The 97,959-nt window shown below is 73.2% G+C and carries 86 protein-coding genes and 1 tRNA gene (1 of these 87 cut by a window edge); 33 read left to right on the plus strand and 54 right to left on the minus strand.

Annotated features, from left to right (window positions below):
- Window positions 1-845, minus strand: the 5' portion of a protein-coding gene (locus FB455_RS25455; RefSeq protein WP_013284168.1) for an ABC transporter ATP-binding protein. Its footprint begins 313 nt before the window's first position; the window shows 845 of its 1,158 coding nt (coding positions 1-845); the start codon lies at window positions 843-845; the stop codon falls past the left edge of the window.
- Window positions 842-2,026, minus strand: a complete 1,185-nt coding sequence (locus tag FB455_RS25460) for a polyamine ABC transporter substrate-binding protein (protein ID WP_030271186.1) — start codon at window positions 2,024-2,026, stop codon at window positions 842-844. Before FB455_RS25460 ends, FB455_RS25455 begins: the two co-directional genes overlap by 4 nt.
- 205 nt (window positions 2,027-2,231) lie before the next feature.
- Here FB455_RS25460 and FB455_RS25465 point away from each other — a divergent pair, with 205 nt between their 5' ends.
- From FB455_RS25465 to FB455_RS25475, 3 genes are all read left to right on the plus strand, one after another.
- The gene (locus FB455_RS25465) at window positions 2,232-2,744 is read left to right on the plus strand and encodes an Lrp/AsnC family transcriptional regulator (RefSeq protein WP_013284166.1); all 513 of its coding nucleotides are present in this window, start codon (window positions 2,232-2,234) and stop codon (window positions 2,742-2,744) included.
- A gap of 148 nt (window positions 2,745-2,892) precedes the next feature.
- Window positions 2,893-4,239, plus strand: coding sequence for an aspartate aminotransferase family protein (locus tag FB455_RS25470; protein ID WP_013284165.1), 1,347 nt, complete (start codon window positions 2,893-2,895; stop codon window positions 4,237-4,239).
- Window positions 4,240-4,244: 5 nt separating this feature from the next.
- Window positions 4,245-5,624, plus strand: a complete 1,380-nt coding sequence (locus tag FB455_RS25475) for an NAD(P)/FAD-dependent oxidoreductase (RefSeq protein ID WP_013284164.1) — start codon at window positions 4,245-4,247, stop codon at window positions 5,622-5,624.
- A 129-nt stretch (window positions 5,625-5,753) separates the two neighbouring features.
- On the opposite strand, the gene FB455_RS25480 is transcribed toward FB455_RS25475, so the two are convergent.
- A complete protein-coding gene (locus tag FB455_RS25480) occupies window positions 5,754-6,122 on the minus strand; it encodes a DUF3499 domain-containing protein (RefSeq protein ID WP_013284163.1) in 369 nt (122 codons plus the stop codon).
- Window positions 6,123-6,275: 153 nt separating this feature from the next.
- On the opposite strand from FB455_RS25480, the gene FB455_RS25485 reads away from it, so the two are divergent.
- A complete protein-coding gene (locus FB455_RS25485) occupies window positions 6,276-6,725 on the plus strand; it encodes a metallopeptidase family protein (protein WP_018787548.1) in 450 nt (149 codons plus the stop codon).
- Between the two features lie 98 nt (window positions 6,726-6,823).
- Here the strand turns inward: FB455_RS25485 and FB455_RS25490 are convergent, their stop codons facing one another.
- The 6 genes from FB455_RS25490 to FB455_RS25515 form a co-directional block, all read right to left on the minus strand.
- On the minus strand, window positions 6,824-7,084 hold the full coding sequence (locus tag FB455_RS25490; protein WP_013284161.1) for a WhiB family transcriptional regulator: 261 nt from the start codon (window positions 7,082-7,084) through the stop codon (window positions 6,824-6,826).
- Window positions 7,085-7,544: 460 nt separating this feature from the next.
- Window positions 7,545-7,883: a hypothetical protein gene (locus FB455_RS25495; protein WP_013284160.1), complete on the minus strand. Its 339-nt coding sequence runs from the start codon at window positions 7,881-7,883 to the stop codon at window positions 7,545-7,547.
- Between the two features lie 13 nt (window positions 7,884-7,896).
- A complete protein-coding gene (locus FB455_RS25500; protein ID WP_013284159.1) occupies window positions 7,897-9,294 on the minus strand; it encodes a DUF4331 domain-containing protein in 1,398 nt (465 codons plus the stop codon).
- Between the two features lie 71 nt (window positions 9,295-9,365).
- Entirely contained in the window at window positions 9,366-9,659 is a 294-nt protein-coding gene (locus FB455_RS25505; protein ID WP_013284158.1) for a hypothetical protein, read from the minus strand.
- Between the two features lie 150 nt (window positions 9,660-9,809).
- Window positions 9,810-12,335 carry a bifunctional FO biosynthesis protein CofGH gene (locus tag FB455_RS25510; RefSeq protein WP_145755107.1) on the minus strand — a complete coding sequence of 842 codons (2,526 nt, stop codon included), beginning with the start codon at window positions 12,333-12,335 and terminating at the stop codon, window positions 9,810-9,812.
- Between the two features lie 154 nt (window positions 12,336-12,489).
- Entirely contained in the window at window positions 12,490-13,425 is a 936-nt protein-coding gene (locus FB455_RS25515) for a hypothetical protein (protein WP_013284156.1), read from the minus strand.
- Window positions 13,426-13,524: 99 nt separating this feature from the next.
- On the opposite strand from FB455_RS25515, the gene cofD reads away from it, so the two are divergent.
- Window positions 13,525-14,472 carry a 2-phospho-L-lactate transferase gene (gene cofD, locus FB455_RS25520; RefSeq protein ID WP_030271199.1) on the plus strand — a complete coding sequence of 316 codons (948 nt, stop codon included), beginning with the start codon at window positions 13,525-13,527 and terminating at the stop codon, window positions 14,470-14,472.
- Window positions 14,469-15,554: a coenzyme F420-0:L-glutamate ligase gene (locus FB455_RS25525; RefSeq protein ID WP_145755108.1), complete on the plus strand. Its 1,086-nt coding sequence runs from the start codon at window positions 14,469-14,471 to the stop codon at window positions 15,552-15,554. Before cofD ends, FB455_RS25525 begins: the two co-directional genes overlap by 4 nt.
- A gap of 15 nt (window positions 15,555-15,569) precedes the next feature.
- Here the strand turns inward: FB455_RS25525 and FB455_RS25530 are convergent, their stop codons facing one another.
- Both FB455_RS25530 and FB455_RS25535 read right to left on the minus strand, forming a co-directional pair.
- Complete coding sequence (locus tag FB455_RS25530) at window positions 15,570-16,559, minus strand: ArsR/SmtB family transcription factor (protein ID WP_013284153.1); 990 nt, start codon at window positions 16,557-16,559, stop codon at window positions 15,570-15,572.
- A 245-nt stretch (window positions 16,560-16,804) separates the two neighbouring features.
- Window positions 16,805-17,848 carry a glycoside hydrolase family 183 protein gene (locus FB455_RS25535; RefSeq protein ID WP_145755109.1) on the minus strand — a complete coding sequence of 348 codons (1,044 nt, stop codon included), beginning with the start codon at window positions 17,846-17,848 and terminating at the stop codon, window positions 16,805-16,807.
- 39 nt (window positions 17,849-17,887) lie between these two features.
- Here FB455_RS25535 and FB455_RS25540 point away from each other — a divergent pair, with 39 nt between their 5' ends.
- Window positions 17,888-18,457, plus strand: coding sequence for an NUDIX hydrolase (locus FB455_RS25540; protein ID WP_013284151.1), 570 nt, complete (start codon window positions 17,888-17,890; stop codon window positions 18,455-18,457).
- A gap of 49 nt (window positions 18,458-18,506) precedes the next feature.
- Here FB455_RS25540 and FB455_RS25545 read toward each other — a convergent pair whose 3' ends face one another.
- Together FB455_RS25545 and FB455_RS25550 are read right to left on the minus strand one after the other, a co-directional pair.
- On the minus strand, window positions 18,507-19,598 hold the full coding sequence (locus tag FB455_RS25545) for a mannose-1-phosphate guanylyltransferase (protein ID WP_013284150.1): 1,092 nt from the start codon (window positions 19,596-19,598) through the stop codon (window positions 18,507-18,509).
- A gap of 64 nt (window positions 19,599-19,662) precedes the next feature.
- Window positions 19,663-20,808 (minus strand): glycosyltransferase family 4 protein, encoded by a 1,146-nt coding sequence (locus FB455_RS25550; protein ID WP_013284149.1) that lies wholly within the window; start codon window positions 20,806-20,808, stop codon window positions 19,663-19,665.
- Window positions 20,809-20,958: 150 nt separating this feature from the next.
- On the opposite strand from FB455_RS25550, the gene FB455_RS25555 reads away from it, so the two are divergent.
- On the plus strand, window positions 20,959-21,648 hold the full coding sequence (locus tag FB455_RS25555; protein WP_145755110.1) for a TIGR03089 family protein: 690 nt from the start codon (window positions 20,959-20,961) through the stop codon (window positions 21,646-21,648).
- Window positions 21,649-21,782: 134 nt separating this feature from the next.
- Here FB455_RS25555 and FB455_RS25560 read toward each other — a convergent pair whose 3' ends face one another.
- Together FB455_RS25560 and FB455_RS25565 are read right to left on the minus strand one after the other, a co-directional pair.
- Window positions 21,783-23,774 carry an acetoacetate--CoA ligase gene (locus FB455_RS25560; protein ID WP_030271208.1) on the minus strand — a complete coding sequence of 664 codons (1,992 nt, stop codon included), beginning with the start codon at window positions 23,772-23,774 and terminating at the stop codon, window positions 21,783-21,785.
- A gap of 321 nt (window positions 23,775-24,095) precedes the next feature.
- The gene (locus FB455_RS25565) at window positions 24,096-24,611 is read right to left on the minus strand and encodes an acyl-CoA thioesterase (RefSeq protein ID WP_013284146.1); all 516 of its coding nucleotides are present in this window, start codon (window positions 24,609-24,611) and stop codon (window positions 24,096-24,098) included.
- 23 nt (window positions 24,612-24,634) lie between these two features.
- Here FB455_RS25565 and FB455_RS25570 point away from each other — a divergent pair, with 23 nt between their 5' ends.
- Window positions 24,635-25,288, plus strand: coding sequence for a hypothetical protein (locus FB455_RS25570; protein ID WP_145755111.1), 654 nt, complete (start codon window positions 24,635-24,637; stop codon window positions 25,286-25,288).
- A gap of 52 nt (window positions 25,289-25,340) precedes the next feature.
- Here the strand turns inward: FB455_RS25570 and FB455_RS25575 are convergent, their stop codons facing one another.
- Window positions 25,341-26,504 (minus strand): acyl-CoA dehydrogenase family protein, encoded by a 1,164-nt coding sequence (locus FB455_RS25575; protein ID WP_013284144.1) that lies wholly within the window; start codon window positions 26,502-26,504, stop codon window positions 25,341-25,343.
- A 247-nt stretch (window positions 26,505-26,751) separates the two neighbouring features.
- Here FB455_RS25575 and FB455_RS25580 point away from each other — a divergent pair, with 247 nt between their 5' ends.
- Entirely contained in the window at window positions 26,752-28,179 is a 1,428-nt protein-coding gene (locus FB455_RS25580; protein WP_013284143.1) for a UDP-glucose dehydrogenase family protein, read from the plus strand.
- Window positions 28,180-28,340: 161 nt separating this feature from the next.
- A complete protein-coding gene (locus FB455_RS25585) occupies window positions 28,341-33,254 on the plus strand; it encodes an SCO7613 C-terminal domain-containing membrane protein (protein WP_145755112.1) in 4,914 nt (1,637 codons plus the stop codon).
- A 293-nt stretch (window positions 33,255-33,547) separates the two neighbouring features.
- Here the strand turns inward: FB455_RS25585 and purE are convergent, their stop codons facing one another.
- From purE to mca, 7 genes are all read right to left on the minus strand, one after another.
- A complete protein-coding gene (purE, locus tag FB455_RS25590) occupies window positions 33,548-34,039 on the minus strand; it encodes a 5-(carboxyamino)imidazole ribonucleotide mutase (protein ID WP_013284141.1) in 492 nt (163 codons plus the stop codon).
- Window positions 34,039-35,196 carry a 5-(carboxyamino)imidazole ribonucleotide synthase gene (locus FB455_RS25595; RefSeq protein ID WP_030271213.1) on the minus strand — a complete coding sequence of 386 codons (1,158 nt, stop codon included), beginning with the start codon at window positions 35,194-35,196 and terminating at the stop codon, window positions 34,039-34,041. The genes purE and FB455_RS25595 overlap by 1 nt, the downstream gene beginning before the upstream one ends.
- Window positions 35,197-35,260: 64 nt before the next feature.
- Entirely contained in the window at window positions 35,261-37,297 is a 2,037-nt protein-coding gene (locus tag FB455_RS25600; protein ID WP_145755113.1) for a thioredoxin domain-containing protein, read from the minus strand.
- Window positions 37,298-37,382: 85 nt separating this feature from the next.
- Window positions 37,383-38,276, minus strand: coding sequence for a hypothetical protein (locus FB455_RS25605; protein ID WP_114919476.1), 894 nt, complete (start codon window positions 38,274-38,276; stop codon window positions 37,383-37,385).
- 111 nt (window positions 38,277-38,387) lie between these two features.
- On the minus strand, window positions 38,388-40,919 hold the full coding sequence (locus tag FB455_RS25610) for a putative bifunctional diguanylate cyclase/phosphodiesterase (protein WP_030271218.1): 2,532 nt from the start codon (window positions 40,917-40,919) through the stop codon (window positions 38,388-38,390).
- A gap of 180 nt (window positions 40,920-41,099) precedes the next feature.
- Entirely contained in the window at window positions 41,100-41,384 is a 285-nt protein-coding gene (locus FB455_RS25615; RefSeq protein ID WP_013284136.1) for a hypothetical protein, read from the minus strand.
- A 48-nt stretch (window positions 41,385-41,432) separates the two neighbouring features.
- Window positions 41,433-42,314 (minus strand): mycothiol conjugate amidase Mca, encoded by an 882-nt coding sequence (gene mca / locus FB455_RS25620; RefSeq protein ID WP_013284135.1) that lies wholly within the window; start codon window positions 42,312-42,314, stop codon window positions 41,433-41,435.
- A 243-nt stretch (window positions 42,315-42,557) separates the two neighbouring features.
- Here mca and FB455_RS25625 point away from each other — a divergent pair, with 243 nt between their 5' ends.
- Together FB455_RS25625 and greA are read left to right on the plus strand one after the other, a co-directional pair.
- Window positions 42,558-42,992, plus strand: coding sequence for a DUF4307 domain-containing protein (locus FB455_RS25625; protein WP_145755114.1), 435 nt, complete (start codon window positions 42,558-42,560; stop codon window positions 42,990-42,992).
- Between the two features lie 145 nt (window positions 42,993-43,137).
- The gene (gene greA / locus FB455_RS25630; protein WP_013284133.1) at window positions 43,138-43,638 is read left to right on the plus strand and encodes a transcription elongation factor GreA; all 501 of its coding nucleotides are present in this window, start codon (window positions 43,138-43,140) and stop codon (window positions 43,636-43,638) included.
- Between the two features lie 134 nt (window positions 43,639-43,772).
- Here greA and ilvA read toward each other — a convergent pair whose 3' ends face one another.
- The 4 genes from ilvA to FB455_RS25650 form a co-directional block, all read right to left on the minus strand.
- Window positions 43,773-44,993 (minus strand): threonine ammonia-lyase, encoded by a 1,221-nt coding sequence (ilvA, locus tag FB455_RS25635; RefSeq protein ID WP_013284132.1) that lies wholly within the window; start codon window positions 44,991-44,993, stop codon window positions 43,773-43,775.
- Complete coding sequence (locus FB455_RS25640) at window positions 44,990-45,778, minus strand: DUF4328 domain-containing protein (protein ID WP_232236674.1); 789 nt, start codon at window positions 45,776-45,778, stop codon at window positions 44,990-44,992. Before FB455_RS25640 ends, ilvA begins: the two co-directional genes overlap by 4 nt.
- 148 nt (window positions 45,779-45,926) lie before the next feature.
- The gene (locus FB455_RS25645) at window positions 45,927-47,339 is read right to left on the minus strand and encodes an amidase (protein ID WP_030271225.1); all 1,413 of its coding nucleotides are present in this window, start codon (window positions 47,337-47,339) and stop codon (window positions 45,927-45,929) included.
- 16 nt (window positions 47,340-47,355) lie between these two features.
- On the minus strand, window positions 47,356-48,498 hold the full coding sequence (locus tag FB455_RS25650; RefSeq protein ID WP_013284129.1) for a cystathionine gamma-synthase: 1,143 nt from the start codon (window positions 48,496-48,498) through the stop codon (window positions 47,356-47,358).
- Between the two features lie 321 nt (window positions 48,499-48,819).
- Here FB455_RS25650 and FB455_RS25655 point away from each other — a divergent pair, with 321 nt between their 5' ends.
- The 7 genes from FB455_RS25655 (at window position 48,820) to FB455_RS25685 (ending at window position 56,838) form a co-directional block, all read left to right on the plus strand.
- Window positions 48,820-49,233 (plus strand): HIT family protein, encoded by a 414-nt coding sequence (locus tag FB455_RS25655; RefSeq protein ID WP_013284128.1) that lies wholly within the window; start codon window positions 48,820-48,822, stop codon window positions 49,231-49,233.
- Between the two features lie 76 nt (window positions 49,234-49,309).
- A complete protein-coding gene (msrA, locus tag FB455_RS25660) occupies window positions 49,310-49,972 on the plus strand; it encodes a peptide-methionine (S)-S-oxide reductase MsrA (protein ID WP_145755115.1) in 663 nt (220 codons plus the stop codon).
- 313 nt (window positions 49,973-50,285) lie between these two features.
- On the plus strand, window positions 50,286-52,076 hold the full coding sequence (locus FB455_RS25665) for an N-acetylglutaminylglutamine amidotransferase (protein WP_013284126.1): 1,791 nt from the start codon (window positions 50,286-50,288) through the stop codon (window positions 52,074-52,076).
- 2 nt (window positions 52,077-52,078) lie between these two features.
- Window positions 52,079-53,917, plus strand: coding sequence for an N-acetylglutaminylglutamine synthetase (ngg, locus tag FB455_RS25670; protein WP_013284125.1), 1,839 nt, complete (start codon window positions 52,079-52,081; stop codon window positions 53,915-53,917).
- Window positions 53,914-55,098: an osmoprotectant NAGGN system M42 family peptidase gene (locus FB455_RS25675; RefSeq protein ID WP_013474062.1), complete on the plus strand. Its 1,185-nt coding sequence runs from the start codon at window positions 53,914-53,916 to the stop codon at window positions 55,096-55,098. The genes ngg and FB455_RS25675 overlap by 4 nt, the downstream gene beginning before the upstream one ends.
- Window positions 55,099-55,402: 304 nt before the next feature.
- Window positions 55,403-56,332: a ribonuclease Z gene (locus tag FB455_RS25680; RefSeq protein ID WP_013284123.1), complete on the plus strand. Its 930-nt coding sequence runs from the start codon at window positions 55,403-55,405 to the stop codon at window positions 56,330-56,332.
- A complete protein-coding gene (locus tag FB455_RS25685; RefSeq protein ID WP_145755116.1) occupies window positions 56,329-56,838 on the plus strand; it encodes a GNAT family N-acetyltransferase in 510 nt (169 codons plus the stop codon). The genes FB455_RS25680 and FB455_RS25685 overlap by 4 nt, the downstream gene beginning before the upstream one ends.
- A gap of 88 nt (window positions 56,839-56,926) precedes the next feature.
- Here FB455_RS25685 and FB455_RS25690 read toward each other — a convergent pair whose 3' ends face one another.
- Window positions 56,927-58,297: a cystathionine beta-synthase gene (locus tag FB455_RS25690; RefSeq protein ID WP_013474059.1), complete on the minus strand. Its 1,371-nt coding sequence runs from the start codon at window positions 58,295-58,297 to the stop codon at window positions 56,927-56,929.
- Window positions 58,298-58,373: 76 nt separating this feature from the next.
- A complete protein-coding gene (locus FB455_RS25695) occupies window positions 58,374-58,730 on the minus strand; it encodes a YkvA family protein (RefSeq protein WP_013474058.1) in 357 nt (118 codons plus the stop codon).
- A gap of 141 nt (window positions 58,731-58,871) precedes the next feature.
- On the opposite strand from FB455_RS25695, the gene FB455_RS25700 reads away from it, so the two are divergent.
- From FB455_RS25700 to FB455_RS25715, 4 genes are all read left to right on the plus strand, one after another.
- Entirely contained in the window at window positions 58,872-59,918 is a 1,047-nt protein-coding gene (locus FB455_RS25700; protein WP_030271236.1) for an SGNH/GDSL hydrolase family protein, read from the plus strand.
- 156 nt (window positions 59,919-60,074) lie between these two features.
- Window positions 60,075-60,887 (plus strand): SGNH/GDSL hydrolase family protein, encoded by an 813-nt coding sequence (locus tag FB455_RS25705; RefSeq protein ID WP_013284118.1) that lies wholly within the window; start codon window positions 60,075-60,077, stop codon window positions 60,885-60,887.
- Window positions 60,888-60,945: 58 nt separating this feature from the next.
- Window positions 60,946-62,208 (plus strand): acetyl-CoA C-acetyltransferase, encoded by a 1,263-nt coding sequence (locus FB455_RS25710; RefSeq protein ID WP_013284117.1) that lies wholly within the window; start codon window positions 60,946-60,948, stop codon window positions 62,206-62,208.
- Window positions 62,209-62,248: 40 nt separating this feature from the next.
- Window positions 62,249-63,733 carry a CYTH and CHAD domain-containing protein gene (locus FB455_RS25715; RefSeq protein ID WP_145755117.1) on the plus strand — a complete coding sequence of 495 codons (1,485 nt, stop codon included), beginning with the start codon at window positions 62,249-62,251 and terminating at the stop codon, window positions 63,731-63,733.
- 108 nt (window positions 63,734-63,841) lie between these two features.
- Here FB455_RS25715 and FB455_RS25720 read toward each other — a convergent pair whose 3' ends face one another.
- The 4 genes from FB455_RS25720 to FB455_RS25735 all read right to left on the minus strand — a co-directional run bounded on the left by FB455_RS25720 (window position 63,842) and on the right by FB455_RS25735 (window position 66,143).
- Window positions 63,842-64,162 (minus strand): hypothetical protein, encoded by a 321-nt coding sequence (locus FB455_RS25720; RefSeq protein WP_013284115.1) that lies wholly within the window; start codon window positions 64,160-64,162, stop codon window positions 63,842-63,844.
- A 48-nt stretch (window positions 64,163-64,210) separates the two neighbouring features.
- The gene (locus tag FB455_RS25725; protein WP_145755118.1) at window positions 64,211-64,969 is read right to left on the minus strand and encodes a Bax inhibitor-1/YccA family protein; all 759 of its coding nucleotides are present in this window, start codon (window positions 64,967-64,969) and stop codon (window positions 64,211-64,213) included.
- A gap of 125 nt (window positions 64,970-65,094) precedes the next feature.
- Window positions 65,095-65,952 carry a Bax inhibitor-1/YccA family protein gene (locus tag FB455_RS25730; protein WP_013284113.1) on the minus strand — a complete coding sequence of 286 codons (858 nt, stop codon included), beginning with the start codon at window positions 65,950-65,952 and terminating at the stop codon, window positions 65,095-65,097.
- Window positions 65,953-66,062: 110 nt separating this feature from the next.
- Window positions 66,063-66,143 (minus strand) — tRNA-Leu (locus FB455_RS25735).
- A gap of 90 nt (window positions 66,144-66,233) precedes the next feature.
- Here FB455_RS25735 and FB455_RS25740 point away from each other — a divergent pair.
- Window positions 66,234-68,063, plus strand: a complete 1,830-nt coding sequence (locus FB455_RS25740; RefSeq protein WP_145755119.1) for a DUF6311 domain-containing protein — start codon at window positions 66,234-66,236, stop codon at window positions 68,061-68,063.
- A 78-nt stretch (window positions 68,064-68,141) separates the two neighbouring features.
- On the opposite strand, the gene FB455_RS25745 is transcribed toward FB455_RS25740, so the two are convergent.
- From FB455_RS25745 to FB455_RS25780, 8 genes are all read right to left on the minus strand, one after another.
- Window positions 68,142-69,473: an NAD(P)/FAD-dependent oxidoreductase gene (locus FB455_RS25745; RefSeq protein ID WP_013284111.1), complete on the minus strand. Its 1,332-nt coding sequence runs from the start codon at window positions 69,471-69,473 to the stop codon at window positions 68,142-68,144.
- 103 nt (window positions 69,474-69,576) lie between these two features.
- Window positions 69,577-70,137, minus strand: a complete 561-nt coding sequence (locus FB455_RS25750; protein ID WP_071096746.1) for a hypothetical protein — start codon at window positions 70,135-70,137, stop codon at window positions 69,577-69,579.
- 37 nt (window positions 70,138-70,174) lie between these two features.
- Window positions 70,175-71,536 carry a DUF58 domain-containing protein gene (locus FB455_RS25755; RefSeq protein WP_145755120.1) on the minus strand — a complete coding sequence of 454 codons (1,362 nt, stop codon included), beginning with the start codon at window positions 71,534-71,536 and terminating at the stop codon, window positions 70,175-70,177.
- Window positions 71,536-72,534, minus strand: a complete 999-nt coding sequence (locus FB455_RS25760; protein ID WP_013284108.1) for an AAA family ATPase — start codon at window positions 72,532-72,534, stop codon at window positions 71,536-71,538. Before FB455_RS25760 ends, FB455_RS25755 begins: the two co-directional genes overlap by 1 nt.
- On the minus strand, window positions 72,534-73,118 hold the full coding sequence (locus FB455_RS25765; protein ID WP_030271251.1) for a hypothetical protein: 585 nt from the start codon (window positions 73,116-73,118) through the stop codon (window positions 72,534-72,536). Before FB455_RS25765 ends, FB455_RS25760 begins: the two co-directional genes overlap by 1 nt.
- Entirely contained in the window at window positions 73,115-73,846 is a 732-nt protein-coding gene (locus FB455_RS25770; RefSeq protein WP_013284106.1) for a DUF4129 domain-containing protein, read from the minus strand. Before FB455_RS25770 ends, FB455_RS25765 begins: the two co-directional genes overlap by 4 nt.
- 20 nt (window positions 73,847-73,866) lie before the next feature.
- On the minus strand, window positions 73,867-74,580 hold the full coding sequence (locus tag FB455_RS25775; RefSeq protein WP_013284105.1) for a uracil-DNA glycosylase: 714 nt from the start codon (window positions 74,578-74,580) through the stop codon (window positions 73,867-73,869).
- A gap of 19 nt (window positions 74,581-74,599) precedes the next feature.
- Window positions 74,600-75,313, minus strand: coding sequence for a dienelactone hydrolase family protein (locus FB455_RS25780; RefSeq protein WP_071096750.1), 714 nt, complete (start codon window positions 75,311-75,313; stop codon window positions 74,600-74,602).
- A gap of 177 nt (window positions 75,314-75,490) precedes the next feature.
- Here FB455_RS25780 and FB455_RS25785 point away from each other — a divergent pair, with 177 nt between their 5' ends.
- Window positions 75,491-75,853 carry a type II toxin-antitoxin system RelE/ParE family toxin gene (locus FB455_RS25785; RefSeq protein ID WP_013284103.1) on the plus strand — a complete coding sequence of 121 codons (363 nt, stop codon included), beginning with the start codon at window positions 75,491-75,493 and terminating at the stop codon, window positions 75,851-75,853.
- A complete protein-coding gene (locus FB455_RS25790) occupies window positions 75,850-76,167 on the plus strand; it encodes a helix-turn-helix domain-containing protein (protein WP_013284102.1) in 318 nt (105 codons plus the stop codon). Before FB455_RS25785 ends, FB455_RS25790 begins: the two co-directional genes overlap by 4 nt.
- An 82-nt stretch (window positions 76,168-76,249) precedes the next feature.
- Here FB455_RS25790 and FB455_RS25795 read toward each other — a convergent pair whose 3' ends face one another.
- The 3 genes from FB455_RS25795 to FB455_RS25805 form a co-directional block, all read right to left on the minus strand.
- Window positions 76,250-77,215 (minus strand): HAAS signaling domain-containing protein, encoded by a 966-nt coding sequence (locus tag FB455_RS25795; protein WP_030271257.1) that lies wholly within the window; start codon window positions 77,213-77,215, stop codon window positions 76,250-76,252.
- Window positions 77,212-77,544, minus strand: coding sequence for a PadR family transcriptional regulator (locus FB455_RS25800; RefSeq protein ID WP_030271259.1), 333 nt, complete (start codon window positions 77,542-77,544; stop codon window positions 77,212-77,214). Before FB455_RS25800 ends, FB455_RS25795 begins: the two co-directional genes overlap by 4 nt.
- Before the next feature lie 63 nt (window positions 77,545-77,607).
- The gene (locus tag FB455_RS25805) at window positions 77,608-77,805 is read right to left on the minus strand and encodes a hypothetical protein (protein WP_230651275.1); all 198 of its coding nucleotides are present in this window, start codon (window positions 77,803-77,805) and stop codon (window positions 77,608-77,610) included.
- A gap of 178 nt (window positions 77,806-77,983) precedes the next feature.
- Here FB455_RS25805 and FB455_RS25810 point away from each other — a divergent pair, with 178 nt between their 5' ends.
- The gene (locus FB455_RS25810; protein ID WP_176921700.1) at window positions 77,984-78,172 is read left to right on the plus strand and encodes a hypothetical protein; all 189 of its coding nucleotides are present in this window, start codon (window positions 77,984-77,986) and stop codon (window positions 78,170-78,172) included.
- A 109-nt stretch (window positions 78,173-78,281) separates the two neighbouring features.
- Here the strand turns inward: FB455_RS25810 and FB455_RS25815 are convergent, their stop codons facing one another.
- The 5 genes from FB455_RS25815 to eno are packed head-to-tail and all read right to left on the minus strand — an operon-like array spanning window position 78,282 to window position 82,293.
- Window positions 78,282-79,211 (minus strand): Ppx/GppA phosphatase family protein, encoded by a 930-nt coding sequence (locus tag FB455_RS25815; protein WP_145755125.1) that lies wholly within the window; start codon window positions 79,209-79,211, stop codon window positions 78,282-78,284.
- 42 nt (window positions 79,212-79,253) lie between these two features.
- Window positions 79,254-79,763 carry an amino-acid N-acetyltransferase gene (locus FB455_RS25820; protein ID WP_013284096.1) on the minus strand — a complete coding sequence of 170 codons (510 nt, stop codon included), beginning with the start codon at window positions 79,761-79,763 and terminating at the stop codon, window positions 79,254-79,256.
- Window position 79,764: 1 nt separating this feature from the next.
- A complete protein-coding gene (locus FB455_RS25825) occupies window positions 79,765-80,322 on the minus strand; it encodes a DUF501 domain-containing protein (protein WP_013284095.1) in 558 nt (185 codons plus the stop codon).
- A gap of 23 nt (window positions 80,323-80,345) precedes the next feature.
- Window positions 80,346-80,981 (minus strand): FtsB family cell division protein, encoded by a 636-nt coding sequence (locus FB455_RS25830; RefSeq protein ID WP_030271266.1) that lies wholly within the window; start codon window positions 80,979-80,981, stop codon window positions 80,346-80,348.
- 28 nt (window positions 80,982-81,009) lie between these two features.
- Window positions 81,010-82,293, minus strand: a complete 1,284-nt coding sequence (eno, locus tag FB455_RS25835) for a phosphopyruvate hydratase (RefSeq protein ID WP_013284093.1) — start codon at window positions 82,291-82,293, stop codon at window positions 81,010-81,012.
- 212 nt (window positions 82,294-82,505) lie between these two features.
- On the opposite strand from eno, the gene FB455_RS25840 reads away from it, so the two are divergent.
- Entirely contained in the window at window positions 82,506-83,198 is a 693-nt protein-coding gene (locus tag FB455_RS25840; RefSeq protein ID WP_013284092.1) for a hypothetical protein, read from the plus strand.
- On the plus strand, window positions 83,195-84,022 hold the full coding sequence (locus tag FB455_RS25845; protein WP_145755121.1) for an NUDIX domain-containing protein: 828 nt from the start codon (window positions 83,195-83,197) through the stop codon (window positions 84,020-84,022). The genes FB455_RS25840 and FB455_RS25845 overlap by 4 nt, the downstream gene beginning before the upstream one ends.
- Before the next feature lie 33 nt (window positions 84,023-84,055).
- On the opposite strand, the gene FB455_RS25850 is transcribed toward FB455_RS25845, so the two are convergent.
- The 4 genes from FB455_RS25850 to mfd all read right to left on the minus strand — a co-directional run bounded on the left by FB455_RS25850 (window position 84,056) and on the right by mfd (window position 91,654).
- Window positions 84,056-85,675, minus strand: a complete 1,620-nt coding sequence (locus FB455_RS25850; protein ID WP_030271270.1) for a DUF885 domain-containing protein — start codon at window positions 85,673-85,675, stop codon at window positions 84,056-84,058.
- A gap of 461 nt (window positions 85,676-86,136) precedes the next feature.
- Window positions 86,137-87,126 (minus strand): nucleoside triphosphate pyrophosphohydrolase, encoded by a 990-nt coding sequence (locus FB455_RS25855; protein ID WP_145755122.1) that lies wholly within the window; start codon window positions 87,124-87,126, stop codon window positions 86,137-86,139.
- Entirely contained in the window at window positions 87,123-87,893 is a 771-nt protein-coding gene (locus FB455_RS25860; RefSeq protein ID WP_013284088.1) for a hypothetical protein, read from the minus strand. Before FB455_RS25860 ends, FB455_RS25855 begins: the two co-directional genes overlap by 4 nt.
- 104 nt (window positions 87,894-87,997) lie before the next feature.
- Window positions 87,998-91,654, minus strand: a complete 3,657-nt coding sequence (gene mfd / locus FB455_RS25865) for a transcription-repair coupling factor (protein WP_013284087.1) — start codon at window positions 91,652-91,654, stop codon at window positions 87,998-88,000.
- 155 nt (window positions 91,655-91,809) lie between these two features.
- On the opposite strand from mfd, the gene FB455_RS25870 reads away from it, so the two are divergent.
- The gene (locus FB455_RS25870; protein WP_145755123.1) at window positions 91,810-92,718 is read left to right on the plus strand and encodes a cyclase family protein; all 909 of its coding nucleotides are present in this window, start codon (window positions 91,810-91,812) and stop codon (window positions 92,716-92,718) included.
- Between the two features lie 28 nt (window positions 92,719-92,746).
- Here the strand turns inward: FB455_RS25870 and FB455_RS25875 are convergent, their stop codons facing one another.
- The gene (locus tag FB455_RS25875; protein ID WP_145755124.1) at window positions 92,747-93,787 is read right to left on the minus strand and encodes a S66 family peptidase; all 1,041 of its coding nucleotides are present in this window, start codon (window positions 93,785-93,787) and stop codon (window positions 92,747-92,749) included.
- A gap of 84 nt (window positions 93,788-93,871) precedes the next feature.
- Between FB455_RS25875 and FB455_RS25880 the strand changes: the two genes are divergently transcribed.
- A complete protein-coding gene (locus tag FB455_RS25880; protein ID WP_071096784.1) occupies window positions 93,872-94,900 on the plus strand; it encodes an ABC-2 transporter permease in 1,029 nt (342 codons plus the stop codon).
- 123 nt (window positions 94,901-95,023) lie between these two features.
- Window positions 95,024-97,810: a phosphoenolpyruvate carboxylase gene (gene ppc / locus FB455_RS25885; protein WP_013284083.1), complete on the plus strand. Its 2,787-nt coding sequence runs from the start codon at window positions 95,024-95,026 to the stop codon at window positions 97,808-97,810.
- Window positions 97,811-97,959: the final 149 nt, after the last annotated feature.

A 97,959-nucleotide genomic window follows, 5' to 3' on the forward strand; every position in this document is an offset into this window, starting at 1 on the left:
AGGAAGGCCGGCCCGTCGGTGAGCCGGGCCCGCCCGGCGGGCACCGAGAAGCGCGAGCCGTGCGCCGTGACCAGCACGTCGTCGGCGGCGCGACCGCCGGCTTCGGCGGCGAGCAGGTTGGACTGGCCGAGGAAGTTCGCCACGAACGCGGTGGCCGGGTACTCGTAGATGTCGGCGGGCGCACCGAGTTGCTCGATCCGGCCGGCGTTCATCACCGCGACCGTGTCGGCCATCGTCATGGCCTCCTCCTGGTCGTGGGTGACGTGCACGAACGTGATGCCGACCTCGGTCTGGATCCGCTTCAGCTCAATCTGCATCTGCCGGCGCAGCTTGAGGTCGAGCGCGCCGAGCGGCTCGTCGAGCAACAGCACCTGCGGGTGGTTGATGAGCGCCCGGGCCAGCGCGACGCGCTGCTGCTGGCCGCCGGAGAGCTGGGCCGGGCGGCGCCGCCCGTACCCTTCAAGCTGCACCAGGGCGAGCATCCGCTCCACCTGGTCGCTCACCTTGCGGATGCCGCGGCGGCGCAGCCCGAACGCCACGTTCTCGTGGATGTCCAGGTGCGGGAAGAGGGCGTAGCTCTGGAAGACGGTGTTCACCGGCCGCTTGTACGGCCGCAGCCCGGCGATGTCCTGCTCGCCGAGCAGCACCTGCCCGCTCGTGGGCTGCTCCAGCCCGGCGATCATCCGCAGTGTGGTGGTCTTGCCGCAGCCGGACGCGCCGAGCAGGGCGAAGAACGAGCCCTGCGGGATCGTGAGGGTGAGGTCGTCGACGGCGGTGAAGACGCCGAACCGCTTGGTCAGGTCGACCAGTCGCAGGTCACCGGCCGGGGTCTGCTGCCCCTTCACGCGCCGATCACCTGCTGGAACTTGGTCTCGTACTCCTTCTCCTGCGCTTCGTCGAGCGCCATGAAGACCTTGGCCTTGGACAGCATCGTGTCGTCCGGGAAGATCAGCGGGTTGGTCGCCAGATCCGGGTCGATCTTCTCCATCTCGGCCTGCGCGCCCTGCACGGGGCAGATGTAGTTGACGTACGCGGCCAGCTTCGCCGCCACCGCCGGGTCGTAGTAGTGGTTCATCAACGCCTCGGCGTTGGCCTTGTGGGTGGCCTTGTTCGGCACCAGCATGTTGTCCGACCAGAGCATCACGCCGGACTCGGGCACCACGAACTTGATCTTGTCGTCCTCGAAGCCGAGCTGCACGACGTCGCCGGACCAGCCGATACACGCGGCGATGTCGCCCTTGGCCAGGTCGGGCGCGTAGTCGTTGCCGGTGAACCGCCGGATCTGCTTGCTGTCCACCGCCTTCTTCAGCTTGTTCAGCGCGTCGTCGAACTGGGCCGGGGTGAACTTGGCCGGGTCGTGGCCGAGCGACTGGAGCAGCAGGCCGATGGTGTCGCGCATCTCCGACAGCACTGTCACCTTGCCCTTGAGATCGGGGCGGGTGAGCAGCTCGTCGACGGTGCGGATCTCCTTGGCGACCTTCGCGTTGTACGCGAGCCCGGCCAGCCCGGACTGCCACGGGACCGCGAGCTGGGTCTCGGCGTCGAAGGAGCGCCCGCGCAGCGACGACAGCAGGTTCGCCTCGACGTTGGGCATCTTCGACTTGTCGAGCTTCTGCACCCAGCCGAGGCGGATCATCCGGGCGGCCATCCAGTCGGTGAGCACCATGATGTCCCGGCCGGTGCTCTGACACCCGGCGAGCTGGTTGCGCACCTTGCCGAAGAACTCGTTGTTGTCGTTGACGTCCTCGGTGTACGTCACCTGGATGCCCGACGCGGCGACGAACGCATCGAGCGTGGGGCGCTTGGACTCGTCCTTCTCGTCGGTGTCCATGTACTGCGGCCAGTTCGAGAAGGCGACCTTCTTCTCGGTGGCGGACAGATCCTCGCTCTTGCATCCGGCTTCGGTCTGCTGGGCGCCCTTGGTCCCGCAGCCGGCCAGGGTGCCCGCGGTGGCGAGCAGCGCGGCCGAGCCGACGGTCCCGGTGAGCAGACCACGCCGGGTGAGGGGCCGGAGGGGACTACGCATGTGACGACTCCTTGGGGGGCATCGTCGGCGGCGGGACGGGGGCGGCGCGCCGGCGGGAGGGTCAGTGGCGATGGACGACTGATCCTGACATGAGAAAACCTCTCTCACAAGGGATTCCGTTGCCGGAATAGCCAGTCGCCACGAAATACGCCAGACTGCGCGGGGCACTACGCTCAACACGGAGAATCGGACACGAGGAGCGTCGATGGTCAACCGGCACCAGGAGAACTCCAACGGCGCCCGCCGGGTCACGGTGCGTGAAGGAGCCAATCACGCTCTGCTCGACGACGTGGCCAAGCAGATCATCGAGCAGCTCCAGGAGGACGGGCGCCGCCCGTACGCGAGCATCGGCAAGGCGGTCGGCCTCTCCGAGGCGGCGGTACGCCAGCGGGTGCAACGGCTGCTCGACGCGGGCGTCATGCAGATCGTCGCGGTCACCGATCCGCTCCAGCTCGGCTTCCCCCGCCAGGCCATGATCGGGCTGCGCACCGACGGCGACCTGGAACCCGTCGCCGACCGGCTGGCCGAGTTCGAGGAGATCGACTACGTGGTCATCACCGCCGGCTCGTTCGACCTGCTGGCCGAGGTGGTCTGCCGCAACGACGCACACCTGCTGGAGATCCTCCAGAAGCTGCGCGGCGTGCCCGGGGTGCTCTCCACCGAGGCGTTCGTCTACCTGAAGCTGCGCAAGCAGACCTACAGCTGGGGCACCGCCTGATGCGGATTCCGTCGGCAGGAAAGTGATATGGCGCTGAATCCGTCGCGCTGAAGCTTGTTCGCTTGCCTTATCGGCATCGCCTGTGGGATAACCGTGGGCAGAGCGGCCGGTGTCACCCCTGACCGGCCCGAGACCCGATGGGGCTGACATGGCCAACGCCACCGACCATCTCTGGATGCACTTCACCCGCATGGCGAGCTACCCGGCCGGCGAGGTTCCGACAATCGTCCGGGGCGAGGGCGCGTACGTCTGGGACGCGCAGGGCCGCCGCTACCTGGACGGGCTGGCCGGGCTGTTCGTGGTGAACGCCGGTCACGGCCGCGCCGAGCTGGCCGAGGCCGCCGCCAAGCAGGCCGGCGAGCTGGCCTACTTCCCGCTCTGGTCGTACGCCCACCCGAAGGCCGTCGAGCTGGCCGAGAAGATCGCCACGCTCACCCCCGGCGACCTGAACCGGGTCTTCTTCACCACCGGCGGCTCCGAGGCCGTCGAGGCGGCGTGGAAGCTGGCCCGGGCCTACTTCAAGCGCACCGGCAAGCCCACCAAGCACAAGGTGGTCAGCCGCTACATCGCCTACCACGGCACCTCGATGGGCGCGCTGTCGATCACCGGCCTGCCCGGCATCAAGACCGACTTCGAACCGCTGGTACCCGGTGGCATCAAGGTGCCGAACACCAACTTCTACCGGGCCCCCGAGCACGGCGACGACGCCGAGGCGTTCGGCCGCTGGGCCGCCGACGAGATCGGCCGGGCGATCGAGCGGGAGGGGCCGGAGACGGTCGCCGCCGTCTTCCTGGAGCCGGTGCAGAACTCCGGCGGCTGCTTCCCGCCGCCGCCCGGCTACTTCGAGCGGGTACGCGAGATCTGCGACGCGTACGACGTGCTGCTCGTCAGCGACGAAGTGATCTGCTCCTGGGGCCGGCTCGGCGAGTACTTCGGCGCCGTGCGCTACGGCTACCAGCCGGACATCATCACCACCGCCAAGGGCATCACCTCCGGCTACGCCCCGCTCGGCGCGATGATCGCCGGCGAGCGGCTGATGGAGCCGTTCCTCACCGAGACCGGCATGTTCGCGCACGGGGTGACGTTCGGCGGCCACCCGGTCTCCTGCGCGGTCGCGCTGGCCAACCTGGAGGTGTTCGCCCGGGAGGACCTGATCGGGCACGTCCGTGCGAACGAGGGCGCGTTCCGGTCCACCCTGGAGAAGCTGCACGACCTGCCGATCGTCGGCGACGTCCGGGGCGACGGCTACTTCTACGGCATCGAGCTGGTGAAGGACAAGACGACCCGGGAGACGTTCGACGAGGCCGAGTCCGAGCGGCTGCTGCGCGGCTTCCTGTCCACAGCGCTGTTCGACGCCGGGCTCTACTGCCGGGCCGACGACCGGGGCGACCCGGTGGTGCAGCTCGCCCCGCCGCTGATCGCCGACCAGCAGCACTTCGACGAGATCGAGCAGATCCTGCGCGCGGTGCTGACCGAGGCGTGGTCGCGGCTCTGACGCCGATGACCGACTACCGGCGTCTGTCGTACTGGCTGTCCGGCCTGGACGAACCGCTGACACCGCGACCCGGGTTGCCCGGCGACACGGACGCCGACGTGGCGATCGTGGGCGCCGGGTACACCGGGCTGTGGACGGCCTGGTACCTGGCCGAGGCCGACCCCACGTTGCGCGTCGTCGTGCTGGAGCGGGAGATCGCCGGGTACGGCGCGTCGGGGCGCAACGGCGGCTGGTGCTCGGCGCTGTTCCCCACGTCGCTGCCGGCGCTGGCCCGGCGGCACGGCCGGGACCGGGCACTGGCCATGCAGCGGGCCATGCACGACACGGTCGCCGAGGTGGGGCGGGTCGCCGCCGCCGAGGGCATCGACTGCGACTGGCGGGCCGGCGGCACGGTGATGCTCGCGCGCGGCGAGGCCCAGCTCCAGCGGGCCCGCGCCGAGGTCGCCCAGGCCCACGCGCACGGGCTCACCGACGACGACCTGACGCTGCTCGACGCCGCCAAGGCCGCCGCGCGCTGCAACGCCGAGGGGGTACGCGGCGGCACGTACACCCCGCACTGCGCGGCCGTACACCCGGCGAAGCTGGTCCGGGGCCTGGCCCGGGCGGTGGAGCGCCGGGGCGTACGCATCCACGAGCGCACCCCGGTGACCGCGCTGCGGCCGGGCGCGGCGGTGACCCCGGCGGGCGTGGTCCGGGCGCCCGTGGTGGTGCGTGCGACGGAGGGCTACACGCCGGGGCTGCCGGGTCAGCGGCGGACCGTGGCGCCCGTCTACTCGCTGATGGTGGCCACCCCGCCGCTGCCCGAGGAGACGTGGGCGCGGATCGGGCTGGCGGAGCGGGAGACGTTCTCCGACTACCGGCACGTCATCGTGTACGGCCAGCGCACCGCCGACGGCCGGCTCGCGTTCGGCGGGCGGGGCGCGCCCTACCACTACGCCTCCCGGGTCCGGCAGGGCTTCGACCGGGAGCCGCGGGTGTTCGCGGCGCTGCGCCGGGCGCTCGGGGAGCTGTTCCCGGTGCTCGGGCCGGACGTGCCGGTGACGCACGCCTGGGGCGGGCCGCTCGGCGTGGCCCGGGACTGGGCCGCGTCGGTGGGGCTGGACCGGCGTACCGGGCTGGCCTGGGCCGGCGGCTACGTCGGTGACGGCGTCGGCACCAGCAACCTCGCCGGGCGTACGCTCGCCGACCTGATCCGGGGCGTGGAGAGCGACCTCACGGCGCTGCCCTGGGTCGGGCACCGCTCCCCCCACTGGGAACCGGAGCCGCTGCGCTGGCTGGCCATGAACACCGGCCTGAGGGTGATGTCCTCAGCCGACCAGAGCGAGCACCGCACCGCCCGCCCGTCCCGCCGAGCCGATCTCTTCAACCGCTTCCTGGGCCACTGACCGCGCCACCCATCCCGGCGCCCACCCCGTTGATCATGAAGTTAGCGGCACTCAGGGAGATCGAAAACGCCGTCAACTTCATGATCGACCGGTGGAGGGCCGGGGCCCGCGGGCCTGAACGGCGGTCGGTCAGTGGTGGGGTGGGATGACCCGGAGGTGGCCCCGGCGGCCCTGCTGGGGGGTCTGGGGCTTGGCGGGCTCGTCCTCCGGAGGACGGGGCGGGGCGGGGCGTGCGGCCTCGCGTACCGCCTCGGCCAGCGCCACCAGGTCGTCGGTGGTGGGCGGCGGCGGCTCGAACTCGCCCTCGTGCCGCACCACGTCCCAGCCGCGCGGGGCGGTCAGGCTACGGGCGTGCGGCTCACACAGGTCGTACGTGTGCGGTTCGGCGAACGCCGCGAGCGGGCCCACCACCGCCGTCGACTCGTTGTAGACATAGGTCAATGTGGCGACCGCTTGCCGGGGGCAGCCGTTACGGGAGCAGCGCCGTGGTGACCTCACGGCGGCAGGGTATCCCCATTACCGGGTCCGGCGCACCGCTTCGCGTTACGACACGCCCGTCATGGTGATCACAATTCCTCCGATCGGCGCAGCGGCACGCCGGACGGCCGCGCGACGGCGGGTGGACCGCCGATGCGGGCTACCCTGTGCGTCATGACGAGCCCCCAGAACCGCCGCCCCGGCTCCGGCCGGCGCACCCACCGTGACCGGCACGGTCGCGGGCTGCGCGGGCGGCTGGTGCCGGCCACGGTGCCGCTGGCGCGGACGAAGGCCGAGGTCTTCGACGATCTGGTGCTCGACACGGTGGAGACGCTCGAACGCCGGTTCGCCAAGGAGCTGGCCGGGGTGGAGTTCGCGGTCGAGGACGTCCCGCCGGATCTGAACGTCTACGACTCGGACGTGCTGGAGGACGGCGAGGTGCCGCTCGCCCGGCTGCTGCCCGGGCGGCCCGGCCGCCAGGAGGTGCCGCCGCGGATCGTGCTCTACCGGCGACCGCTGGAGTTCCGCGCGATGGATCGCGAGGACCTCGCCGACCTGGTGCATGACGTGATCATCGAGCAGGTGGCGAATCTGCTCGGGGTCGACCCGGACGAGCTGGCCTGACCGGCTGACCGGACAGGCGCCGCCACCCGGCCGGACGCGCCGGCCGGACAGCGACCCGGGTCCGGGCGGCCCCCACCGCCCGTGGACCCGTACGTGGATCAGGCGGCGACCCGCCGCTTGAGCTTGCGCCGCTCCCGCTCGGAGAGGCCACCCCAGATCCCGAACCGCTCGTCGTGGCCGAGCGCGTACTCCAGGCATTCCGTCTTCACTTCGCACCGCGAGCAGATGCGCTTCGCCTCGCGGGTCGAGCCGCCCTTCTCGGGAAAGAACGCCTCCGGGTCGGTCTGCGAGCAGAGCGCTCGCTCCTGCCACTCCGGCGCGTTCCCGAGCAGGTCGGCCACCTCGAGCTGGCCGTCCATCGATTGCCTCCTTGTCGCGCACCGGCGTCATTCGCCGCTGCAACCCCCCACGCGAAAGGCGTGCCTGTCCGTACGGTCACCATTTGTTGCGTTCCGCGCGAACAACCCCATTCAAATTACACGCGTGTAATGCGTGCGCCGTCAAGCCAAACTTGATAATGGAGTCGCCCTCCCGACACGTCCGTGACGACCGCCGCGGTCGCCCGTAGCCTCGCAACCTGCCCTATCGATTCAGACCCCGGACGAGTAACGCCCTCCCCGGCGAGTTGCCGGAAGTTTTCTGCCGTGGCGCATCGCCGGCAGGCCGGCCGGACGCCCCCGCCGGCCGCTCGCACCAAGATCAGAATTGGTGGGGCAAAGGGTAACCCGCTTCCCGCTGTACCGCCCGTCGAGCCGTCCAACGCCGACCGCGCCCCGTCCATCATGTGGACGGGGCGCGGGTTCCGGCGCGACTGACGGATCAGTCCAAGCGGGCTGGTGAGCTGGTGGGCCAAACGAATTCGGCGATCGACCCACCGGTGACCGAGATCGCGCCGGCGGACGTACTCTCGTCCCACCAGACGGTATACACACCCGCCTCCAGATCCGGGTAGACGGCACTGTGGAACACCCCGTCCCGGACGTGCCGCTCGCGTACGGCGGAGTGGGTCCGCGGGCCGTCGAGGTCCACGCGGCTGATCTCGATCTCCCGGCCGTGCAGGTCCCGCCCGGTGTGGATGATCAGCGCGCCCCGGTCGCCGCCCAGGTCGAGCACGACGCTGCCGACCTCCGACGGGCCGAGATCGTGATGGTGTGACATTCGCCGGCTCCCGTCAGGACTTCTTCGCCTGCGGGTTGCCGAACCCGTCGTACGGCGTGCCGAGGAACGGGAAGTCGGCCAGGAACGGCGCTGTCACGTCGGCCGCGCTCAGGCCCGGTGTCACCGCCGCGGCGGCGGCGTCCGGCCGGAACGTCTTGTCGACGAGCGGCACGGTCAGCCCGGCGATGGCGCGCAGCGCGATCGTCACCACGTCGTCGGCGGGACGGCGGCCGTTGGGGAAGCCGGCCAGGTCGCCGCCGAGCACACCGAACCGGTCCGGTTTGCGGCTGGGCCGGATCGCCGTGTTCAGCCGCAGCATGTCCGCCTGCACGTCACCGGTGGTGTTGGCGAAGCCGTCGATCAGTCCGGCCGGGACGCCGGTGAGCAGGATCGCCACCAGGTCGGCACGCGGCTTCTTGGACTTGTTCAGCGCGTCCAGATTGGGGAACACACCCGGGTAGAGCGCCGGCAGCAGCCCGGCCAGCTCGGGCCGCTCCACGAACCCGGCGAACCGCTTGTCCTCCGACGGCGGCAGCGTGTTCCAGACGTCCTTCCTGGACATCGGCACGATGACCTCGTTGAACAACGGGTTACCGAGCCGCGACACCTGCGTGAAGGGTCCGGCCGCGGTATCAGCGGCGACCCGGTCACCCAGCACCCGCACCTGCTGGCGGGACGCGCTGGTCCAGACCCCGATGGTCGAGGCGCGGTCGGCGTAGCCGTAGCGGGCCGCCTTGCGGCGTACCTGGTTGAGCGGCACCTGCACGGCGAGACTGTGCACGTTGAGCCGGTCCAGCGCGTTCACCGGCTCGCCCTCGTCCCGGAACAGCTTCTTGCCGGCGACGTGCAGCTGCTGGAACGGCCGCAGCGTACCCAGGTCGAACACCGCGCCCAGGTCGACGAAGAAACCGTCGGCCCGCTGCCCGGCGAACACCTTCTCACCGGTGGACAGCTTGAACGTCGCCTGCCGGACCAGGTTCTGGTAGTTCGGCGTGGACAGCGGCCCGACGTTGCACGGCGGGCAGGGCAGTTTGTGCGCCAGCACACGCGCGCGGCCGTCGGCGATCCGGGTCAGCCGGTAGAACTGCCGCCGGTTCCAGTTCTTGCTCTCCAGCGACTCGATCGGCCCGGTGTTGTAGAGAAAACTGTTCTGGTTCGTGATCTCGGTAGTGAATTCGAAACGATAGGTGACGTCCGGATAACCGTCGCCGTCGTTGTCGATGTGAATCTCGTACCGGACGTCGTCACCGAACTCGAAGAAGTTCGGGCCGCCGGACGGGAGCTGCACCGGCACGTAGTTGGCGATCAACGTGACCGTGTCCGGCTGGCTCGGCGTGACGAACGCGTACAGGTCGGAACTGTCGGCGACCGGATCCTTGGCGATCTCCGGGGCCTCGCGGTGAGAGGACATGGCGGACGCACCTTCGTCGGGGGAACGGAAGTCGGAACCGGCGCCGGGAGCCCGCGCCGGTGGAGGGTGGATCAGCGCCGGCCGGCGGCGCGCACCAGGCGGTCGGCCAGGCCGCGGTCGCGTACCTCGACCCGGGTGGTGCCGACGAAGACGTCCATGACGCCGGCCGCGGCGTCGCGGAGGTGGACCACGATCGGCTCGTCGCGCCGGCTCGCCGTGGGGGCGTTCTGGGCGGCGGACAGGCCCGGCACGGTGAGGGCGGCGGCGCCCAGTGTGGCGCTCGCCGCGGCGGTGAGCGTCTGCCTGCGGGTCAATCGCGGCCAAGTCCGCCGTTTCGGCGCGTCGGTGGTCTCGTCAGTGCTCATCGGCAACCTTTCCGGACCGGCGCCGCAGCGCCGCAGCGGGCCGGGCGCCCGGACACCGCCGGGCCCCGGTTCGGGGTCACCGGCGGCGGTCCTCGCCGAAACCGCCGCCGGCATCCACAGGTACGGCGCGCGGCGGGGAAAGGTTCGACCTCAGGCGCGGGCGTGACCGTACGCGGTCGTCCGCTTGCGGAACGGCCGCCCGGCGGCGGTGGCGATGGCCCGCAGCTGCTCCTCGGTACGGGCCGACCCGTTGCCCGAGCCGGCCATCCGGGAGATCGTCTCCTCCATCAGCGTGCCGCCCAGGTCGTTGCAGCCGCCGCGCAGCATCTCCACTGTGCCTTCGTCGCCGAGCTTCACCCAGGAGCACTGGATGTTGTCGATCCGGCCGTGCAGCAGCAGCCGGGCCATCGCGTGCACCGCCCGGTTCTCCCGCCATGTCGGTCCCGGGCGGGCGATGCCGGCCAGGTAGATGGGCGCGTTGGTGTGCACGAACGGCAGCGCCACGAACTCGGTGAACCCGCCGGTACGGTCCTGCACGCCGGCCAGCACCCGGAAGTGGGCGAGCCACTGGCCCGGGTGGTCCACGTGGCCGTACATCATCGTGGAGCTGGACCGGATGCCCAGCTCGTGGGCCGTGCTCACCACGTCGACCCAGGCGGAGGCCGGCAGTTTGCCCTTGGTGAGCACCCAGCGCACGTCGTCGTCGAGGATCTCGGCGGCGGTGCCCGGGATGGTGTCCAGCCCGGCCTCGCGGAGCTGGAGCAGCCACTCCCGCACCGGCACGCCGGCCTTCGCGGCGGCGGTGACGATCTCCATCGGGGAGAACGCGTGCACGTGCATGTCCGGCACCCGCGCCTTGATCGCGCGGACGATGTCGGCGTACCCGGTCACCGGCATCTTCGGGTCGATGCCGCCCTGGAGGCAGACCTCGGTGGCGCCGGCCGTCCACGCCTCCTCGGCCCGGTCGGCGACCTGCTCCAGCGAGAGCCGGAACGCGTCGGCGTCGCTCTCCCGCTGGGCGAACGCGCAGAACCGGCAGCCCACGTAGCAGACGTTCGTGAAATTGATGTTGCGGTTGACCACGTAGGTCACGTCGTCGCCGACCGCGTCCCGGCGCGCGTCGTCGGCCAGCCGGCACAGCTCGTCGAGCGCCGGGCCGTCCGCGCCGAACAGCGCCAGCGCCTTCGCCTCGTGCGCCGGAGTCAGCAGCGCGGCCGGGTCGTCAGCGGCGAGCCGCAGGCCCGCGCGCAGATCGGCGTCCGCGCCACCGCCCACTGGTACGCCGGCGCGCGCCTCCGGCGCCACCTTGCCGGCCACCTCGGCCCAGTCGCCGTACACGCTGTCGAAGTCGCCCCGCCGGTCGTCGGTCCGGCCGGTGACGTCGATGGTGACGTGCAGGTCGGTGCGGCCGCCGTAGACCTCCTCCGGCTCCTGCCAGGGCCGTCCCTCCGGGCGGGCCGCCTCGACCGCGAGCCCGGTGGCCGGGTCGGCGAGCGCTGTGACGTGCGGCAGCAGGCGCGGATCGAGCCACGGTTCGCCCGCCCGGACGTACTCCGGGTAGACGGTCAGCCGCTCGCGCAACGTGAACCCGGCACTCGCGGTACGCGCCGCCAGCTCGTCCAGGTGCGGCCAGGGCCGCTCCGGGTTGACGTGGTCGGGCGTGACCGGGGAGACGCCGCCCCAGTCGTCGATGCCGGCGCGCAGCAGCAGGTCGTACTCGCCCGCGATGAGGTTCGGCGGGGCCTGGATGCGGGCCTTCGGGCCGAGCAGCACCCGGGCCACCGCCACTGTGGCGGCCAGGTCGTGCAGCTCGGCGTCGGGCATGCCGCGCATCGCGGTGTCCGGCTTGGCGCGGAAGTTCTGCACGATCACCTCCTGGAGGTGGCCGTACTCCCGCATCGCCCGGCGGATCGCGAAGATCGCGTCGACCCGCTCGCCCCGGTTCTCGCCGATGCCGATCAGGATTCCGGTGGTGAACGGCACCCCGACCCGGCCGGCGTCGTCGAGCACCCGCAGGCGTAGCGCGGGTTCCTTGTCCGGTGAGCCGAAGTGCGGGCCGCCCGGTTCGGACCAGAGCCGGGTGGCGGTGGTCTCCAGCATCATGCCCATGCTCGGCGCGACCGGCTTGAGCCGCTGCAACTCCGACCAGGTGAGTACGCCCGGATTGAGGTGGGGCAGCAGGCCGGTCTCCTCCAGCACCGCCACCGCGCAGGCGCGCAGGTAGTCCAGCGTCGAGTCGTACCCCCGCTCGTCCAGCCACCGGCGGGCCGCCGGCCACCGCTCCTCGGGCCGGTCGCCGAGCGTGAACAGCGCCTCCTTGCAGCCCTGCGCGGCGCCCTCGCGGGCGATCGACAGCACCTCGTCGCGTTCCAGGTAGGCGGCGGGCAGCCGGTGCGGCACGGTGGCGAACGTGCAGTAGTGGCAGCGGTCCCGGCAGAGCCGGGTCAGCGGGATGAAGACCTTCTTCGAGTACGTGACCACGCCCGGCCGCCCGGCGTCGCGCAGCCCGGCGTCGCGGATGTCGGAGGCGATCCGGAGCAGCTCGTCGAGCATCGGCCCGCGAGCGGCGAGCAGCGCGCCCGCCTCGCCGGCGTCGAGCGCCCGGCCGGTGGCGGCCCGCCCCAGTGCCCGCCGGATGCTCGCCTCGGTCGGTTCGGGGTCGCTGCGATCAACCATCCGCCCAGCCTAAGCGCTGCCGGACGGCCGGATGCCCGCCCCCGGCCGCGGTCCGGGCACCGGGACGACCCGGGTGAGCTGCCGCACAGCGGCGGGCGACGGTGGCGGCCCAGGTGGCGGCGGGCGACGATCTCCGTCGCCCGCCGCGCGGGGCTCAGCGAGGCTGGTTCGGGTCCTCGCGGTCGAACCGCTGGGTGCGCTCGTCGTCGGCGGCCGGCGACGGCGCCCCCGGCTCGGCGGACTGGCGCGGGATCGCCTGCGTCGGGTCGGCCGACGGCGGCTGGCCGAACGGCGGCGCGTGGTGCGGCGAGCCGTACTGCGGCGCCTGCTGCGGCCCGGCGAACGGGACACCGGACTGCGGGTCGGCGGACGGCGGACCGGAGTGCGGAGCGTGCGGCGGGGCGGTGTTGAACGGCGGCGCCGACTGCGGCTGGCCGTACGGGCCGGGCTGCTGCGGCCAGCCGGGCGGGGGCGAGCCGGCCTGCGGGTAGCCCTGGCCGGGCTGCTGCGGGTAGCCGCCCGGACCGGGGTAGCCGCCGGGCTGACCCGGCTGCTGCGGCCAGCCGGGCTGGGCCTGGCCGTACACGCCCGGCTGCGGCTTGGGCTTCGGCACGTAGTAGAGCGTGCGCCAGATCTTGAACACCACGAACGCGGCGACCGCGAAGATCGCCAGCCACGCCGCGCGGGTCAGCAGGCCGAGGAACGCGTCCAGCACCTCGCCGTCGGCGAGCCGGCCGACCAGCCAGATCAGGAACGTCAGCGCGCCGAACACGGCGGACACGGCGTACTCGACGAGCGCCACCTGCGTGATCAGCTTGGCCTTCGGCACGACCGGGAGGATCACTGTGGCGATCAGGACGGCGAGCACCGGCAGGACCGTCGACTCCAGGCCGATGAATGTGAAATACGTGCTCCCGGCCCGGCCGGTGGACGTGCTGTAGTCGTCGATCGGCAGCAGGCGCAGCAGGCCGACGAAGAGCAGCACGGCGTTGGCGCCGAGAAGGACGAGCGCGGCCAGTTCGCGCAACGGCTTGATCAACTGGCTGGCCTGCGCGGCGTCGCCGGACGCGGGCTCGGCGGGGCTGGTCACGGACTCCCCCAGGGAACGAAAGCGGACAGTTGCCGAAGTGAGCGTAGTCTCTCCGGCCACCGGACGATCGACGGCGGCGCGTGCGGAAGGATGGACGCCATGCGCATCGTGGTACTGACCGGCGGCATCGGGGGCGCCCGTTTCCTGCTCGGCGTGCGGGCGTACGCCCGGGAGGCGGGCGCCGAGGTGACCGCAGTGGTCAACGTCGGCGACGATCTGCTGCTGCACGGGCTGAAGGTCTGCCCCGACCTGGACAGCGTGCTCTACACGCTCGGTGGCGGCGCCGACCCGGAGCGGGGCTGGGGCCGGGCGGGCGAGACCTGGACGGTGAAGAACGAGCTGGCCGCGTACGGCGCGGAGCCGAGCTGGTTCGGCCTGGGCGACAAGGACGTCGCCACCCACCTGGTGCGCACCCAGATGATCAACGCCGGCTATCCGCTGTCCCAGGTCACCGAGGCACTGGCGGCCCGCTGGCAGCCGGGCGTACGGCTGCTGCCCGCCACCGACGACCGCCTGGAGACCCACGCCGTCGTCACCGACGAGCAGGGCCGGCGGGCGATCCACTTCCAGGAGTGGTGGGTGCGGTATCGGGCCGGCGTACCCACCGACCGGTTCGTCTTCGTCGGCGCGGACGCGGCGAAGCCCGCGCCCGGCGTGGTCGAGGCGATCGCCGCCGCGGACGTGGTGCTGATCGCGCCGAGCAACCCGGTGGTGAGCATCGCCCCGGTGCTGGCGGTGCCCGGGCTGCGCGACGCGGTTGCCGGCGGCCCGGCCCCGGTGATCGGGGTGTCGCCGATCATCGGCGGTGCGCCGGTACGCGGCATGGCCGACCGCTGCCTCGCCGTGCTCGGCGTGGAGTGCAGCGCGGCCGGCGTGGGCGGCCTCTACGGCGCCCGGCCGGCGGGCGGGCTGCTCGACGGCTGGCTGGTCGCGCCGGAGGACGAGGGCACTGTGGTGCCGGACGTGACCGTCCGCGCGGCGCCGCTGCGGATGACCGACGAGGCGGCGACCGCCGCGATGGTGCGCGCCGCGCTGGAGTTGATGTGAGGCTGGAGATCCTGCCGGTGCAGGGCATCGGTGACGTGACCGAGGGCGACAACCTGGCGGCGCTGATCACCGGCGCGGCGCCCTGGCTGCGCGACCACGACGTCCTGGTGGTCACCAGCAAGATCGTGTCGAAGGCGGAGGGCCGGCTGGTCGACGTGCCGGCCGACGGCCCGGAACGGCTCGCCGAGCGGGACCGCATCCTGGCCGGGGAGACCGCCCGGGTGGTGGCGACCCGGGGCGCGACCCGGATCGTGCAGACCCACCACGGGTTCGTGATGGCCTCCGCCGGCATCGACGCCTCGAACGTGGACAAGACCAGGCTGGTGCTGCTGCCCGTCGACCCGGACGCGTCCGCCCGGGCGCTGCGCGCCGCGTTGCGCGACCGGTACGGCCTCGACGTCGCAGTGATCGTCAGCGACACGATGGGACGCCCGTGGCGCAACGGGCTCACCGACGTGGCGCTCGGGGTGGCCGGCATGCCGGCGATCCGTGACCACCGGGGCGAGGTCGACCCGTACGGCAACGAGCTGTCCGTCACCCAGATGGCGGTGGTCGACGAACTCGCCGCCGCCGGTGAGCTGATCAAGGGCAAGTGCGACCAGGTGCCGGTCGCGGTGGTCCGGGGTTACCTCGCCGCGACCCGGGACGACGACGAGGGCGCCCGCACGCTCGTGCGCGACGCCTCGATGGACCTGTTCTCGCTCGGCACGGCCGAGGCGCGCGCCGCCGGTCTGCGGGCGGCGGCGACGCTCGCGGACCGGATCGGCCCCGAGCCCGCCGATCCGGCCGCGGTGCGGCGGGCGATCGACGCGGTGGCCGACGTGGTCGCGCCCGGCACCGTCTTCACCCACGTCACCGACGACGAGGTACGCGCCGGACTCGCCGCCACAGTGCCCGGCTGGCCCGCCTCGGCCACCGGCCTGCTACTCGGCGCGGCGCCCGCCCCCGTCGACCCGGCGGACCTGGTCCGGGTCGGCGCGGACCTGCAACGCCTGCGCGCCGCGCTGGCCGCCGAGGGCGTCGACTCGACGTTGCTCCCGCCCCCGTCCGGCAGCACCGCGAGCGCCACGCTGGCGCTCTGACTCCGGCGGGCGTGCTCAGGCGTCGAGGACGGCCCGGCCCAGCGGTGTGAGCGTGTGCAGGACGGTGTTGCGGTCCCGCCGGCTGACCAGCAGTCCCGCGTTGCGCAGCACAGTGGTGTGCTGGCTGGCCGCGGCGGCGGAGATGCGCAGCCGGCGTGCCATCTCGCCGGTGGTGCAGCCCTCGTCGGCGGCCTGGAGCACCCGGGAGCGGGTACGGCCGAGCAGGGCGGCGAGCGCCTCGCCCTGCGGCGACGCGGCGGCGCCGGACGCGGGCGTCAGGCCGGCGAGCCGGTCGACCGGGTAGACCAGCACCGGGGGCAGCGTCGGGTCGACCAGCGCCACCGGGGTACGCGAGCAGAAGAACGACGGGACGAGCAGCAGCCCCCGGCCGTCCAGGTGCAGCTCCCGGGTGTCCGGGTAGTCGAGCACCTCCAGCACACCCGACACCCAGCGCATGTTCGGCCGCAGGCTGGCCAGCAGCCCTTCGGCGCCGCCGTCGAGCATGGCGCGCGCACGCCGGGCCCGGTCCGCCTCGACCGCCGCCTGCACGCGGGACCAGTAGGGCGTGACCGCCAGCGACTGGTACCGCGCCATGGCGTCGGTGAGGTGGTGCAGCGTATCCGGCTCGCCACGGGCGAGCGAGGTGGCCGACGACGGCAGCGTGGTCTCCCCGGCGAGCAGCGTCAGGTCGCGGCGCAGCATGTCCACAGAGGTACCCCGGATCGCGTCCAGCCCGGCCTGGAAGCCCTCGCGGCTGGCGAACGGGGTGAGGAAGTCGGGGAAGTAGCCACGCGGCGGGTTGAGCGCGAGCAGCAGGCGGTACTGCTCGGCGTCGGTGTCGGTCCGCAGGCCGTGCGCCACTGTGCGCCGCCACGTGGTCATCATCGGATCCCGGCTGCGCCCCTGGAGCAGGTGCAGGCTGAGGACCAGCTCCCAGAGCGGGTCCGCGGCCGGGGCGACCCGGGTCCGCAGAACGTCCTCGCCCGAGAAAATGATCTTCAACATGGGTTGCTGCTCCCGTGCGGACGGCGGGGGTGCCCGCCACACCTCGCACTGTACCCGCCGGTACTAATCTCCATCTTTAAGCGTCAGGTGAAAAACCTCGACGCTGGGCGGGCCGGTTCGGCAAACTCTCTGTTGCCCGCCGACGCCGGGGCGCAATGTCGACCCGGACGCCGGCTGACGGGCGTGGCCGGGTGGCACCACGAGGGTCTGCGACATCAGTCGCAGGGGTGCCGCCCGGCCCTCGCTCATCCGATCCAGAGCGCCACCCGGTGGTCCTCGTCCGTGACGTAGTAGCAGCGTCCCGCCAGCTCGGCCAGCCCCTCCACGTGATGGAACGGCGCCAGCTCCGCCACCACCTCCCCGGCCACCAGGGCGCCCCCGCCCGCGTCGTGCCGGAACCGCACGTGCCGGGAGGTCACCTCACCACCGTGCGGATGGTCGTCCAACAGCACCGAACCCTTGCCCAGCGCGTCGATCGACCCGGTCACCGCCGCGTAGCCGCCGTCGCCGGTCGGCGTGATCGCGCGGAAGCCGGCGAGCGCCCCGGGCGGCGTCACACCGGTCAGCGCGTACGCCCCGAGCCCCAGCAGGTCACCCGAGTGCTCCGGGTCGTCGAACATCTCCGGTACGCCGGCCAGCTCGACGTAGACCGGCTCCCCCGCGGCGGTCACCGGGAAACGCAGCCCCAGCAGCGCCGTACCGGCCGGGGTGAACGCCGCCGCCTCGACGTTGACCGGCAGGTCGTCCGCGGCGAGCCGGGTCACCCAGCTCTTGGCGCGGGCGGTGCCCCGGGCCAGTGTCTCCACGATGAACCGCTCCCGGACCCGGTCACCGGGCGGCAGCAGCGTCAGCGGGGCGGCGGCGAGCGCGTCGTTCACCGCCCGGTGCAGCCGGAAGCGGTTGCGCACCACGTGCACCGGCAGCGGCCCGGCCACGGCCTCGTCCTCCCGGAACCGGGCCACGAACGCGCGCCGGGGCCGCAGCGGGCCGCGCTTGGACCCGAAGTGCGAGCCGAAGACGTACACCCACCCGTCGTGGTGGGCGAGCGCCTCGCCGTCCTCGGTGCGGCCGTTCTCGCGGCCGGCATCGGCAGGTACGTGGTGCGCCACCCAGTGGCCGTCGTCGCGTTCCAACAGCAGCGCCAGGCACTGCTCTACCGGCCCCTCGTCCAGCACCGTCCAGAAGCCGCGGCGCGCGCCGTGCGCCCGCAGCAGCGCGGCCGACCGCACCGGCAGGAGGTCGCTCGCCTCGTTGCCGGCCACCAGGAACTCGACGAGTCGCAGGGTCACCGCGCCAGGGTACGGAGGGCGCGCTCGTAGAGTGTCCGGGTGCCCGATCTCATCCCGTACACCGAGTTGCACGCCGACGCCGTCGCGACGCTGAGCCGCTGGACGGCTACCAGCCCCGCCGCCGACGCCGCCCGGGACCGGACCCTGGCGCTGCTGGCCGACGGGCCGGTGGCGATGAGCCGGACGCACCGGGCCGGGCACGTCACGGCGAGCGCGCTGGTGCTCGACCCGGACGGCCGGGTGCTGCTCTGCCTACACGGCAAGATCCGCAGGTGGATGCAGCTCGGCGGGCACTGCGAGCCCGGCGACCGGACGCTCGTGGCCGCCGCGCTGCGCGAGGCCACCGAGGAGTCCGGCATCACCGGCCTGACCGTCGAGCCGGAGCCGATCGACGTGGACATCCACCAGGTCGCCTGCCAGGGCGGGTCGTTCCACTACGACGTCCGGTACGCCGCCCTGGCCCCGGCGGGGGCGGTCGAGCGGGTCAGCGCGGAGTCCGAGGCGCTCGGCTGGTTCCCGCCGGACCGGCTGCCCGAGCCGCTCGCCCACGCCACGGCTCAGCTCGTGCCGCCGGCGCTCGCGGTGCTGGCCCGCCGCGCCGGCGGCTGAGCGGCTTTACCGCGCCGCGCCGCCGGACGCGTCCCGGCGGCCCGGCGGATCAGACCAGGCCCTCCTCGCCGCGTTCCTTCAGCTCGTCCACGATCTTCTTCACGTCCTGCGCGCGGTCACGCGGGCAGACCAGCAGCGCGTCCGGGGTGTCCACGACGATCAGGTCGTGCACCCCGACGGTGGCCACGAGCCGCCCGGAGTGCGGCACCACCACTGTGCCGGTGGTGTCGTGCAGCAGCACGCCCGGCTTCGCGTCACCGCCCAGCACCACGTTGCCGGCGCCGTCGGCGGGCAGCACCTCGCCGAGCGTGTGGAAGTCGCCCACGTCGTTCCAGCCGAAGTCGCCGGGCACCGTACCCACCCGGCCCGCAGTCGCCGCGCCCTCCATCACCGCGTAGTCGACGGAGATCCGGGGCAGCGTCGGCCAGATCCGGCCGAGCACGTCGTCCTGCTCCGGGGTGCCCCAGGCCGCCGCGATGGCGGTGATCCCGGCGTGCAGCTCCGGCTGCTGACGAGCCAGCTCGGACAGGAAGACGTCCACCCGCCAGACGAACATGCTGGCGTTCCAGAGGTGCCGGCCGGAGCGGACGTACACCTCGGCCACCTCGGCGGCCGGCTTCTCCTTGAACTCGCGTACCGGGCGCAGCGGGCCGTCCCCCGCCGGCTCGCCGGTCTCCAGGTAGCCGTAGCCGGTCTCCGGGCGCGTCGGGGTGATGCCCACAGTCATCAGCAGCCCCTGCTCCGCGCCCCGGATGGCCTGCCGCACGACCTCGGCCAGCCGGGCCGGGTCGCCGATCAGGTGGTCGGCGGCGAACGAGCCCATCACCGCGTCCGGGGTCCGGGCGGCGATCACCGCGGCGGCCAGCGCGATCGCCGCGCAGGAGTCGCGCGGTGACGGCTCGACCAGGATGTTCTCCTCCGGCAGGCCAGCCAGTTGCCGAGCCACCGCCGCGGCGTGCGCGGCCCCGGTGACCACGAGCGTGCGCTCCGGAGTGGTCAACGGCGACAACCGGTCGACAGTGGCCTGCAACAGCGAGGCGGGGGTGCCGGTCAGCGGGTGGAGGAATTTGGGATGGCCGGCACGGGACAACGGCCACAACCTCGTGCCGCTGCCGCCCGCCGGGATGACGGCGTAGAACATCAGCACATCATGCCCGAAGCGGGCGAGCCGTCACGGTCGGTCGCCCGGGACCGGCAGCCGACGCTCAGGACCGGGCCCGTCGCCACGCCGCGATGTGGACCTCCGCGCTGGACTCCCAGGTGAACTCCTTGGCCCTGTCGAAACCGGCCTTGGCCAGCGACAGCCGCCGCTGCTCGTCGTCCAGCAGGGCACCGAGGTCGGTGGCGATCTGGTCCGGGTCCTCGCTGGTGTAGGCCACCGCGTCGCCGCCCACCTCGGGCAGGGACAGGCGCGGCGTGGTGAGCACCGGGGCGGCGCACGCCATCGCCTCCAGGATCGGCAGGCCGAAGCCCTCGCCGTACGAGGGGTACGCCGCCACCAGCGCGCCGCCGAGGAAGCCGGGCAGGTCGGCGTAGCGCAGGTAACCCGGGCGCAGCAGCCGCAGGTGCGACGGGACCTCGGCCACCGCGCGGTCGATGTCGTCGTCGTGGCCCTGGCCGCCGGCCACCACCAGCGCGGGCGGGTTCGGCCGGTCGGCCACCGCCCGGGCCCAGCCGCGGATCAGGTTGGGGACGTTCTTGCGCGGCTCCTTGGCCCCGAGGAACGCGATGTAGCTGCTGTCGCCGAGCCCCAGGCGGGCCCGGACGCGTGCCTTCTCCTCGTCACCCGGCGCGTGGAACGCGTCCTGGTCGACACCGTGGTAGGCGACGTCGATCCGGGTCGGGTCGGCGTCCAGCAGCCGGATCAGCTCGTCGCGGGTGGCCTTGCTCGGCACGATCACCCGGTTCGCCCGGCGCAGCGAGGTCTTGATCGCGCTGCGGAAGAACGTCCGGCGCGACTTGTCGTAGTGCTCCGGCTCGGTGAAGAACGTCGCGTCGTGCACGGTGACAGTGACCGGGCAGCCGGCCCGCAGCGGGCAGGTGTAGAACGGCGAGTGCAGCACCTCGGCGCCGACCTGCTGGGCCAGCAGCGGCAGGCCGGTCTGCTCCCAGGCCAGCCGGGCCGGCCGGTGCGCCACCGCCGCCGGGGCGGGGATCACCTCCGCGCCGGGCAGCATCCGGGTGTAGCGCTCCAGGTCGGTGCGGAGGCTGACCACGGCCAGGTCGACGCCGGTGCCGCAGACCCGGCCCAGCGCGCCGAGCAGTCCGTCGACGTATCTACCGACGCCGCCACGGTCGGCGGGGACACTCGTGGCGTCGATGAGAACGCGGGGCGGGCGACCGGCGGTCACGGGGCGACTCCTCAGGTGGCGCAGTTGTGGGGAATAACACTCTCGGCAAGCCTACGCCGGGCCGGGCGCGGGGCGCTGACCGCGACCCGACGGTACGCCGACTTGTCGCTGTCATCGAGTACGCACGCGGGGCGCGTATCGTTCGCGCCGATGGCCGACAACATTGCCCGGGTGTTCGCCGACGCGATCGCGACCGACCCCACCCGACCGCTGCTGACCTGGTACGACGACGCCACCGGCGAACGCACCGAACTCTCCGGGGCGACGCTCGCGAACTGGGTGGCGAAGACCGCGAACCTGCTCACCGACGAGGTCGGCGCCGCGCCCGGCGACGCGGCCGGGGTGCTGCTGCCGCCGCACTGGCAGACCGCCGCCGTGCTGCTCGGCTGCTGGTCGGCGAAGCTCACAGTGACCGGCACGCCGGGCCCGGTGGAGGCACTGTTCGTGGCCGTCGGCCGGGCGGACGAGGCGGCCGGGTGGCCGGCCGGCGAGCGGTACGCGCTGGCACTCGACCCGTTCGCGCTGCCGATGCGGCAGGTGCCGGCCGGCTGCACCGACTTCGTCTCCGCGGTACGCGGACACGGCGACCACTTCACGCCGTACCCGGCCGGCGGCGAGGCGGACGCGGCGCTGCTGGCCCGCGCACAGGCTCGCGCCACCGAGCTGGGCCTGGCTCAGGGCGACCGCCTCCTGGTCGACGTGACCACCCACCCCGACCCGGTCGACTGGCTGCTCACCCCGCTGACCGCAGGCGCCAGCGTGGTCGCGTGCGCCCACCCCGACCCGGCCCGCCTGCCTTCCCGCGCCGAAACCGAGAAGACCACCCACACCCTGACCTGACGCCCGCCCCTTCCTCTCCCCCGCGTTGATCTTGCGGTTTCGGCCCTCGGGACGGGTGATTCGCCCCCTTCGCCGGGGCGGAAAGTGCAAGATCAACGGGCGGGCGGCGGGGCGGCGGGGCGGAGAGTGCGAGATCAGCGAGGCGGAGCGGGGCTGTCGGCGGTGGCCCGGCGCTGGGCCAGGGCGGCGAACGCCGTCAGGGACTCCGGGTTGGCCAGGGCGCCCTTGGCCGCCGCGCTGTCGACCGGGGTACCCGTCAGGATCTTCTTGACCGGCACCTCCAGCTTCTTCGCGCTCAGCGTGCGGGGCACGGCCCGGACCTGGTGGATCTCGTCCGGCACGTGCCGCGGCGACAGCGCGGTACGCAGCTCCCGGCAGATCTTGCGCCGCATCTCGTCGTCGAGTTCCAGGCCCTCGGCGAGCACCACGAACAGCAGCAGCTCGCCCGCGCCGCCCTCGTCGTCCTCCAGGTGCACGACGACCGAGTCGACCACCTCGTCCAGCCCCTCGACCACCGAGTAGAACTCGGCGGTGCCGAGGCGTACGCCGCCCCGGTTGAGCGTGGCGTCGGACCGGCCGGTGATCACGCACCCGCCGCGCTCGTTCACCGTGATCCAGTCGCCGTGCCGCCACACCCCGGGATAGACCTCGAAGTACGCCTCCCGGTAGCGGGCGCCGTCCGGGTCGTTCCAGAACCCGACCGGCATGCTCGGCATCGGCTCGGTGATCACCAGCTCGCCGAGCTGCCCGATCACAGCGCTGCCGTCGGCGGAGCGGGCCTCCACCTTCGCGCCGAGCGCCCGGCAGGCGATCTCCCCCGCGTACACCGGCAGCAGCGGCACGCCGCCGACGAACCCGGTGCACACGTCCGTGCCGCCGGACAGCGACTGGAGCTGGAGGCGGTCGCTCACGTTCTCGTACACCCAGGTGAAGCCCTCGGCCGGCAGCGGCGCGCCGGTCGAGCCGAGGCCGCGCACCGCGGACATGTCGGCGACCTCGCGCGGCACCAGCCCGGCCTTGCGGCAGGCCAGCAGGAACGGCGCGGACGTACCGAAGTACGTGGTGCCGGTGTCGGCGGCCAGCCGCCACAGCGCGCCCAGGTCGGGGTGGCCCGGGTTGCCGTCGAACAGCACGATCGCCGCGCCCACCGCCGGGCCGGAGACCAGGAAGTTCCACATCATCCAGCCGGTCGTGGTGAACCACAGGAACCGGTCGGACGGGCCCAGGTCGTGGTGCAGCGCCAGCATCTTGAGGTGCTCCAGCAGGATGCCGCCGTGGCCGTGCACGATCGGCTTGGGCAGGCCGGTGGTGCCGGAGGAGTACAGCACGTAGAGCGGGTGGTCGAAGGCGACAGGGGTGAACGTCAACGGCTCGTCCGTCGCCGCCGCCAGCTCCGCCCACGGCAGCGCGCCGTCGGGGGCCGGGCCGTCCGGATCGAGGTACGCGATGGCGACCGTGTGCCGCAGCGACGGCAGCGCGGCCCGGATCGCGGCCACCTCGGCGCGCCTGTCGACCGGCTTGTCGCCGTACCGGTAGCCGTCCACGGCGACCAGCACCGTGGGCTCGATCTGCTGCCAGCGGTCGGTGACGCTGCGGGTGCCGAACTCGGGCGCGCAGGAGGAGAAGATCGCGCCCAGGCTGGCGGTGGCGAGCAGCAGGACGTACGTCTCCGGGATGTTCGGCGCGTACGCGGCCACCCGGTCGCCCGGCCCGACACCGAGGCGGCGCAGCCCGGCGGCCACCCGGCGGACCCGCTCGCGCAGCTCGGCCGCGGTGAGCGTCTCCGGCGCGCGGGTCTGACCGTGCGCGATCACCGCCGGGTCGTCGTCGCCCAGCCCCGGCATGCGCAGCACGTTCTCGGCGTAGTTGAGCGTCGCGCCGGGGAACCAGCGGGTGCCCGGCATGGCCCGGCCGGTGAGGGTGGCGGTCGGCGGGGTGTGCGCGACCACGTCGAAGTAGTCCCAGATCGAGCGCCAGAAGGCGTCCAGGTCGGTCACCGACCACTGCCACAGCGCGTCGTAGTCGGCGAACTCCAGCCCGCGGTGCTCGGCCAGCCAGCGCAGGTAGTCACCGATCCGCGACCGCTCCCGCACGTCCGCCGGCGGCGTCCACAGCACGTCAGCCACTGTTCCACCCTCCCCTGGGCCCGCCACGACGGTGTGCCGGGGCCGTGGCGCCATCTTGCCCTACCTCGTGCCGCCATTGTCCGCGCCGGGTACGCCGTACGGGGCGTGCCCCGCCCACACCCCGAACCCCCACCCCATGTGGCTCGCGTGTAAGGAAGGGCCCCCTATTAACGCCTCGTGCAGAGGAAGGGCCCCTTGTTAACACCTCGCCCTCCGCGGGTGTCTGCCGCCGGTGGAGGCGGCGCGGGTAGGCCCGGGGGGGGTGTTAACAGGGGTCCCCTCCTCTACCGCAGGCGTTAACAAGGGGCCCTTCCTTACACCTCAGCCAGCGCGGTGGGCCTGGATAGCGCGGCGCCGGGCGAGCCGGTGCGCGCGCCGGATCTCGGCCTCCCGGAAGCGGCGCTCGTCCTCCGGCGTCTCGGGCAGCACCGGGCGGACCGGCCGGGGCGTGCCACCCACGTCGACGCCCACGAACACCAGGTACGCGGTGGCGACCCGGACCGGTTCCTCCTCGGCCGAGTCCCAGCGTTCGGCGACCACCTTCACCCCGACCTCCATCGAGGTCTGTCCGGTCCAGTTGATCTGCGCGTGCGCGTGCACGAGATCGCCCACCCGGACCGGCTCGGAGAAGACGATCTCGTCGATGGACGCGGTCACCGCGGTGCCGCCGCTGTGCCGCGCCGCCGCCGCGCCGGCGACGTCGTCCACGAATTTCATCAGTACCCCACCGTGCACGGTCCCGTACAGATTGACATCGACCGCGGTCATGATGCGACTGAGCGTGACGCGGGAGTACGACGTGGGCTTACCCGGCGGGACCGCGGGATGATCTGTCATGCCGAAAACGGTACGGTGCGCGGATGCGACATCTCTGGAGCTTCCTCGCCGGGTTGGCGGTGGCGCCCGTCACCTGGGTGCTCGTCACGCTCGGTCAGGACGGATCTGAGCGGACCGTCGACCGCTGGGTGGAGATCGGGACGTACAGCACGCCGAACCTGATCGAGCCGGCCGTCTATCTGGGCGTCGCCGGCATCCTGCTCGGCCTGCTCGGCACGTTGCGCTTCTCGCCGTTCGGCCCGCTGGTGGCCGGCCTGCTGCTCGCGGTCCCGTACCTCGGGCTGTTCGTCGCGCCGTTCAGCGTGCGGGACCGGGTGCCGGACGACCTGAAGCTGCTCGGTGACCCGCTGCCGCTGCGCGACCCGCTGGACAACGGCACGCTGTTCCTCATCGGCGTGCTGCTGCTGATGGCGGTGTTCAGCACGAGCCGCTGGCGGCGTCCCGCCACACCCGCGACGGCCGAGGCGGAGCTGACCCCGGCCGTCGCGCCGGTGGAGCACAAGCCGGCGCTCACCGACTGGCCCCCGGCGCCGGCGAAGGACCCGGACACGCCGCCGCTCACGCTGGCGTACCCCGAGACCCCGACCGAGCCGCTGCCCCGCCGCACCGGCGGCGAGTCGCCGTGGTCCGCGCCCCCGCGCGGCGCCGGCCGGCCGGAGGGCACCGAGAGCCGTTGAACGAGCGCGGGCGGGCCGGTACGCACCGGCCCGCCCGCCCGAACGCCTGCGGTCAGCCCTTGAGTAGCTGACGCGCCATCACGATGCGCTGCACCTGGTTGGTGCCCTCGTAGATCTGGGTGATCTTGGCGTCCCGCATCATCCGCTCGACCGGGTAGTCGCGGGTGTAGCCGTAGCCGCCGAGCAGCTGGACCGCGTCGGTGGTGATCTCCATGGCGGCGTCGGACGCGAAGCACTTCGCGGCCGCACCGAAGTAGGTCAGGTCCGCGTCGCCGCGCTCGGACCTGCCGGCGGCGGCGTACGTGAGCTGCCGCGCCGCCTCCAGCTTCATGCCCATGTCGGCGAGCATGAACTGGATGCCCTGGAAGTCGGCGACCGGCTTGCCGAACTGCTTGCGCTCCTGGACGTAGCCCTTGGCGTAGTCCAGCGCGCCCTGAGCGATACCGACGGCCTGGGCGGCGATGGTGACCCGGGTGTGGTCCAGCGTCTTCATCGCGGTGGCGAAGCCGGTGCCCTCGGCGCCGATCATGCGGTCGGCCGGGATCCGGACGTTGTCGAAGTAGACCTCACGGGTGGGCGAGCCCTTGATGCCGAGCTTCTTCTCCGGGGCGCCGAAGCTGACGCCCGGGTCGGACTTCTCCACCACGAACGCGGAGATGCCCTTCGAGCGCGCTGTGGGATCGGTCACGGCGAACACGGTGTAGTACTCGGAAACGCCCGCGTTGGTGATCCACCGCTTCACGCCGTTGAGCACCCAGTGGTCTCCGTCACGTACCGCCTTGGTGGTCATCGCGGCGGCGTCGCTGCCCGCCTCCGGCTCGGAGAGGCAGTAGGAGAACATGCCCTCCCCGGCCGCGACCGGGGTGAGGTACTTGCGCTTGAGTTCCTCGGAGCCGGCCAGCAGCAGCGGCATGGTGCCCAGCTTGTTCACCGCCGGGATCAGCGAGGACGACGCGCAGGCCCGGGCCACCTCCTCGATCACGATGGCCGTGGCCAGCGCATCCGCGCCGGCGCCGCCGTACTCGACCGGGATGTGCGGGGCGTGGAAGTCGGCCGCCCGCAGGGCCTCGTAGGACGCCTTGGGGAACTCACCTGTCTCATCCGCCTCGGCGGCGTGCGGAGCCACCTTGGCCGCACAGACCTCACGGACCGCCTCCCGGATCGCCTCGTGTTCCTCCGGCAACCGGTAGACGTCGAACGACTGCTCTGCGGCCATGTCGGCCCTCCCCTTTCACCGCTATCATGCGCAGTCTGTGCCGCCCGGGGGCCGACGACTGCCGCAAACTGAAGGATAGCCACCGGCCCCGGCCGAACCTTACCGGCGGGTAGGCTCGCGCCCGAGCCTCGCCCGCCCAACCCCATTACCCTCACAGCAGACATCCAGTTCCCTCGGTGCCCGGCCTCGGCGCCCCAGCAGAATGCGACGCGTGGAAGCGCCGCCAGTGCGAGCGGAGAAGACAGGCGTGACGATTCCGTACCCGAACACCCAGCCGATGCCCGCCATCGCCGCGGTGACCCCGCCGTCCGGCGCCGCCCGCCCGCGGGTGACCTTCCTCGGCACCGGCTACCTCGGTGCGACCTACGCCATCTGCTACGCGGAGCTGGGCTACGAGGTGCTCGGCTTCGACGTCGACGCGGACAAGATCGCCAAGCTGAACGCGGGCGAGGTGCCGATCCACGAGCCCGGCCTCGACGAGCTGCTGCGGCGCAACCTGGCCGCCGGCCGGCTGCGGTTCAGCACCGACATCCAGGAGACCGCAGACTTCGGCGACGTCCACTTCATCTGCGTCGGCACCCCGCAGCGGGCCGACGGCATGGGCGCCGACCTGTCGTACGTCGAGGCGTCCGTGACCAGCCTCGCCCAGCACCTGACCCGCAAGGCGCTGATCGTCGGCAAGTCCACCGTGCCGGTGGGCACCGCCGAGTGGGTGGAGCAGCTCGTCGGCAAGCACACCCCGGCCGACCTCGGCGTCGAGGTGGCGTGGAGCCCCGAGTTCCTCCAGGAGGGCTTCGCCGTCGACGACGTGCTGCGTCCGAACCGGATCGTGGTCGGCGTCAAGAGCGAGTGGGCCAACGGCATGCTCTTCGCCGCCCACAAAGGCGTCTTCGACCTCGCCGCCACCGAGGACCGCGAGGTGCCGCTGGTGGTCACCGACTTCGCCACCGCCGAGCTGGTCAAGGTCGCCGCGAACGCGTTCCTCGCCACCAAGATCTCCTTCATCAACGCGATGGCCGAGGTCTGCGAGGCGGCCGGCGGCGACGTCACCCAGCTCGCCCGCTCGATCGGCTACGACCCGCGCATCGGCAACCGCTTCCTCCAGGCCGGGCTCGGCTTCGGCGGCGCCTGCCTGCCCAAGGACATCCGCGCCTTCCAGGCCCGCGCGCAGGAGCTGGGCGCCGGTGAGGCGCTGCGCTTCCTGCACGAGGTGGACCTGATCAACCAGCGCCGCCGCAGCCGCGTGGTGCAGCTCGCCGCCGAACTGCTCGGCCGCCGCTCCGGGCCGGCCGGCCCGGACCTGTCCGGCACGCGGGTCGCGGTGCTCGGCGCCACGTTCAAACCCAACACCGACGACGTACGCGACGCGCCGGCGCTCGCGGTCGCCTCGCTGCTCGGCAAGGCCGGCGCCGACGTGCACGTGTTCGACCCGCAGGGGGTCGAGAACGCACGCCGGGCGGTGCCCGAGCTGACGTACGAGGAGACGATGAACGACGCCGTCCGCGGCGCCGACCTGGTCTGCGTGCTCACCGAGTGGGCCGAGTTCCGCAACGCCGACCCGGTGGCCCTGGGCGAGCTGGCGAACGGCCGCAAGGTGGTCGACGGGCGCAACTGCCTCGACTCCACACTGTGGACGCAGGCCGGCTGGGAGTACCGCGGCATGGGTCGCCCCTGATCCGCTGAGCGCGCGGACCGGCCGCCGGGGAACGTCTCCCGGCGGCCGGTCCGTTTTTGTTGTCCCGAACGCGGCGGCAACTGTCGAAATCCCGGCCCACTCAAGGCATGCTGCCTCTGGGAGGTCCACAGTGCGGGGGCACGGGCGGACGGGAGACTGTCGTGGAGAGCTTCAGGTGCGCCTCGTGCGGGCAGGACATCAAGCCCGCCGTCGTCTGCCCGCACTGCGGCGCGCACCAGCCGCAGTGGGCCGAGCACCTGGCCGACATCGAGCGCTCGATCGCCGAGATGAAGGCCCGCGACGCCGAGATCGCCCGGGAGCAGCGGCAGATCGCCGCGAAGATGCAGGCCGCCCTCTTCCAGCGGGACATCCTGGCGCACGCCGGTGAGGAACGGATCCGGCAGGCCACCCGGCCGCGCCGGGTGCTGCGCCGCCGGCCCGGCCGCCGCCCGCCCACCGCCGCCACCGGCGCGCCGCCCCGGGTGCCCCGCCAGGGCACCCCGCCGCCCGGCCCGCCGGAGGACCTGCCCCCGTCGCCGCCGCGCGGCCGCCCGCGCTGGCTCGACGCGGACGACCCGGAGCACCCGCCCGAGGCGTCCTCGCGCGAGGTGCAGAACATCCCGCTCGGGCTGGGCGCGCTCCTGCTCGGCGTCGCCGCGGTGGTCTTCGCCGCGGTCGCCACCAGCTCGATGGACGCGCTGGCCCGCCTTGGCGTGCTGCTGGTGGCGACGGCGCTGATGCTGCTCGCCCCGCCGGTGCTGGCCCGGCGCGGGCTCACCTCCACCGCCGAGACCATCGCCGCGGTCGGGTTGCTGCTGGTGCCGCTGGCCGGGTACGCGCTCTGGGCCGTGGACCGGATCGGCGGCGGCTCGTCGGGTGCCGCGTTCGCCGGGACGATCTTCCTGGTCACCACGCTCGTCGCTCTCGGGTACGCGTACGGGACGGGTCTGCGCGCGCCACGCTTCGCCACAGTGCTGGCCGCCCAGCCGGTGCTGCCGCTGCTGGCGTACGAGCGGATCACCGGGCCGGTCGGCTGGGCGCTGGTGCTGACCGTGGTGGCAGTGCTCGACCTGGCGCTCGCGCGCTCGGCGGTGGTACGCGAGCGGCCCGTCCGGCGGGACCTGCCCGTCACCGAGCAGGCACCTCCCGTCCCGCCCCGGCAGCGCGCCGACGACGACCGGCCCGAGTCGGCGCCGGAGGAGTCCGCCGAGGTGCTGGGCGGTGAGACACCACCGGGTCCGGCCGCCACCGCCACCGCCCGGCCGGTGCCGTGGCTGCCCGAGCTGACCTGGCTGCTGCACGGCGTGGCGGTCGCTGTCGCGCTGGCGTACGCGGTGACCGGACTGCTGCGCGCCACCACGGTGCCGCCGGCCGCCGCCGCGGGCACGGTGCTGCTGCTCGCCGCCCTGGTCGCGCTGGCCGGGACGCTCGTGCTGCGCCGGCCGCCGCTGCCGGACGTGGGCGCCGGCATCCTCACGCTGGCGGTCATCGGCGCTCTCGGCCGGGTCGCCTCGGTGGCTCTGCCCGGCCGGTCCCTGCTGCTCATCTCTGCCGTCATCGCGCTGACCGGGCTCGCCGTCCGGGCCGTACCGGAGACGGCCCGGCGTGGCCCGCAGATCGCCTCCGCGGTGGCGCTCACGGTCAGCGGCCTGGTGGTGGCCGGTGGCGCGCTGCGCGCCGGGCTGGCCCCGGTCCGGGCCGCCTTGCCGGCGTGGTCGGCGGATCTGACCGGATGGCACGCCGAGCTGGCCCGGGCGGTCGGCCCGACCGGCTGGCAGCTCGCGGCCAGCGCGTCGTTGCTCACGATCGCCGCCGTGATCGCGCTGCCGGCCGAGATCCGGCGCGAGTTCGCGGTGGTCGGCGCGGCGCTCACCGCGCTCGCCGTACCCGCGTCGCTCGGTCTGGGCTGGGCGGCGGCCTGCTGGCCGATGCTGCTCACAGCGGTAGCGGTCGGCGTGCTCGGGCTGACCGCACGCACCGAACGGTCCGCTGTGGCGCACGCGGTGACAGCGGCCGGGCTGGGCCTGGTCGGCGCGGGTGCTTCGCTCGCCCGCCCGGCGCTCACCGCCGCCGCGCTGACTGTTCTGTTCCTGGCCGGGGCGCTGGTGTCCCTCGCCCCGCGGGTCCGGCTCGCCGCCGCCGCGACGGAGACGGTCTGCTCCTGGGCCGCGGGCGGCGCGGCGTTCGCCCTGCCCGGTGCCGTCGCCGCGTTCGTGGCGGCCACGGTGCCGACGCCGCCGGTCGCCACACCGGCGAACCTGCGCGAGATCACCGTGCCGATCCTCGCGGCGAGCTTCCTCGCCGTCTGCGTCACGCTCGGCTACGCCGCCCTGGTGCAGGTGGCGCAGCGGCACCTGAGCATGCCGCACGCGCTCGGTACGGTGCTCGGCGCGGTGGCGGTCGCCGCCGCCGCGTTCGGCGCGCCGGGCGCGACCTCGGCCGACGCGTGGGTGGGGAGTCTGCTCCTGGTCGCCGCCGCGCTGCTGGCGCTCGCCCCACGCATCGACGCCGGCCGCCGCGCGGACATGTCCCTCGACGGGTCCGACCTGGCGCTCGCCGCCACCACAGTGGCGCTCGTCGCCACGCTGGCCCGGATCGCCGCGGTGCTCGCCCCCGGCGGTCAGCTCGTGGTGGCCTCCGCGCTGGTGCTGCTGGTGGCGGTGGCCGCCCGCGCGCTGCCCGAGGAGTGGCGGCGCGGCCCGATTCTCGGCATCGCCGCCGGTGGCACGCTGATCGGCCTGATCGCCGCCTGGAGCGCGTTGCGCGGCGGACTCGGCGTGCTGGCCACCCCCGGCCCGATCTGGGCCGGTGACCTGTCCGGCTGGCCGGCCGCGCCGACCGGCGGGTCGACCTGGCAGGCCCCGGTCGCGCTGGCGCTGCTGGGGGTGACCGCGGCGATCCTGCTGCCGCCGCCGTGGAAGTACGACGTCTCCGGCCTGGCCGCCGTGCTCGCCACGGTGGGCGCACCGGCCGCGTTCGACCTGCCCTGGTGGTCCCCGGTGCTGGTCGGCTGCATGGTGGCCACCGTCTACGGCATGGCCGCCGCGGCCGCTGTCGATCCCCGGGCCGCGCTGTCCCGGGCCACAGTGGCCGGGGTGGTGGCGCTGCACGCGGCCGGGGCCGGGCTGGTACGGCCGTGGACGACAGCGCTGGCGCTGGGCAGCATCGCGCTGATCGGCGCGACGGTGGCCGCAGTGGCCCGCACGCTCGCGCCTTCCCTCGTCGACGACATCCGCAGCGAGGGCATGCCGCCGCACCTGGTGCAGGTGGGCGGCGCGGGCGCCGGAGCCGCACTGCTCGCGCTGCCCGGCGCGGTGGCCGCGCTGGCAGTCGAGTACGGCCGCCCACCGCAGGTGGTGCTCACCGCCGCGCTCGCCGCCGCCAGCATCGGGCTGGCCGCGATCGCGGCGGTACGCCGGCAGGTGCCGCAATACCTCCCGTACGCCAGCGTCGCGGTGGTCGGCGCGGCCACAGTGACCGCCGCCGCGGCGCTCGCTGTCGGCCTGCCGGCGGGCGTGTTCGCCGCCGCCGCCGCGCTGCTCGGTGTGCTCGCCGAACTGGTACGGGCCGCCACCGTCCCGCCCGCCGGTTCGGGCCGGCCGGTACGCCGCTGGACCGTGCTGCTCAACGGGGCGCTACGACGTGCCCCGGACGATCCCGAGCTGCGCTGGCGGGTCAGCCCGGCGGCTGGCGCGCTCGCCGCCGCGGCGCTGCCCACCGCACTGGCGCTGGCCACGCTGGCGCCCTCACTCGTGGTGGCGCTGTTCTCGCCGTTCGCGGTGCTGGGCCGGGTGTGGCAGGGGCCACCACCGGAGTTGCTGACCCCGCCGCCGGAGGCGGTCAACCCCACGCACGTGCTCACCGCGCTGCTGCTGACGGTGACCGCGGCGCTGGCCGCCACCGGGTTCAGCGGCGGCCGGCGGTCCCGGGCGGTGCCGGTGATCCTGCCCGGCGCGGCGATCACCCTGCTGATCACGCCGGTGGCGCTGGGGCGGGGCTGGCCGGTGACCGCGCTTGCCGCGCTCGCGGTGTTCACCATCTCGATGCTCGGGCTGGCGCTGACCCCGCCACCGGCGATCGCCGAGCCGGGCCGGTCGATCCGGGTGGCCCGGGTGCTGGTCTTCGCGCTGGGGCTGGCCGCCGGTGGCGCCGGGCTGGCCGGCAGCCTCGCCACGAGCGACCTGACCGTGTTCACGCTCGGCGGGGCGGTCGGCGTGGGTGCTGTCGCCGCGCTGTTCGGCACCACCCAGCGGGCGCGCATCCTGGGCTGGTTGTTCGGCTCGGTGATGGCTCAGCTGTTCGTGCTCACGATCGGCCTGAAGTCCGGGCTGGCGGCCGTCTGGTCCGCGTTCGGGGTGCTCGCCGTCGGCGCGGCGTTGCAGGTGTTCGCCGCCACGCTGCCCCGGCTGCGCCGTCCCGAGGCGTACCGGGAGGCGGCCACAGTCGAGTGGAGCGGCTACGGGGCGGCGCTCATCGCGCTGGCGCTGGCGTACGACTCGCCCCGGCACATCGCCGCGCTGCTGGCCGCCTGGGGCGCGGTCCTCGGGGTGGCGGCCAGCCGTCCGGGACGTCGTCCGATGGAGCGCAACCTGCTGTTCTGGGCGGTGGTGGCCTGCGAGATCAGCGCCTGGTGGATCCTGATGCGGGTGGCCGACGTGGCGCTGCCGGAGGCGTACACGCTGCCGTTCGCCGCGCTGGCCCTGCTGGTCGGCGTCCTGCAACTGCGGCACCGGCCCGACCTGTCGAGCTGGGTGGCGTACGGGCCGGCGCTGGTCACCGCGTTCCTGCCCACGCTGGCGATCGTGATCGCGACCGAATCCAGCATGCTGCGTCAGGTGCTGCTGCTGCTCGGCGCCGTCGCGGTGCTGATCTTCGGCTCGACCAGCCGGCAGCAGGCCCCGGTGATCGTCGGCGCGACGGTGACCGCTATCGCGGCCGTGCACGCGTTGTTCAGCCTCGGCCCGTGGCTGGTCCTGATCCCGGTCGGCATCGTGCTGCTGGTGCTGGGGGCGAGCAACGAACGCCGCCGCCGTGCCCAGGAGCGCCTCCAGACCGCCCTGCGCGGCATGCGGTGAGCCGGTCCCGGTCGGGCCTGGGACGCGACTGATCAGGTCACGCTCCGTGTCGACGGGCTGCGGCGGGGATGATGCCCCTCTGCCGCCTTTGCTCTGCACCCACTGACGCAGCAGTCACCAACTGTGACGATGGCCGCCGCCGAGCCGTTTGGGGGCGCGAGGCCGGGTTGCAGGCCAGAGCCGTGCTGCGCCGATGGCTGCAGAGCAAAGTCGGCGGAGGGCACAGACACGCGTCGGCCCGGCCGGTCACGCTGAGCGACCAGACACCTGGGAAACAGAGAGTGACGAGACGGTCAGATCAGGGAGGCGCGCAGCGCGGCATCCTTCTCCGCGACCAGGTCCTCCAGGCTCGCCTGGTAGGCGGCCATCCTGTCGCGCAGCACCGGATCCGAAGCGCCCAGGATGCGTACCGCGAGCAGGCCGGCGTTGCGAGCGTTGCCGATCGACACGGTGGCGACCGGCACCCCGGCCGGCATCTGCACGATGGACAGCAGCGAATCCATGCCGTCCAGGTACTTCAGCGGCACCGGGACACCGATCACCGGCAGCGGGGTGACCGAGGCGACCATGCCGGGCAGGTGAGCCGCTCCGCCCGCGCCCGCGATGATCACCTGGACGCCACGACCGGCCGCGGCCCGTCCGTACTCGATCATCTTGACCGGGGTGCGGTGCGCCGAGACCACACCAACCTCGTACGGCACGCCGAACTCGTCGAGCGCCTCGGCGGCGGCCTTCATGACCGGCCAGTCCGAGTCGCTGCCCATGATCAGCCCGACGGTGCTCATCAGTGCCCCTCCTGGAGCCAGCGGGCGGCACGCGCGGCCCGGGCCCGTACATCGTCCAGGTCGTTGCCGAGCACCGTGACGTGCCCGATCTTGCGGCCCGGGCGCACCTGCTTGCCGTACAGGTGGACCTTGGCCCCGGGCTCGGCGGCGAACAGGTGGTGCAGCCGCTCGTCGATGGACCTGCCGCCCGGCGCGCCACCCAGCACGTTCGCCATCACCACGACCGGCGCGGTCAGCGAGGTGTCCCCCATCGGGTAGTCGAGCACCGCCCGCAGGTGCTGCTCGAACTGGGAGGTCCGGGCCCCCTCGATGGTCCAGTGCCCGGAGTTGTGCGGCCGCATCGCCAGCTCGTTGACGACCAGCCCGGACGGCGTGTCGAACAGCTCCACCGCGAGCAGGCCGACCACGCCGAGCGCGGTGGCCAGGTCGATGGCGAGCTGCTGCGCGGCCACGGCCTGCTCCTCGGGCAGGTCGGGCGCGGGCGCCAGCACCTCGACGCAGATGCCGTCGCGCTGCACCGTCTCCACCACCGGGTACGCGGCGACCTGCCCGAACGGCGAGCGCGCCACCTGCACGGCCAGTTCCCGGCGCAGCGCCACCCGCTCCTCGACCAGCAGCGGGGTGCCACCGGCGAGCAGCGTGGCGGCCAGCTCACCGGCCTGACCGGCGTCGTCGACCATCCAGACGCCGCGCCCGTCGTAGCCGCCCCGGGCGGCCTTGAGCACCACCGGCCAGCCGGTCTCCTCGCCGAACGCGATCAGGTCGGCCGGGGACTCCACCGGACGCCAGGCCGGGTTCGGCGCGCCCAGCTCGCCGAGCCGTTCCCGCATCACCCGCTTGTCCTGCGCGTGCACCAGCGCCTCGGCCGGGGGGAACAGCTTCACGCCCTCGTCGGTCAGGGTGCGGATGTGCTCGTTGGGGACGTGCTCGTGGTCGAAGGTGACCACGTCGCAGCCCTTGGCGAACGTGCGCAGCGCGGCCAGGTCGGTGTGGTCGCCGTACTGGACGTCGGCGGCGACCAGCGCGGCACCGTCGTCCGGGGCGAGCGCCAGCACGCGCAGCGACTGGCCGAGAGCGATGGCGGCCTGGTGGGTCATCCGGGCCAGCTGGCCGCCACCCACCATGCCCACGACGGGGAGACCGGTACGGGAGTCCATAGCGCCGCCAGCCTATAAGGGCCGGTGCCGGGCCGGACCGTGAGGGCGGCCCGGCCCACTCCGCTCAGCCGAGCTGCGCGACCAGCTCCTCGACGCCGGTCACCGGCCGTTGGCAGACGAAGCCCCGGCAGACGTACGCGGCGGGCTTCCCGTCGACGAATGGCCGCCCGGCCAGCAGCGGCACGCCGGGCTGGTCCGGGGCGCCGGCCACCACCACCGCGCCGGGCGGGGCGTGGCGCCGGGCGGCGGCCACCAGCGGGTCGCCCTCCGGGTCGCCGGTCGCCACAGCGATCTCGTACGGCCCGGACAGCAGCGCCTCGCCGACGGTGGCGGCGTACCCGGTGAACCGGGCGTGCCTGTCGACGATCGGCGCGACTGTCGTCAGCGTCTTCTCGGCCGCCTCCCGGTAGCGGGTCTCGCCGGTCAGCGCCGCGTACGCCACGAGCGCCGCGACGATCGCCGACCGGCCCGACGGGGTCGCGTTGTCGGTCGGGTCGGCGGGCCGGGTGACCAGGCGCTCGGCGTCGTCGGCGGTGTCGTAGAAGGCGCCGTCCGGGCCGGCGAACCGGGCCAGCGCCACGTCGAGCAGCTCACCGGCCAGCGTCAGCCACCGCCCCTCGCCGGTGAGCTGGTGCATCGCGCAGAACGCCTCGGCGACGCAGCCGTAGTCCTCCAGCACCCCGGCCGGCTGACCCACGACCTTGTCCCGGGAGACGCGGCGCAGCCGGCCGTCCACGAGATGCACGGTGGCCAGGTGCTCGGCGGCGTCCCGCATCGCACCGTCGGAGACGATGAGCACGCCGTCCATCAGGTTCGCGTCTTCGTCGTCGGGCGACACGAGCAGCGAGGCGACCTGCTGGAACTCCGCGATGGCGGTGATCGCGAGCCCGTTCCAGGCGGCCACCACCTTGTCGTCGCGGGCGGGCTGGGGCCGGGTGTCGCGGGCGGCCAGCAGCCGGCCCACCACGTCCTGCCAGCGGGCCCGCACCTCCGGGTCGGCGTCGTCGACGTCCCGGGCCAGCCGCAGCACGCTGGTGCCGTGCTCGAACGTGCCGTCGGCGGTGACCTCGAAGAGGTCCGCGGCGAAGCGGCCGTCGTCCTCCCCCAGCACCTCGACGAGCTGGTCGGGTGTCCAGACGTAGGTGAGCCCCTCGACGCCCTCGGTGTCCGCGTCGAGCGCGGAGGCGAAGCCCTCACCGGCGCGGTGCAGCTCGTCGGCGAGGAAGCGGGCGGTGTCGCGGGCCACCCGGCGGGCCAGCCGGTCGCCGGTGAGCCGCCAGAGCTGGGTGTAGACCCGCAGCAGCAGCGCGTTGTCGTAGAGCATCTTCTCGAAGTGCGGCACGGTCCAGTGGCCGTCCACCGAGTAGCGGGCGAAGCCACCGGCGAGCTGGTCGTTGAGGCCGCCGCGGGCCATCGCCTCGCAGGTGTGCCGGACGATCTCCAGGCTGCGCGCCGAGCCGGTGCGCTGGTGGTGCCGGAGCAGGAAGAGCAGGTTCATGTGCGGCGGGAACTTCGGTGCGCCGCCGAAACCGCCGTTCGTCTCGTCGTACTCCCCGGCGAGCCGGCTCGCGGCGGCGTCGAGCAGTTCGGCGGTGAGCGGGGCGGTGACGCCGCCGACGGCCTGCGCGCCGCCGATCGCCTCGACCACTGCGGTGCCCTGCCGCAGCACCGCCTCGCGCTGGTCGCGCCAGGCGGTGGCGACCGAGCCGAGCAGCCGGATGAAGTTGGCGCGGGGGAAGTACGTGCCGCAGAAGAACGGGGTGCCGTCCGGCGTGGCGAAGACGGTCATCGGCCAGCCGCCCTGCCCGGTCATCGCCTGGGTGGCGGTCATGTAGACCGCGTCGACGTCGGGGCGCTCCTCGCGGTCGACCTTGACGCAGACGAAGTCGTCGTTCATCAGCCGGGCGACTGCCTCGTTCTCGAACGACTCGTGGGCCATGACGTGGCACCAGTGGCAGGCCGCGTAGCCGACCGAGATCAGCACCGGCACGTCGCGCCGTTTCGCCTCGGCGAACGCCTCGTCGCACCAGGGCCACCAGTCGACCGGGTTGTCGGCGTGCTGGAGCAGGTAGGGCGACGTGGCCTCGGCGAGTCGGTTCACCACCCGACCTTAGCGAGCGCGCGGAGCCGGTGCGGCGCGAGTGCGGCGGCCGGGCCGGGGTCGTGGTCCCGGCCCGGCCGCCGTCTCACCGGGTCAGGGTGAGCGTCGAGGTGTCCCGCACGGTGAACTCGTTCCAGTACTCGAAGTCGCGGACCAGGATCTCGCTGACCGCCTGGGCGGTGCCGCGCTGAAACTTGACGTCGGCCGGGTAGGTGGTGGCCGACCACGGCACCACCTGGCCCGGAACGCACGGGATGTGGGGTGAGAAGTAGCCGCGCACCGTGCCCGCCTTCTTCTGCTCCTGGACGAGTTCGCCCGCGATGGAGAAGGAGTCCGCCCGGGTGCAGGTGATCGAGCCGCGGACGGTGGCGATGCCCTTGTTGTCCACCGTCGCGACCGGATCGACGGTCAGTGTGACGTCGAGCGCCGGCAGCGGCGGCGGGTTGCCGATGTGGACCTGGCCGCGCAGACCGCCGGTCGCGCCCTCGCACCGGATCTCGAAGGTGGCGTCGAAGCGCTCGACGTAGTCGAAGGGCCCCCACGCGGCGTCGAGGACCGTGAACGAACCGGTGCTCTGCGCGCAGGAGCGCCCCCAACCGCCGTTGTAGAGGCGGATGCCGGCCGTGCCGCTCCCGTCCGGCTGGCCGACGTTCTGGTAGGTGTCGCCCGCCTTCAGCGGCTGGCCGGCCGGGGCGCTGATCTCCAGACGCCAGGTGTTGTCGGCGTCGCTCCAGAACTCCATCCCGAAGTGCTGCTGGTCGTGGCCCCACGCGTTCATCTCGTCGCCCGGTGTCGGTGCGGCGGAGCTGTAGGAGTAGGAGTTGCCGGCGGTGATCGGATCACCCGGCTCGCCGGTGACGGCGAACGACCAGGACTCCGCCGGCCGGGCCTGCGCCGGCGCGGGCATGACCAGGCCGGCGGCGCCGGTGGTCAACGCCATGGTCGAAGCGAGCAGGATCCGTCGCCAGGAACGTCTCATCGTCGTCCTCCCCGTGTGGACGTCAGCGGGGACGCCTGTCGTGCCCGCCGTGCCAGCAGCGTAGGACCGGCCGGGCGTCCTCCGCTGCCCCGTCCACGGCGGACGGACCGGTCAGGAGGCGCCGTCGGCGCGCAGCGGGAAGACGTTGCCCCGGGCGGCGTCGCGCAGCGACGCGAGCACTGCGGCGATCTTGTCGGCCGGCATCGGCTTGAAGAAGTGATAGCCCTGGGCGGCGGTGCAGCCCAGCTCGGCCAGCGCGGTGCGCTGCTCGGCGGTCTCGACACCCTCGGCCACCACCCGCAGGCCCAGTTCGTGGGCCAACCCGACGGTGGTCCGGACGATCGCCGCCGCCTCCGGCGAGTCGGCCATCCGGAGCACGAACGAGCGGTCCACCTTCAACTCGTCGACGGCGATGCGGGTGAGGAACGTCAGCGACGAGAACCCGGTGCCGAAGTCGTCCACGGCGAGCTGCACGCCCATACCACGCAGCGTGGCCAGCACCTCGTCGATGACCTCCAGCTCGCTCATCACCACCGTCTCGGTGATCTCCAGGACCAGCCGGTGCGGCGGCACCTGGTGGCGGCGCAGCGCCTCCTCGATCTCGGCGGGCAGCCGCGGGTCGAGCAGGCTGCGCGCGGAGAGGTTCACCGAGATCGGGACGTCCAGCCCGTCCCGCGCCCATCCGGAGGCGACCTCCAGCGCCTTGTCCAGCACGTACCGGGTGAAGCTGCCGAGCTGCTCGCTGTTCTCCACCGGGCGGATGAAGTCGGCCGGGCCGAGCCAGCCCCGGCGCGGATGCCGCCACCGGATCAGCGCCTCCACCCCGGTCGGCGCGCCGGTCGCCAGGTCCACCGCCGGCTGCAACGCCAGCACCAGCTGGTCGTCGGCGGCGAGAGCCTCCCGCATCTCCGCGAGCAGCGCCAGGTGGTCGGTGCTCGCCGCGTCGCGGGAGCTGTCGTACGCGGCGACGCTGCCGCCGCCCTCCTTCGCCTGGTACATGGCGATGTCGGCGCGCCGCAGCAGCTCCGTCAGGTCGGCCGCGCCCGCGTCGGCGACCACGACGCCCACCGCGACCTCCACGGACATCCGCACCCCGGCCACCTCGGTCGGTGCGGCGAGGCGCTCGGCGACCTCCCGGGCCTGGCGCAGCGCGTACGCCAGCGGGGCCGTCCGGTCCTCGACCAGCGGCACCGAGGTCAGCAGCAGCGCGAACTCGTCGCCGCCGAGGCGCCCGAGCAGGTCACCCGGCCGGGTCAGCGCGGCGAGCCGGTTGGAGGTGAGCCGCAGCAACTGGTCGCCCGCCGAGTGCCCGAGCGTGTCGTTGACCTCCTTGAACTGGTTCACGTCGAGCAGCAGCAGGGCCACCGGGTGGTCGTGCGCGCGCTGCCGCAGCGCCTGGTCCCCCTTGGCCAGCAGCGCCGCCCGGTTGAGCAGTCCGGTGAGCTGGTCGTGCACCGCGTCGTACGACGAGCGGGCGGTGACCAGCCGCAGCTCCCGGTGCGTGGCGGCGTCGTGCAGGGCGGCGGCCAGCGCGTCGCCGAAGGCCGCCACGCCGTCGCGTTCCCGGGCGCTCGGCGGGGCGGACCGGGCGAACCGCACCCGCAGGCGGCCGACGTCGGCGGATCCCACGGCGAGGCGGCGCACCAGTTCGTGCTCCCCCGCGTCGGCGCCGGCGGACGGCTCCACCTCCCGGTCGCGTACCTGCCCGCCGCGGTCGGCCCGGTAGCGGCGCCAGCGTCCCTCGCCCCGGGCCACGTCGACCTCGACCAGTTCCGCGCCGAACAGGGTGAGCGCCCCGGTCACCGCGGCGGTCGCCACGCCGCGCTCGTCGAGCTGGTTGAGTGCGGCGGTGGCCTCGGCGAACGCCCGCCAGGTACGCCGCTCCTGGTCGGCCCGGAGCCGGTGGCGGTAGGTCTGCTGGAGCAGCCAGAGCGGCGGCGGCAGGAGCAGCAGCCAGCGCGCGTCGAGTTCGAGCAGCGCGACGACCACCAGGCCGACCGCCACGTTGCCGACGAACATGAGCAGCTTGCCGCGCAGCGCGGCGAGCAGCGGCGGACCGATCGCGATGCCGTGCCGCAGGGCGAGCGTGACGGCGCCCAGGAAGGCGGTGGTGAGCAGGTACGTGACCGCGGCGGCGGTGAGCGTGAGCGCCAGCTCCGGGGTGGGCGCGGCGAGCAGCGGCGGGCCGAGCGCGGTGGCCACCGCGGCGGCGAGCGCGGTGGCGGCGGTGAGCGAACCGGCGATCGCCACCAGTTCCAGCGCCGGACGGCGGTCGGAGACCATCGACATCACGGTCCAGGCGGCGCCCACGCCCAGCAGGGCCGCGGCCGGGAGCCAGCCCGCCGGCACCAGCCAGAGGCAGACCACGAGCGCGGCCTCGCCCCAGGTGATGCTCACCATGCCCGACGCGGTACGGAAGCGCAGCCGGGCGAGCTGGGCCACCGCGAACGCGACGATGGCGATGCCGAAGCGTGCCGGACCGGGCAGCGGGTGGTCGGCCGGCAGGTGGGACGGGACGGTGAGGCCGAGCGCGGCGGCGAGCAGACCGGTCAGCGCGACCGCGACGGTGAGCAGGACGACGCCCACCGGTGTCCCGCGCAGGCCGATCCGGTCGGGGGAACGGTCGGCCGGCTCGGTGGTCACGGGGCCGCCCCGTCGACGGGTCGGGCCGGGGCATGGTCGGGGGCCGGTGCTGTCTTCGACATCGGCGTCCCCCTTCCGCGCAGGGTCCGGGGCCTGACGGTCCCCCCGGCGGAAGGCTAAGCCAAAGCCGGTGGTCGCAACAGGGGGCGACAACCGGCTTCGACGTGATTCACGCGGTGTTCAGCTGTTCCGGTGCTGCTGGGAGCCGTTGGGCGCATTCGTCGGTGAATCCTGCTCGACGAGCCCGTCTGTCGGATCGGCGACTGCGGAATCGGCCCGGCCGGGGGTGCCCTGCTGCGGGAAGCGGTCGGGCAGCCGGCGCAGCCGGGCGTTCATGTTGCGGATCAGCAGGACGGTGACGGTGGCCAGCGCGACGATGAGGAAGAGGCCCATCGGACCGGCCAGACCACCCGTACGGGTGTCACCGAAGTTGTTCTGCGCGAGCACCTCGACGGTGGTCAGCATGGTGTTCCTCCGATGTGCGACTGAGCACCAGGGTAGACCCCGGCCGGGTCAGTGGGCACGGCACGCCTCTCGTACGCCGGCGAACAGGTCGGACTCGGGCAGCGGGCTGTCGACCAGCGAGCGGGCGAGCTGGAAGTCCTCCGTCGGCCAGGCGCGCTTCTGCAACTCCATCGGCACCTGGAACCAGAAGCCGTCCGGGTCGATCTGGGTGGCGTGCGCGCGCAGCGCGTCGTCGCGGACCGGGAAGTAGTCGGCGCACTCGACCCGGGTGGTGATCCGGGCGCCCTTGTCGGGGCGCTCGTCCCAGCGCTTCATCCACTCGCCGTACGGCGACTCGAGCCCGGCGGCGAGCACCGCCTCGTGCAGGCTCATGATCTTGGCGCGGGAGAAACCCACGTCGTAGTACAGCTTCAGCGGCTGCCACGGCTCGCCCAGCTCGGGGTGGCGGTCCGGGTCACCGGCCGCGTCGAACGCCGCCACAGTGATCTTGTGGGTCATGATGTGGTCGGGGTGCGGGTAGCCGCCCTCCTCGTCGTACGTGGTGACGACGTGCGGGCGGAACTGCCGCATCAGGCGCACCAGCGGCGCGGCTGCGACGTCCACGTCCTGGAGGGCGAAGCAGCCCTCCGGCAGCGGCGGCAGCGGGTCGCCCTCGGGCAGCCCGGAGTCGACGAAACCGAGCCACGCCTGCTCGACGCCGAGGATGGCCCGGGCGGCGTCCATCTCGGCCCGCCGGATGTCACCGATGTTCGCCCAGACGTCGGGGCGGTCCATCTTGGGGTTGAGCACACTGCCCCGCTCGCCACCGGTGGCGGTGACGACCAGGACGTCCACCCCCTCGGCGACGTATTTCGCCATGGTGGCGGCGCCCTTGCTCGACTCGTCGTCGGGATGGGCGTGCACCGCCATGAGACGCAGCTGTTCTGCCACCTTCGGCGCTCCTCGTCTGTGCCCGCCGACCGACCCCCGGGCCGGCCGGCTGACCTGCCGGAATCTCCCCCCGCGCCCGCGAAAGCCCCCGTGACGGCCGGTCGGGGGCCGCCACCGGAGTGGCCAGGGCCACGCCCGCCGGTCCAGGCCGACCTGCCATCCTTGACTCAGCGCCGGGCTGGGAAGATGGACCTAGCCATTCTTGCCGATGCCGCCGACAACAACGCCAGGAGATACCCGCCGGTGAGCGAGACGCACGCCACAGTCGCCGCGAAGGCAACGGTCTTCCCGCCGGGCCGCTACGGCCGCCGCCGGGAGCCGGGGCGCCGCCGGCCGGTCCTGCTCGCCCTGACGGTGACGGTCATGCTCGCCGTCCTCGGCCTGGGCGCGGCGAAGCTCTACTACCAGTACGGCGACCCGGAGTACCAGGGCGAGATGATCAGCTACACCGACATCACCGACTCCCGGGTGGTGGTCGACTTCCGGGTCACCGTGCCACCGGGCGGCTCCGCCACCTGTCTGCTGCGGGCCCGCTCCCACGACGGGGCCCAGGTGGGCAGCGCCGAGGCCACCGTGACCGCGGAGCCCGGCCAGCGCCACATCCGGACCCGGCAGGAGGTCCCCACGAGCGCCCGGCCGTTCATCGGCGAGGTCCTGCGCTGCCGGCCCGCCGGCTGAGCCGGACCGCCGGCGAGTCGCCGGCCACCGCACCCCGGTCCCGCCGCCGGCACCCGGGGTGATTGATCACACCTCGACGCGACCCGCACTGGTAGCCTTGCAAGTTCACCTGTCAGCCAGTCCGCACCAATCGAGGAGACCGCCTGTGTCCACAAATGGAAACGAGGCGCCCGCCACCTGGCTGTCCCAGGACGCCTACGACCGTCTGCAGGCCGAGCTCGACGAGCTGATCGCCAACCGACCGGTCATCGCCGCCGAGATCAACGCCCGGCGCGAGGAGGGCGACCTGCGGGAGAACGGCGGCTACCACGCCGCCCGCGAGGAGCAGGGCAAGGCCGAGGGCCGCATTCTCTACCTCAAGGAGCTGCTGCGCACCGCCAAGGTCGGCGAGGCGCCGGACACCGACGCGGTGTCGCCGGGCATGGTCGTGAAGATCTACTTCGACGACGACGCCGACGACAGCGAGACCTTCCTGCTCGGCTCCCGGGAGATCGCCTCCACCACCGACCTCACGGTCTACAGCCCCGAGTCCGCGCTCGGCAAGGCCATCCTCGGCGGCAAGGCAGGGCAGACCTGCACCTACACGGCGCCCAGCGGCGCCGATATCAAGGTGACCATCGTCTCCTTCGAGCCGTACAGCGGCTGACCCCTCCGGACCCGCGCCGGACGGCTCGGGTCCCGAACCCGACCGAGGCTGACAGGCCCTCCTCGGACCCGAGCCGCACACCCGAACGCCCCGACCGGATCATCCGGCCGGGGCGTTCGCGTTCCGCCGAGCGCTCAGCCCTCGCCGGTGAAGACCACCTGGTAGCCGCTGGCCCGCAGCGCGCTGATCAGCGTGTCCGAGTGCTCCACCCCGCGGGTCTCCACGGACAGGGCCACCTCCACCTCGCCGAGGCGCAGATGCGGGTTGGCGCGCTGGTGCACCACGTCCACCACGTTGGCCCGGTGCTCGGCGATCTCGCTCAGCAGGGAGGCGAGCTGGCCGGGCCGGTCCGTGCAGCGCACGGTGATCCGCAGGAACCGGCCCGCCGCCGCCAGGCCGTGCTCGATCACCCGGAGCATGAGCAGCGGATCGATGTTGCCGCCGGAGAGCACCGCGACGACCGGCGCGGTCACCTCCACCGCGCCGGCCAGCAGCGCCGCCACGCCGACCGCGCCGGCCGGCTCGACCACCTGCTTGCCGCGTTCCAGCAGCATCAGCAACGCCCGGGAGATGTCCTCCTCGGAGACCGTGACGACGTCGTCGACGAGCTTGCGGACATGGGTGAAGGTCAGCTCGCCCGGACGGCCGACCGCGATCCCGTCGGCGATCGTCGCGAACGAGGGCAGCCGCAGCGGCTCGCCGGCCCGCAGCGAGGGCGGGAAGGCGGCGGCGCTCGCCGCCTGGACCCCGATCACGCGTACGTCGGGACGCAGCGCCTTGGCCGCCACCGCCATGCCCGAGACCAGGCCGCCGCCGCCCACCCCGGTCACGATGGTGCGCACGTCCGGGCACTGTTCGAGGATCTCCAGCGCCACGGTGCCCTGCCCGGCGATCACGTCCGGGTGGTCGAACGGGTGGATGAACACCGCTCCGGTCCGCTCGGCGAAGGTCTGCGCCGCGACGAGCGACTCGTCCACCGTGTTTCCGACCAGCTCGATCTGCGCGCCGTACCCCTTGGTCGCGGCGACCTTCGGCAGCGGCGCGTTCACCGGCATGAAGACGGTGGCGTGTGCGCCGACCAGCCCGGCGGCGAGCGCCACCCCCTGGGCGTGGTTGCCGGCGCTCGCCGCGACCACGCCGCGGGCCCGCTCCTCGGCCGAGAGCCGGGAGATCCGCACGTACGCACCGCGCACCTTGTACGACCCGGCGCGCTGGAGGTTCTCGCACTTGAGCCAGACCGGCCCGCCGAGCGCGGCGCTGAGCGGCCGCGACGGCTCCAGCGGGGTGGTACGGGTGACACCGGCGAGCAGTTCCCGCGCGGCCTGTACGTCGGCGAGACCGACCAGTTCCGTCATGCCCCGATCGTGCCACCCGGGGTGGGCGGAACCTGCGGCGACGTCGGCGCAACCGGCATCGGCGCGGCGGGCGCGGGCCAGCCCGGTCGGCCGGGCCAGACCGGCTGCCCGGGCCACACGGGCACGGCCCGGGAGAGCCGGTCCTGCTGGGCGGCGGAGATCCGGCGGACCAGCACGACGAACGCGATCCCGGCGACCAGACAGGCCACCGCCGGCACCAGCCGCGGCGCGAGCGCGTCCTCGTAGAAGCGCACGTACGTGGCGAACTCCGCGTCGTTGCGGGGCAGCTCGGTCAGCCGGTCGTAGCGCTGCTGCTCGGCCCGCGCGACGAACCGGTCGCCGATCAGGAACACCAGCCAGCTCGCCCACCACACCCCGACCAGCCACGACTGGCGGCGCTGCCACACGCTGTTGCGGAGCAGGTCGGCGAGCACCCGGGCCGGTACGACGAGGTTGGCCAGCGGCACCAGCCACCCCGCGATCGCCCACGCCGGGCTCAGGTTCGGCACCGCGCCCGGGAACGCGTCCAGGTTCTTGCGCGCCCGCCAGGTCCAGATCACCACGAGCGTCCCGGCGGTCAGGAGCGCGAGCAGGTAGGGCACCGAGAACAGCACCTCGGCCAGCACCGCGCCGAGCAGCACGTCCCGGTCGAGCTGCTCGGCGGCCGAGCGGGCCATCCGCACACCCACCAGCGGGAACAGGGCGGTGAGCAGGTAGCACAGGGTGGCGGCACCGACCGCGGACGCGCCGGCCACGGCCAGTCCGCGCACCCCGTACGTGGGCACGCCGGGGCTCACCGCGGGCTGACCGACTCGGGTGCCGCAGCGCCGGCACTCCTCATAGGCCGGGGACGTGGCGTCGCCGCAGGTCTGGCAGTGCATCGGGGACCGTCCGAGGTGGTGAGCGCGACAGGGGTGCGCACACGCTAGACGATCACCCGGCGGCCGGCGACCCCGTTCCGACGCGGGGATAGCCGGGGGCGTGCCGGGCCCACGGCGCCTGCAACTCGAACTGGCCGGCCACTCCGAGCAGCAGCAGTTCGGAGCCGGGCGGGCCGACGAACTGCACACCGACCGGCAGGCCGTCCGGGCGGCGGCCGACCGGCACCACGATCGACGGCAGCCCGGCGATGTTCCACGGCGCCGCGTACGGGGCGTACCTGATGTTGGTCGACATGTTCGCCAGCCAGGAGCGGCCGGACCACCCGGCGGCCTCCGGCGGCGGCCCGGCCAGCGCCGGGGTGAGCAGCAGGTCGATCGAGTTGTCCGCGAAGAAGTGCACGGACCGTTCGCGCCAGGCGGCCCGGTCGGCCTCCCGCACGTACCCCCGGCGCTGCGCCCACTCGCCGAGCCTGACGTGCCGGCGGCTGCGCCGCTGGAGTTGACGCGGCGCCACCCCGGCGGCGCGCACGTCGGCGGCGGCCGCCGCGAACCAGGTGGCGATGCCCTGGAGGCCGAGCCGGGTCGGGTAGACCGGGTCGGCGGGCACGGTGTCGTGACCGGCGGCGGCCAGCAGCCGGCCGGCGGCGGCGACCGCGTCCCGGTTCGGCGCGTCCGGCGAGACGCCGCGTACCGGCGAGCGCAGCGAGACGCCCACCCGCAGCCGCTCCGGCGGGACCAGCTTGTCCGGCCGGCGGCCGGCCAGCACCGAGAAACCGACCACCGCGTCGGCGACGGTGCTGGTCAGCATGCCGTGCTCGGTGAGGCCGAACCAGTCGTCCGCGCCGAGCTGGCAGGGCACCACGCCCCGGCCGGGCTTGAGCCCGACCAGGCCGCAGCAGGCCGCCGGAATGCGGATCGACCCGAGACCGTCGTTGCCGTGGGCCATCGGCACCAGCCCGGCGGCCACCGCGGCGGCCGCGCCGCCGGACGAGCCGCCGGGGGTACGCGCCGGATCCCACGGGTTGCGGGTCACAGCGGTGTCGTCGTCGGTGAGGGCCCACAGGCCCAGCTCCGGCATCCGGGTGACGCCGAGGATGACAGCGCCCGCGCCGCGCAGCCGCCGGACCACCTCGTGGTCGGCCTCCGCCACCTCGGTACGCATCGCGGCCGACCCGTTCCAGGTGGGCAGGCCGGCCACCGGCGTGTTCTCCTTGACCGCCACCGGCACCCCGGCGAGCGGCAGGTTCGCCAGTTCCTCCTGCTCGTCGACCTTCTCCGCCTCGGTGATCGCCTCGCCGCCGCGTACCGTGCGGAACGCGCCCAGCTCGGCGTCGACCCGGGCGACGTGGTCCAGGTGGTCGGCGACGACCTGGGTGGCGGAGACGTCGCCACGGCGTACCGCCCGGGCGATCTGTTTCGCGGTCGTCCCGACCCAGGTCGTCGGCAAGATGTCCGGCACTGCCACCCTCCCCAACCAGCGGTCAGCCCAGGGCCTGCTCCAGATCGGCGAGCAGGTCGTCGACCGTCTCGATGCCGACAGACAGTCGCACGAGATCGCCGGGAACTTCAAGCGGCGAGCCCGCAGCGCTTGCGTGTGTCATCCGGCCCGGGTGCTCGATCAGGGACTCGACGCCGCCGAGCGACTCGGCGAGCACGAACAACCGGGCCCGGTTGCAGATCTGGACGGCGTGCTCCTCGCCGCCCGCCGCGCGGAACGAGATCATGCCGCCGAACCGGCGCATCTGCTTGGCGGCCACCTCGTGGCCGGGGTGCGAGGGCAGGCCCGGGTAGACGACCTGGGCGACCTTGGCGTGTCCGTCCAGGTAGGCCGCGATCCGCTCGGCGTTGTCGCAGTGCCGGTCCATCCGTACCCCGAGGGTCTTGATGCCGCGCAGCGTGAGCCAGGCGTCGAACGGCCCGTTGACCGCGCCCATCGCGTTCTGGTGGTAGCGCAGTTCCTCGCCGAGCGTGCGGTCCGCCGCGACGAGCGCGCCGCCGACCACGTCGGAGTGCCCGCCGACGTACTTGGTGGTGGAGTGCACCACCACGTCCGCGCCGAACGCGATCGGCTGCTGGAGGTACGGCGAGGCGAACGTGTTGTCGACCACCAGCAGCGCGCCGGCGTCGTGCGCCACCGCGGCGAGCGCGGCGATGTCGGCGATGCCGAGCAGCGGGTTGGTCGGCGTCTCCACCCAGACGATCCTGGTGGTGCCCGGGCGGATCGCGGCACGCACGGCGTCCGGGTCGGAGACCTTCGCCGGGGTGTACGACAGGCCCCAGCGCTCGGCCACCTTGGCGAACAGCCGGTACGTGCCGCCGTACGCGTCGTCCGGGATCACCACGTGGTCGCCCGGCTTGCAGACGGTCCGCAGCAGCGTGTCCTCGGCGGCCAGGCCGCTGGCGAAGGCGAGCGCCACCGGGCCGCCCTCCAGCGCGGCCAGGCACTCCTGGAGCGCGTCGCGGGTGGGGTTGCCGGAGCGGCTGTACTCGTAGCCCTCGCGGGGCGCGCCGACGGCGTCCTGGGCGTACGTGCTGGTCTGGTAGATCGGCGGGATCACCGCACCGGTGCGGGCCTCCGGGTCCTGACCGGCGTGGATGGCGAGTGTCTCGAAGCCGTGGCTCATGCCGCAGACGTTAGCCCCCCGCCCGCTCCCGCTCTCGTCAACCCGGCGCGAGTCACAACCGCGAAGGTGTCGGGGTGGTCGGCCATACTGGTCCGGTGAGTACGACCGAGGCGCTGCTCCGCCAGGACTGGCCTCGTATTCGACAGTTGACCGCGCGCCGGGTGATCCAGCTGTGGGAGCGGCGACCGCCCGACCTCGCCCCACTGCCGGCTTCTCGTCGATCATGAGGTTGACGGCGGTCACGGTCCGATTTGTCGCCGCCAACCTCATGATCACACTCGCCCGGAGGTGGGTCGACCGGGTGGGGCCTAGGGTGAGCTCGTGAGCGGGTGTGTGTTCTGCGGGATCGTGGCGGGCGCGGTACCGGCGTTCCGGGTGACCGACGAGCCGGACGGGGTCGCGTTCCTCGACACCCGGCCGGTGTTCAAGGGCCACGTGCTCGTGGTGCCCCGCACCCACCTGGTCACCCTGTCCGACCTGCCGGCCGACGCGCTGCCCGGCTACTTCCGGCTGGTGCAGCGGATCGCCGTGGCGGTGGAGACCGGTCTGGGCTCCGGTGGGACGTTCGTGGCGATGAACAACCGGGTGTCCCAGTCCGTACCGCACCTGCACACCCACGTGGTGCCCCGGACCAAGGGCGACGGGCTGCGCGGCTTCTTCTGGCCGCGCACCCGGTACGCCGACGACGCCGAGGCGACGGAGTTCGCCGGGCGGATCTCGGCGGCGCTGGCCTGACGCCGACGTGGGCGGGTAAGGAACCCGGGGCCGACGATGTTGCACACGCTGGGAAAGCCAAGAGAGGAGTCCCACCGTGTTCCTCCGCCGCATGAAGGCCGAAATGATCTCTCCTGACCAGGCCCTGCCGGGCCGCCCGATCGCGATGCCGATCGCCGACCGGCACGAGGTGCTGCCGTCCTCGCTGAAGGGCCCGTTCCCCGAGGGCGCGCAGGTCGCCGTCTTCGGCATGGGCTGCTTCTGGGGCGCCGAGCGGCTGCTCTGGACCCTCCCCGGCGTGATCACCACGTCGGCCGGTTACGCGGGCGGGTACACCACCAACCCGACGTACGAGGAGGTCTGCTCGGGCATGACCGGGCACGCCGAGGTGGTCCAGGTGGTCTACGACCCGTCGAAGATCGCCTACGAGGACCTGCTCAAGGTCTTCTGGGAGAACCACGACCCGACCCAGGGCATGCGCCAGGGCAACGACGTGGGCACCCAGTACCGCTCGGCCGTCTACGCCACCACCGACGAGCAGCTGGCCGCGGCCAAGGCGTCGCGGGACGCGTTCGCGCCGATCGTGGCCCGGGCCGGCAAGGGTGAGATCACCACCGAGATCGCCCCGCTCGGCGACTACTACTTCGCCGAGGACTACCACCAGCAGTACCTGGCGCCGACGAAGAATCCGAACGGCTACTGCAACCACGGACCGAACGGGCTGAGCTGCCCGGTCGGAGTGGCCCGCACCTCGGGCTAGCCCCACCGCGCGCCGGCGGCACCCACGCTCGCGCGATCTTGCAGTTCGGTGCCCCCCGAGGCCCGCAGAAGGGGCAACCCAGGGGCCCGAACTGCAAGATCGGCGACGAACCGTGGGCCAGCCGCCGGCGCCCGTCTCTGCGGCGTTCCTCACAGCCTCGCCGGAGCCGATTTCCGACATCGGGGGGCGCGAGGCAGGAACCGAAGGCGTGACAGGCAACCACCCTGCGTGACGGCGCATCGTAGCAAGCTGTCACACGTTCGTCATCGTCTCAGCAGGCGAACTGCAACAAGCTCTGGCAGCATTGGCTCGTATGTGCGGACTTGCGGGAGAGTTCCGCCGTGACGGTTCACGCGCCGACGTATCGGCCGTGGAGCGGATGGCGGCCACGATGAGTGACCGAGGGCCCGACGACAGCGGCGTCTGGTCGCAGGGCCCGACCGCGCTGGGACACCGGCGCCTGAAGATCATCGACCTGTCCGCGGCGAGCGGCCAACCCATCGTGGACGCCGCCGCCGGGCTCACCGGTGTCTTCAACGGCTGCATCTACAACTATCGAGAGCTGCGCGCCGAGCTGCAGGCCAAGGGCCACCGGTTCTTCTCGTCCGGCGACAGCGAGGTCGTGGTCAAGGCGTACGCCGAGTGGGGTCTCGACTTCGTCGACCACCTGATCGGCATGTTCGCGGTGGCGATCAGCGAGCGCGACACCGGTCGCCTGGTGCTGGCCCGGGACCGCCTCGGCATCAAGCCGCTCTACCTGGCCGAGAGCCCCGGCGTGGTGCGGTTCGCCTCGACCCTGCCGGCGCTGCTCGCCGGTGGCGGCATCGACACCACCATCGACCGGGTGGCGCTCGCCCACTACCTGAGCTTCCACAGCATCGTGCCGCCGCCGCGCACGATCCTGGCCGGCGTCACCAAGCTGCCGCCGGCCACGGTCCGGGTGTACGAGGCGGACGGCTCCACCCACGAGCGGGTGTACTGGGATCCGGCGTTCAGCCGCGCCGCCGAGCGGGCCGGCTGGTCCGAGCGGGACTGGCAGGACGCGCTGCTCGACTCGCTGACCACAGCCGTACGCCGCCGCATGGTGGCCGACGTGCCGGTGGGCGTGCTGCTCTCCGGCGGCCTCGACTCCAGCCTGGTCGTCGCGCTGCTCGCCGGCGAGGGGCAGGCCCGGTCCGGACTGGCCACGTTCTCCATCGGCTTCGACGCGGTCGGCGGCCGGGAGGGCGACGAGTTCGTCTACTCCGACCTGGTCGCGAAGACGTTCGGCACCGACCACCACCAGATCCGGGTGCCCACCGGTGACCTGCTGCCGCCGCTGGAATCCGCCGTCGCGGCCATGAGCGAACCCATGGTCAGCCACGACTGCGTGGCGTTCTGGCTGCTCAGCCAGGAGGTCGCGCGGCACGTCAAGGTGGTGCAGTCGGGCCAGGGCGCGGACGAGATCCTCGGTGGCTACCACTGGTACCCGCCGCTCGCCGGGGTGGACCGGGAGCAGGCGCTCGAGACGTACGCGAAGGCGTTCTTCGACCGCGACGCGGCCGGACTGGCCCGGGTGCTCAACCCGGCGTGGCTGGCCGACGGCGACCCGGCGCGGGAGTTCGTGGCCGCGCACCTGGGCCGCGCGGGGGCGCAGACCGCCGTCGACGCGGGCCTGCGGATCGACACCCAGGTCATGCTGACCGACGACCCGGTGAAGCGGGTCGACAACATGACCATGGCGCACGGGCTGGAGGCCCGGGTGCCGTTCCTCGACCACGAGTTCGTCGAGCTGGCCGCGAGCTGCCCGCCGGAGCTGAAGCTGGCCCAGGGCGGCAAGGGCGTACTCAAGGAGATCGGGCGCCGCGTCCTGCCGCACGAGGTCATCGACCGGCCCAAGGGCTACTTCCCGGTGCCCGGACTCACCCACCTGGAGGGCAAGCTCCTCGACCGGGTACGCGACGCGCTGACCGCGCCCGAGGCGCGCCGTCGCGACCTGTTCCGCGCCGACTACGTCGACGCGCTGCTCGCCGACCCGAACGCCGAACTGACCCCGTTGAACGGAAACAAGCTGTGGCAACTGGGACTCCTGGAAATGTGGCTCCAGAGCCACGGAATCGACTGACCGTGACGGACACCCTCGCCACCGGAACGGCGCGTACCGACCGGGAACGGGTGCTGGGCCGGCGCCGGGAACTCACCGGCCCCGGCGGTGACCCGGTCGCACCGGGTACGCCGGAGCCGCGGCAGCCGGAGACCGCGTCCGCCGACGCCTCGGGCGTGGTGCTGGACTGCGGCTGGGGCCGGCTGGTGTTCGGGCAGACGTTCGACGACCAGGTGCACGTGGCCGACGTGCTGCGCTCCGAGGCGGTCGGCGCCCGGGACATCTGCATCTACCTGCGCGACCCGCACGTGCTGGTGTCCCGGCTGCCGGACGAGCTGTTCATCGACCCGTCGCTGACGTACCGGCTGCCGCTGGGCGAGAAGCGGCCCGCCGCCACCGAGGGTGGCGAGGTCCCCGGGCTGACCGTCCGGCCGCTGCGCGACGCCGCCGACGCCGAGGCGGTGAACCGGATCTACGCGCGCAACGGCATGGTCACCGCACCGGTCGAGGTGCTGGTGGACAACGCCGGCACGGACCGGTTCCTGCATCTGGTGGCCGAGGACACCACGGGTGAGGTGGTCGGCACCATCACCGGCGTGGACCACGTCGCGGTCTTCGGCGACCCGGAGAAGGGCGCCAGCCTGTGGTGCCTCACAGTCGACTTCAACACCGCCCCGCCCGGCACCGGGCAGGCGCTGCTCACCGCGCTCGCCGACCGGCTCGACGAGCGCGGCCGGGCGTTCGTGGACCTGTCCGTGCTGGCCGAGAATTCGGGCGCGATCCGGCTGTACGAGCGCCTCGGCTTCCACCGCACCGGCACGCTCTGCGTGAAGCGGAAGAACCCGATCAACGAGCGCCTGTTCCTGCCCGCCATGCCCGAGGGGTACGACGAGCTGAACCCGTACGCGAAGATCGTCGCGGACGAGGCGATGCGCCGCGGCATCCGGGTCGAGGTGACCGACCCGCACTGGGGTGAGCTGAAGCTGACCACCGGCGGCCGGACCATCCACACCCGCGAGTCGCTGTCGGAGCTGACCTCGGCGGTGGCGATGAGCCGCTGCGACGACAAGCGGGTGACCCGGCGCATCCTCACCGAGGCGGGGCTGTCGGTGCCGCGCGGGCGTACCGCCACCGGCGAGCCCGACGACGTGGCGTTCCTGAACGATGTGGGTCCGGTGGTGGTCAAGCCGGCGCGCGGCGAGCAGGGCAACGGCATCACCGTCGGCGTGCGTACGCCGGAGGCCCTCACCGCGGCCGTCGAGCTGGCCCGCCGGTTCTGCCCGGACGTGCTGATCGAGGAGCTGCGCGCGGGCGAGGACCTGCGGGTGGTGGTGATCGACCACGAGGTGGTCGCCGCCGCGGTGCGTCGGCCCGCGCAGATCACGGGCGACGGCGTGCACGACATCACCGAGCTGATCGAGCGGCAGAGCCGGCGCCGGGCGGCGGCCACCGGCGGTGAGTCCCGCATCCCGGTCGACGACATGACCCGCGAGGTGGTGGCCGAGGCCGGGTACCGGATGCACGACGTGCTCCCGGAGGGCGAGGTGCTGGCGGTCCGGCGGACGGCCAACCTGCACACCGGCGGCACGATCCACGACGTGACAGCCGAGCTGCACCCGGCGATCGCCGAGGCGTGCGTCACTGCCAGCCGGGCGCTGGACATCCCGGTCACCGGGCTGGACCTGCTGGTCCCCGCCCCCGACCGGCCGGAACACGTGTTCATCGAGGCGAACGAGCGGCCCGGACTGGCCAACCACGAGCCGCAGCCGACCGCCGAGCGCTTCGTCGACCTGCTCTTCCCGGGTACCCGGGCACCGCAGCGACTCTGGTCGCCGGCCGGTGCGGCAGGCTCTGGGGCATGACCGCACGCAAACCCCAACCGCTCAAGCTCGACCTCGACTACCTCCGCCAGGTGCTGGTGGAGCTGCTGGAGATCCCCAGCCCGTCGGGGCGCACCGACCACATCCAGCAGTACGTGGGCGAGCGGCTCTCCGCGATCGGGATCAGCTCCACGCTGACCCGTCGCGGGGCGCTGAGCGCCTGTCTGCCCGGCCCCCGGTCGACCGGCGCCGACCGGGCCGTGGTGGTGCACACCGACACCATCGGCGGCATGGTGAAGCGGCTCAAGGAGAACGGCCGGCTGGAGGTCAACCCGATCGGTACGCACAGCGCCCGCTTCGCCGAGGGCGCCCACGTGCGGATCTTCACCGACGACCTGGACCGGGTGGTCACCGGCCAGGTGCTGCCCCTGAAGGCGAGCGGCCACCGCTACAACGAGGCGGTCGACCTCCAGGGCGTCGGCTGGGAACTGGTCGAGGTGCGGGTGGACGAGCCCGTACACGACGAGGCCGGGCTGCGGGCGCTCGGCATCGACGCCGGGGACTTCGTCGCGTTCCTGCCCAACCCGACCATCACCCCGAACGGGTACGTCAAGTCGCGGCACCTGGACGACAAGGCGGGCGTGGCGGCGGTGCTGACCGCGTTCAAGGCGATGGTCGACGCCGGTGTCACCCCGGCGGTCACCGCGCACCTGCTGGTCACCGTCACCGAGGAGATCGGTCATGGCGCCAGCCACGGGCTGGACCCGGACGTCGCGGAGATCGTCTCGGTGGACGCGGCTGTAGTCGCGCCGGGCCAGCAGTCCCGGGAGACCGCCGCGACGCTGGCGATGGGCGACGGGGTCGGCCCGTTCGACTACCACCTGACCCGCAACCTCGCCTCGATCGCCAAGGAGCACGGCGTCGACCTGGTCCGCGACGTGTTCGACTACTACCGCTCGGACGTGGCCGCCGCGGTCGAGGCCGGGGCGCACGCCCGGGTGGCGCTGCTCGGGTTCGGCGTGGACGCCACCCACGGCCACGAACGCACCCACCTCGACGGTCTGCACCAGCTCACCCAGCTGCTCTGCCTCTACCTCCAGAGCCCGCTGGTCTTCCCCGAGTGGGACGCCGAGCCGGAGGGCGACCTGGCCGACTTCCCGTCGCTCGCAGTGCAGCCGGCGAATGAAGAGGGCCCGCGCGAGGGCCCGATCGGCCTGGACTGACGCCTGTGATCGAAATCCGTTGCCGCGGCCGCCGGGAAGTGGATAGCGTGGCGGTACACGGGAAAGGAGGTGGTCCAGACTTGTATAGCAATCGGACTCGTGAGGTGGCTGTCCGCTAGCCGCTGTCCTCGACAGTGAAAACTCGTCCGCCGCGAGGCGGGCATGCACGATCGTCGAGACCGTGTGGCAGCGGTGCGGCGAAACCACGACAGCCACCCGACCCCCGGGGTGCCGGCCCAGTCCAGCCGGCCCGCGCGTGAGCGCGGAAGCCCCGGGGGTCGCTTTTTGCCTTCCGGAGGATGCCGTGTCCATGCGTGAGCTGGTGGTGCTCGGTACGGCCAGCCAGGCCCCGACCCGGCAACGCAACCACAACGGCTACCTGCTGCGCTGGGACGACGAGGTGATCCTCTTCGATCCGGGCGAGGGCAGCCAGCGGCAGATGCTGCACACCGGGGTCACCGCCACCGACCTGACCCGGATCTGCGTCACCCACTTCCACGGCGACCACTGCCTCGGCCTGCCCGGCATGATCCAGCGGCTCTCGCTCGACCGCGTACCGCGCCCGGTGGCTGTGCACTTCCCGGCCGGCGGCGCCGAGTACTTCGCCCGGCTGCGGCACGCCTCCAGCTTCTACGAGACCGCCGAACTCGCCGTCGAGCCGATCGACGCCGACGGGCAGCGGATCACGCTGGGCATCGGCACGCTGGAGGCCCGCCGGCTGCGGCACCCGATCGAGACGTACGGGTACCGCCTGGTCGAGCCGGACGGCTGCCGGATGCTGCCGGAGCGGCTGGCCGCGTACGGCATCGCCGGTCCGGACGTGGGGCGGCTGCTGCGCGACGGGCACCTGGACCGCGACGGACGCCGCGTCACCCGGGACGAGGTGAGCGTGACCCGGCCGGGGCAGCGGTTCGCGTTCGTGATGGACACCGGGCTCTGCGACGGCGTGTACGCGCTGGCCGAGCACGCCGACCTGCTGGTGATCGAGTCGACGTTCCTGGAGTCGGAGGCGGCGCTCGCCGCCGAGGTCGGGCACCTCACCGCCGGTCAGGCCGCGCGGGTGGCGGCCGAGTCGGGGGTACGCACGCTCGTGCTCACCCACTTCTCCCAGCGGTACGCCGACCCGCGCCGGTTCCACGACGAGGCCCGGGAGCACTTCTCCGGTGATCTGGTGATCGCCGAGGATCTCCAGACGGTGCAGGTGCCGCCCCGGCGGGTACCGTCGCCCGGGTGACGATCTCCCTACGTTCCGCGACCGAGGCCGACCTGATGGCGGTCGGCGCCCTGCACCAGCGTTCACGGACGGCGGCGTACTCGTCGTTCCTGCCGCCCGAGGCGCTCGCCGACCCGACGCCCGAGGCGATGGGCCGTTACTGGGTGGAGCGGCTGACCTGGGAGGGCGCCGACCACCGGATGACGGTGGCCGAGCGGGACGGGCGGCTGGTGGGCTTCAGCTACCTCGGGCCGGACGACGAGGGCGACCCGGCGAGCGGGCTGCTCAACGCGATCCACCTGGAGCCGTCCGAGCGCGGCCGGGGCACCGGGCGGGCGCTGATGGTGGACGCGCTCGACGCGATGCGGGCCCGGGGATGGACGCGCGCGGTGCTGTGGGTGCTGCGGGACAACGCCGTCGCGCGGGGGTTCTACGAGCGCGGCGGCTGGACCGCCACCGGTGAGCAGCGGGACGAGCACATCGGCCGCGCGCTCGTCCCCCAGCTCCGCTACGCCCGCCGCTTGTAAGGAAGGGCCCCTTCTTAACGCCTCCGGTAGAGGAAGGGCCCCCTTTTAACACCGAGTGTTAAAAGGGGGCCTTCCTTACACCGCAGGGTCAGCGGGCGCCGAGGTGGGCCAGCAGGTCCTGGCGGGTCAGCACGCCCTTGGGCTTGCCGTCGACCAGCACCAGCGCCGCGTCCGCCTTCTCCAGCAGTCCGACCGCCTCGCTCACCGGCTGACCGCCGCCGATCATCGGCAGCGGCTCGCCCATGTGCCGCTCGATCGTGTCGTGCAGGTGGGCCTGGCCGGTGAACAGCGCGTCGAGCAGGTCCTTCTCGGCGATCGAGCCGGCCACCTCACCGGTCACCACCGGCGGCTCGGCCTTGAGCACCGGGAGCTGGGAGACCCCGTACTCGCGCATGTAGTCGATGGCGTCGCGGACCGTCTCGGTCGGGTGCACGTGCACCAGCTCGGGCAGGCCACCGGGCTTGCCGGTGAGCGCGTCGGCGACGGTCGGCTCGGTGCCCGAGTCGTCAAGGAAGCCGTACCGGGCCATCCACTTGTCGTTGAAGATCTTCGACAGGTAGCCCCGGCCGCCGTCCGGCAGCAGCACCACGATCACGTCGTCCGGGCCGGCCTTGCGGGCCACCTCCAGCGCGCCCACCACTGCCATGCCGCAGGAGCCGCCGACCAGCAGACCCTCCTCGCGGGCCAGCCGGCGGGTCATCTCGAAGGACTCCTTGTCCGACACCTCGACGATCTCGTCGGCGATCCCCCGGTCGTACGTCTCCGGCCAGAAGTCCTCACCGACGCCCTCGACCAGGTACGGCCGGCCGGTGCCGCCCGAGTAGACCGAGCCCTCCGGGTCCGCGCCGATCACCTTGACCCGGCCCTCGGACGCCTCCTTGAGGTAGCGGCCGATGCCGGAGATGGTGCCGCCGGTGCCGACGCCCGCGACGAAGTGGGTGATCTTCCCCTCGGTCTGCCGCCACAGCTCCGGACCGGTGGTCTCGTAGTGCGAGCGCGGGTTGGCCGGGTTGCTGTACTGGTTGGGCTTCCACGCGCCGGGGATCTCCCGGGCCAGCCGGTCGGAGACGTTGTAGTAGGAGCGCGGGTCCTCCGGCGCGACGGCGGTCGGGCAGACCACCACCTCGGCGCCGTACGCGCGCAGCACGTCCTGCTTGTCCTGGCTGACCTTGTCGGGGCAGACGAAGACGCAGCGGTAGCCCTTGAGCTGGGCCACCAGGGCCAGCCCGACGCCCGTGTTGCCGCTGGTCGGCTCCACGATCGTGCCGCCCGGCCGCAGGATGCCCGCCTTCTCGGCGTCCTCCACCATGCGCATCGCGATCCGGTCCTTGACCGAGCCGCCCGGGTTCACATACTCCACCTTCGCCAGCACGGTGGCCTGAATGCCCTCGGTGACGTTGCGCAGGCGTACCAGCGGGGTGTTGCCGATCAGCTCGACGACGTTGTCGTAGTACTGCACCTCGTTGTGCCCTTCGTCGCGCCGCCGTCGTGGGGCGGTCGGTCAGCCGTCAGTTCGCCGACCAGCGTACGTGCCGTCAGGGCACCACATGCCCGGGGATGACGGAGCTGCGACGTGCCTCCCACTCCAGGAACCGCTCGGTCTCGGCGAGCACACTGCCCGCCAGCCAGGTGACCATGACCGCGTCGTCGGCCAGCCCGAAGATCGCCAGCGGGATCTCCGGGAGCAGGTCGATCGGGGAGACGATGTACGCCGTCGCCCCGGCCATCAGCGCCAGGCGCAGGCCACCGTCGTACTCGCCCCTGGTGGTCGCGCGGATCATCCGCGGCAGCGCCGCCAGCCGTGCCCCGAGCGACGGCCCGCCCCGCGTGCCCGCCGCCAGCGCCCGGGCCAGCGCCGCGAACGCGGCACTGCGCTTCAACGTCTTCCCCATGATTTCGCCCCTCTCCGCCCGACCATGGTGCGGCCCGGTGGCAAGCCCGCGTCCGCTGCACCCATCGGTACCCGATCCGGGCACCGCCCAGCCATCCGATCAAGGACAGCAGTGGTCGTACCGGCGCGATACTGTCGGTTCATGGGGGACGCTGGTTCCGTCGCGCCGGTCCGCCGGCAGCGCGCCCGGCAGATCGCCCGCCTCGCGGCGATCGGCACGGGCGCCACGGTGGCGGCCACCGCCGCCACCGGCGGGGTGCTGCTCGGCCAGGCCCGGCAGGCCCGCCGCACCATCCCGATGGCGCAGGCCCCGCCGCCGCGCTGCGACGGTGTGTACGGCGCGAGACTGCCCGGCCCGCCGATCACCATGGTCATCCTGGGCGACTCCTCAGCGGCCGGGTACGGCGTGCACAGGCGCCGGGAGACACCGGGCTCGCTGCTGGCCACCGGGCTGTCCCGCCGCCTGCACCGGCCGGTCCGGCTGCACCGGTTCGCCGTGGTCGGTGCGCTGTCCTCAGGGCTGAAGCCGCAGGTCGAATCCGCCCTGGAGGTCGAGCCGGACGTGGCCGTGATCCTGGTCGGCGGCAACGACGTCACCAACCGCTCACCGTTCTCGGTAGCGGTGCGCTACCTGGTCGACGCGGTCCGTACGCTCCGGGCGGCCGGCTGCGAGGTGGTCGTCGGCACCTGCCCCGACCTGGGCACCATCCGGCCGATCCAGCCGCCGCTGCGCTGGCTGGCCCGGCGCTGGAGCCGCCAGCTCGCCGCCGCGCAGACGGTGGGCGTGGTCGAGGCCGGCGGCCGTGCCGTCTCGCTCGGCGACATGCTCGGGCCGCGGTTCGCCGCCGAGCCCGGGCGGATGTTCGCCTGGGACCGGTTCCACCCCTCCGCCGAGGGGTACGCGATAGCCGCGGCGGCGTTGCTGCCCACCGTGCTGTCCGCGTTGGGCGCGGTCCCGGAACGCAGGCCTGTCCTGCCCGGCGTGGAAGGCGTACGGTCGCTCCCGGAGGCCGCCCACCAGGCGGCCCGGCACGCCGGCACGGAGGTCAGCGGCGCCCAGCTCCGGGGTCGCGACCGCGGACCGGGCGGGCGGTGGGCGCAGCTTCGCCGGCGGGCCTTCTTCGGCGTCGGCGCGGTGCCACCGACCGGCAGCGCCGCCGACTCGGCAACGCTGGAGGGAACGGCATGAGCGAGCGCAGCGAGCGAATCGGCCGGCTCAGCGCGAAGGTGCCTCATGGCGGCACGGAGCGAAGCGGAGTGACGTCATGAGCGAGCGCAGCGAGCGAATCGGCCGGCTCAGCGCGAAGGTGCCTCATGGCGGCACGGAGCGAAGCGGAGTGACGTCATGAGCGAGCGGAACGAGGTGGCCCGGTGGGGCCGGGCCGCGGCCCTGTCGCTGCTGGCCGGGACGGTGGGCGGCGCGGCGGTCCTCGCCGGCCAGGCCATCGCCGCCCGCACCCGCGAGTACGCCCAGCCCGAGCTGGGTCTGGTGCTGCGCGCGACGGTCGGTCGCGCCGACGCGCCGCCGCTGCGGCTGGTGCTGCTGGGTGACTCGTCGGCGCTCGGCGTGGGCGTCGACCGGTTCGAGGACACCATCGGCGGTCAGCTCGCCAACCTGCTCGCCGAGGGACCGACCGGCCGCCGGGTGCAGCTGTCCAGCGTGGGGGTCTCCGGCTCGCGCGCCACCGACCTGGCCACCCAGGTGGCCCGGGCGCTGCTCGGTGAGCGGCCGGACGTGGCTGTGGTGCTGATCGGGGCGAACGACGCCACCGCGATGTCCCGGCCCGGCGACGCGGCGGCCTATCTCGGCTCGGCGGTACGCCGTCTGAGGGAGGCGCACGTCGAGGTGGTGGTGGGCACGTGCCCCGATCTCGGGGCGGTACGCGCGGTCGCCGCACCGTTGCGTCAGGTGCTCGGCTGGTCCGGGCGGCGGATGGCGCGGGCACAGACCGCGGCCGTGCTGAACGCCGGCGGAACCGTCGTCGACCTGGGCACCGAGACCGGTCCGGTGTTCCGCGCGGACGCGGGCACGCTCTGCCACGACGGCTTCCACCCGTCGGCCGACGGGTACCGGGTCTGGGCGCACGCCCTGCTCCCGGCGGTCGAGGCCGCGGCGGCCGTCGCGTTCCGGCACCACCGGCGACCGCCCACGGGGTGACATTTCCCGCCCGCCTCGCGGCTTCCCGGGCATGTTACTCGCGCGTTAACGTTGGTTCATGCCGATTGAGTCGCCCCGCGACGCCGTCATCGTCGCCACCGCCCGGTCCCCCATCGGCCGCGCGTTCAAGGGTTCCCTCCGCGAGGTCCGCCCGGACGACCTCGCCGCCACCATCGTCCAGGCCGCCCTCGACAAGGTCCCGGCGCTCGATCCCACCACCATCGACGACCTCTACCTCGGGTGCGGTCTGCCCGGCGGCGAGCAGGGCTTCAACATGGCCCGGGTGGTCGCCACCCTGATGGGCCTGGACGGCCTGCCCGGCGCCACGCTGACCCGCTACTGCGCGTCCTCGCTCCAGACCACCCGGATGGCGATGCACGCGATCCGGGCCGGTGAGGGTGACGTGTTCATCTCCGCCGGTGTGGAGATGGTCTCCCGGTACGCGCGGGGCAACTCGGACACGCTGCCGCCGGAGGCGCAGGCCCTCGTCGGCGGCGGCTGGGAGAACCCGCGCTTCGCCGAGGCCCGGGAGCGTTCCGCGGCCCGCGCCCAGGGCGGCTCCGAGGTGTGGACCGACCCGCGCGAGGCCGGGCAACTCCCCGACATCTACCTCGCCATGGGGCAGACCGCGGAGAACCTGGCCCAGGCGTACGACGTGACCCGCGAGGACATGGACGCGTTCGGCGTCCGCAGCCAGAACCTCGCCGAGAAGGCGATCGCTGACGGCTTCTGGGCCCGTGAGATCACCCCGGTCACCACGCCGGACGGCACGGTGGTCAGCACCGACGACGGCCCGCGTGCCGGTGTGACACTGGAGGCGGTGGCCGGTCTGAAGCCGGTGTTCCGCCCGGACGGCCGGATCACCGCTGGCAACTGCTGCCCGCTCAACGACGGCGCCGCCGCCGTGGTGATCATGAGCGCGCAGCGCGCGTCCGAGCTGGGGCTCACCCCGCTGGCCCGGATCGTCTCCACCGGTGTCACCGCGCTCTCCCCCGAGATCATGGGTCTGGGCCCGGTCGAGGCGTCGAAGCAGGCGCTCAAGCGGGCCGGCATGACCATCGACGACGTCGACCTGGTCGAGATCAACGAGGCGTTCGCCGCCCAGGTGATCCCCTCGTACCGGCAGCTCGGCATCCCGGAGGAGAAGCTGAACGTCGCCGGTGGCGCGATCGCCGTCGGTCACCCGTTCGGCATGACCGGTGCCCGGATCACCGGCACGCTGCTCAACGCGCTGGAGTGGCACGACAAGACCATCGGTCTGGAGACCATGTGCGTCGGCGGTGGCCAGGGCATGGCGATGGTGCTCGAACGACTGAGCTGAGACCGGTTCGCCGGTGCGCGGGCCGGGTACGGGAGGCCGCATGGCGACCGTCGTGGAACGTGAGCGCAAGTACTCCGGCGACGAGGGTTTCCGGCTGCCCGACCTGACCGGGTGCGGTGGCGTCGTGACCATGTCCGACGCCACCGTCTCGGATCTGGACGCCGTCTACTGGGACACCGACGACCTGCTCCTGCTGCGCAGCGGGCACGCGCTGCGCCGGCGTACCGGTGGGCACGACGCGGGCTGGCACCTCAAGGTGGGCGCGGTCGGTGGCGCCCGGGTCGAGCACCAGTTCCCGGCCGGGGCGTCCGACGACGGCCCGCCGCCCGAGCTGGTCGCGCTGATCCGGGGCGCGTCGCGCGGCCGGCCTGTGGCACCGGCGGCCCGGGTCGTCAACCGCCGCCGGGAACACCGGCTGCTGGGCGCGGACGGCCGGGTGCTTGCCGAGGTGGCCGAGGACGACGTCCGGTCCGAGGACCTGGTGGACGGCGCCGCGCGGACCTGGCACGAGATCGAGATCGAGCTGGTCGAGGGCGACGAGGAGCTGCTCGACGCGCTCGGCGAGCAGCTGCGCGCGGCAGGCGCCCGCGAGGTAACGGTCAGCAAGTCGCACCGGGCCGTCGCCGGCCGGATCGAGGGCTTCGACGACCGGGAACCGGACGGACCGGCAGCGCCGGTCCTCGCGTACGTCAGGGTGCAGCGGGACGCGATCGTCGGCAACCACGCGGCCGCGTACCAGGGGAACGAGGACGCGGTTCACGACATGCGCGTCGCGACCCGCCGGTTGCGGGCGACGCTGCGTACCTTCCGGGGGTTGTGGGACCGCCGGGAGAGCGAGACGGTCCGGGCCGAGCTGCGCCGCCTCGGCGGCGAGCTGGGCCGGGTCCGCGACACCCAGGTGATGGCTGCCCGGCTCACCGAGGCGGTGCACGAGCTGCCGGACGAGCTGGTGCTCGGCCCGGTGGCGGCGCGGATCGGCGAACGGTTCGCCGCCGACCTGGCCGAGGCGACCACAGCGCTGCGGTCCGCGCTGGACTCCGACCGCTATCCCGCCCTGCTGACCCGCCTCGACCGGCTGGCCGACGCCCCGCCCGCCGACGTCGGCCGGCGCTGGGTGGACCGCCGGATCCGCAAGGCGGTGCGCCGCGCCGACACCCGGCTGGACCGGGCGCTCGCCATCACCGGGCCGGACGGGGACGCCGCGCTGCACGAGGCACGGAAGAAGCTCAAGGCCGCCCGCTACGCGGTGGAGGTGCGCGAGCCGGCCGCCGGCAAGCGGGCCGCCCGCCTGGTGGAGCGGTTCAAGGCGCTCCAGGATCTGCTCGGCACCCACCAGGACTCGGTGGTCACGCGGGAGGTGCTGCGACGGCAGGCGCTCCAGGCGTACGCCGACGGCGAGAACACGTTCACCTACGGCCTGCTGCACGCGAGGCAGGCCGAGACCGCCGGACACGACCGCCCGGCGGTCCTGCGGGCCCGCGACCGGTCAAGACACCGCAAGGTACGCCGCTGGCTCAAGCCCTGACCGACCCTCCTTCTCCCCGTCCCCCACTCCGTCGATCATGAAGTTGACGGGGATCCGCGTCCGTTTTGTCGCCGCCAACTTCATGATCAACGCGACTAAGGGCGGGGGTCAGAGGGCGGTGCGGGTTCGGGTTACCTGGGCGGTGGCCTCGGTGAGCACCGGCTCGGGCGGGTCGGCGAGCGTCAGGTCGGCGGTGACCACGCGGAGCTGGTCGGGCAGCGCCAGGTCGCTGGGGAGGCGGGGCACCTCGCGGCGCGGCTCACCGGCCGCGTCGGCGGCCAGGTTGGCGATCTCCTGGACCAGCTTGTGCACCAGGTCGGCGCGGGACACGTTGCCGCCGTCCGCCTTGGCCGACCAGCGCGGCTGCTGCCAGTGCCCGACCTGTCGGACCAGCAGGGTCACCGCCCGGTCCAGTTCCGCTGCGCTCATCGCCGCCGAGTCTACGGCGACACCAGGCCGGAGCGTGCTCAGCCGACGTCAGCGGCGTACGTAGCTGAGCAGGCGGAGGATCTGCCAGTACAGGAAGATCAGCCCGACCAGCAGACCGAAGGCGCAGTACCAGGCGTAGCGGCGGGGCAGCCGGTTCGCGGCCGACCGCTCGACCAGGTCGAAGTCGAGGATGAAACTGAGCGCGCCCGCGATGATCGCCACCACCGAGAACAGGTACGGCAGCCAGCCCACCCTGTCGCTGAGGCTGTAGACGACCACCCCCTGCCGCCCGGTGAACAGGTACGCGACCAGGTTGACCAGGCCGATCGCCACGATCCCGACGAGCGTGCCGATGACCAGCCGGGCCAGGCGCGGGGTGGCGCGTACCAGCCGGGCCCGGTAGAGCACGGCCATGCCGAGGAAGACGCCGAACGTGCCGATCACCGCCTGCGCCACGATGCCCGGGTAGACCATCTCGAAGGCGCGGCTGGCCACCCCGAGCAGCAGGCCCTGGAGCACCGCGTACCCGACGATGATCGGCGGGCTGGTGATCTGCTTCAGCGAGATGACGAGCACCAGGGCGAGGCTGGCCAGCGCGCTCCCGGCGAGCGCGGTGGAGATCCACGCGGCCTGCGGCACCACCACCCAGGACACCGCCGCCGTGACGCCGGTGATCAGCAGCAGTCCCACGGTCCGGCTGATCACGTCGGCCACCGTCATCGTGTCGGCGGTCCCGACGCCGAGCACCTGCCGCTCGGCGCGGCCGACGTCGTCCAGCCGGTCCAGCACCGGGTTGGCACTGCGCACCGTGACCACCTCCCGCCCACGTACCCGGATCCCACTCTGCCCCGGGCGGTCCGGCGGGGACGGGGAAACGGCGACGCCCGCCGCCGCGGATGCGGCAGGCGGGCGTCGTCGGGGAGGGCGTGATGTCAGTCGTCGCCCTGGAAGTAGCTGAGCAGCCGCAGGATCTCGATGTAGAGCCAGACCAGGCCGACCACGATGCCGAAGGCGGCGGTCCAGGAGTAGCGCTGCGGGAGGCCCATCCGGACCCCCTCCTCGATGTCGGCGAAGTTGAGCACGAAGCTCAGCGACGCCACCACGATGCAGACCAGGCTGAAGCCGATCGCGAGCGGGCTGCCGTCACGCAGGTGCGTGTTCACGCCGAACAGCGCCAGCACCAGGTTGACCAGCATCACGCCGAACAGGCCGGCCATGATCGCCACCATGATCCGGGCGAACTTCGGCGTGGCCCGGATGATCCGCGCCTTGTAGATCATCGCCATCAGGAAGAACACGCCGAACGTGGCCACGACCGCCTGGAGCACGATGCCGTCGTAGAGCGACTCGAACGCCTTGCTGACCATGCCGACGAAGACGCCCTCGATGACCGAGTACGCCACGACGAGCGCCGGGTTGGCCATCCGCGAGAACGAGATGATCAGGCCGAGCACCAGGCCGACGACCGCGGCGCCGATCCACGCGACGCCGACGAGCGAGTCCGGCACGAGCACCCAGGCCGCCGCGGCCGAGGCGCCGAGGATGGCGAGCATGAGGACCGTCTTGACGACCACGTCGTCGAGGGTCATCGGGGTCACGGTGGGCGGGGCCACCGGCTGGCCGTAGCCGCCCGGGTAGGGCTGGGCGTAGGGCTGCTGGGGGTACTGCTGCTGCGGGTACTGCTGGGGGTATCCGGGCTGACCGTACGGCCCGGGCTGGGCGTACCCGGCCGCCCGCTCACGCTCTGCCGCCTGGCCGAGCCGGGCGAGCACCGGGTTCGAGGTCTTCACTTCTCAGGCCTCCCTCAGGGGGTCGATCGCACGTAGACGTGCTACTCCAGGGTAGACGTGGCCGCAATCGCGCGTGCTACGGCTAGCTGTGGGAAAGCTGAGAGTTCACGTGCCCGGGGCGGGGGTCGAACCCGCACGCCTTGCGGCAGCCGCTTTTAAGGCGGCCGTGTCTGCCGTTCCACCACCCGGGCGGGTGACACCGGCGCGTCGACACGCGGCGGTGCAGATCTCACCGTAGCGGCTCGGCCGCGACGCGGCGTACCCCGACGGGTGCGGCCGTTATGGTCGAGGCCGTGACCAGCGCCGCCCGCACGGCACCCGGGCCCGATCACGCCCGGGCGGCCCGCCCGGCGGCGGTCACGCGGCGGGTGACGGCCGCCGTCCGGCGGCACCGCGCGGACCTGCTCGCCGGGCTGGCGTTCGTCGCGCTCGCCGCCTGGCTCACCCACGGCCTCTGGCCGGCGCCGGGCACGCGCGCACTCGCCCTCAACCCGGCCGACCAGACGCTGTACGAGTGGTTCCTGGCGCTGGACGCGCGTGCCCTGCGGGGCGAGCTGAGCCTGGTCACCGGCCGGCTGAACGCGCCGGACGGGGTCAACCTGATGGCCAACACGTCGATCGTGGCGCTCGGTGTGCTGCTCGCCCCGGTCACGCTGGCGTTCGGGGCGCCCGTGACGTTCGCCCTGCTCGTCGCCGCGAACATGGCCGGTACGGCGCTCGCCTGGTACCTGCTGTTCACCCGCGTCCTGCGGGCCCGCCGGCTCGCTGCCGTACTCGGCGCGGCGCTCTGCGGCTTCGGGCCGGGCATGGTCTCGCAGAGCAACGGCCACCTGCACATGACCGCGCAGTGGCTGGTCCCGGTGCTGGTCTGGCTCGTGCTCCGGCTGCTGCGCGCCGCCGACCCGGCGAGTCGGCCGGACGGCCCGGACCGCCGCCGGACGGCCTCCTCCGCGGCCGGGCTCGCCGCGGTCGTCACCGTGCAGGTATTCGTCGGCGAGGAGGTGTTGTTCCTCGCCGCGCTCACCCTGGCGGTGACCGCCGTCGCGTACGGGCTGGCCGACCGGGGCCTGCTGCGCCGGGCCGGTTCCGGGTTCGCCGGTGGTCTGCTCGTCGCCGCCGGGCTGGCGCTGCCGGTGCTGGCGTACCCGCTGTGGGTGCAGTTCGCCGGCCCGCAGGGCGTCGCGGACGGCATCTTCCCACCCGCCTACTTCTCCGCCGACCTGATCGCCTGGACCCGCCTGTCCGCGCTGACGGTGTTCGGCAGCCCGGAGGCGGTACGGCTCACCACCGGTCCGTCCGAGTTCACCACGTTCCTGGGCTGGCCGCTGCTGCTGGTAGCCGCCGCCTGCGCGGTCCGGCTGGGCCGGCGCGCCCCGGTGGTGGCGGTCGTGGCCGCCGCGCTGACGATGGCCGCACTCGCGCTCGGCCCGGAGGTGGTGGCCGGCGGTGAGCGGACCGGGATCCCCGGTCCGTACGCGCTGCTGGCCGGGCTCCCGGTGGTGGACGGCGCGCTGCCGACGCGTTTCGCGCTGGCGGTGCTGCCGCTCGTCGGCACAGTGCTCACGCTCGCCGTGCACCGGGCGCTCGCCGAACCCGGCCGGGCCCGCCGGGTCGTCCCGTTCGCGGTCGGCGCGGCGCTGCTCAGCGTCTTCCCCACACCGCTGCCCACGATGGACCGGCCGCCGCTGCCCGAGTTCGTCACCGGCGGCCACTGGCAGCGGTGCGTACGCCCCGGCGGGGTACTGGTACCGGTGCCCACCGCCACCCCGCAGGATCCCTGGCCCATGCGCTGGGCCACCGCCACCGGCGTCGCGTTCGCCATGCCGGAGGGCTTCTTCATCGGCCCGTACGGCCCGCACGGCTCGGCCACCATGGGCACCTGGCAGCGTCCCACCTCGGCGCTGCTCGCCGACGTGGCCCGCCGCGGCGTGGCACCCGCGATCGGTGACCGGCAACGCCGCCAGGCCGCCCGGGACGTCGAGTTCTGGCGCGCCTCGTGCATGGCGGTGACCGACGACACGCCGCACGCGGAGATGCTGCGGCGCACCCTGGAGCAGCTCTACGGGCGGCCGGGGGTGCGGCTCGCCGACGCCTGGACCTGGCGGTTCTGAGGCGCCGGACACCGGTTCCGCCGCCGGACACGGCGAAAAGGCCCCTCCCGTACGGGAAGGGCCCTTACGCGAAACGCGTCAGACGCGCGCGGCGACCGGCGGGGCCGACGCCTCGGCGAACTCCTCGCGCGGGTCGTGCAGCTGGCCCAGCGCGACCACCTCACGCTTGAGGAAGAACGCCAGCGTCCAGTCGACCACCACGCGCACCTTGCGGTTGAACGAGGGGATCCGCGACATGTGGTACGTCCGGTGCATGAACCACGCCGGCCAGCCGGTCATCTTGATGCCGTAGACCTGCGCCACGCCCTTGTGCAGCCCGAGGCTCGCCACGCTGCCGGCGTGCTTGTGCTTGTAGTCGACCGGCTCGCGCCCGCGGATCACGTTGGCGATGTTGTCGGCCATCCGCGCCGCCTGCCGCACCGCGTGCTGGGCGCTCGGGGAGCAGAAGTTACCCGGCTCCTTGGTCAGGTCCGGTACGGCGGCGCAGTCACCGGCGCTCCACGCGCCCTCGACCACCCGGTCGCCGTCCACGATCTGCAGCGTCGGCCGGCAGGTGACCCGGCGGCGCTCGTCACGCGGGAAGTCCGTCGCGTCGAGCATCGGCGACGGCTTCACGCCGGCGGTCCAGACGATGGTGTCGGACGGGAAGCTGTCGCCGTCGGAGAGCTTCACCACGCCGTCGACGCAGGACTCCAGCCGGGTGTCCAGGCGGATGTCCATGTCCCGCTTCATCAGCTGCTGCACCGTGTAGGCGCCCATGTCCCGGTCGACCTCGGGCAGCACCCGCTGGGTCGCCTCGACGAGCACCCAGCGCATGTCCTCCGGCTTCAGCTCCGGGTAGTAGCGCAGCGCGTCCCGGGCCATGTCCTCCATCTCGGCGAGCGCCTCGATACCGGCGTAGCCGCCGCCCACGAAGACGAACGTCAGCGCGCGGCTGCGGACCGCCGGGTCGGTGGTGGAGGCCGCCACGTCGAGCCGGTCCAGCACGTGGTTGCGCAGGAAGATGGCCTCGCCGATGGTCTTGAACCCGATGCCGTTCTCGTGCAGGCCGGGGATCGGCAGGGTGCGGGAGACCGAGCCGGGGGCGACGACCACGTGGTCGTACTGGATCTCCCGGGCCGGGCCGCTGATCGGCTGCACCACGGCGGTCATGCGGTCGTGGTCGATCCGGGTGACGGTGCCCGCCACCACGGTGCACTTGCGCAACTCCCGCCGCAGCGGCACCACGGCGTGCCGAGGGGAGATGTTGCCCGCCGATGCCTCCGGGAGGAACGGCTGGTACGTCATGTGCGGCTGCGGGTCGACGACGATGACCTCGGCCTCACGCCTGCTCAGCTTCTTGGACAGGCGCAGAGCGGCGTACAGGCCCACGTGACCGGCACCCACGACAAGGATCCGCTTCGGGTTCACGTCATCTATCTTTCCCCGGGTGCTTCGGGTAATCCCGCGCGAGACCCCCTTCTGTGACGGAGCACAACCCGTGTGACCTGCGCAACGTCCCCGGAACGGTGCGTCACCTGCGCCGGAGCAGCCAGCCCAGCAGGGCGCTCAGACCCACCGCCACCAGCAGTCCCACCACAGTCGCGGCCTGCGAGCCGTCGGTGCCGCCCACTCCCCCGAGCCACGCCAGCACCACGCCGAGCACGGCACTGGCGAGCACCACGCCACCCACCCGGCCCAGCCACCGCAGCACCACGTCCGGGTCGATCAGCCCGTCGTAGGGCAGCAGCGCGGCGAGCGCGCAGAGCGAGTGCGCCAGGTAGAGCAGCGTCGCCACGGCGAGCAGCCGCCACAGCGCCGGTGGCCGGTCGAAGCCGAGCGTGGCCAGCAGCCAGCCGCCGACTGTCACCAGCGCGGTGAACGTCGGCCAGATCCGGCGCGGCCCGGCCGCCGGGAGCACCGCGGCCACCGTCATGGCCAGCAGCGAGCGCGCGGTGAGGGCCTGCACCGGGTACGCGAGCAGGAAGCCGGCCAGCACGGTGAGGAAGATGCCGCCGCGTACGAGCAGCGGCAGCGGGCTGACCCGGGCGGCGGCGAACCGCAGCGCCCGCACCCGCTCCACAACCGCGTTCACCGGGCCGCCCTTCCGTTCGCGACTGCGCTCCCCGTGCTCATCGCAGCCCCGCCTTCGGGGCGGTCGCCAGCCGGGCCACGTCGCGCAGCACCTCGTCCAGGCTGCCCGCGCCCGCCCAGCGCACCACCGGCACCCCGTGCTCGCGGAGCTGGCCGATCATCGTGTCCCGGTCCAGCCGCCACAGCCGGTACGCGACCTCGGCCCAGCCCCGCTCCTTCGGCACCGGCAGCTCGGCCGGCAACGTGTCCACCGCCACCACGAACCGCCCGCCCCGGGCCAGCCGAGCCAGCATCTGCGCGGACCGCTCGTCGAGCAGCGGGGTGAGCACCACCACGAGCGCGTCCGAGGAGAGCACCTGCGGGCCGAAGACCTGGTCGTACGGCTCGTGCGGGGACGACTCGGCCTGCACGTCGAGCAGCCACTCCAGCACTGTCAGGTACTGCCGCCGCCCGGTGGCCGGACGCAGCCGGCGAGCGGCCGGCCCGTACTCCAGCATCGACACCCGGTCGCCGCGGTGCAGGTAGTGCTCGGCGATCGCGGCGGCGGCCCGCACGGTGGTGTCCAGCACCGACGCGGTCCCGTTCACGCCACCGGAGCGGCCCGCCTCGGCCAGCACGTCCAGCAGCACCACCACCTCGGCGTCCCGGTCCGAGAGCGTCGACGCGACGTGCAGCTGGCGGGCCCGCAGCGACACCCGCCAGTCGATCCGGCGCAGCCGGTCGCCGGGCGCGAAGACGCGTACCCCGGCCAGTTCACCGCCCTCGCCCGGCCGCCGCGAGCGGTGCGCGCCGACCAGCCCGGCGGCCCGCGGCATCGCCTCGACCGCGTCGAACGGCTCGGTACGCGGATAGACCCGGGCCCGGATCGGGTCGGTGATCACCGCGCGGGAGACCAGCAGCCCGTCGGCGGCGGCGACCCGCACCCCGGCCGGCCCGATCGGGTGCCGCCCCCACCGCAGGGCGGTGCCGGTCAGCTTCAGGTCGACAGCGCTGCCCCGGGGTACGGAGGTGACGAACGGGCGGTCCGCCCCGCCGGAGCGGCTCACGTCCAGCCCGGTGCCGCCGAAGCCGACCTGCTCGACCCGCAGCCAGCGCGACATCCGGGTCCGGACCACCGCTAGGTCGTACCCGACCAGGTCGGGGTTGGCCACCGCGACGGTGGCGGCCAGCGGCGCGCCCTCGACCAGGTGGGTGTCCCCGACGCCGAGTTCCAGCTCGGGCAGCGCGGCGGGGCGGCGGCGCAGCGCGTACGCGGTCCCGAGCGCGAACGGCGTGGCGAGCACCACCAGGTCGATGCGGCCGAGCAGGACGGCGGCGACGAGCAGCACACCGGTGAGCAGCACGGCCCGGCCGAGCGCCCACGTGGGCGCCCAGCCGCCTGCCGCGTCGGCCCGGTCCATCAGCGTCCGGCGGCGTAGCTGGGCAGCGCGCCGCTCGCCGGGGCGGGCGTGGACTCCAGCACCTCGCCGACCACGAACGACGGGTCGACGCGGCGCAGCCACATCTCCGGCCGCAGCGTGATCCGGTGCGCCAGCGCGGGCGCCGCCACCGCCTTGACGTCCTCCGGCACCACGTAGTCCCGGTTGGCGAGCACCGCCCGCACCCGGGACAGCAGCAGCAGCGCCAGCGAGCCGCGCGGGGACGCGCCGACCAGCACCGACGGGTGCTCCCGGGTGGCAGCGGTGAGCGCCACGATGTACCGGCCGATCGAGTCCTCGACCACCACGTCCTCCAGCGCGGCCTGCATGGCGCGCAGCGTGGCGGCGTCCACCACCGGCTTGATCTCCGCCTCCTCGCGGCGGCGGGCGATCCGGCGCCGCAGCACGTCCCACTCCTCGTCGTGGGTGGGGTAGCCGAACGACACCCGCAGCAGGAACCGGTCGAGCTGCGCCTCCGGCAGCGGGTACGTGCCCTCGTACTCGATGGGGTTGGCGGTGGCGAGCACGTGGAACGGCTCGTCCAGGCGGTAGGTCACGCCCTCGACCGATACCTGCTTCTCCTGCATGGCCTCCAGCAGCGCCGACTGCGTCTTCGGCGGCGTCCGGTTGATCTCGTCGGCGAGCAGCAGGTTGGTGAACACCGGGCCGGCCCGGAAGGCGAAGTCACCGCTGCTCTGGTCGTAGAGGAACGAGCCGGTCACATCGGCGGGCAGCAGGTCCGGGGTGAACTGGAGCCGCCGGAAGTCCAGTCCGAGCGCCTGCGCGAAACAGCGCGCGGTGAGCGTCTTGCCCAGGCCGGGCAGATCCTCCAGCAGCACGTGACCACCGGCGAGGATGCCGGCCAGCACCAGCTCCAGCGCGTCCCGCTTGCCGACCACGACGGTGCCGACCGCCTCCAGGACGGCCCGGGCGAGCCGGCCCACCTCGGCGGGGGCCATGCTCCGGTCCACGTCGTTCATCAAATCTTCTCCAGTTCGGCGACGATCGCCGCGAGGTCGCGCGGCGACGGAGGGCGGCGGGCGGGGGTGGCGAGGAACGTCCACAGTGGCTCGCCGAGCACCGCCCGGGCGCGGGCCGGGTCGGACTCACGGGTGACGCCGTGGCGCTGGCGCAGCCGTTCGTCGGCCAGCTCGCCGAGGCGGGGCAGGATGCGCTCGGTGAACCGCTCCTGGTTGCCGGCGCACCAGTCCAGCGGGCGCTCCCAGCCGTTGATCGCGGTGCGCAGTGCGTCCCGCGCGGACCAGTTCCAGGTGCCGGGCTCCTCACCGGCGGGCGTCCGGGCACCCGCGCGGGGCGGCGGCGGGGGTGACAGCGCGGTGGTGACCCGGCGTACGGCGAGCACGGCGAGCACCCCCGCCACGATGATCCAGATCGGCACCTTCAGGCCGACCGCGCGCAGCCCGACCACGACCACCACGACGACGGCGGCGGTGACCGCGGCGGTCCGCAGCAGCAGGCGCGCCCGGCCGCCGCCCGTGGGCCGGACGTCCTCCCCGGCGGGCTCCTCGCCGAACGACAGCAGGTCGTCGATGCTGGTGCTCACGACACCTCCCCCGCCAGGCTGGTCAGCTCGCCGCGCAACCGGCGCAACGCGGCGCGGGCCTGGTCCCGGGTGTGCTCGTCGACCGGGTGCGTGGCGTACCGGGCCTCCCGGTAGACGTGCGCGAAACCGTCGAGCACGTCGGCGCTGGCGATCGCCGGGATGCCGGCCGCCGGGTCGCCGCGCAGCAGCCGGCCCACCAGGTCGGTCGGGGTGTCACCGGTGTGCCGGGGCACACCCGCGTCCTCGGCGGCCTCCTCCAGGCGTACCCAGCAGGCGATCACAGCGGTCCGCGGGTCGGTGGAGCGGTCGTCCAGTTCGACGAGTCCGGCGTCGAGCGCGGCCACCACCTCGCGGGCGGTCCCCTCGGCGGTACGCCTGGTGCGCCGCACCGGCACCGCGCGAGTGGTGCGCCGCAGCGCGCCCCGCAGCACGTTCCACAGGACGTACCCGACGGCGGCCAGCACCGCCGCGGACAGCAACACCACGGCGGCGGTGGCCAGCCAGCCGGGCACACCGCCCGAGGTGGACTCGCCCACGTCCCGGGGCTCGACGGGGATCGACGGCACCGCCTCGGGCGACGGGTAGTCCGGCACGTACGGGATGGTGTCGGCGGCGGGCGGGATCCGGCTGGCCCCGATGGCGGAGTGACCGGCGGCGAACGCGGCGAGCGCGAGCAGCACCGTCACCGCGGCGACCGGCCACCACCTGCGCAGTACGCCGAAATCCATCCCACCGCCTCAGGTGTTCCTCAGTCCACCCCGGCCAGGTCCTTCGCCCGGGTGAACACGTCGTCCAGCATCGCCGGTGTGAGCCGGCCGGTGAACGTGTTCTGCTGGCTGACGTGATAGCAGCCCAGCAACGCCGGCACCGACTCGCCGGACCAGTGTGCCCCATGACCGAACACCGGTCGCGGTGTGGGCGGTCGCTGCCCGTACACCTGGCGTAGCACCGGCCACCACGCGGCCCACGCGAACGCGCCCAGCGCGACCACGACGCGCAGCGTGGGCCGGATCAACTCGACCTCGCGGTGCAGCCACGGCGCGCAGGTGTCCCGCTCGTCGGGAGTGGGTTTGTTGTCCGGCGGCGCGCACCGCACAGCCGCGAAGATGCGGGTGTCGCGCAGCGTCAGGCCGTCGTCCGCGGACACGCTCGTCGGCTGGTTGGCCAGCCCGGCGCGGTGCAGCGCGGCGAACAGCACGTCACCGGACCGGTCCCCGGTGAAGATCCGGCCCGTGCGGTTGCCGCCGTGCGCGGCCGGCGCCAGGCCGAGGATCGCGATGCGGGCGTCCGCCGGCCCGAGGCCGGGCACCGGCCGTCCCCAGTAGTCCTGGTCGCGGAACGCGGCCCGCTTGACCCGGGCGACCTCCTCCCGCCAGGCCACCAGGCGCGGGCAGGCGAAGCAGTCGCTGACCGCGCCGTCGAGGTCGGCCAGGTCGGCCGCCCGCGCGGCGCGGGCGACCACGTCCTGCGGGGTACGCGACTCAGCCAAGCTTCGCCCGGAACAGTTCCAGCGTGCGGGCCCAGGCGGTGGCGGCCGCCCGCTGGTCGAAGTGCTCGGGCCGGTCCTCGTTGAAGAACGCGTGCGCGGTGCCCGGGTAGTCGAACGTCTGGCAGGTGCCACCGGCGGACTCGATGGACCGGCGTACGCTCTGCACCCCGTCGGCGGCCGACAGGCCGTCCGCCTCGGAGCAGTGGATGAGCGCGGCCTTCCCGGCGTAGCCGGCCCAGTCGGTGCGGTCGGCGTTGTCCGCCGCGCCAGTGGCCATGCCCTCCCAGGGCAGGCGCGGGTAGAACCCGGCGGTCGCCACGATGCGCTCGGAGAACGTGCCGGACCACAGCGCCAGGCTTGCACCCGCGCAGAACCCGGCGCAGCCCACCTTGCCGGCGACCTCGGACCGGCTCGCCAGGTATTCGGCGGCGGCGGCGATGTCGCTGGCCGCCTCGTCCATCTGGGAGCTGTTCAGCATCAGCCGCGGCTCGGTCGGCTTCACGGCCGGCCCGCCGTGCCGGAAGTCGGGCGCGAGGGCGACGAAGCCGGCCTCGGCGAAGCGGTCCACCACGGCCCGGACGTGGGGCACCAGTCCCCACCAGTCCTGGATGACGATGACCGCCGGGCTGGCCGCACCGCCGGAGGGTATCGCGAGATACCCCTCGCTCGTCCCCCCGTTGCCGGTGAAGCTCACCATCTCGCCCATGGGCCCGTCCTCCTAGCGGTCAGTCATCATTGGCTGGTCGCCCAGTTGGCTGATACGTGCCGGTAGCGTGCCACGCGGTCACCGGCGCGGGGAAGACGGAACAACAGTGGCATTCACCTCCTGTTGAACCGCCGGACAGGCACACACGCTGGGTATAGCGATTGCTAAACTAGCCCCGTGGTGGCTGGAGACTGGGACGTCTACCTGGTCGACGAGGTGCGGCAGTGGCTCGACACTCTCGACGCGTCCGCCCATGCGCGAGTGGTGCAGGCGATCGACCTCCTGGCCGAGCACGGACCAGGACTCGGACGACCCCTTGTCGACACCATCCACGGTTCGTCGATGGCGAACTTGAAGGAGCTCCGGCCGGGCACCGTGCGTATCCTTTTCGCGTTCGACCCGTGGCGCTCGAGCATCCTCCTGGTCGCCGGCGACAAGTCCGGCCGGTGGAAGACGTGGTATCAGGAGGCCATTCCCGTCGCCGAGCACCGCTACGAGCTCTACCTCAAGGACCGGGCACGAGAGGAGGGGAAGGCATGAGCGACTACTCCCGGTGGCAGGACATCCGCGCCGACCACGTCGCCCGGGTCGGCGGGGAAGATGCGGTCGACGCGGGTAAGCAGGAACTCCTCGCCGAGGTCATCGGTCACCGCCTCGCGGAGGTACGGCGAGCGCGCGGCCTGACCCAGCAGCAGGTCGCCGACCGGATGGGCGTCACCAAGGGACGGGTCTCCCAGATCGAGCAGGGAAAGATCTCCGGACAGGAAGTGGTGGCCCGGTTCGCCGCGGCGCTGGGTGGCCGGCTCCACCAGGCGATCTACTTCGACGACGGTGACATCGCCGCCATCGCCTGACAGCGGATCCCGCGAGATCTTGGAGGATTCCGGCCCCTATGAGGGCCGTTTCGTACCAAGATCTCGCGGGATCGAGCGTGTTCTAGCGCGTTGACGTGGGTTCCGGGGAAGCGCTGGTGCTGGGCGCGGGCGTGGCGGGCGCGGTCGGGGTGGCGCTGCCTGTGGGCGCGGGTGCGGGCGGGGCGATCGACGGCGAGGCCGGTGCGCCGAACGGTGCCAGCTCCGGGCAGTACGGGTAGGCGTTGCGGGGCGCGGGCACGGCGCCGGACGAGTCCAGGCAGTTCGGCCAGCCGAGCCGGATCGGCACGCCGTTCTGGTCGAACAGCTGCGCGTCGCGGATCAACCGCCCCTGCTGGTCGTAGACGAAGACGTCCTCGATCCGGTCGTACCGCCGGTCCACCGACGTCTGCTCGTAGCCGCTGTAGACGTCGGAGCTGGCGTTCCGGTCCACATCGACGAGCACCGCGAAGCCGAAGAGCAGCAGCGCGGCCGTACCCAGCCGGTGCAGGCGGCGCGGCCAGCCGGTGAAGCCCGCGGAACGGCGGCCGAGCCACAGTGACGCGACCACCGCGCCGATGAGCAGCAGCAGGCCGGCCGACGCGTTGTCGTTCGGCCGGGGCAGCAGACCGGGCCGGCCACCGTCCACCATGACGCTGATCAGCAGCGCGGCCAGCCAGCCACGCACCAGCCACCAGGCCGGGCGCAGCGGGCGCAGGAAGTCGCTCACCGTCTCGTGCCCGAGCACCGGGCCGAGCTGACGATCCAGCAGACGTATCTGCGTGGCCGCCTGATCCCGCGCCTCGGCCAGGCGGTGGAAGCGCGCCGGTCGCCGCCCCTCCCCGGCGCCGGCGGCGGCGCGAAGTTCGGCCGCGTACGCCTCGGGGGTGCCCAGCCGGTCCACGAGCGCGCCCTCGCCCTCCGCGGCCACCTCGGCGAGGTGTTCCGGCAGGTCCTCGGTCAGCTCGTCGCGGACCGCCGGCGGCAGGTCGGCGAGCGCCGCGCGTACCCGGTCGACGTAGTCCGTGATCTCCTGCCCAGTGACGGTCATGCCGCCATCCCCCGATCGTCGAGCAGTGCGTCCATGGTGGTGGCGAACGAGCGCCAGGTCTTGCCGGAGCGGGTGAGCTGGTCACGCCCGGCCGCGTTCAGCGAGTAGTACTTGCGGTGCGGCCCGGACTCGCTCGGCACCACGTACGTGGTGAGCAGGCCTGCGGCGAACAGCCGGCGCAGCGTGCCGTAGACCGAGGCGTCGCCGACCTCGGTGAGGCCGGCCTCACGCAGCCGCCGCAGGATGTCGTAGCCGTATCCGTCCTCGTCCTTGAGCACGGCGAGCACCGCCAGGTCGAGCACGCCCTTGAGGAGCTGCGTGGTATCCACGCTCCGCACACTAGTGCGCATTCCACACTACCGTCAATCACACAGCACTTTGCCCGGCCTTGTTCACCGGGAGGAAGGACGGGCGGTCCACCCGATGAAACGGTCGAACAGGTCGGCCGGGTTCGGGTTGGCGGCCATCAGGTCGGCGGTGGCGTCGAACAGGCAGCCCGCCATGTGGATCGACAGGGCGACGCGGTCGCGCCGGTAGTCCAGCAGCAGCAACAGGCGGGCCGGCTGGCACGGCCAGGGGGCCGCGCACACCCGGCACAACCAGAGGGGCCGCATCGGCACGTGCGGCCGCACGACACGGCGACTGCGATCGGGTACGGGAGAACAGTTCCTCACGGTCATCCCCCGATCGTGTCGCCTCCTGTTGTCAACGTCAATAGCCTCCGTAGTTGTCGCTGTTCGGCGACGCCGACACTGCCATCGTCAACGTGTGGAGCTGGTGGGCGTGTCGGAGATCCGGGCGATGCTCGGCAACGTGTCGCGTCAGCGCGCATCCGTGATCGCCAACCAACGCAACTTCCCGGAGCCGATCGCCGTGCTGGCGATGGGCAAGGTCTGGCGGAAGTCCGACGTCGAGAAGTGGATCAGGGAACACCGCCCCGACCTTGCGACTGACTGACGCCCGGCCCTCCTTGTTGACCAAGGAGTTGGCGTCCTCTGAGGCGCCCCGATCGGACACGAACTCCTTGATCACCGCCTGAAGGTGCGGCGGCGAAAGAGCGAGCGGGCTAGGCGAGGCTCCAAGCGATGCCGTCGAGGATGTCGTGCTCGGAGGCGACCACGGACGGCATCCCGGCCCGCTCCATGATCACTCGCAGCACCAGCGCGCCCGCGCCGATCACGTCGGCCCGCCCCGGGTGCATCACCGGGTACGCCAGCCGCTGCTCACTGCTCTTGCCGAGCAGGTCGGCTGTCACCTCGGCCACCTGCTCGTACGAGACGCGGGCGTGGTGGATGCGGCTCGGGTCGTACTCCCGGAGCCCTTGCGCCAGGGCGACCACTGTGGTGACCGAACCGGCGAGCCCGACCAGCGTGGCAGCCTCGCGGCCGGGCACGGCGGCGAGCGCGCGGTCGACGGCGGCGGCGATGTCGGACTCGGCGGCGGCGATCTGCGCCGCAGTCGGCGGATCGTCGTGCAGGTGCCGTTCGGTCATCCGGACGCAGCCGATGTCCACCGAGATCGCGCCGCGCACCCCGTCGGCGCGGGTGCCGACGACGAACTCGGTCGAACCGCCGCCGATGTCGACCACCAGGTACGGCGGTTCGGCGTCGGCGGGCAGGCCGCGCACCGCGCCGGTGAACGACAGGCGTGCCTCCTCGTCGCCGGTCACCACCTCGGGCGGTACGCCGAGCGTGCGCTCGACCATGGCGCGGAAGTCGGCGGCGTTGGAGGCGTCGCGGGAGGCCGAGGTGGCGCACATGCGTACCCGCTCGGCGCCGGACTTCTCGATCTCCGCCGCGTAGTCGGCGAGCGCCACCCGGGTCCGCTCGATCGCCTCGGGCGCGAGCATGCCGGTCTGGTCGACGCCCTGCCCCAGCCGGACGATCTCCATCCGCCGGCTGACGTCGCGCAGCGGCGCCGCCTCCCCGGCCGACGACTCGGGCAGGTCGGCGATCAGCAGTCGGATCGAGTTGGTCCCGCAGTCGATGGCGGCCACACGCGCACTCACGGCGCCCACCCTACGGCAGCCCGCGCACGGTCAGAGGCGCAGCAGCATGCGGGTGTTGCCCAGGGTGTTGGGCTTGACCCGTTCCAGGTCCAGGAACTCCGCCACGCCCTCGTCGTACGAGCGCAGGAGCTGCTCGTACACCGGCTGCGGGACGGGCGCGCCGTCGATCTCGCGGAAACCGAACGAGCCGAAGAAGCCGGTCTCGAACGTCAGCACGAAGATCCGGGCGATGCCCAGCTCCCGCGCCGCGTCGATCAGCCCGCCGACGATCCGGTGCCCGATCTTGTGGCCCCGGCAGGACGGATCGACCGCCACCGTCCGAATCTCGGCCAGGTCCTCCCACATGACGTGCAGCGCGCCGCAGCCGACCACCGTGCCGTCAGACGTCACCGCGACCCGGAACTCCTGCACGTCCTCGTACAGCGTCACAGTCGCCTTGCTGAGCAGCCGCCGGTCGTCGGTGTAGGTGTCCACCAGCCGCCGGATGCCGCGTACGTCGGTGGTGCGGGCCCGGCGCACAGTGATCTCGTCGGCGCTCATCTCACTGGACCGCGGGCACGTCCACGCAGGGGCCGGCCGCCCACCACTTCTCCACGAGCGCCAGCGTCTCGTCGCCGAACGGGTTGACCCCCGGCCCGGCCGCGAGCGCGTGCCCGAGGTGCACGTGCAGGCACTTCACCCGCCCCGGCATGCCGCCGGCCGAGATGCCGGCGATCTCCGGCACCTCGCCGATCGCCTCCCGGCGGGTCAGGTAGTCCTCGTGCGCCGCCCGGTACCGCGCCGCCAGCTCCGGATCCTCGGCGAGCCGCTCGGCCATCTCCTTCATCAGCCCGGCCGACTCCAGCCGGCTGCACGCCGCCGTGGCACGCGGGCAGGTCAGGTAGAACAGCGTCGGGAACGGCGTGCCGTCCGCCAGCCGGGGCGTCGTCTCCACCACGTCGGGCAGGCCGCAGGGACACCTGTGGGCCACCGCGCGGGTGCCGCGAGGCGGGCGTCCGAGCTGCGCGGCCACCGCGGCCAGGTCGGCCTCGGTGGCCGGCTGGCGTTCCGGCGGGGGTACGGAGTCCGCCGCCGGCTCCTGCGGTGGTACGACGCTCAAGGAAGTGCCTCTCGGATCAAAGCTCACTTGTCGGGGCGCTCGGCGTTGGCCGCCCGCACGCTCCCCCACAGGGTGTCGTACCAGGGCTCGGGCGGCTTCGGCGCCCCCGGCTTCGCGCCCTTGCCGGCGTCCTTCGCGGCGCCCTCCGGGTCGGAGAGCACCACGAGCAGCGTCTCGCCCGGCTTGCCCATGAAGAACCGCTCCCGGGCCTGCGTCTTGACGTACTCCGGGTCCTTCCACTTGGCCGCCTCGGCGGTGAGCCGGTCGATCTCGGCCCGCTGGGCGGCCTGCGCCGCCTCCATCCGCTCGATGTCGGCCTGCTGGTCCAGGTAGACCCGGACCGGATAGGTGTACGCCAGGGCGAGCGCGATCAGCACCGCGAACAGCACTGTGGCGCGCCCGGTGAAGCGCCGGGGTTGGGGTGCGGTGAGCCGCTTGACCGGGCCACCGGCGGCGGTACGCCGGGCCGCGGCGGGGCGGCTCGCGGAGCGTACGCCGTCGGTGGCACGGGACGCGCCGGGTGACCGGCCGGCGGCGCGCGCCTCCGCGCGGACGCCGTTGTCGCGTGCCGTGGACCGGACCCGGGCACCGCCCGTCCGGCCGGGCTGACCCGGCCGGCGGGCGGGCCGCTGGCCACCCGGTGTGCGGCGCTGCTGCATCGTCACACCCCTCCCCCGGAGCGCTCGCTCAGGCCGAACGGTAGCGCGGGAACGCGCCGGCACCGGCGTACCGCGCCGCGTCGGCCAGCTCCTCCTCGATCCGCAGGAGCTGGTTGTACTTGGCCACCCGGTCCGAGCGGGCCGGCGCGCCGGTCTTGATCTGCCCGCAGCCGGTGGCGACGGCCAGGTCGGCGATGGTGGTGTCCTCGGTCTCGCCGGAACGGTGGCTCATCATGCACTTGAAGCCGGCCCGGTGGGCCAGGTCGACGGCGTCGAGCGTCTCGGTGAGCGAGCCGATCTGGTTGACCTTCACCAGCACCGCGTTGGCGGCCTGCTCGGCGATGCCCCGGGCGATGCGCTGCGGGTTGGTCACGAACAGGTCGTCGCCGACGATCTGGATGCGGTCGCCGAGCGCGGCGGTGAGGGTGGCCCAACCGCTCCAGTCGTCCTCGGCCAGCGGGTCCTCGATCGACACGATCGGGTAGTCGCCGGCGAGCTTGGTGTAGTAGTTGCTCATCTCCTCGGCGCTCTTGGCGCTGCCCTCGAACGTGTAGGTGCCGTTGTCGAAGAACTCGGTGGCGGCCACGTCGAGCGCGAAGACGATGTCGGTGCCGAGCCGGTAGCCGGCCTTCTCCACGGCCTCGGCGATCAGGTCCAGCGCGGCGGCGTTGGTGGGCAGGTTCGGGGCGAAGCCGCCCTCGTCGCCCAGGCCGGTCGACAGGTCCTTCTTCTTCAGCACCGACTTCAGCGCGTGGTAGACCTCGGCGCCCGAGCGCAGCGCGTCCCGGAACGTCGGCGCGCCGATCGGCGCGATCATGAACTCCTGGATGTCGACGTTCGAGTCGGCGTGCGCGCCACCGTTGAGGATGTTCATCATCGGCACCGGGAGCAGGTGCGCGTTCGGGCCGCCCAGGTAGCGGAACAGGCTCAGCTCGGCGCTGCCGGCGGCGGCCTTGGCCACGGCCAGGGAGACGCCGAGGATGGCGTTCGCGCCCAGCTCGCCCTTGTTGTCCGAGCCGTCGATGTCGATCATCTTCTGGTCGATCAGCCGCTGCTCGCTGGCCTCGTAGCCGATGAGCTGGTCGACGATGCGGTCCTCGATGTTGGCGACCGCCTTCTCGACGCCCTTGCCCAGGTAGCGATCCTTGTCACCGTCGCGCAGCTCGACCGCCTCGAACGCGCCGGTGGAGGCGCCGGACGGCACCGCGGCGCGGGCGATCGTGCCGTCGTCGAGCCCGACCTCGACCTCGACCGTCGGGTTGCCCCGCGAGTCCAGGATCTCCCGGGCGACGATTCCCTCGATGGTTGCCACTGAGTCGCTCCTCGTTTGTGTGGTTCCGGTCCGTATGGGCCGCGACGGTGCGGCTGAGGCAGGTGTTGAACGCAGCGTATCGGTCCCCGCCCTGCCGCACCCCGCTCGGGGCGGCCCCCGAGGCGCTTGCTGAGACGGACATTCCCGGATTACCGGTCGTCAACCGGCAACCGGTTTGCGAGACGTTGCGTCGATCGACAAGGCTGGGCATCATGCCTGCCGCCTCGACGACTCTCCGCGTGCTCGCCGCCTCGGTCATCGCGTCGCTCTCGGTCACCGGCTGTCAGGCCCTGGACGACGCGAACGTCGCGCTCGGTCGCGCCGACCTGGTCAACGACCTCGCCGCGCGGATGGACCGGGCGCTGGAGCAGACCTGGGCCGCCGACTACCAGATCGACGGCGGCCGGACCGCCTCGATCGCGCAGACCAAGAAGCCGCTGCGGTCCACGTACACCTGGCCCGGCGGCAAGATCACGGTGACGCAGGAGTCGGTGACCCGGTGCGCGAGCACGGCCGCCCGTACCTCCTGCACCGTCTCGCCGCCCGTGCTCACCGCGGGGAAGCCGTCGGTGATCGTCTACGACGAGGCACGCAAGCAGGGCCTGGTCACGCCGCCCGCGGTGATCCGGCTGCTCACCGAGGCGGCGCTGGCGCCGGAGGCGGTCATCGAGCAGAGCGACACCACTCTCGCCGGACACCACGCCACCTGCGTCGACGTCACCCACGACGGGGAGCGCTTCAACGCCTGCGTGACGAACGAGGGTGTGCTGGGAAGCTTCTCCGGCACGCTCGACGGCAAGCCCACCGAGGTGACGCTGAGCCGCTACACCGAGAGCGTCGAGGCGGCCGCGTTCGCGGTCCCGGACGGCGCCGGCGTGGTGGACCGCCGCCCGTCCACGTCGTGATCCCGCCCGGGTTCCTGCCTGCTGCCGATCACGGGCGGCCGCCGGAGCCGGACGACCTGGCGCTGCCGGTGGCCGGACGGAAGCTGCTGACCGGCCCGGACGAGCAGCCGCTGCGGATCGGCGCGCTGCCCGGCGACCTCGCCTGGATCCCGGTCGGCACGCTCGACGGCGTTCCGGCGTGGGCGGCCGAGGTGGCCGATCCGGAGTCGCTTCCCGGCCCGTGGCGCGGCTGGCGCGGCCTCGCCGCCGAGCTGCCCGCACCCCGCGCCGACCTGGCCGGACGGGCGCTCGCCGTGGTCACCTGGCGGCGTACCCACAGGTGGTGCGGCGCGTGCCGGGCCGAGCTGGCCGACGTGCCGGGCGAGACCGCGCGGCGCTGCCCGGACTGCGGGCTGACGGTGTTCGTGCCGCTGTCCGTCGCGGTGCTGACCGCGATCACCCGCCCCGGCCCGGCCGGCGGCGTCGACGAACTGCTGCTGGTCCGGCACGCGCAGGGGCCGACGCAGCTGTGGGCACTCGTCGCCGGGTTCGTCGAGGCGGGCGAGTCGCTGGAGGCGGCGGTGCACCGCGAGGTCGCCGAGGAGGTCGGCCTGACGCTGCGGCGACCGGTCTACGTGGACAGCCAGCCGTGGGCGCTGTCCGGGCCGGGCACGCTGCTCGCCGGGTTCACCGCCGAGGTGACCGACCCGGCCGCCGAACCCGTCGTCGACGGCATCGAGCTGACGGAGGCGCGTTGGTTCCCGGTGAATGCGCTGCCCGCCGAGCTGCCGCCCGCGTACTCCCTGTCGCGCTGGCTGATCGACGCGGTCGCCGCCGGGCGGTGACCGCAGGCCGGGCCGCCGCCCGGGCGGTGGCCGTCACACCCCCAGCAGTGTCCGCAGGTGGCGCGGCGGCGGGCAGTCGTGCGCCAGCATGGCGTCGTGCCAGTCGCGCACCGTCACGCCGTCCGGCCGGGCGGCGGCGATGTCGGCCATCTCGCTGTAGCCGACGAAGTACGTGGAGAGCTGCGTCGAGGTGAGCAGCGCCCGCCGCCACTTGCCGGCCGCCTCGCCCTCCTCCTGGAAGCCGCGCCCGGTCATCAGCGCCATCGCCTCGGACTCGGGCATGTCGTCGCAGTGCACGAGCTGGTCCAGCAGCGCGTTGATGGTCATCCGGAGCTGCATCTTGAGCTGCTGCAACCGCACCGGCAGCCCGCCGAAGCCGAGCCCCGCCATCAGCTCCTCGGCGTAGACCGCCCAGCCCTCGACGAACACGCCCGACTCGGTGAGCGCGCGTACCCGGGTCGGGCCGTCGTACCGGCGGGCGTGGGCGAGCTGGAGGAAGTGACCCGGCATCGCCTCGTGCACGGTCAGGTTGCGGATCATGTGGTCGTTGTACTCGCGGTAGAACGACTCGACCCGCTGCGCCGGCCAGTCCGCCGGGGTGGGCGAGATGCAGTAGAACGTCGGCACGTCGGCCGTCTCCAGCGGGCCCGGCGAGTCGCAGTAGGCCACCGCCACGCCGCGCGCGAACTCCGGCATCTCCTGGATCACGCACGGGTCGCCGACCATGCTGACCAGGTCGTGGTGGCGGACGAAGTCACTCGCCTCGTCGAGCGTGACCGAGGCGAGGTCGACGATCGTGGCGTCGTCCGGGTGTTCGGCGGCCAGCAGGTCCAGCGCCCGGCGTACCGTCTCGTCGTCGGCCGGACCACCGACCAGCTCGACCGACGCCGCGCGGATCTCCTCGGTGACCCGGTCGAGGTTGGCCCAGGCGCGGCGCTGCACCTCGGCGGCGCTCAGCTCGGTGTCGAGCGTGTGCCACAGCCGCGCCTCCCACCGCCGCCGGCCCAGCCGCGGGTCACGCCCCGGACCGGCGTCCGCGGCCAGGCCCTGCCGCAGCCAGGCCACGAACTCCTCCAGCGCGGCGATCGCCTCGCTGGCCGCCGGGCCGACCCGGTCACGCATCGCCGGCGCCTCGGCGAGCAACCCGGGAACCTCGTCGCGGATCAGCGCCGCCGTACCGGCGAACTGCCCGACCGCCGTCTCCGCGTGGACCCGCGGCATGTCCCGCAGCGTCGCGCGCGCCGTCGACAGCGCATCGGGTACGGCCGACAGACGCCCGACGAGACTGGTCAGGCGCTCCTCGGCCGGGGCGAAGGGACGGGCCAGCAGGGCGTGCAGCAGCGGCCCCGGATTGTGGCGCAGTGGATCCCACTCGTGGCCGCGGATCTCGGTGGCCTCGAACAGTCCCCTGTCGACGAGGCTGGTGAGCAGCGCGTGGTCGACGCTCTCCGCCACGTCGAGCGCGTCCGGGTCGATCTCCGCGAGCGCGTCGGCGGCGTCCTTCAGCATCGCCTGGTCGGCGGCGAGGGCGTCGGCGGAGAGATCGGGCAGCCGGTCGTCGTAGCGGTGATCCCCGGCGGAGGTGGCCAGCCCGGGCCGGCTCTCCAGCAACGCCTCCACGATCCGCTCCGCAAGCGGCCCGAACGACTCCATCCCCCGACCCTACCGATCACCCCGCCCACTCTCCCGCCTCCCCGCCCCCGTTGATCAAGGAGTTCGTGTCCCCGCCAGAGCCCGCCCTCGACCCAAACCCCTTGATCACCGCCGCGAGTCCCCTGGAAGGCCACCGCCTGGGTGCCGGGGTTGGTCGGCCGCGAGCGCGCGTCGTCCGGGGCGGGCGTAGATCTTGGACCGAAACGGCCCCTATAGGGGCACTTTCGTACCAAGATCTACGGCGATCCCGGGATGCGGGCGACGAGTCTCGCCTGCCGGGAGGGGCGCGGTCGAGCAAGGAAGGCTGGGCTGGGCTGGGCTGGGCTGGGCTGGGCTGGCGGCCAGCCGACTCGGCGATCTTGCACTTTGTGCCCGGGCAGAGGGGGCATTTGCGGCACCGCTCGGGCCGAAAGTGCAAGATCGCGGGGAGAGGGCGGGGCGGGGTGAGCGCGGGCGGGGGGTTAGGCGGGGTTGGTGGGGGTGGGGCGTTCGGCGGCTCGGATCGCTTCGGCGTACGCCAAGGCGGCCCGCCGCAGCGCGGCCTCCGGGTCGATGCCGGCCTGCCGGGCGGCGGCGACAGTGGCCAGCAGGCTCGCGCCGAGCCGGGCCTCCGGATCCACCTGCGACTCGGCCAGTGGCGGCGGTACGGCGAGGCCCACCCGGCCGGCCCGGTCCAGGATCTTCGCGGCCAGGGAGAGTGCGGGCTGGCTCAGCGCGATGCCGTCCAGCACCGAGTCGCGGGTCTTCTCGGCCCGCTTGATCCGTTCCCAGTTCGCCTCGATCTCCTCGATCGAACCGGCCGGCTCACCGGAGAACACGTGCGGGTTGCGCCGCACCATCTTGTCGACCAGGGTGCCCGCGACGTCGTCGACGGTCCAGCTCTTGCCCTCCGGCAGGTTCTCCGCCAGCCGGGCGTGCAGCAGCACCTGGAGCAGCACGTCGCCCAGTTCCTCGCGGAGCGCGTCGGTGTCGTCGGCGCTGATCGCGTCGTACGCCTCGTAGCACTCCTCCAGCAGGAAACCGGCCAGGCTGCGGTGGGTCTGCGCCCGCTTCCACGGATCGCCGCCCGGGGAGGCCAGCCGGTCCATCACCTCGACCGCGTCGAGCAGCCGGGCGCCGGGCGGATCCCACGAGCCGTACATCAGCTCCAGTTCGGCCAGGCCGGGCTCGCGCGCCAGCCGCAGCCCCAGCTCACGGGCCAGCGTCTCGTCGCCGGCCGGACCGGCCAGCCACACCGCCCCGCCGTGCGCGGCGGCGGCGTCGAGCAGCGCCTGGGTCGCACCCTCGGTCACCACGCTCACGTCGGCGCCGGCCATTCGGACCGCACGGGTCAGCTCGCTCTCCGCACCGGCGAGGACCGGGGCGGAGCGTACGGCGTCCCAGGCGGCCGAAGTCAGCAGGCCGGCGGGCAGCCGGGGTGAGGTGACGAGCAGGACGATCCGCGCGGTCATGCGGCTCCGGGAGCCGGGGAGCCGGAGGCCGGCGCCTCCGGAGTCGAGATGTCGGTGACCGGGCCGTCCTGGTCGACGTACGGCAGGGAGTAGAAGACGAACGACTGGCCGGTGTTGACCAGCGACGGCACGCCCGTCACGCCGAACCGGGGGTTGACGCGGACGTCCGACTTCTCGGCCTGCTCCTGCAGCGCGCTGCTGAGCGCGGTGGCGGTGCGGACGAACCCGGCCTCGCCGAACGCCTGCCGCACCTGGTCGATGCTCAGGCCCGGCTGGATCGCCCCGGTCTTCTCGAGGGCGTGGTAGACGGCCATCAGGGACTCGTCGCTGAGGTCGGCCGGGGGCAGGCTCTGCTGGAGCGTGCCGGAGAGGTCGACCCACTCGCCCCACAGCTTCGTGTACTCGGTGGTCGCCGGCATGCGGAGCGCCTGCTGGATCTGCTCCGGGGAGATCTGGTCGGTGACCTGGAGGCCCTTGTCGGCCGCCACGCGCTTGCCCAGGTCGATCGCGACCAGCAGGTTCAGCACGTCCTGCCGGGTCACCGAGGACCGCAGCTCCGCCGGCGACGGCGTCTGCGGGGACTGGCTACGGACGGCCTCCGCGTACTGCCGCTGCGCGTCCTCGTAGATCGCGTCGACCCGGTCGACGGAGTACCGGCTGTCGCCGACGTAGGCGGCGACGTCCGGGGCGGAGCGGCCACAGGCGGCGAGAGAGAGCGCGGCAAGGGCCGCGACGCTGACGGCGACGAGGGAACGGCGAGCACGCATGAGGGTCACTCTCTCACGCCGAGTGCCGGCCTGTGACTCCGCCCACCTCATCGCGCGCCCGCCCCGGGCCGGGCGGCTCCGGCGAACTCCTCGGGCTTGCTGTGTCATCGTCCGCTCGCCACTGCGGGGCTGGCAACACCGGCCAGCTCCTCGGGCTTGCCGAGGACGTCGGCCAGGAGCTGCCCGCACCACTCCAGCAGCGCCTGGTCGCGCAGCGGCTCGCCGCCGATCCGCCGGGTGCTCGGCCGGGGCACGCTGACCTGGTCGAGCGCCTGCTTGTAGACCGAGTCCGGGTGGTAGCGCTTGAGCCGCATCTGCTTCGAGTCGGGCAGCGGCAGCGGGCCGAACCGGATGTGCTTGCCCTGCATCGACACGTCGGTCAGCCCGTAGCGGCGGGCGAGCAGCCGGAACCGCGCCACCGCGACCAGGTTCTGCACCGGCGCGGGCGGCTCGCCGTACCGGTCGGTCATCTCGGCGACCACCTCGCGCAGACGCTCGGAGTCGCGGGCCTCGGCGAGCTTGCGGTACATCTCCAGGCGCAGCCGCTCCACCGCCACGTAGTCGTGCGGCAGGTGCGCGTCGATCGGCAGGTCGACCTTGACCTCCGCCTCCTCCTCCTGCTGCTCGCCCTTGAAGGCGGACACGGCCTCGCCGACCATCCGGACGTACAGGTCGAAGCCGACGCCCTCGATGTGGCCGGACTGCTCGCCGCCGAGCAGGTTGCCGGCGCCGCGGATCTCCAGGTCCTTCATCGCCACGTACATGCCGGCGCCGAGTTCGGTGTGCTGGGCGATGGTCGCCAGCCGCTCGTGCGCGTTCTCGGTGAGCGGCTTCTCCGGCGGGTAGAGGAAGTACGCGTACGCCCGTTCCCGGCCACGGCCGACCCGGCCGCGGATCTGGTGCAGCTGGGCCAGGCCGAGCAGGTCGGCGCGCTCGACGATGAGGGTGTTGGCGTTCGGGATGTCGATGCCTGATTCGACGATCGTGGTGCAGACGAGGACGTCGAACTCCTTCTCCCAGAAGCCGACCATCACCTTCTCCAGCGCCTCCTCGCCCATCTGGCCGTGCGCCACCGCCACCCGGGCCTCGGGGACCAGTTCCCGCAGCCTGCGTGCCGTCTTCTCGATCGACTCGACCCGGTTGTGCAGGTAGAAGACCTGACCGTCGCGCAGCAGCTCACGGTGGATGGAGGCGGCCACCTGACGGTCGTCGTACGCCCCGACGAACGTGAGCACCGGGTGCCGCTCCTCCGGCGGGGTGGCGATTGTGGACATCTCCCGGATGCCGGTGATCGCCATCTCCAGCGTGCGCGGGATCGGGGTGGCCGACATGGCGAGCACGTCGACCGAGGCGCGGAGCGTCTTCAGGTGCTCCTTGTGCTCGACGCCGAACCGCTGCTCCTCGTCGATGATGACCAGCCCCAGAGACTTGAACCGGGTGGCCGCCTGGAGCAGCCGGTGGGTGCCGATGACGATGTCGACGGTGCCGGCGGCGACCATCTCCAGCGTCTGCTCGGACTCCTTCGGCGTCTGGAACCGGGACAGCTGCCGGATCGACACCGGGAACTGGCTCATCCGCTCGGCGAACGTGTTGTAGTGCTGCTGCACCAGCAGCGTGGTCGGCACCAGCACGGCCACCTGCTTGCCGTCCTGCACCGCCTTGAACGCCGCCCGTACCGCGATCTCGGTCTTGCCGTAGCCGACGTCGCCGCAGATCAGCCGGTCCATCGGGACGGTCTGCTCCATGTCCCGCTTGACCTCCTCGATGGCGGCCAGCTGGTCGGGCGTCTCCTGCCAGGGGAAGGCGTCCTCCAGCTCCCGCTGCCACGGGGTGTCGGGGCCGAAGTTGTGCCCCTTCGACGCCTTGCGGGCGGCGTACAGCTGGATGAGCTGCGCGGCGATCTCCCGGACCGCCTTGCGCGCCCGCGCCTTGGACTTCTGCCAGTCCGAGCCGCCCATCTTGTGCAGCGTGGGCTGCTCACCGCCGACGTAACGGGAGAGCTGGTCGAGCTGGTCGGTGGGGACGAACAGGCGGTCGCCGGGCTGGCCGCGCTTGCTCGGCGCGTACTCGATGACCAGGTATTCGCGGCTGGCGCCGTTCACCGTGCGCTGCACCAGCTCGACGTACCGGCCGATGCCGTGCTGCTCGTGCACCACGAAGTCGCCGGCCTTCAGCTCCAGCGGATCGATGGTGTTGCGCCGCCGGCTGGGCATCTTGCGCATGTCGCGGGTGGAGGTGCCCCGGCCACCGGTGACGTCGTTGCCGGTGAGCAGCACGAACTTCGACGCCTCGTCGACGAAGCCGGCGGTCAGGCAGCCGCAGGACACGAGCAGTTCGCCCGGTGCCGGTGCGGCGGGCACCTCCTCGGTGAGCCGGGCGCCGAGACCGGCGTCGCGGAGCACCTCGACGGCCCGCTGGGCGGGGCCGTGCCCCTCGAACACGAGCGCGATCGACCAGCCCTCACCGGCCCAGCGCTTCAGGTCGTCGACCACCCGGGCGGTCTCGCCGTGGTAGAGCGGGGCCGGCTGGGCGGCCAGGCTCACCGCGATGGCGTCGTCGGGGGTGACGTCGACAGCGGCCGGCTCGTCCTCCCAGGGCTGCCGGGCCGGCGCCGCGTCCGCCTCGACCAGGCCGAACGGCGCGAGCGTCCACCAGGGCTGGCGCAGGGCGCGGGCTGCCGTGCGTACCTCGGCCAGGGTCTTGAAGGCGGCGGCGCCGAGGTCGACAGGGGCCTGGCCGCCGACGGCGGCCGCGGCCCAGCTGGCCTGGAGGAACTCCTCCGAGGTACGGACCAGGTCGTGCGCGCGGGTGCGGATGCGCTCGGGGTCGCAGAGGAGTACGTGGGTGCCGGCCGGCATGCAGTCGACGAGCAGTTCCAGCGCGTCGGCGCCGATCAGGGCCGGAGCGAGCGACTCCATGCCCTCGACCGGGATGCCCTCGGCCAGCTTGTCCAGGATCTCGGCCAGCTCGGGGTGCTCGGCGGCGAGTGCGGCGGCCCGCTCCCGCACCGCCGGGGTCAGCAGCAGCTCCCGGCACGGCGGCGCCCACATCTGCGCCACGCCCTCGATGGTGCGCTGGTCGGCCACCGCGAAGGTGCGGATCTCCTCCACCTCGTCGCCCCAGAACTCGACCCGGGACGGGTGCTCGTCGGTGGGCGGGAAGACGTCCAGGATGCCGCCGCGGACGGCGAACTCGCCGCGCTTGGTGACCAGGTCGACCCGGGCGTACGCCATGTCGGTGAGCCGGCGGGCGACCTCCTCCAGGTCGGCCTCGTCCCCGGCGGCGAGCTGCACCGGCTCCAGGTCGCCGAGGCCCTTGAGCTGCGGCTGGAGCAGCGAGCGCACCGGCGCGACGACGACCCGCAGCGGCCCGGTGCGGCCGTGCGCGTCGGCGGCGTCCGGGTGGGCCAGCCGGCGCAGCACGGCGAGGCGCCGCCCGACCGTGTCGGATCGGGGCGACAGGCGCTCGTGCGGCAGCGTCTCCCAGGACGGGAAGACCGCCACCTGCTCCGGCGGCAGCAGGCTGCCCAGCGCGGAGGCCAGGTCGTCGGCCTCGCGGGTGGTGGCGGTGACCGCGAGCACCGGGCGGCCCGCGCCTCCGGCCGGCTCGTCGGCGGCGACCGCTGCCACCGCGAACGGGCGCAGCGCGGCCGGGGCGGTGAGGTCGAGCCCGTCGACCTGCGCGGCACCGGAGCGCGCCAGGTCACGCGCCCGGGCCAGCCCCGGGTCGGCCAGGGCGGCGGAGAAGAGTCCGGTGAGCATCAGTGATCACTTCCAGCGGATCGACACACGACGACGACCCCGCGTCCAGCCGGACGGGGGGTGCACCGTTCGAGCCTATCCCCCTCCACCGACGAACCGGGCCCGCCCGATGTTGGATCTTGACCGGCTGCGACCGGGCGTGGTGCGGTGGGCGGATGGTCGAGTATCGGACGGTCTTCGACGCCGAGGTGGTTTTCTCCAACGGTGGCGGTCTGCGCACCGACGGGTTCCGGCTGGACGTGCCGCACCCCGACGTCACCGACGACGAGGTGGCCGCGCTGCTGGTCCGGCACCTGGGGCTGCTCATGGTCGGCGAGGTACGGATCACGAACCGGACCGTCGTCGAGGAGCCGCACAAGGGCGGGCGCGGGGTGGCCGCCCCGGCCGGCGGCGGTCGGCGTGTCGTCGAGCTGAGTCACGTGATCACCGACGGCCTGGTCACGCTGCCCGGCTGGCCCGCACCGGCGATCAGCGAGTGGCTGACCCGGGAGGCGTCCCGGAGCTGGTACGCGCCCGGTGTCGAGTTCCAGGTCGGGCGGATCGACATGATCGCCAACACCGGCACGTACGTGGACACGCCGTCGCACCGCTTCGCCGACGGCCCGGACCTGACCGGGGTGCCGCTGGACCGCCTCGCCGACCTGCCCGGCCTGGTGGTACGCGTGCCGGCCGGTACGCGGGCGGTGGACCGGCTGATGCTCGCCCCGTACGACGTGGCCGGGTGCGCGGTGCTGCTGCACACCGGGTGGGACGTGCACTTCGGCACCGACGCGTACGCCGCACCGGACGCGCCCTACCTGACCGGTGACGGCGCCCAGTGGCTGGCCGAGTCGGGCGCGGCGCTCGTCGGCATCGACTCGATCAACATCGACGACATGACGGCGGCGGCAGCAGGTCAGCGCCCGGCGCACACCGGTCTGCTGGCCGCCGGGGTGCCGATCGTGGAGCACCTGACCGGCCTGGACGCGCTGCCGCCGACCGGCTTCCGGTTCACCGCCGCTCCGCCGCGGGTCGCCGGCATGGGCACATTCCCGGTCCGCGCCTTCGCCGTCGTCGACGCCTGACCCCGCGCCGTCGGCCCCGACGCCGCCGTCAGTAGCGCACGGCGATGCGGCGCTCGGCCGCGTCCACGCGGATCTCGCCGCCGTACGGGATGATCACCTGCGGGTCGGTGTGGCCCAGGTCGACGTCGAAGACCACCACCGGGTCGCCGGCGTAGGGGGCGAGCGCCGACAGGATCGCCGCCCGCTGGTCGGCGGCCCAGGCCAGCCGCTCCGCGACCGAGTGCGGCCGGTCGAAGTCCCACGCCTTGGGGCGGCCCACCACGATCGCCGGGACGGCGGCGAGCAGACCCCGTTCGCCCATGTTGCGCACGATCCGGAAGACCTCCTGCGCGGTGGGCATCTCCTCCGACGTCTCCAGCACCAGTACCGAGCCGGCCAGGTCGGCCGCGCGCGGAACGCGGTCGGCCGCCATCAGCCAGTGCAGGATCTCCAGGTTGCCGCCCCACGTCCGGCCCTGCACCACCCGGGCCGGGCCGTGCCAGCGCCAGCCCTCGGACGGGTACATCGGCGGCTCCTCGGCCAGCGTGGCCGGGTCGCGCCAGTCGCGCGGCTCGTCGCCCCACTCGGAGGCGGCGGTCAGCTCGTACCAGCCGGTGGTGAACAGCGCGGCGCGCAGCGAGTCGAGCGTGAGCGGGTGCGGCTTGCCGGAGCGCCCGAGGTGCACGAGCACGGAGCCGCCGTGGTAGCCGACGACGCCCAGCCGGTACAGGTGGTTGAGCACGTTGGTGTTGTCCGAGTAGCCGAAGTACGGCTTCGGGTTGGCCCGCAGCACCTCGTCGTCCAGGTGCGGGGTGACGGTGATCAGGTCGTCCCCGCCGACCGTCGCCAGCACGGCGGTGATCGTCGGGTCGGCGAACGCGGCGGTCAGGTCACGCGCCCGGTCGCGCGGGTCGGCGCCCATGACCCGGGTCGTCGGATACTCCACCGGTTCCAACCCCAGCTCGTCGCGGAGCCGGCGCAGGCCCAGCTCGTACACGTGGGGGAAGAGACCCGGCAGGCCGGCGGAGGGTGAGACGACCGCGACCCGGTCGCCCGGCTGCGGTTTGGCGGGATAGACAGGCACCGTCATGGCCCGACGCTATCGGCAGGGACCAGCGGTTTTCGCCCGACGAAACCCCATGAGCCGGGCATATGCCCGCAATAGGCTGAGGCCGTGGACGACGAGCCGGAGCTGCGTACCCGGGACTGGCTGCCCCGCACGGCGGCGCTGATCCTCGGCACCCTGGCGCTGGCCAGCGCGTTCATCGCCGCCTACGTCGGCGCGCTGCACAAGCCGGACCCGCGCGACGTGCCGGTCGCCGTCGTCACGAGCGACCAGCAGGCCCAGGCCGTGATGTCCGCCGTCCGCGCCCGCACCGACACGATCAAACCCGTCGGGTACGACAGCCGCGACGCCGCCTCCGACGGTCTCACCGACAGATCGGTGTACGCGGTGCTCAGCTCCGCCCCCGACGGCGGCCTGACGCTCGCCACCGCCAGCGCGGGAGCGCCCGCCGCCACCGAACTCGTCACCGACGTGTTCACCGAGGCGGCCCGGCAGGCCGGGGTGCCACTGGAGGTCACCGACGACGTACCGGTCTCCGCCGACGACCCGCGCGGCCTGGTCCCGTTCTACCTGGCCGTCGGCGTGGTGCTCGGCGGCTACCTGGCGTCCACGGCGCTCGGCATCTCGCTCGGCACCAGCCCGCGCGACCTGCGCCGGGCCGGGCTGCGGATCGCCACGCTCGCGGTGCACGCGATCCTGCTCGGCGTCATCGGGGCGATCCTGGTCGGGCCGGTGCTCGGCGTGTTCCCCGATCAGGTGGCGACGGTGGCGGTGGTCGGCGCGCTCGCCGCGTTCGCGGCCGGGATGGTCGCCGCCGCCGTCCAGGGCTGGCTCGGGCTGCTCGGCACCGGCATCGTGATCCTGCTGCTCGTCGTGCTCGGCAACCCCGGTTCCGGCGGCATCTACGCGCCCGAGTTCCTGCCGCCGTTCCTGCGCGGGATGCACCGCTGGAACGTGCCGGGCCTCGCCACCGACCTGTTCAAGTCGGCCATCTACTTCGACTGGCGCGGCGGCGGCTGGGCACTGACCGGGCTGCTGTTCTGGGTGGTCGCCGGCCTGGCCGGCCTGCTCACCGCGACCATGTTCCGCGCGCGCCGCCGGCCGAAGGCGGGACGGCACGCCGTCGAGCGGGGCTGACCGGCGGACCGTCCCAGAGTGCAGATCATCACGCCGTCCCCCTCCTGTCCGCCGGGGCCGCGCGGATACCATCCAGAGGAGTCGGACAGCGCTGTCCTTCGTCCTCGCGTAAGGAGCGCAACCGTGACCGACCAGCACGACCACGACGGCCCCGACGCCGCTCTCCGGGCCGACATCCGCCGCCTCGGCACGCTGCTCGGGCAGACCCTCGCCCGGCAGGAGGGCCGCCCGCTGCTCGACCTGGTCGAGGAGATCCGCGCCCAGGTCCGCTCCGACGTACCGGCCGCGGCCCAGCGCCTCGCCGGGCTCGACGTCACCACCGGCACGAAGCTGGCCCGCGCCTTCTCCACCTACTTCCACCTGGCGAACATCACCGAGCAGGTGCACCGCGCCCGGGACCTGCGCCGCCGCCGCGCCACACACGGCGGCTGGCTGGACCAGGCGGCCAAGATGATCGCCGAGCGGGGCGTACCGGCCGAGGAGATCGCCGCCGCGGCCCGCCGGCTGGCCGTACGACCGGTCTTCACCGCCCACCCGACCGAGGCGGCCCGCCGGTCCATCCTGTCCAAGCTGCGCGCCGTCGCCGACGAGCTGGACACCGAGACCGCGAACGCGATCCTGTACGGCGCCAGCGACGAGGGCCCGGCGAACCGGCGCCTGGCCGAACTGCTCGATCTCATGTGGCAGACCGACGAGCTGCGGCTGGACCGGCCGGACCCGACCGACGAGGCGCGCAACGCGATCTACTACCTGCGCGACCTGTACGCCGAGGCCGCGCCCCAGGTCCTCGACGACCTCGCCGACACGCTGCGCACGCTCGGCGTGGAGACGTCGCCGACGTCCCGCCCGCTGAGCTTCGGCACCTGGATCGGCGGTGACCGCGACGGCAACCCGTTCGTCACGCCGGTGGTCACCCGCGAGGTGCTGCGCATCCAGCACGAGCACGGCATCGCCGCCACCGAGAAGGCGATGGACGAGCTGATCACCGAGGTCAGCGTGTCCCGGCGGCTGCGTGCGGTGTCGCTCGACCTGTCCGCCAGCCTCGCCAAGGACCTGGACGCGCTGCCCGAGGTGGCGCCCCGGTTCCGCCGGGTCAACGCGGAGGAGCCGTACCGGCTCAAGGCGCGGTGCGTGAAGGCGAAGCTCGCCAACACCCGGGAGCGGCTGCGTGCCGACACCCCGCACGTGCCGGGGCGGGACTACCGGGGCTCGTCCGAGCTGATCGCCGACCTGGAACTGCTGCGCGCGTCGCTGGCCCGCAACTCCGGCCAGCTCACCGCCGTCGGGCGGCTGGCCTCGGCCATCCGTACGGTGTCCGCGTTCGGCCTGCACCTGGCCACCATGGACATCCGGGAGCACGCGGAGAAGCACCACGAGGTGCTGGCCCAGCTCTACGAGGCGGTCGGCGAGGTCTCCGACTACCCGGCACTGTCCCGGCTGGAGCGCACCAAGCTGCTCGCCGACGAGCTGACCGGCCGGCGGCCGCTCTCCACCCAGGACAGCCCGCTCACCGAGTCGGCCCGCAAGACGTTCGACGTGTTCGCGGCGATCCGCGAGGCGCAGGACCGGTTCGGCCCCGAGGTCATCGAGTCGTACATCATCTCGATGACGCTCGGCGTCGACGACGTGCTGGCCGCCGTGGTGCTGGCCCGCGAGGCCGGCCTGGTGGACGTGCACTCCGGGCGGGCCCGCATCGGCATCGTGCCGCTGCTGGAGACCCCGGCCGAACTGAACGCCGGTGGTGAGCTGCTGGACGAACTGCTGTCGCTGCCCGCGTACCGGGCGCTCGTGGCGGCCCGGGGCGACGTGCAGGAGGTGATGCTCGGCTACTCCGACTCCAACAAGGAGGCGGGCATCACCACCAGCCAGTGGTCCATCCACCGGGCGCAGCGCTCGCTGCGGGACGTGGCCGCGCGGCACGGCGTGCACCTGCGGTTGTTCCACGGCCGGGGCGGCACCGTCGGCCGTGGTGGCGGCCCCACCCACGACGCGATCCTGGCTCAGCCGTACGGCACGCTCGACGGCGCGATCAAGGTGACCGAGCAGGGCGAGGTCATCTCCGACAAGTACACGCTGCCGGCGCTGGCCCGGGAGAACCTCGAACTGACGGTGGCGGCGGTGCTCCAGGCCACGCTGCTGCACACCGCGCCCCGGCAGCCGGCCGAGATGCTGGAGCGCTGGGACGCGGCGATGGACGTGGTGTCCGAGTCCGCGTTCCGGTCGTACCGGTCGCTGGTCGAGGACCCGGACCTGCCCGCGTACTTCTGGGCCTCCACCCCGACCGAGCTGCTCGGCGCGCTGAACATCGGCTCCCGGCCGGCGAAGCGCCCGAACACCGGCGCCGGCCTGTCCGGCCTGCGCGCCATCCCGTGGGTGTTCGGCTGGACGCAGACCCGACAGATCGTGCCGGGCTGGTTCGGCGTGGGTTCCGGTCTGGCCGCCGCGCGGGCGGCCGGGCTGGCCGACGTGCTCGCCGAGATGAACCGGAACTGGCACTTCTTCCGCACGTTCCTGTCGAACGTCGAGATGATGCTGACCAAGACCGACCTGACCATCGCCCGGCGGTACGTGGAGACGCTGGTGCCGAAGAAGCTGCACCCGATCTTCGACAAGATCGAGCAGGAGTACGAGCTGACCAAGCAGGAGGTGCTCGCGGTCACCGCCGCACCGGCGCTGCTGGACAACTCGCCGGTGCTCCAGCGCACGCTCGCCGTGCGGGACACCTACCTGGAGCCGCTGCACCACCTCCAGGTGGCGTTGCTGCGGCAGTACCGCGAATCCGGCGCCGCCGGGCGTGCGGTGGTGACCGCGCCGGGTGGGCGGCGTGCCCCGAACGACGGTACGGCGCTGGAGCGGGCGCTGCTGACCACCGTCAACGGCATCGCCGCCGGCATGCGCAACACCGGCTGAGATGTAAGGAAGGGCCCCCTCTTAACGCCTCGTGCATAAGAGGGGGCCCTTCTTAGTGAGTGTTTGAGATTCCGGCTCAGGTGTGGGTTGCCTGGGCCGGTTTCGTGTGTCGGGCCAGGCGGGTGACCATGACGTGGATCATGGCCCAG

The organism is Micromonospora sp. CNZ296, assembly GCF_007827635.1.

Bases quoted from the DNA above. Each gene is read 5' to 3' on its own strand.
- FB455_RS25460 (WP_030271186.1), bottom strand. From the start codon at position 2,026: ATGCGTAGTCCCCTCCGGCCCCTCACCCGGCGTGGTCTGCTCACCGGG.
- FB455_RS25465 (WP_013284166.1), top strand. From the start codon at position 2,232: ATGGTCAACCGGCACCAGGAGAACTCCAACGGCGCCCGCCGGGTCACG.
- FB455_RS25470 (WP_013284165.1), top strand. From the start codon at position 2,893: ATGGCCAACGCCACCGACCATCTCTGGATGCACTTCACCCGCATGGCG.
- FB455_RS25475 (WP_013284164.1), top strand. From the start codon at position 4,245: ATGACCGACTACCGGCGTCTGTCGTACTGGCTGTCCGGCCTGGACGAA.
- FB455_RS25485 (WP_018787548.1), top strand. From the start codon at position 6,276: ATGACGAGCCCCCAGAACCGCCGCCCCGGCTCCGGCCGGCGCACCCAC.
- FB455_RS25490 (WP_013284161.1), bottom strand. From the start codon at position 7,084: ATGGACGGCCAGCTCGAGGTGGCCGACCTGCTCGGGAACGCGCCGGAG.
- FB455_RS25495 (WP_013284160.1), bottom strand. From the start codon at position 7,883: ATGTCACACCATCACGATCTCGGCCCGTCGGAGGTCGGCAGCGTCGTG.
- FB455_RS25500 (WP_013284159.1), bottom strand. From the start codon at position 9,294: ATGTCCTCTCACCGCGAGGCCCCGGAGATCGCCAAGGATCCGGTCGCC.
- FB455_RS25505 (WP_013284158.1), bottom strand. From the start codon at position 9,659: ATGAGCACTGACGAGACCACCGACGCGCCGAAACGGCGGACTTGGCCG.
- FB455_RS25510 (WP_145755107.1), bottom strand. From the start codon at position 12,335: ATGGTTGATCGCAGCGACCCCGAACCGACCGAGGCGAGCATCCGGCGG.
- cofD (WP_030271199.1), top strand. From the start codon at position 13,525: ATGCGCATCGTGGTACTGACCGGCGGCATCGGGGGCGCCCGTTTCCTG.
- FB455_RS25530 (WP_013284153.1), bottom strand. From the start codon at position 16,559: ATGTTGAAGATCATTTTCTCGGGCGAGGACGTTCTGCGGACCCGGGTC.
- FB455_RS25545 (WP_013284150.1), bottom strand. From the start codon at position 19,598: ATGTTCTACGCCGTCATCCCGGCGGGCGGCAGCGGCACGAGGTTGTGG.
- FB455_RS25555 (WP_145755110.1), top strand. From the start codon at position 20,959: ATGGCCGACAACATTGCCCGGGTGTTCGCCGACGCGATCGCGACCGAC.
- FB455_RS25565 (WP_013284146.1), bottom strand. From the start codon at position 24,611: ATGACAGATCATCCCGCGGTCCCGCCGGGTAAGCCCACGTCGTACTCC.
- FB455_RS25570 (WP_145755111.1), top strand. From the start codon at position 24,635: ATGCGACATCTCTGGAGCTTCCTCGCCGGGTTGGCGGTGGCGCCCGTC.
- FB455_RS25575 (WP_013284144.1), bottom strand. From the start codon at position 26,504: ATGGCCGCAGAGCAGTCGTTCGACGTCTACCGGTTGCCGGAGGAACAC.
- purE (WP_013284141.1), bottom strand. From the start codon at position 34,039: ATGAGCACCGTCGGGCTGATCATGGGCAGCGACTCGGACTGGCCGGTC.
- FB455_RS25595 (WP_030271213.1), bottom strand. From the start codon at position 35,196: ATGGACTCCCGTACCGGTCTCCCCGTCGTGGGCATGGTGGGTGGCGGC.
- FB455_RS25605 (WP_114919476.1), bottom strand. From the start codon at position 38,276: ATGAGACGTTCCTGGCGACGGATCCTGCTCGCTTCGACCATGGCGTTG.
- FB455_RS25615 (WP_013284136.1), bottom strand. From the start codon at position 41,384: ATGCTGACCACCGTCGAGGTGCTCGCGCAGAACAACTTCGGTGACACC.
- ilvA (WP_013284132.1), bottom strand. From the start codon at position 44,993: ATGACGGAACTGGTCGGTCTCGCCGACGTACAGGCCGCGCGGGAACTG.
- FB455_RS25650 (WP_013284129.1), bottom strand. From the start codon at position 48,498: ATGAGCCACGGCTTCGAGACACTCGCCATCCACGCCGGTCAGGACCCG.
- FB455_RS25665 (WP_013284126.1), top strand. From the start codon at position 50,286: ATGTGCGGACTTGCGGGAGAGTTCCGCCGTGACGGTTCACGCGCCGAC.
- FB455_RS25675 (WP_013474062.1), top strand. From the start codon at position 53,914: ATGACCGCACGCAAACCCCAACCGCTCAAGCTCGACCTCGACTACCTC.
- FB455_RS25695 (WP_013474058.1), bottom strand. From the start codon at position 58,730: ATGGGGAAGACGTTGAAGCGCAGTGCCGCGTTCGCGGCGCTGGCCCGG.
- FB455_RS25700 (WP_030271236.1), top strand. From the start codon at position 58,872: ATGGGGGACGCTGGTTCCGTCGCGCCGGTCCGCCGGCAGCGCGCCCGG.
- FB455_RS25705 (WP_013284118.1), top strand. From the start codon at position 60,075: ATGAGCGAGCGGAACGAGGTGGCCCGGTGGGGCCGGGCCGCGGCCCTG.
- FB455_RS25710 (WP_013284117.1), top strand. From the start codon at position 60,946: ATGCCGATTGAGTCGCCCCGCGACGCCGTCATCGTCGCCACCGCCCGG.
- FB455_RS25715 (WP_145755117.1), top strand. From the start codon at position 62,249: ATGGCGACCGTCGTGGAACGTGAGCGCAAGTACTCCGGCGACGAGGGT.
- FB455_RS25720 (WP_013284115.1), bottom strand. From the start codon at position 64,162: ATGAGCGCAGCGGAACTGGACCGGGCGGTGACCCTGCTGGTCCGACAG.
- FB455_RS25740 (WP_145755119.1), top strand. From the start codon at position 66,234: ATGGTCGAGGCCGTGACCAGCGCCGCCCGCACGGCACCCGGGCCCGAT.
- FB455_RS25755 (WP_145755120.1), bottom strand. From the start codon at position 71,536: ATGGACCGGGCCGACGCGGCAGGCGGCTGGGCGCCCACGTGGGCGCTC.
- FB455_RS25760 (WP_013284108.1), bottom strand. From the start codon at position 72,534: ATGAACGACGTGGACCGGAGCATGGCCCCCGCCGAGGTGGGCCGGCTC.
- FB455_RS25770 (WP_013284106.1), bottom strand. From the start codon at position 73,846: ATGGATTTCGGCGTACTGCGCAGGTGGTGGCCGGTCGCCGCGGTGACG.
- FB455_RS25780 (WP_071096750.1), bottom strand. From the start codon at position 75,313: ATGGGCGAGATGGTGAGCTTCACCGGCAACGGGGGGACGAGCGAGGGG.
- FB455_RS25790 (WP_013284102.1), top strand. From the start codon at position 75,850: ATGAGCGACTACTCCCGGTGGCAGGACATCCGCGCCGACCACGTCGCC.
- FB455_RS25795 (WP_030271257.1), bottom strand. From the start codon at position 77,215: ATGACCGTCACTGGGCAGGAGATCACGGACTACGTCGACCGGGTACGC.
- FB455_RS25820 (WP_013284096.1), bottom strand. From the start codon at position 79,763: ATGAGCGCCGACGAGATCACTGTGCGCCGGGCCCGCACCACCGACGTA.
- FB455_RS25830 (WP_030271266.1), bottom strand. From the start codon at position 80,981: ATGCAGCAGCGCCGCACACCGGGTGGCCAGCGGCCCGCCCGCCGGCCG.
- FB455_RS25840 (WP_013284092.1), top strand. From the start codon at position 82,506: ATGCCTGCCGCCTCGACGACTCTCCGCGTGCTCGCCGCCTCGGTCATC.
- FB455_RS25850 (WP_030271270.1), bottom strand. From the start codon at position 85,675: ATGGAGTCGTTCGGGCCGCTTGCGGAGCGGATCGTGGAGGCGTTGCTG.
- FB455_RS25855 (WP_145755122.1), bottom strand. From the start codon at position 87,126: ATGACCGCGCGGATCGTCCTGCTCGTCACCTCACCCCGGCTGCCCGCC.
- FB455_RS25860 (WP_013284088.1), bottom strand. From the start codon at position 87,893: ATGCGTGCTCGCCGTTCCCTCGTCGCCGTCAGCGTCGCGGCCCTTGCC.
- mfd (WP_013284087.1), bottom strand. From the start codon at position 91,654: ATGCTCACCGGACTCTTCTCCGCCGCCCTGGCCGACCCGGGGCTGGCC.
- FB455_RS25870 (WP_145755123.1), top strand. From the start codon at position 91,810: ATGGTCGAGTATCGGACGGTCTTCGACGCCGAGGTGGTTTTCTCCAAC.
- FB455_RS25875 (WP_145755124.1), bottom strand. From the start codon at position 93,787: ATGACGGTGCCTGTCTATCCCGCCAAACCGCAGCCGGGCGACCGGGTC.